The sequence below is a fragment of the Mycobacterium sp. NGS48 genome (assembly GCF_059812585.1).
Map to the genome: position 1 here is coordinate 343101 of NZ_JCALCY010000001.1, position 112804 is coordinate 455904.

Annotated in this window: 120 protein-coding genes and 1 tRNA gene (2 of these 121 only partly in view); 81 read left to right on the top strand and 40 right to left on the bottom strand. The window is 66.1% G+C overall.

The annotated features are described in order from the left end of the window. From AC5Y42_RS01640 to AC5Y42_RS01710, 15 genes are all read left to right on the top strand, one after another. A protein-coding gene (locus AC5Y42_RS01640) for an oxygenase MpaB family protein (RefSeq protein ID WP_499895276.1) crosses the window boundary here: on the top strand, positions 1 to 344 show its 3' end. It extends 619 nt beyond the left edge of the window; the window shows 344 of its 963 coding nt (coding positions 620–963); its start codon lies beyond the left edge, outside the window; its stop codon occupies positions 342 to 344. Positions 345 to 357: 13 nt separating this feature from the next. Next, the gene (locus tag AC5Y42_RS01645; protein ID WP_499895277.1) at positions 358 to 945 is read left to right on the top strand and encodes a TetR/AcrR family transcriptional regulator; all 588 of its coding nucleotides are present in this window, start codon (positions 358 to 360) and stop codon (positions 943 to 945) included. Between the two features lie 67 nt (positions 946 to 1012). Further along, the gene (locus tag AC5Y42_RS01650) at positions 1013 to 1720 is read left to right on the top strand and encodes a TetR/AcrR family transcriptional regulator (RefSeq protein ID WP_499895278.1); all 708 of its coding nucleotides are present in this window, start codon (positions 1013 to 1015) and stop codon (positions 1718 to 1720) included. A 136-nt stretch (positions 1721 to 1856) separates the two neighbouring features. Beyond that, positions 1857 to 2744 carry a metal-dependent hydrolase gene (locus tag AC5Y42_RS01655; protein WP_499895279.1) on the top strand — a complete coding sequence of 296 codons (888 nt, stop codon included), beginning with the start codon at positions 1857 to 1859 and terminating at the stop codon, positions 2742 to 2744. A 31-nt stretch (positions 2745 to 2775) separates the two neighbouring features. Continuing rightward, positions 2776 to 3672: a metal-dependent hydrolase gene (locus tag AC5Y42_RS01660; protein WP_499895280.1), complete on the top strand. Its 897-nt coding sequence runs from the start codon at positions 2776 to 2778 to the stop codon at positions 3670 to 3672. Between the two features lie 23 nt (positions 3673 to 3695). Beyond that, entirely contained in the window at positions 3696 to 5237 is a 1542-nt protein-coding gene (locus tag AC5Y42_RS01665) for a flavin-containing monooxygenase (protein ID WP_499895829.1), read from the top strand. Continuing rightward, complete coding sequence (locus AC5Y42_RS01670; RefSeq protein WP_499895282.1) at positions 5234 to 6124, top strand: SDR family NAD(P)-dependent oxidoreductase; 891 nt, start codon at positions 5234 to 5236, stop codon at positions 6122 to 6124. Before AC5Y42_RS01665 ends, AC5Y42_RS01670 begins: the two co-directional genes overlap by 4 nt. Positions 6125 to 6388: 264 nt before the next feature. Beyond that, positions 6389 to 7105: an MlaE family ABC transporter permease gene (locus tag AC5Y42_RS01675; RefSeq protein WP_499895831.1), complete on the top strand. Its 717-nt coding sequence runs from the start codon at positions 6389 to 6391 to the stop codon at positions 7103 to 7105. Position 7106: 1 nt separating this feature from the next. After that, complete coding sequence (locus AC5Y42_RS01680; RefSeq protein WP_499895283.1) at positions 7107 to 7976, top strand: ABC transporter permease; 870 nt, start codon at positions 7107 to 7109, stop codon at positions 7974 to 7976. 5 nt (positions 7977 to 7981) lie between these two features. Continuing rightward, positions 7982 to 9199, top strand: a complete 1218-nt coding sequence (locus AC5Y42_RS01685) for an MCE family protein (protein ID WP_499895284.1) — start codon at positions 7982 to 7984, stop codon at positions 9197 to 9199. Next, entirely contained in the window at positions 9196 to 10236 is a 1041-nt protein-coding gene (locus tag AC5Y42_RS01690; RefSeq protein WP_499895285.1) for a virulence factor Mce family protein, read from the top strand. The genes AC5Y42_RS01685 and AC5Y42_RS01690 overlap by 4 nt, the downstream gene beginning before the upstream one ends. Next, the gene (locus AC5Y42_RS01695) at positions 10233 to 11774 is read left to right on the top strand and encodes a virulence factor Mce family protein (protein ID WP_499895287.1); all 1542 of its coding nucleotides are present in this window, start codon (positions 10233 to 10235) and stop codon (positions 11772 to 11774) included. The genes AC5Y42_RS01690 and AC5Y42_RS01695 overlap by 4 nt, the downstream gene beginning before the upstream one ends. Next, positions 11771 to 13336: a virulence factor Mce family protein gene (locus AC5Y42_RS01700; protein ID WP_499895288.1), complete on the top strand. Its 1566-nt coding sequence runs from the start codon at positions 11771 to 11773 to the stop codon at positions 13334 to 13336. The genes AC5Y42_RS01695 and AC5Y42_RS01700 overlap by 4 nt, the downstream gene beginning before the upstream one ends. After that, positions 13336 to 14478: a virulence factor Mce family protein gene (locus AC5Y42_RS01705; protein WP_499895832.1), complete on the top strand. Its 1143-nt coding sequence runs from the start codon at positions 13336 to 13338 to the stop codon at positions 14476 to 14478. Before AC5Y42_RS01700 ends, AC5Y42_RS01705 begins: the two co-directional genes overlap by 1 nt. Before the next feature lie 4 nt (positions 14479 to 14482). Then, positions 14483 to 16030, top strand: a complete 1548-nt coding sequence (locus AC5Y42_RS01710; RefSeq protein WP_499895289.1) for an MCE family protein — start codon at positions 14483 to 14485, stop codon at positions 16028 to 16030. A gap of 1 nt (position 16031) precedes the next feature. On the opposite strand, the gene AC5Y42_RS01715 is transcribed toward AC5Y42_RS01710, so the two are convergent. From AC5Y42_RS01715 to AC5Y42_RS01725, 3 genes are read right to left on the bottom strand one after another with little or no spacing between them, the layout of a single operon-like run. Continuing rightward, positions 16032 to 17903 (bottom strand): GMC family oxidoreductase N-terminal domain-containing protein, encoded by a 1872-nt coding sequence (locus tag AC5Y42_RS01715; protein WP_499895290.1) that lies wholly within the window; start codon positions 17901 to 17903, stop codon positions 16032 to 16034. Continuing rightward, positions 17900 to 18226: a hypothetical protein gene (locus tag AC5Y42_RS01720; RefSeq protein ID WP_499895291.1), complete on the bottom strand. Its 327-nt coding sequence runs from the start codon at positions 18224 to 18226 to the stop codon at positions 17900 to 17902. The genes AC5Y42_RS01715 and AC5Y42_RS01720 overlap by 4 nt, the downstream gene beginning before the upstream one ends. Further along, positions 18226 to 19173: a tocopherol cyclase family protein gene (locus tag AC5Y42_RS01725; protein WP_499895292.1), complete on the bottom strand. Its 948-nt coding sequence runs from the start codon at positions 19171 to 19173 to the stop codon at positions 18226 to 18228. The genes AC5Y42_RS01720 and AC5Y42_RS01725 overlap by 1 nt, the downstream gene beginning before the upstream one ends. A gap of 26 nt (positions 19174 to 19199) precedes the next feature. On the opposite strand from AC5Y42_RS01725, the gene AC5Y42_RS01730 reads away from it, so the two are divergent. Beyond that, positions 19200 to 19925, top strand: a complete 726-nt coding sequence (locus AC5Y42_RS01730) for a FadR/GntR family transcriptional regulator (RefSeq protein ID WP_499895294.1) — start codon at positions 19200 to 19202, stop codon at positions 19923 to 19925. A gap of 4 nt (positions 19926 to 19929) precedes the next feature. On the opposite strand, the gene AC5Y42_RS01735 is transcribed toward AC5Y42_RS01730, so the two are convergent. Continuing rightward, entirely contained in the window at positions 19930 to 20715 is a 786-nt protein-coding gene (locus AC5Y42_RS01735; RefSeq protein WP_499895296.1) for a DUF3109 family protein, read from the bottom strand. Between the two features lie 57 nt (positions 20716 to 20772). Here AC5Y42_RS01735 and AC5Y42_RS01740 point away from each other — a divergent pair, with 57 nt between their 5' ends. The 9 genes from AC5Y42_RS01740 (at position 20773) to AC5Y42_RS01780 (ending at position 28371) form a co-directional block, all read left to right on the top strand. Next, the gene (locus AC5Y42_RS01740) at positions 20773 to 21792 is read left to right on the top strand and encodes a Ppx/GppA family phosphatase (protein WP_499895297.1); all 1020 of its coding nucleotides are present in this window, start codon (positions 20773 to 20775) and stop codon (positions 21790 to 21792) included. After that, the gene (locus AC5Y42_RS01745) at positions 21789 to 22793 is read left to right on the top strand and encodes an Rv0497 family membrane protein (protein WP_499895299.1); all 1005 of its coding nucleotides are present in this window, start codon (positions 21789 to 21791) and stop codon (positions 22791 to 22793) included. Before AC5Y42_RS01740 ends, AC5Y42_RS01745 begins: the two co-directional genes overlap by 4 nt. Positions 22794 to 22800: 7 nt before the next feature. Continuing rightward, a complete protein-coding gene (locus AC5Y42_RS01750) occupies positions 22801 to 23643 on the top strand; it encodes a sugar phosphate isomerase/epimerase family protein (protein WP_499895300.1) in 843 nt (280 codons plus the stop codon). Positions 23644 to 23668: 25 nt separating this feature from the next. Then, positions 23669 to 24484, top strand: coding sequence for a thioesterase family protein (locus AC5Y42_RS01755; RefSeq protein ID WP_499895302.1), 816 nt, complete (start codon positions 23669 to 23671; stop codon positions 24482 to 24484). A gap of 28 nt (positions 24485 to 24512) precedes the next feature. Next, positions 24513 to 25388 (top strand): pyrroline-5-carboxylate reductase, encoded by an 876-nt coding sequence (gene proC / locus AC5Y42_RS01760; RefSeq protein ID WP_499895304.1) that lies wholly within the window; start codon positions 24513 to 24515, stop codon positions 25386 to 25388. 138 nt (positions 25389 to 25526) lie between these two features. Then, a complete protein-coding gene (locus tag AC5Y42_RS01765; protein ID WP_499895306.1) occupies positions 25527 to 25790 on the top strand; it encodes a helix-turn-helix domain-containing protein in 264 nt (87 codons plus the stop codon). A gap of 187 nt (positions 25791 to 25977) precedes the next feature. Beyond that, positions 25978 to 26079 (top strand): 30S ribosomal protein bS22, encoded by a 102-nt coding sequence (locus AC5Y42_RS01770; RefSeq protein WP_003402602.1) that lies wholly within the window; start codon positions 25978 to 25980, stop codon positions 26077 to 26079. A gap of 76 nt (positions 26080 to 26155) precedes the next feature. Continuing rightward, a complete protein-coding gene (locus tag AC5Y42_RS01775; protein WP_499895307.1) occupies positions 26156 to 27298 on the top strand; it encodes an SDR family oxidoreductase in 1143 nt (380 codons plus the stop codon). Continuing rightward, a complete protein-coding gene (locus AC5Y42_RS01780; protein WP_499895309.1) occupies positions 27280 to 28371 on the top strand; it encodes a lysophospholipid acyltransferase family protein in 1092 nt (363 codons plus the stop codon). The genes AC5Y42_RS01775 and AC5Y42_RS01780 overlap by 19 nt, the downstream gene beginning before the upstream one ends. A gap of 80 nt (positions 28372 to 28451) precedes the next feature. Here the strand turns inward: AC5Y42_RS01780 and AC5Y42_RS01785 are convergent, their stop codons facing one another. The 3 genes from AC5Y42_RS01785 to AC5Y42_RS01795 form a co-directional block, all read right to left on the bottom strand. Further along, complete coding sequence (locus AC5Y42_RS01785) at positions 28452 to 29324, bottom strand: cyclopropane mycolic acid synthase family methyltransferase (protein ID WP_499895834.1); 873 nt, start codon at positions 29322 to 29324, stop codon at positions 28452 to 28454. A gap of 34 nt (positions 29325 to 29358) precedes the next feature. After that, positions 29359 to 29871, bottom strand: coding sequence for an FAS1-like dehydratase domain-containing protein (locus tag AC5Y42_RS01790; RefSeq protein ID WP_499895311.1), 513 nt, complete (start codon positions 29869 to 29871; stop codon positions 29359 to 29361). Between the two features lie 131 nt (positions 29872 to 30002). Beyond that, positions 30003 to 30893: an HAD family hydrolase gene (locus tag AC5Y42_RS01795; protein WP_499895313.1), complete on the bottom strand. Its 891-nt coding sequence runs from the start codon at positions 30891 to 30893 to the stop codon at positions 30003 to 30005. A 96-nt stretch (positions 30894 to 30989) separates the two neighbouring features. On the opposite strand from AC5Y42_RS01795, the gene AC5Y42_RS01800 reads away from it, so the two are divergent. The 10 genes from AC5Y42_RS01800 to AC5Y42_RS01845 all read left to right on the top strand — a co-directional run bounded on the left by AC5Y42_RS01800 (position 30990) and on the right by AC5Y42_RS01845 (position 40375). Beyond that, complete coding sequence (locus AC5Y42_RS01800) at positions 30990 to 31250, top strand: glutaredoxin family protein (protein WP_499895315.1); 261 nt, start codon at positions 30990 to 30992, stop codon at positions 31248 to 31250. Positions 31251 to 31444: 194 nt separating this feature from the next. Next, positions 31445 to 32800, top strand: a complete 1356-nt coding sequence (locus AC5Y42_RS01805; RefSeq protein WP_499895317.1) for a glutamyl-tRNA reductase — start codon at positions 31445 to 31447, stop codon at positions 32798 to 32800. 13 nt (positions 32801 to 32813) lie between these two features. Beyond that, on the top strand, positions 32814 to 33746 hold the full coding sequence (gene hemC / locus AC5Y42_RS01810; RefSeq protein WP_499895836.1) for a hydroxymethylbilane synthase: 933 nt from the start codon (positions 32814 to 32816) through the stop codon (positions 33744 to 33746). Between the two features lie 32 nt (positions 33747 to 33778). Further along, complete coding sequence (locus tag AC5Y42_RS01815; RefSeq protein WP_499895318.1) at positions 33779 to 35461, top strand: bifunctional uroporphyrinogen-III C-methyltransferase/uroporphyrinogen-III synthase; 1683 nt, start codon at positions 33779 to 33781, stop codon at positions 35459 to 35461. Then, a complete protein-coding gene (hemB, locus tag AC5Y42_RS01820; RefSeq protein WP_499895319.1) occupies positions 35462 to 36442 on the top strand; it encodes a porphobilinogen synthase in 981 nt (326 codons plus the stop codon). Beyond that, on the top strand, positions 36439 to 36918 hold the full coding sequence (locus AC5Y42_RS01825; protein WP_499895321.1) for a hypothetical protein: 480 nt from the start codon (positions 36439 to 36441) through the stop codon (positions 36916 to 36918). The genes hemB and AC5Y42_RS01825 overlap by 4 nt, the downstream gene beginning before the upstream one ends. A 90-nt stretch (positions 36919 to 37008) precedes the next feature. Then, positions 37009 to 37548: a transport-regulating membrane protein Mce1N gene (gene mce1N, locus AC5Y42_RS01830; RefSeq protein ID WP_499895322.1), complete on the top strand. Its 540-nt coding sequence runs from the start codon at positions 37009 to 37011 to the stop codon at positions 37546 to 37548. Further along, entirely contained in the window at positions 37545 to 37793 is a 249-nt protein-coding gene (locus AC5Y42_RS01835) for a hypothetical protein (RefSeq protein WP_499895324.1), read from the top strand. The genes mce1N and AC5Y42_RS01835 overlap by 4 nt, the downstream gene beginning before the upstream one ends. Before the next feature lie 16 nt (positions 37794 to 37809). Beyond that, a complete protein-coding gene (locus AC5Y42_RS01840; RefSeq protein WP_499895326.1) occupies positions 37810 to 39891 on the top strand; it encodes a heavy metal translocating P-type ATPase in 2082 nt (693 codons plus the stop codon). A gap of 136 nt (positions 39892 to 40027) precedes the next feature. After that, positions 40028 to 40375: a hypothetical protein gene (locus AC5Y42_RS01845; protein ID WP_499895328.1), complete on the top strand. Its 348-nt coding sequence runs from the start codon at positions 40028 to 40030 to the stop codon at positions 40373 to 40375. A 116-nt stretch (positions 40376 to 40491) separates the two neighbouring features. Here the strand turns inward: AC5Y42_RS01845 and AC5Y42_RS01850 are convergent, their stop codons facing one another. Further along, positions 40492 to 41355, bottom strand: coding sequence for an alpha/beta hydrolase (locus AC5Y42_RS01850; protein WP_499895330.1), 864 nt, complete (start codon positions 41353 to 41355; stop codon positions 40492 to 40494). A 143-nt stretch (positions 41356 to 41498) separates the two neighbouring features. On the opposite strand from AC5Y42_RS01850, the gene AC5Y42_RS01855 reads away from it, so the two are divergent. From AC5Y42_RS01855 to AC5Y42_RS01875, 5 genes are all read left to right on the top strand, one after another. Further along, a complete protein-coding gene (locus AC5Y42_RS01855; RefSeq protein WP_499895332.1) occupies positions 41499 to 42356 on the top strand; it encodes an oxygenase MpaB family protein in 858 nt (285 codons plus the stop codon). Continuing rightward, on the top strand, positions 42346 to 42945 hold the full coding sequence (locus AC5Y42_RS01860) for a TetR/AcrR family transcriptional regulator (RefSeq protein ID WP_499895333.1): 600 nt from the start codon (positions 42346 to 42348) through the stop codon (positions 42943 to 42945). Before AC5Y42_RS01855 ends, AC5Y42_RS01860 begins: the two co-directional genes overlap by 11 nt. Positions 42946 to 43088: 143 nt before the next feature. Next, a complete protein-coding gene (locus AC5Y42_RS01865) occupies positions 43089 to 43385 on the top strand; it encodes a PE family protein (protein ID WP_499895335.1) in 297 nt (98 codons plus the stop codon). Between the two features lie 13 nt (positions 43386 to 43398). After that, a complete protein-coding gene (locus AC5Y42_RS01870) occupies positions 43399 to 44727 on the top strand; it encodes a PPE family protein, SVP subgroup (protein ID WP_499895336.1) in 1329 nt (442 codons plus the stop codon). 89 nt (positions 44728 to 44816) lie between these two features. Continuing rightward, the gene (locus tag AC5Y42_RS01875) at positions 44817 to 46628 is read left to right on the top strand and encodes an amino acid permease (protein WP_499895838.1); all 1812 of its coding nucleotides are present in this window, start codon (positions 44817 to 44819) and stop codon (positions 46626 to 46628) included. A 20-nt stretch (positions 46629 to 46648) separates the two neighbouring features. On the opposite strand, the gene AC5Y42_RS01880 is transcribed toward AC5Y42_RS01875, so the two are convergent. Beyond that, positions 46649 to 47473 carry a class I SAM-dependent methyltransferase gene (locus AC5Y42_RS01880; RefSeq protein WP_499895338.1) on the bottom strand — a complete coding sequence of 275 codons (825 nt, stop codon included), beginning with the start codon at positions 47471 to 47473 and terminating at the stop codon, positions 46649 to 46651. 189 nt (positions 47474 to 47662) lie between these two features. Between AC5Y42_RS01880 and AC5Y42_RS01885 the strand changes: the two genes are divergently transcribed. Together AC5Y42_RS01885 and AC5Y42_RS01890 are read left to right on the top strand one after the other, a co-directional pair. Further along, positions 47663 to 48145, top strand: coding sequence for a MarR family transcriptional regulator (locus AC5Y42_RS01885; protein WP_499895340.1), 483 nt, complete (start codon positions 47663 to 47665; stop codon positions 48143 to 48145). A gap of 68 nt (positions 48146 to 48213) precedes the next feature. Beyond that, entirely contained in the window at positions 48214 to 48744 is a 531-nt protein-coding gene (locus AC5Y42_RS01890; protein ID WP_499895341.1) for a DUF421 domain-containing protein, read from the top strand. Between the two features lie 31 nt (positions 48745 to 48775). Here the strand turns inward: AC5Y42_RS01890 and AC5Y42_RS01895 are convergent, their stop codons facing one another. After that, entirely contained in the window at positions 48776 to 49141 is a 366-nt protein-coding gene (locus tag AC5Y42_RS01895; RefSeq protein WP_499895343.1) for a SpoIIAA family protein, read from the bottom strand. A gap of 4 nt (positions 49142 to 49145) precedes the next feature. After that, positions 49146 to 49502, bottom strand: a complete 357-nt coding sequence (locus tag AC5Y42_RS01900) for a hypothetical protein (RefSeq protein ID WP_499895344.1) — start codon at positions 49500 to 49502, stop codon at positions 49146 to 49148. A gap of 117 nt (positions 49503 to 49619) precedes the next feature. On the opposite strand from AC5Y42_RS01900, the gene AC5Y42_RS01905 reads away from it, so the two are divergent. Then, entirely contained in the window at positions 49620 to 50042 is a 423-nt protein-coding gene (locus AC5Y42_RS01905; RefSeq protein ID WP_499895345.1) for a MerR family transcriptional regulator, read from the top strand. A 70-nt stretch (positions 50043 to 50112) separates the two neighbouring features. Here AC5Y42_RS01905 and car read toward each other — a convergent pair whose 3' ends face one another. Genes car through AC5Y42_RS01920 form a run of 3 tightly spaced genes read right to left on the bottom strand, consistent with a single transcriptional unit; the run spans position 50113 to position 54501 of the window. Beyond that, positions 50113 to 53667 carry a carboxylic acid reductase gene (gene car, locus AC5Y42_RS01910; protein ID WP_499895346.1) on the bottom strand — a complete coding sequence of 1185 codons (3555 nt, stop codon included), beginning with the start codon at positions 53665 to 53667 and terminating at the stop codon, positions 50113 to 50115. A gap of 55 nt (positions 53668 to 53722) precedes the next feature. Then, a complete protein-coding gene (locus AC5Y42_RS01915) occupies positions 53723 to 54103 on the bottom strand; it encodes a nitroreductase family deazaflavin-dependent oxidoreductase (protein ID WP_499895348.1) in 381 nt (126 codons plus the stop codon). Between the two features lie 2 nt (positions 54104 to 54105). Further along, positions 54106 to 54501, bottom strand: a complete 396-nt coding sequence (locus tag AC5Y42_RS01920; protein ID WP_499888756.1) for a nitroreductase family deazaflavin-dependent oxidoreductase — start codon at positions 54499 to 54501, stop codon at positions 54106 to 54108. 139 nt (positions 54502 to 54640) lie between these two features. Here AC5Y42_RS01920 and hemL point away from each other — a divergent pair, with 139 nt between their 5' ends. From hemL to AC5Y42_RS01955, 7 genes are all read left to right on the top strand, one after another. Next, positions 54641 to 55939: a glutamate-1-semialdehyde 2,1-aminomutase gene (hemL, locus tag AC5Y42_RS01925; RefSeq protein WP_499895349.1), complete on the top strand. Its 1299-nt coding sequence runs from the start codon at positions 54641 to 54643 to the stop codon at positions 55937 to 55939. Continuing rightward, positions 55939 to 56547, top strand: a complete 609-nt coding sequence (locus AC5Y42_RS01930; protein WP_499895350.1) for a histidine phosphatase family protein — start codon at positions 55939 to 55941, stop codon at positions 56545 to 56547. Before hemL ends, AC5Y42_RS01930 begins: the two co-directional genes overlap by 1 nt. A gap of 2 nt (positions 56548 to 56549) precedes the next feature. Continuing rightward, positions 56550 to 57155, top strand: coding sequence for a TlpA disulfide reductase family protein (locus AC5Y42_RS01935; RefSeq protein WP_499895352.1), 606 nt, complete (start codon positions 56550 to 56552; stop codon positions 57153 to 57155). Further along, complete coding sequence (locus tag AC5Y42_RS01940; RefSeq protein ID WP_499895353.1) at positions 57152 to 57934, top strand: cytochrome c biogenesis CcdA family protein; 783 nt, start codon at positions 57152 to 57154, stop codon at positions 57932 to 57934. The genes AC5Y42_RS01935 and AC5Y42_RS01940 overlap by 4 nt, the downstream gene beginning before the upstream one ends. Positions 57935 to 58035: 101 nt before the next feature. After that, the gene (locus AC5Y42_RS01945; RefSeq protein ID WP_499895839.1) at positions 58036 to 59580 is read left to right on the top strand and encodes a cytochrome c biogenesis protein ResB; all 1545 of its coding nucleotides are present in this window, start codon (positions 58036 to 58038) and stop codon (positions 59578 to 59580) included. After that, the gene (ccsB, locus tag AC5Y42_RS01950) at positions 59577 to 60548 is read left to right on the top strand and encodes a c-type cytochrome biogenesis protein CcsB (protein ID WP_499895354.1); all 972 of its coding nucleotides are present in this window, start codon (positions 59577 to 59579) and stop codon (positions 60546 to 60548) included. Before AC5Y42_RS01945 ends, ccsB begins: the two co-directional genes overlap by 4 nt. 115 nt (positions 60549 to 60663) lie before the next feature. Beyond that, a complete protein-coding gene (locus AC5Y42_RS01955; protein ID WP_499895356.1) occupies positions 60664 to 61980 on the top strand; it encodes a MinD/ParA family ATP-binding protein in 1317 nt (438 codons plus the stop codon). Here the strand turns inward: AC5Y42_RS01955 and AC5Y42_RS01960 are convergent. Continuing rightward, a complete protein-coding gene (locus AC5Y42_RS01960) occupies positions 61977 to 62138 on the bottom strand; it encodes a hypothetical protein (RefSeq protein WP_499895357.1) in 162 nt (53 codons plus the stop codon). The two genes, AC5Y42_RS01955 and AC5Y42_RS01960, sit on opposite strands and share 4 nt — an antisense overlap. 46 nt (positions 62139 to 62184) lie before the next feature. On the opposite strand from AC5Y42_RS01960, the gene AC5Y42_RS01965 reads away from it, so the two are divergent. Further along, on the top strand, positions 62185 to 62499 hold the full coding sequence (locus tag AC5Y42_RS01965; protein WP_499895359.1) for a DUF4229 domain-containing protein: 315 nt from the start codon (positions 62185 to 62187) through the stop codon (positions 62497 to 62499). 66 nt (positions 62500 to 62565) lie between these two features. Here the strand turns inward: AC5Y42_RS01965 and AC5Y42_RS01970 are convergent, their stop codons facing one another. Continuing rightward, a complete protein-coding gene (locus tag AC5Y42_RS01970) occupies positions 62566 to 63438 on the bottom strand; it encodes a 1,4-dihydroxy-2-naphthoate polyprenyltransferase (RefSeq protein WP_499895361.1) in 873 nt (290 codons plus the stop codon). 87 nt (positions 63439 to 63525) lie between these two features. Here AC5Y42_RS01970 and AC5Y42_RS01975 point away from each other — a divergent pair, with 87 nt between their 5' ends. Next, positions 63526 to 64302 carry an S-methyl-5'-thioadenosine phosphorylase gene (locus AC5Y42_RS01975; protein ID WP_499895362.1) on the top strand — a complete coding sequence of 259 codons (777 nt, stop codon included), beginning with the start codon at positions 63526 to 63528 and terminating at the stop codon, positions 64300 to 64302. Positions 64303 to 64309: 7 nt separating this feature from the next. On the opposite strand, the gene AC5Y42_RS01980 is transcribed toward AC5Y42_RS01975, so the two are convergent. Beyond that, complete coding sequence (locus AC5Y42_RS01980) at positions 64310 to 65752, bottom strand: DUF7937 domain-containing protein (RefSeq protein ID WP_499895841.1); 1443 nt, start codon at positions 65750 to 65752, stop codon at positions 64310 to 64312. A 252-nt stretch (positions 65753 to 66004) separates the two neighbouring features. On the opposite strand from AC5Y42_RS01980, the gene AC5Y42_RS01985 reads away from it, so the two are divergent. The 7 genes from AC5Y42_RS01985 to AC5Y42_RS02015 all read left to right on the top strand — a co-directional run bounded on the left by AC5Y42_RS01985 (position 66005) and on the right by AC5Y42_RS02015 (position 71846). After that, positions 66005 to 67912, top strand: coding sequence for a DUF7159 family protein (locus AC5Y42_RS01985; protein WP_499895364.1), 1908 nt, complete (start codon positions 66005 to 66007; stop codon positions 67910 to 67912). 120 nt (positions 67913 to 68032) lie between these two features. Continuing rightward, on the top strand, positions 68033 to 68362 hold the full coding sequence (locus AC5Y42_RS01990; RefSeq protein ID WP_499895366.1) for a WXG100 family type VII secretion target: 330 nt from the start codon (positions 68033 to 68035) through the stop codon (positions 68360 to 68362). A gap of 10 nt (positions 68363 to 68372) precedes the next feature. Next, positions 68373 to 69578: an Rv0964c family protein gene (locus tag AC5Y42_RS01995; RefSeq protein WP_499895367.1), complete on the top strand. Its 1206-nt coding sequence runs from the start codon at positions 68373 to 68375 to the stop codon at positions 69576 to 69578. A 9-nt stretch (positions 69579 to 69587) separates the two neighbouring features. Then, positions 69588 to 70358: a DUF4333 domain-containing protein gene (locus AC5Y42_RS02000; RefSeq protein WP_499895368.1), complete on the top strand. Its 771-nt coding sequence runs from the start codon at positions 69588 to 69590 to the stop codon at positions 70356 to 70358. Between the two features lie 55 nt (positions 70359 to 70413). Further along, a complete protein-coding gene (locus AC5Y42_RS02005; RefSeq protein ID WP_499895843.1) occupies positions 70414 to 70746 on the top strand; it encodes a DUF4333 domain-containing protein in 333 nt (110 codons plus the stop codon). A 75-nt stretch (positions 70747 to 70821) separates the two neighbouring features. After that, positions 70822 to 71307 (top strand): hypothetical protein, encoded by a 486-nt coding sequence (locus AC5Y42_RS02010; protein WP_499895369.1) that lies wholly within the window; start codon positions 70822 to 70824, stop codon positions 71305 to 71307. Positions 71308 to 71360: 53 nt separating this feature from the next. Further along, positions 71361 to 71846, top strand: coding sequence for a hypothetical protein (locus tag AC5Y42_RS02015; RefSeq protein WP_499895371.1), 486 nt, complete (start codon positions 71361 to 71363; stop codon positions 71844 to 71846). A 6-nt stretch (positions 71847 to 71852) separates the two neighbouring features. Here the strand turns inward: AC5Y42_RS02015 and AC5Y42_RS02020 are convergent, their stop codons facing one another. From AC5Y42_RS02020 to fadD8, 10 genes are all read right to left on the bottom strand, one after another. After that, positions 71853 to 72176 (bottom strand): YbaB/EbfC family nucleoid-associated protein, encoded by a 324-nt coding sequence (locus AC5Y42_RS02020; protein ID WP_499895373.1) that lies wholly within the window; start codon positions 72174 to 72176, stop codon positions 71853 to 71855. Positions 72177 to 72182: 6 nt separating this feature from the next. Further along, complete coding sequence (gene menE / locus AC5Y42_RS02025; protein WP_499895845.1) at positions 72183 to 73277, bottom strand: o-succinylbenzoate--CoA ligase; 1095 nt, start codon at positions 73275 to 73277, stop codon at positions 72183 to 72185. Between the two features lie 50 nt (positions 73278 to 73327). After that, on the bottom strand, positions 73328 to 73624 hold the full coding sequence (locus AC5Y42_RS02030; RefSeq protein ID WP_499888719.1) for a DUF3349 domain-containing protein: 297 nt from the start codon (positions 73622 to 73624) through the stop codon (positions 73328 to 73330). Positions 73625 to 73672: 48 nt separating this feature from the next. Continuing rightward, positions 73673 to 73957, bottom strand: coding sequence for a hypothetical protein (locus AC5Y42_RS02035; protein WP_499895374.1), 285 nt, complete (start codon positions 73955 to 73957; stop codon positions 73673 to 73675). Then, entirely contained in the window at positions 73954 to 75195 is a 1242-nt protein-coding gene (locus tag AC5Y42_RS02040) for an inorganic phosphate transporter (RefSeq protein ID WP_499895376.1), read from the bottom strand. The genes AC5Y42_RS02035 and AC5Y42_RS02040 overlap by 4 nt, the downstream gene beginning before the upstream one ends. A gap of 95 nt (positions 75196 to 75290) precedes the next feature. After that, the gene (locus AC5Y42_RS02045) at positions 75291 to 75698 is read right to left on the bottom strand and encodes a VOC family protein (protein ID WP_499895378.1); all 408 of its coding nucleotides are present in this window, start codon (positions 75696 to 75698) and stop codon (positions 75291 to 75293) included. Between the two features lie 13 nt (positions 75699 to 75711). Continuing rightward, a complete protein-coding gene (locus AC5Y42_RS02050; protein ID WP_499895380.1) occupies positions 75712 to 76593 on the bottom strand; it encodes an SDR family oxidoreductase in 882 nt (293 codons plus the stop codon). Positions 76594 to 76620: 27 nt separating this feature from the next. Continuing rightward, on the bottom strand, positions 76621 to 77523 hold the full coding sequence (locus AC5Y42_RS02055; protein WP_499895381.1) for a 1,4-dihydroxy-2-naphthoyl-CoA synthase: 903 nt from the start codon (positions 77521 to 77523) through the stop codon (positions 76621 to 76623). Further along, on the bottom strand, positions 77520 to 77990 hold the full coding sequence (locus AC5Y42_RS02060; protein WP_499895382.1) for a nitroreductase family deazaflavin-dependent oxidoreductase: 471 nt from the start codon (positions 77988 to 77990) through the stop codon (positions 77520 to 77522). The genes AC5Y42_RS02055 and AC5Y42_RS02060 overlap by 4 nt, the downstream gene beginning before the upstream one ends. A 90-nt stretch (positions 77991 to 78080) precedes the next feature. Continuing rightward, positions 78081 to 79682 carry a fatty-acid--CoA ligase FadD8 gene (gene fadD8 / locus AC5Y42_RS02065; protein ID WP_499895383.1) on the bottom strand — a complete coding sequence of 534 codons (1602 nt, stop codon included), beginning with the start codon at positions 79680 to 79682 and terminating at the stop codon, positions 78081 to 78083. Between the two features lie 165 nt (positions 79683 to 79847). On the opposite strand from fadD8, the gene AC5Y42_RS02070 reads away from it, so the two are divergent. From AC5Y42_RS02070 to AC5Y42_RS02110, 9 genes are all read left to right on the top strand, one after another. Further along, positions 79848 to 81452 carry an amidohydrolase gene (locus tag AC5Y42_RS02070; RefSeq protein ID WP_499895385.1) on the top strand — a complete coding sequence of 535 codons (1605 nt, stop codon included), beginning with the start codon at positions 79848 to 79850 and terminating at the stop codon, positions 81450 to 81452. Further along, positions 81449 to 82408 (top strand): o-succinylbenzoate synthase, encoded by a 960-nt coding sequence (locus AC5Y42_RS02075; protein WP_499895386.1) that lies wholly within the window; start codon positions 81449 to 81451, stop codon positions 82406 to 82408. Before AC5Y42_RS02070 ends, AC5Y42_RS02075 begins: the two co-directional genes overlap by 4 nt. Positions 82409 to 82455: 47 nt before the next feature. After that, positions 82456 to 83601: an LLM class flavin-dependent oxidoreductase gene (locus tag AC5Y42_RS02080; RefSeq protein ID WP_499895387.1), complete on the top strand. Its 1146-nt coding sequence runs from the start codon at positions 82456 to 82458 to the stop codon at positions 83599 to 83601. 66 nt (positions 83602 to 83667) lie between these two features. Beyond that, a complete protein-coding gene (locus tag AC5Y42_RS02085; protein ID WP_499895389.1) occupies positions 83668 to 84630 on the top strand; it encodes a GlxA family transcriptional regulator in 963 nt (320 codons plus the stop codon). 14 nt (positions 84631 to 84644) lie between these two features. Further along, a complete protein-coding gene (locus AC5Y42_RS02090) occupies positions 84645 to 85727 on the top strand; it encodes a class I SAM-dependent methyltransferase (RefSeq protein WP_499895390.1) in 1083 nt (360 codons plus the stop codon). Between the two features lie 6 nt (positions 85728 to 85733). Continuing rightward, complete coding sequence (locus tag AC5Y42_RS02095) at positions 85734 to 86471, top strand: DJ-1/PfpI family protein (RefSeq protein WP_499895391.1); 738 nt, start codon at positions 85734 to 85736, stop codon at positions 86469 to 86471. Then, on the top strand, positions 86468 to 87256 hold the full coding sequence (locus AC5Y42_RS02100; RefSeq protein WP_499895393.1) for an alpha/beta fold hydrolase: 789 nt from the start codon (positions 86468 to 86470) through the stop codon (positions 87254 to 87256). The genes AC5Y42_RS02095 and AC5Y42_RS02100 overlap by 4 nt, the downstream gene beginning before the upstream one ends. A gap of 13 nt (positions 87257 to 87269) precedes the next feature. Further along, complete coding sequence (gene menD, locus AC5Y42_RS02105; protein ID WP_499895395.1) at positions 87270 to 88898, top strand: 2-succinyl-5-enolpyruvyl-6-hydroxy-3-cyclohexene-1-carboxylic-acid synthase; 1629 nt, start codon at positions 87270 to 87272, stop codon at positions 88896 to 88898. After that, a complete protein-coding gene (locus AC5Y42_RS02110) occupies positions 88895 to 89416 on the top strand; it encodes a DUF3592 domain-containing protein (RefSeq protein WP_499895397.1) in 522 nt (173 codons plus the stop codon). The genes menD and AC5Y42_RS02110 overlap by 4 nt, the downstream gene beginning before the upstream one ends. Here the strand turns inward: AC5Y42_RS02110 and AC5Y42_RS02115 are convergent. Beyond that, positions 89380 to 90132 carry a DsbA family protein gene (locus AC5Y42_RS02115; RefSeq protein WP_499895399.1) on the bottom strand — a complete coding sequence of 251 codons (753 nt, stop codon included), beginning with the start codon at positions 90130 to 90132 and terminating at the stop codon, positions 89380 to 89382. The genes AC5Y42_RS02110 and AC5Y42_RS02115 overlap by 37 nt on opposite strands. Positions 90133 to 90141: 9 nt before the next feature. Between AC5Y42_RS02115 and AC5Y42_RS02120 the strand changes: the two genes are divergently transcribed. Together AC5Y42_RS02120 and AC5Y42_RS02125 are read left to right on the top strand one after the other, a co-directional pair. Beyond that, positions 90142 to 91269 (top strand): glycosyltransferase family 4 protein, encoded by a 1128-nt coding sequence (locus AC5Y42_RS02120; RefSeq protein WP_499895401.1) that lies wholly within the window; start codon positions 90142 to 90144, stop codon positions 91267 to 91269. A gap of 18 nt (positions 91270 to 91287) precedes the next feature. Then, a complete protein-coding gene (locus tag AC5Y42_RS02125) occupies positions 91288 to 91980 on the top strand; it encodes a demethylmenaquinone methyltransferase (protein WP_499895403.1) in 693 nt (230 codons plus the stop codon). Here the strand turns inward: AC5Y42_RS02125 and AC5Y42_RS02130 are convergent. From AC5Y42_RS02130 to menJ, 3 genes are read right to left on the bottom strand one after another with little or no spacing between them, the layout of a single operon-like run. Beyond that, positions 91951 to 92319: a DoxX family protein gene (locus tag AC5Y42_RS02130; protein WP_499895405.1), complete on the bottom strand. Its 369-nt coding sequence runs from the start codon at positions 92317 to 92319 to the stop codon at positions 91951 to 91953. The two genes, AC5Y42_RS02125 and AC5Y42_RS02130, sit on opposite strands and share 30 nt — an antisense overlap. Before the next feature lie 5 nt (positions 92320 to 92324). Further along, positions 92325 to 92771, bottom strand: coding sequence for a nitroreductase/quinone reductase family protein (locus tag AC5Y42_RS02135; protein ID WP_499895407.1), 447 nt, complete (start codon positions 92769 to 92771; stop codon positions 92325 to 92327). Between the two features lie 56 nt (positions 92772 to 92827). Then, complete coding sequence (gene menJ, locus AC5Y42_RS02140; RefSeq protein WP_499895409.1) at positions 92828 to 94048, bottom strand: menaquinone reductase MenJ; 1221 nt, start codon at positions 94046 to 94048, stop codon at positions 92828 to 92830. A 21-nt stretch (positions 94049 to 94069) separates the two neighbouring features. On the opposite strand from menJ, the gene grcC1 reads away from it, so the two are divergent. The 3 genes from grcC1 to AC5Y42_RS02155 all read left to right on the top strand — a co-directional run bounded on the left by grcC1 (position 94070) and on the right by AC5Y42_RS02155 (position 96413). After that, positions 94070 to 95077: a nonaprenyl/(2E,6E)-farnesyl/geranylgeranyl diphosphat synthase gene (gene grcC1, locus AC5Y42_RS02145; protein ID WP_499895410.1), complete on the top strand. Its 1008-nt coding sequence runs from the start codon at positions 94070 to 94072 to the stop codon at positions 95075 to 95077. Positions 95078 to 95146: 69 nt separating this feature from the next. Beyond that, positions 95147 to 96001 carry a zinc metalloprotease HtpX gene (htpX, locus tag AC5Y42_RS02150; RefSeq protein WP_499895412.1) on the top strand — a complete coding sequence of 285 codons (855 nt, stop codon included), beginning with the start codon at positions 95147 to 95149 and terminating at the stop codon, positions 95999 to 96001. Positions 96002 to 96068: 67 nt separating this feature from the next. Then, positions 96069 to 96413 (top strand): type II toxin-antitoxin system HicB family antitoxin, encoded by a 345-nt coding sequence (locus AC5Y42_RS02155; RefSeq protein WP_499895414.1) that lies wholly within the window; start codon positions 96069 to 96071, stop codon positions 96411 to 96413. 3 nt (positions 96414 to 96416) lie between these two features. Here the strand turns inward: AC5Y42_RS02155 and AC5Y42_RS02160 are convergent, their stop codons facing one another. Beyond that, positions 96417 to 97925, bottom strand: a complete 1509-nt coding sequence (locus tag AC5Y42_RS02160) for a SulP family inorganic anion transporter (RefSeq protein ID WP_499895415.1) — start codon at positions 97923 to 97925, stop codon at positions 96417 to 96419. Positions 97926 to 98228: 303 nt separating this feature from the next. Here AC5Y42_RS02160 and AC5Y42_RS02165 point away from each other — a divergent pair, with 303 nt between their 5' ends. Then, positions 98229 to 98471, top strand: coding sequence for a helix-turn-helix transcriptional regulator (locus AC5Y42_RS02165; protein ID WP_499895416.1), 243 nt, complete (start codon positions 98229 to 98231; stop codon positions 98469 to 98471). Between the two features lie 17 nt (positions 98472 to 98488). Here the strand turns inward: AC5Y42_RS02165 and AC5Y42_RS02170 are convergent, their stop codons facing one another. From AC5Y42_RS02170 to AC5Y42_RS02190, 5 genes are all read right to left on the bottom strand, one after another. Then, complete coding sequence (locus tag AC5Y42_RS02170) at positions 98489 to 99514, bottom strand: NAD(P)H-dependent glycerol-3-phosphate dehydrogenase (RefSeq protein ID WP_499895417.1); 1026 nt, start codon at positions 99512 to 99514, stop codon at positions 98489 to 98491. 19 nt (positions 99515 to 99533) lie between these two features. Continuing rightward, a complete protein-coding gene (locus AC5Y42_RS02175) occupies positions 99534 to 101021 on the bottom strand; it encodes a flavin-containing monooxygenase (protein WP_499895419.1) in 1488 nt (495 codons plus the stop codon). An 82-nt stretch (positions 101022 to 101103) separates the two neighbouring features. Then, a complete protein-coding gene (locus AC5Y42_RS02180; protein ID WP_499895421.1) occupies positions 101104 to 101718 on the bottom strand; it encodes an RES family NAD+ phosphorylase in 615 nt (204 codons plus the stop codon). Beyond that, positions 101715 to 102221 carry a hypothetical protein gene (locus AC5Y42_RS02185; RefSeq protein ID WP_499895423.1) on the bottom strand — a complete coding sequence of 169 codons (507 nt, stop codon included), beginning with the start codon at positions 102219 to 102221 and terminating at the stop codon, positions 101715 to 101717. The genes AC5Y42_RS02180 and AC5Y42_RS02185 overlap by 4 nt, the downstream gene beginning before the upstream one ends. 56 nt (positions 102222 to 102277) lie before the next feature. Further along, positions 102278 to 102769 (bottom strand): YajQ family cyclic di-GMP-binding protein, encoded by a 492-nt coding sequence (locus tag AC5Y42_RS02190; protein ID WP_499895425.1) that lies wholly within the window; start codon positions 102767 to 102769, stop codon positions 102278 to 102280. A gap of 82 nt (positions 102770 to 102851) precedes the next feature. On the opposite strand from AC5Y42_RS02190, the gene AC5Y42_RS02195 reads away from it, so the two are divergent. The 6 genes from AC5Y42_RS02195 to AC5Y42_RS02220 all read left to right on the top strand — a co-directional run bounded on the left by AC5Y42_RS02195 (position 102852) and on the right by AC5Y42_RS02220 (position 107897). Then, positions 102852 to 102937, top strand: a tRNA-Tyr gene (locus tag AC5Y42_RS02195). Positions 102938 to 103129: 192 nt separating this feature from the next. Continuing rightward, the gene (locus AC5Y42_RS02200) at positions 103130 to 103372 is read left to right on the top strand and encodes a hypothetical protein (protein ID WP_499895427.1); all 243 of its coding nucleotides are present in this window, start codon (positions 103130 to 103132) and stop codon (positions 103370 to 103372) included. Between the two features lie 79 nt (positions 103373 to 103451). Then, positions 103452 to 104960 (top strand): wax ester/triacylglycerol synthase domain-containing protein, encoded by a 1509-nt coding sequence (locus tag AC5Y42_RS02205; RefSeq protein WP_499895428.1) that lies wholly within the window; start codon positions 103452 to 103454, stop codon positions 104958 to 104960. 546 nt (positions 104961 to 105506) lie between these two features. Beyond that, positions 105507 to 106055, top strand: coding sequence for a DUF5994 family protein (locus AC5Y42_RS02210; protein ID WP_499895430.1), 549 nt, complete (start codon positions 105507 to 105509; stop codon positions 106053 to 106055). 363 nt (positions 106056 to 106418) lie between these two features. Next, positions 106419 to 107126 (top strand): GAF and ANTAR domain-containing protein, encoded by a 708-nt coding sequence (locus AC5Y42_RS02215; RefSeq protein ID WP_499895431.1) that lies wholly within the window; start codon positions 106419 to 106421, stop codon positions 107124 to 107126. 21 nt (positions 107127 to 107147) lie between these two features. Then, the gene (locus AC5Y42_RS02220; protein WP_499895433.1) at positions 107148 to 107897 is read left to right on the top strand and encodes a GAF and ANTAR domain-containing protein; all 750 of its coding nucleotides are present in this window, start codon (positions 107148 to 107150) and stop codon (positions 107895 to 107897) included. Here the strand turns inward: AC5Y42_RS02220 and AC5Y42_RS02225 are convergent. Both AC5Y42_RS02225 and AC5Y42_RS02230 read right to left on the bottom strand, forming a co-directional pair. Then, the gene (locus AC5Y42_RS02225; protein ID WP_499895435.1) at positions 107888 to 108697 is read right to left on the bottom strand and encodes a GAF and ANTAR domain-containing protein; all 810 of its coding nucleotides are present in this window, start codon (positions 108695 to 108697) and stop codon (positions 107888 to 107890) included. The two genes, AC5Y42_RS02220 and AC5Y42_RS02225, sit on opposite strands and share 10 nt — an antisense overlap. Before the next feature lie 26 nt (positions 108698 to 108723). Continuing rightward, complete coding sequence (locus AC5Y42_RS02230; protein ID WP_499895436.1) at positions 108724 to 110358, bottom strand: fatty acyl-AMP ligase; 1635 nt, start codon at positions 110356 to 110358, stop codon at positions 108724 to 108726. 478 nt (positions 110359 to 110836) lie between these two features. Between AC5Y42_RS02230 and AC5Y42_RS02235 the strand changes: the two genes are divergently transcribed. Continuing rightward, positions 110837 to 111619 (top strand): glycoside hydrolase family 16 protein, encoded by a 783-nt coding sequence (locus AC5Y42_RS02235; RefSeq protein ID WP_499895438.1) that lies wholly within the window; start codon positions 110837 to 110839, stop codon positions 111617 to 111619. 3 nt (positions 111620 to 111622) lie between these two features. Here the strand turns inward: AC5Y42_RS02235 and AC5Y42_RS02240 are convergent, their stop codons facing one another. Continuing rightward, positions 111623 to 112804, bottom strand: partial view of an FUSC family protein gene (locus AC5Y42_RS02240; protein WP_499895846.1) — the 3' portion only. 894 nt of this gene lie beyond the right edge of the window; the window shows 1182 of its 2076 coding nt (coding positions 895–2076); its start codon lies off the right edge, out of view; its stop codon occupies positions 111623 to 111625.

Below are 112804 nucleotides of genomic sequence, written 5' to 3' on the forward strand. Positions count from 1 at the left end.
GGCTGCCGCTGCCGACACTGCTGTTGCCGGCGCCGCTGCGGGCCGGCATCGCCCCGCTGTGGTTCGCCGCGCGGCCGGTAGCCGGTCGGGTGGTGAAAGTGTGCTCGTTCGGCATCATGCACCCGGGCGTACGGGAACTGACCGGCTTCCGGTGGCAGGACCGCCACGATCGCGAATTCGCGCTCTATACGCGCCTGCTGCAACTGGCCTGGCGCGTGCTGCCGGACCGGCTGCTGCTGGTCCCGCTGGCCTACAACCGGCTGCAGTACGAGAAGCTGGTCAAACTGCACCGATCGGTGGCACTGGACTCTTTCGCCCCGCCCCGGGGCTGCCCCGTCGGCTGACACACTGGTACGGATGCGGCGCACACGGAACACCACTAGCACCACCGAGCAGGAACGGGCCATCCTCAAGGCCGCTGCCGAGGAAGTCTCACTGGTCGGTGTCGGCCGCGCGAGCATGGACGTGATCGCGCGCCAGGCCGGCGTCAGCCGCAGCACGCTGTACCGCCGGTTCCCCAGCCGCGACGCGTTGATCACCGAGCTGGGCCGTCGCACTTTCGAATTCGCGATGGGTCGGCTGCGCACCGTCGGCATCGATTCCGGTCCGAAAGACGCTGCGATAGCGGCCTTCTGCGAAGGTTTGCGGTTGTTGACCACCGAACCCGTGATGCGGAAATTCCTGGAGTTCGACGCCGACCTGGTGGCGGTGCCCGGCATCTTTGCCGAAGCCGAGGCGTTCCTCGACAGCGCGTCCGAGGCGATGGCCAAAGCGCTGCGCGCCGCCGGGGCCGCCATGCCCGATCACGACCTGGCAGCGGTCGCCGAACTGCACATCCGACTGGCTTGCTCACTTGCGCAGGTGCCGAGCAAGGTCCTCGACGTGGGCGACGACGCCGCCGTTCGCGCGTACGCACGAACGCATCTGGCCCCGCTGGTTTGGTAGCGCAGCGTCGTCGTTCCGCGCCGCAGAACGCACGGTCGTTTGGGTCTGGTGGATTACGATTGAGATCGTGTCGGCGGATGTAGCTCTCGGCCGCGGGCGGCTGCCCGCGTTGACGGGGGATGCCCGGGTCGACCGTTGGCGTGAGCACCGAGTTGCAGTGCGCGCCGAGTTGATTGAGTCGACGCTGCGGGCCATCGAGGAATACGGTCCGGACCTGTCGATCGACGACGTCGTCAAGACAGCGGCGGTTCCGCGCCCAAAGCTCTACCGGTTCTTCGCCGACAAGCATGCGTTGTTCACCGCGGTGGGTGAGCGTGCGCAGGAGATGGTCATCGAACGGGTGGTACCCCACTTCAACTTCGCCGGCACCGCGCTGCAGTTGGTGCGCTCGGCAGTGCGTTCGTATGTCGACCTCGTCGACGAGCGGCCCAATCTCTTTCGCTTTCTGGTCGGTTCGCATTTCCGCGACGAGCATTCGCCCACCGAGTTGATCGACAACGCCAGACCGCTGTCAAACGCCACGGTCGACGTGGTGGCCGCGCTGTTGCGCACCCAGGGCGGGAACTCCGGTGACGTCGAGTACTTTGTCGACGCCGCGCTCGGGGCCGTTGCTCTTGGCGTGCTGCGTTGGCTCAACAGTCCGACAATCAGCAAAGATGCCCTCGTCGAACAGCTGACCACCTTTCTGTGGGGCGCATTCTCGGCGTGCGCGGCGGCCCGCGGAGTGGAACTGGATCCAGACTCCAAACTGGATTCTCTGGCTGGCAACGACTAGCTCGGCTCGCATCCCCGATCGAACACCCGGTCCCGTCGCGCTGACCCCTTGTGCCCCCTCACGCCTCGCGGTATTCTGGCCAATACCGGTACTGCTAGTACTAGTTACTAACTGTTCGGGAAAGGCTGAGGTCACCATGGCGGGCAAATTTCGCCGGAAACTTCCGGACGCCACAGCCACGCGCTCGAGTTATCCCACGACGCGACGGGTGCGCTTCGTGTTGGGCGAGGACCGCGCGTACGAAAAGTACTTCGTCAATGACGACATGGTGTTCAGTCACTTCGTGGCCGGGTTGTCCGGCTCCTTCCCACCGGGAGAAGAGTCGTTCATCCGTTCGGTGCGCCGGTTCTCCGACCGCCTCGCCGACAAGGCGTTGCAACAGCGAGTCGCCGGCTTCATCGGTCAGGAATCCACTCACGGCCAGCAGCACCGACAGATCAACGAGAAGCTGATCGAAATGGGTTACCCGATCGGGTGGTGGGATTCGAAGTCGTTCAAGGAACGGTTTATTCACTTCGAACAGCGGCTACCGAGCCGAGTGCACCTGGCAATGACCGCGGCCTCGGAGCACTACACGGCGGTGCTTGCCGAGCGGATACTTGGCCGCTCAGAGCTCCAGGAGATCCCGGGTGAGCCGGAGATATGGAACCTGCTCAACTGGCACGCGCTCGAAGAGCTTGAGCACAAGTCGGTGGCATTCGACGTCTACCGCGCGATGGGTGGCTCGGAACGTACCCGAATTGCCGTGATGTGCGCGATGATCGCGCTCACCTTTCCCATCACGCTGACCACGCTGGTGTTCTCGCTGGCCCGCGATCCGGTCGCGCGGCGGCAGCCGTTGCGACTTGCCCGGGAAGCGCGCGCATTGTTCGGCGGGCCACTGTTCAGTGGCCTGATCTACGACCTGGCGAAATACCTGCAACCGGGATTTCACCCGGATGACATTGACACCCAACGATTGCTGCAGGAGTGGCAACAGGAACTGTTCGGTCCGCAAGGAGCCCTTGTCGACCATCTGAAGTGATCGAACACGACGCCCCGAGGAGACGAGTGCCATGGCCGACAGGAACGTTGCTGTTGCGCGACAGGGGGATTCTGCCCCGATCGGCTATCCGAAGGTACGGCGTATCCGGTTTCGCTTCGGCGATCCGCAACCGATGAACCATCACTTCGTCGAGGGCGACATTGCTTTCAGCCACCTCGTGGCGTTCTTGTCGGCGGCTTTTCCGCCGGGGGAGGAATCGTTCATCAGGTCGGTGCGGCGCGTCGCCGATCGGGTGACCGATCCGGTGCTGAAGAAGCGGGTGGCCGGATTCATCGGCCAGGAGTCGGTGCACGGCCAGGAACATCGCCGACTGAACGAAAAGCTCATCGAAATGGGCTATCCGTTCGTCCGGCTGTTGACCTTCCCCACCGACAGCCGTCGCCACCGGCTGATCCTGCGTCTGGAGAATCGAGCGCCCGCGCTGGTGCACCTGGCGATGACGGCGGCGGCCGAACACTACACCGCAACGCTGGCCGAGCGGGTGCTGTCCCGTGACGAGATCCAAGCGATTCCGGGCGATCCCGAGGTGTGGAATCTGCTCAACTGGCATGCAGTCGAGGAGTTGGAGCACAAGTCGGTGGCCTTCGACGTCTACCGTGCAGTCGGCGGACCCGAGCGGACCCGGATCGGGGTGATGGCGGTGATGTATGTCCTCACCATCCCGGTGGTGACGGCGGCCACCGTGCTGTCGGTGTTGACCGACCCGAAAGGTTGGCGCCCGATCAAGGTGGCGCGGCAGACCATCGGCATCTTCCGTGGCCCGCTGGTGCGGGGCCTGATGGCAGACCTGCGCGTCTACATGCGGCCGGGCTTTCATCCCGACGACATCGACACTCGTCAACTGGTCGAGGAGTGGCGCCAAGAGCTGTTCGGCGCTCAGGGGTCCCTCGTCGGTCACCTCAAGTAACTGGCGGTCCGGCCTTGAGCACCATGCTCGACACCGCGCAGGCCGCCGCTGCCGAGCGGGTATCTCCCGACCACGAGGTTGTTGTGGTGGGCGCCGGGTTCGGCGGGATCGGTGCCGCAATAGCATTGCAGCGGCAGGGAATTCACGACTTTCTCATCATCGACAAGTGGGATCAGGTCGGCGGTACCTGGTATGCCAACACCTATCCCGGGGTGGCCGTGGATATTCCGTCGTTCATCTACAGCTTCTCCTATGAGCAGCGTGGCGGTTGGTCCCGGGTCTTCGCCCCGGGATCGGAACTGCGTCGCTACGCCGACGACATGGTGGACAAGTACGGGCTGCGGGACAAACTGCGGCTGAATACGACAGTTGCCGCCGCGACATTCGATGAACGCCACAGCATGTGGCGGCTGGCCACCGACGACGGCGGCGAGGTCACCGGCCGGTATATGGTGCTGGCGGTCGGCGGACTGGAGCGCCCGAAGATGCCCGACATCGCGGGGCTTCGCGACTTCGGCGGCACGCTCATGCACACCGCGCTGTGGGACCACGACGTCGCACTGGCCGGTAAGCGGGTCGCGATCATCGGCACCGGCGCGACCGCGCTGCAGGTGGTGCCGGCTATCGCCGACGAGGTCGAGCATCTGACGGTCTTCCAGCGGACACCGATCTGGGTATTTCCCAGATTCGACAGGGAAATGAATCCGGTCAGCCGATGGATCATGGAACGCAAGCCGATCCGGTCGGCGGTCCGCCTGGTCGGAACTGTCGGGACCGAAGTTGCCATGAGCGGGGTGTGGATGGGGCCGCGGTGGCTGACGGAAACCGGCCGCCGGGCGCTCGAGGTTTCGACCCGACGCTGGATGCGCAGCCAGGTCGACGATCCGGTGATCCGGGAGAAGCTGATTCCGCGATACGGATTGGGATGCAAGCGACCGTCGATGTCGAACGACTATCTGCGCTCGTTCAACCGTGATGATGTCAGCCTGGTCAGCGACACCATCGAATGCGTCACCGAACGCGGGGTGCGGACCGTCGACGGGGTAGAGCACCGGGTCGATGTGCTGATCTGTGCGACCGGATTCAAGCTGTGGGACACGGGCGCGGTTCCGCCGTTTCCTGTCATCGGCCGGCACGGGCTAGAGCTCGGAGCATTCTGGGACGAGCAGAGATACCAGTCCTATCAAGGGGTTTCGGTGCCCGGCTTTCCGAACGCCTTCGCGATCACCGGCCCCTACGGCTTCGTGCTCGGCTCGTATCTGTGGATGATCGAGGCGACGTCGGCGCACCTGAGCCGAGCGATCGCGGAGGCGAAACGCCGCAAGGCGACGGTGTGCGAAATCCGCCGGGAGGTCCACGAGGAGTACTTCCGCAAATGCCTCAAACGGCAGCAGAAGAACTTTCTGTTCACCCCGGTCTGCGCCGGCTCCAACACCTACTACCTGGACAATAAGGGTGATTCGCCGTTCAGACCGTCGACTCACGGTGAGATGTACTGGCAGAACCGCCATTACGACATCGACGTCTATCGCTACAGTGCAGGCACCGCACAGGAGCGCGCGTGAAAATCAACAGATTGCGGCCGCGCCTCGTCGTCGTCACTGGTGCAGGAAGCGGGATCGGGCGGGCAACGGCGATGAAATTCGCCAAGCTCGGCACTCATGTGGTGGCCTCTGACATCGACGCGGACGCAGCCGCTGCCACCGCCGCGATCATTCGGGGCAACGGGCACCGAGCCTCGGCGGCACGCCTTGACGTCACCGACCCCGACGCGTGGGAGTCGTTCGGTGCAGCGGTGCGCACTGATCACGGTTGCGCCGACGTGCTGGTCAACAATGCGGGCATGCTCGTCGGTGGTCCGTTTCTAGAACTGAGCCCGGCGGACTGGGACCGTCAACTGGGTGTGAACCTGATGGGCGTGGTTCATGGCTGCCGCGTCTTCGGCGCGCAGATGATCGAGCGCGGCGCCGGTGGGCACATCGTCAATATCGCCTCCGCGGCAGCTTTCACTCCCACCCCGGTGATGTCGGCCTACTCGGTGTCCAAAGCCGGGGTGAAGATGCTGACCGAATGCCTGCGGCTTGAACTCGGGCCCAAAGGCATTGGGGTCAGTGCCATCTGCCCCGGAGTGATCAACACCAATATCGGTGAGAACGCGGTCACCGTCGGTGTCGACCCAAAGCTCATCGAGCAAGGCAGGGAGGTTACGCGGCGTCTGCAAGAACTCGGCGAGAAACTTCCGTTCGCGCCGATGAGCCCGAACCTGGTCGCAGCCGCGGCGGTGCGAGCGGTGCGGTTCGACCTCGCGGTTGTGCCGGTTCGTACCGAAGCCTGGCTCGGTTACTTCATGCTACGCATCGCACCCGGCGTCAATCGCCATATGGCACAGCCGTTCTCGGTGGACACCTTGCAACGGCTGGGGAAGCGACTATTGAAGACATCCGGGCGGTAGCGGGCTCGAGTCAGCGATCGTGAGCAAGCGCTCCTGGCAATTGGCTTGTCACTAGTTGCGACCCGCATGTCTGCCCCATCGCCGCCATGACACGGCCGCACGTCCTTGCACGGATCTGAGGGTTCTCGCGGTTAAAGTTAATGCCTGTTTCTCGGGCTGCACGGTGAGGAGCCAGCGGTGACGACGTTGACGGAGACACGGCTCGCCGAATACGTTCGCGACCAACTTCAGCCCCCGCTCGCGACGGTCGGCGGCTTCGCCCGGATGGGCGTGCTGGCGGGAAAAGCACTGTTCCGTGTGCCATTTCAGTGGCAGGAGTTCATCCTGCAGTGCTGGTTCATCATGAGGGTCTCGTTGCTGCCCACTATCGCGGTCTCAATCCCGCTGACCGTGCTCGTGGTCTTCACGCTCAATACCCTGCTGGCCGCCTTCGGTGCGGCGGACGTCTCGGGGGCGGGCGCGGCGCTGGGTGCGGTCACCCAGCTGGGCCCCCTGACCACGGTGTTGGTCATCGCGGGCGCCGGGTCTACGGCCATCTGCGCCGACTTGGGCGCCCGCACCATCCGCGAGGAGATCGACGCGATGGAGGTTCTCGGCATCGACCCCATCTACCGGCTGGTGGTGCCGCGCGTCGTCGCGGCAACCGTCGTCGCCACCCTGCTCAACGGAACCGTCATCACCATTGGATTGGTCGGCGGCTTCTTGTTCGGCGTTCACATCCAAAATGTCTCTGGGGGCGCATACTTGGCCACCCTGACCCTGGTCACCGGGTTGCCCGAGGTAGTGATCGCGACGGTCAAGGCCGCGGTGTTCGGACTGATCGCCGGGCTGGTCGGCTGCTACCGAGGGCTGACCACCAAGGGCGGCCCCAAGGGCGTCGGGATCGCCGTCAACGAAACCCTGGTGTTGTGCGTCCTCGCGTTGTTCGCGGTCAACGTGGTGCTGACCACGATCGGGGTGCGGTTCGGGACGGGGCGCTGAGATGTCGACGACTGCCGTTGTCCGGGCCCGCTTCCCGCGCGCAGCCGCCAATGTCAATCGTTACGTCGGCAGTGCCGGCCGAGGACTGGAGCAGGCCGGACAGCTGGCCCGGTTCGCGGCCAACGGCACCTGGTCGATTGGCTTGGCGCTGCGCCGCTATCGCACGGAGACGCTGCGGCTGATCGCCCAGATCGGCATGGGCACCGGTGCGATGGCCGTCATCGGCGGCACCGTCTCGATCATCGGCTTCACCACATTGTCCGGCGGGTCGCTCATCGCCATCCAAGGCTTCGCATCGCTGGGCAATATCGGCGTGGAGACCTTCACCGGGTTCTTCGCCGCCCTGGTCAATGTGCGTGTCGTTACCGCCTTGGTGACAGGCGTCGCACTGGCGGCCACCGTGGGTGCCGGCGCTACCGCCGAGCTGGGCGCCATGCGCATCAGCGAGGAGATCGATGCCCTGGAGGTGATGGGCATCAAGTCGATTTCGTTCCTGGCGTCCACCCGGATCGTGGCCGGCCTGGTGGTGGTCGTCCCGCTCTATGCGATGGCACTCGTGATGTCGTTCCTGGCGGGGCAAACCGTCACGACGTTGTTCTACGGACAGTCGGTGGGCACCTACGAGCACTACTTCCGGACATTCCTGCGCACCGAGGACGTGTTCTGGTCGGGCATGGAAGTCATCGTGATGGCGGTGGTCGTGATGATCACCCACTGTTACTACGGCTATAACGCGAGCGGCGGCCCGGTGGGGGTGGGCGAAGCGGTCGGCCGATCGATGCGGTTCTCGCTTGTCTCAACGGTGCTCGTTGTCCTGCTGACCTCGATGGCGCTCTACGGCGTCGATCCGAATTTCAACCTCACGGTTTAGTCGCCATGACCATCCCGATCAAGGAACGCAAGCCGCGCACCTGGCCGGACAAGTTGGCCGGCGTGGGGTTATTGCTGGCATGCGCCTTGGTGCTTGGGTTGACCTACGGACAGTTCCGTGGCGACTTCACCCCCACGACACGGTTGACGATGCTGGCCGCGCGGGCCGGACTGGTGATGGACAAGGGAGCGAAGGTCACCTATAACGGCGTCGAGGTCGGCCGGGTCGCTGAGATTTCCGAGATTGACCGGGACGGCAAGCCGGCGGCCAAGTTGGCGCTCGATGTCGATCCGAAGTACGTGAAGTTGATTCCGGCCAACGTCGACGCCAAAATCCAGGCCACCACGGTGTTCGGCAACAAATACGTTTCGTTCACCGCGCCCGAAGATCCGTCTCCCCAGTCGATCTCGCCGGGCGACGTCATCAACGCCATGTCGGTGACCACCGAATTCAACACGTTGTTCGAAACGCTGATGGAGCTTTCCGAGCAAGTCGATCCGATCAAGGTGAACCTGACGCTGAGCGCGGCTGCGGAGGCGCTGAGCGGATTGGGTAAGAAGTTCGGGGCTTCGATCGTCAACGGCAACGCCATCCTCGACGACGTGAATGCGCGGATGCCGACGATCCGTCACGACATCCGGCAAGTCGCGGCTCTGACGGAGACTTACGCGAACGCGGCACCCGATCTCGTTGACTTCATCAACAATGCGCTCACCACGGCGCACACGTTCAATGCACAACAAAACGATCTGGATGCCGCGCGGCTGGCGGCGATCGGCTTCGGCAACACGGCCGGCGACGTTTTCGAACGCGCTGCGCCGTATCTGGAACGCGTTGTCGGCGACCTTGTTCCGACGACCCGGCTACTCGACACCCACAGCCCCGCGCTGTTCTGCACGATCCGCAATATCTCCAATCTCGTACCCAAGATCACCGAGTTGGAGAGCGGTAACCAGTACTCCGCGGCGCTCGGGGTGGCAATCACCGGTGCGGAGAACCCCTACGTCTATCCCGACAATTTGCCCAGGACCAACGCCAGGGGCGGGCCCGGCGGCGCACCGGGCTGCTGGCAGCCGATCACCCGCGATCTGTGGCCGGCGCCGTATCTGGTGATGGACACCGGCATCAACATCGCGCCCTACAACCACTTCGAAATCAACCAGCCCCTCGCCATCGAATATGTGTGGGGACGCCAGTACGGGGAGAACACGATCAACCCATGAGAATCACCGGTCCGGTTATCCGGTTGGCCGCCATCGCGTCGGTGCAGTTGCTGTTCACTGCCATCATCGTGGTGGTTTTCGGTCAGATCCGGTTTGACCGAACCAACAGTTACTCCGCGGAATTCAGCAGTGCCAGCGGATTACGCGCCGGCCAGTTCGTCCGGGCTTCGGGTGTTGAAGTCGGCAAGGTCAAAAAAGTGGACCTGATCGACGACGACCGGCGGATCCTGGTCGTTTTCAGCGTCGAGCGGTCAGTGCAGCTGTACGAGTCGACTACGGCACAGATCCGCTACCAGGACCTGATCGGCAACCGCTATCTGGAAATTGGCCGCGGCGAGGGCGAGGCGGCCAACAAAGTTCTGCCTCCGGGCGGATTCATCCCGCTGGCGCGCACCCAGCCGGCGCTGGATCTCGACGCACTGATCGGCGGGTTCAAGCCGCTGTTTCGGGCGTTGAACCCGCAGAAGGTCAACAACATCGCCTCGTCGATCATCACCGTATTCCAGGGGCAAGGCGGAACCATCAACGACATTCTCGACCAGACCGCCGAGCTGGCTTCGCATCTGGCCGAGCGCGACCAGGCGATAGGCGAAGTGATCACCAACCTGAACACGCTGCTGGACACCACGGTTCGGCATCGGCAGGAGTTGGACCAGACTGTTGACAATATCGAGACATTGGTCACCGGCTTGAAAAACCGCGCCGATCCGCTGGCGGACGGCATGGCACATATCAGCCGGGCAGCCGGAACCGTAGCCGACCTACTGGCCGACAACCGAGAGCTGGTGCGTAGCGCCGTGAGCCACTTGGAGACCGTCGCCGCGCCGCTCGTCGAGAATCGTGGCCAAATCGGGGATCTGTTGTCGCAGTCACCGACCGCCTTCAATCTGGTCGGCCGCACCGGCGGTCTCTACGGTGACTTCTTCAACTTCTACCTGTGCGACCTGTCGATCCGGCTCAACGGATTGCAACCGGGCGGTCCGGTACGCACGGTCAGGCTTTTCCAACAGCCGACAGGCAGGTGCACGTTGCAATGAGAACGCTGGAACCTGCCAACCGGGTACGCGTCGGGGCGATGGCGATCGTCACGGCAGCCCTCGTTGTCGGTGTGGGGCAAAGCTTTAGCAGCGTTCCGATGCTGTTTGCGCAGCCGACTTACTACGTGCAGTTCAGCGACACCGGCGGCCTGTCCAAGGGCGACACGGTCCGCATCGCCGGCAAGGACGTCGGCATTGTTCAGAGCGTCGCCATCGAAGGCAACCACATCGTGATGAAATTCTCGACGGGCACTCACACCATCGGGACCGAAAGCCGATTGGCGATCAAGACCGAAACCGTTCTGGGCAAGAAGGTGCTCGAGGTCCAACCGCGCGGCTCGGAAAGACTGCGCCCGAACGACGTGCTGCCACTGGGGCAAAGCACCACCCCCTACCAGATCTACGACGCGTTCTTCGACGTCACCAAGGCCGCCGCCGGCTGGGACATCGATACCGTCAAAAAGTCATTGAATGTGTTGTCCGAAACCGTGAGCCAGACTTCTCCGCACCTGGGTGCCGCCCTCGACGGGGTGGCCAAGTTTTCCGACACCCTCGGCAAACGAGACGACCAGATCAAGCACTTGCTGACCTCGGCCAGGAAAGTAGCCGGTATCCTGGGGGACCGCGGGGAACAGATCAACGCGCTGCTGGTCAACGCGCGTGCATTGCTGGCGGCTTTCAATCAGCGGGACCGCGACATCAATGCGCTGCTGGGCAACGTCGCGGCCTTCTCCGGGCAAGTGCAGGGACTGATCAACGACAACCCGAACCTCAATCACCTTCTCGAGCAACTGCGCTCGGTGACCGACGTACTGGTCGAGCACAAAAACGACCTTGTCGCCGTGTTGACGAGCTTGCAGAAGTTCACCGCGTCGCTGAGCGAGGCCGTCAGTTCGGGGCCGTACTTCAAAGTCATGGTGGCCAACCTGCTGCCGTATCAAATTCTGCAGCCGTGGGTGGATGCGGCGTTCAAAAAGCGCGGCCTCGACCCGGAGGACTTCTGGCGCAGCGCGGGCCTGCCGGCGTTCCGGTTCCCCGACCCCAACGGCACCCGGTTCCCCAATGGTGCGCCGCCCCCCGCGCCGCCGGTGTTGGAAGGCACCCCGGATCATCCGGGACCGGCGGTGGCGCCGGGATCACCTTGCTCGTACACGCCAGCACCCGAACTGCTTCCGCGCCCGGGCAATCCGATGCCGTGTGCGGGAATTGACCAAGAGCAAGGCCCGTTCGGGCCCAATGGACCCTACCCGGCGTTGCCCGACGTGTTGTCGTCGCCGCCCAACCCCAAGGGCCTGCCCCCGACGCCGGGCATCCCGAGCGGGGGGCGGCAAGGTGTTGCGCCGCCCGACGTTCCGGGCACACCGGTGCCGTTGCCGCCGGCACCGCATGGAGCGCGGACAGAGCCGGTAGGGCCGGCCCCGCTACCCGCGGCGCCGCCGTCGCCGCTGCCACCGGGACCGCCGCCGCCACACGGACCAGGCCCACAGTTGCCGGCCCCGTTCATCACGCCCGACGGGACGGGAGGTAGCAGCCAATGAGCACCATCTTCGATATCCGAAAACTCCAGCTGCCCAGGCTTTCACGGGCGACAATCATCATCGGTTCGCTCGCGGTGGTGCTGGGTCTGGTCGCGACGGTCGCGGGCTGGCAGCTCTACCACCGGCTGACCAACAACACCGTTGTTGCCTACTTTCCGGCGGCGAATGCGCTTTATGTCGGCGACAAGGTTCAGATCATGGGCGTGCGGGTGGGCGCGATCGATGCGATCGAGCCGACCGGCGACAAGATGAAAGTCACCTTTCACTACCAAAACAAGTACAAGGTGCCCGCCGACGCCTCGGCGGCGATTCTCAACCCCACACTGGTGGCGTCGCGCAGCATCCAGTTGGAGCCGCCCTACGACGGCGGTCCGGTGATGGGCGACAACGCCGTAATTTCGATCGAACGCACCCAGGTGCCGGTCGAGTGGGACGACTTGCGCAACCAGGTCACCAACATCATCGACAAACTGGGTCCCACCCCCGAACAGCCCAAGGGTCCGTTCGGCGACGTGATCGAGTCGTTCGCCGACGGGTTGGCCGGCAAGGGCAAGCAGCTCAACACCACGCTGGATGGACTCTCGAAGGCACTGACCGCGCTCAACGAGGGCCGCGGGGACTTCTTCGCGGTGGCGCGCAGCCTGGCATTGTTCGTCAACGCGCTGCACCGAAACGACCAGCAATTCATCGAACTGAACCAACAACTCGCACACTTCACCAACATCTTCACCAGTTCGGATCAGGCGGTGGCCCGCGCAATACAGCAGACCGACGACCTGTTGTCGACCGGGCAGAAGTTCTTGTCCGAGAACCGTGAAGCGCTGACCCACGACCTCAACAACCTCGGCGAGGTGACCACCGCCATCGTGCAACCGACACCGATAGAGGGTTTGGAGACCGGACTCCATGTGCTGCCCCACATGGCCGCCAATGTCCTCGGGATCTACGAGCCGGCGCACGGCGGATTGACCGGAGTGCCGGCGCTGGTGAACTTCGCCAACCCAATGCAGTTCATCTGCAGCATGATTCAGGCCGGCAGCCGCCTGGGCTATCAGGATTCGGCCGAACTCTGCGCCCAGTATCTCGGACCGGTCCTGGATGCAATCAAATTCAACTACGTCCCGTTCGGCATCAACGTGGTCACCACCGCCGATACGTTGCCCAAAAACATCGCGTACTCAGAAGAGCGACTCCAGCCGCCACCGGGCTACAAAGACACCACGGTCCCCGGGATCTTCTCCCCGGATACTCCCTGGTCGCACCGTAACTCCGAACCGGGCTGGATCGTCGCGCCCGGCATGCAAGGAGTCGAGGTATCGCCCGCCACCGCGAGCTTGCTGACGCCAGAGTCGTTAACAGAGCTCATGGGCGGCCCGGACATTACGGCGCCACCGCCACGGCAGAACATGACCGGGCCGCCGAATGCCTACGACGAGAACAACCCACTACCGCCGCCGTGGTATCCACAACCGCTGCCGTCGCCGGCACCGGCACCAGGACCGCCGGCCGATGCTCCGCTCGGTGCCGCCGAGGCACCTGGACCGGCAGGCCCGGGCTCATGATGCGCGCGGTACACGCTGTGCGCCGGCGGGTTTGGCAGGGCGTGGCCCTACTGGCAGCGGCGGTGGTGCTGACGTCGTGTACGAGCTGGCGGGGTATCGCCAATGTGCCGTTGCCCGGCGGTCCCGGCAGCGGACCCGGTTCCTACACCATCTATGTGCAGATGCCGGACACCTTGGCGCTCAACGGCAACAGCCGGGTTCTGGTCGCCGACGTCTTCGTTGGGACCGTGCGGGCAATCGAGCTGAAGAACTGGATCGCCACGCTGACACTGGATTTGGACAAGGGCATTAAGCTGCCGAAGAACGCCACTGCGAAGATCGGCCAGACCAGCCTGCTGGGCTCTCAACACGTGGAGTTGGCAGCACCGCAGCACCCGTCGCCGCAGCTGCTGCAAAACGGCGACACCATCCCGTTGAAACACTCATCGGCGTATCCCTCGATCGAACGGACATTGGCCAGCGTGGCGATGGTGTTGCGCGGCGGCGGCATCCCGAATTTGGAGGTCGTGCAGGATGAGGTCAATAACATTCTGACCGGACGGGCCGGTCAGATCCGTGACTTCCTACACAAGCTGGATACCTTTACCCGCCAACTCAACCAGCAGCGCGACGACATCACTCGTGCCATCGACTCCACCAACCGGCTGGTGTCCTATCTGGCCGGCCGAACGGATGTACTGGATCGAGCACTCAGCGAATTGCCGCCGCTGGTCAAGTATTTCGCTGACGAGCACGTCCGGTTCGTCGAAGCGATCGATGCGGTGGGACGCATCAGCGCCGTCACGGACAAGACGCTGTCGGCATCGCAGGACAACCTCCACCAAGACCTGCAGCTACTGCAGCGACCGCTCAAGCAACTCGGCCGGTCCGCGCCCTATCTGGTGGAGTCGCTGAAGCTGCTGCTTTCGCCCCCGTTCACCCTCGACGCCTTGCCCAAAATCGTTCGCGGTGACTACATCAACGTATCCGGGGCGCTTGACCTGACGCTGAGCACCATCGACAACGCTGCCCTCACCGGCACCGGATTCTCCGGGGCACTGCGTGCCCTCGAACAGTCCTGGGGCCGTGATCCCGCCACGATGATTCCTGACATCCGATACACCCCCAACCCGGCCGATGCGCCGGTGGAGCGAGGGGACTGACGCGATGTTGACTCGGATGATCCGCGGCCAGTTGATCGTGTTCACCGTTTTGACGGTGGTGGCGCTGGTTGTGCTCGGCTGGTATTACCTGCGTATCCCGAGCCAGGTCGGCATCGGCCAGTACACCCTGACCGCGGAGCTGCCGGCTTCGGGCGGCCTGTACCGGACCTCCAACGTGACCTACGGAGGCATTCAGATCGGGAAGGTCACCAAGGTCGAGCCGACGAAGAAGGGCGCCCGGGCCACGCTCAGCATCGACAATCGCTACCGGATTCCGATCGACGCGTCCGCCAATGTGCATTCGGTGTCGGCGATCGGCGAGCAGTATCTGGATCTGGTCTCGACAGGGAATCCGGGCAAGTTCTTCTCGCCGGGGCAGACCATCACCAAGAGCACCGTCCCCAGCGAGATCGGGCCCGCGCTGGACGCCGCCAACCGCGGGCTGTCGGTGCTACCCAAGGAAAAGATCGGATCCCTGCTTGACGAGGGCGCCCAAGCCGTAGGGGGATTGGGGCCGTCGTTGCAACGACTCGTCGACTCCACCCAGGCCATCGTCGGCGACTTCAAGACCAACCTTTCCGACATCGACGACATCATTGCCCACTCGGCGCCGATCCTGGACAGCCAGGTCAACTCGGCGGACGAGATCGAACGTTGGTCCCACAACCTGGACGTGGTCGGCGTCCAGATCGCCGAGAAGGACCAAAACGTGAAAAGCATTCTGCGCCAGGCCGCGCCGACTGCCGATCAGATCAACGCGGTATTCGGCGATGTGCGCGAGGCGTTGCCGCAGACCCTGGCGAACCTGGCCATCGTTACCGACATGCTCAAGCGGTACAACAAGAATCTCGAGCAGCTGCTGGTCTTCTTGCCGGAGGTCGCGTCAATCGCCCAGACGGCGGTCGCCGGGTCGCCGGGGTCGGTGATCATGGACTTCAACCTGTCGATCAACAATCCGCCGCCCTGCCTGACCGGCTTCATTCCCGCATCGGAGTGGCGTTCACCGGCGGACACCAGCATTGCGCCGTTGCCGAGTGGAACCTATTGCAAGATCCCGCAAGACACGCCGGCCAACGCCGTGCGCGGCGCCCGCAACTTGCCGTGCGTCGACGTTCCCGGAAAGCGACGGGCCACGCCCATGGAGTGCCGCGACGACAAACCGTATGTCCCGTTGGGTACCAATCCGTGGTACGGCGACCCCAACCAGATCCACAACTGCCCGGCACCCGGCGCGCGCTGTGATCAGCCGGTCACCCCCGGCCAAGTGATACCGGCGCCCTCAATCAACAACGGCCTCAATCCGGCCTCAGCTGACCGGCTTCCCAAGCCGACTCCTCCGCGCAGCGATCCACTGCAACGCCCGGGAACGGGCACCGTGCAATGCAATGGGCAGCAGCCCAACCCGTGTGTCTACACCCCGGCCAGTCCGACGGCGATCTACAGTCCGTCGAGCGGTGAAGTGATGGGTCCCGACGGCGTGACGTGGGCCGTGCAGAACTCAATCGAAACTGGAGACGACGGCTGGAAGTCCATGCTCGCGCCGGCTGGCTGAGCTAATCCGCTCGGGCAGCGACGATTCCGTCGGCAACGGCCAACGCCATCGCCATGATCGATACCTGTGGGTTGACCTCCGGACAGCTGGGCAGGATCGACGCGTCAACGACCCAGACCCCGTCGACACCGCGCAGCCGGCCCGTCTCGTCGACCGGACAGCGCTGCTCGTCGGCACCGGCAGCGGCGGTACCGGTGGGATGAAAAGCAGCCAGGTGCAGGCTTTTCGGGTTCGTTCGCCGCAGCAAGCTCTGCAGCGCAGGCAGCGAGGATACCGTCGGCGCGCCGGGCAAGCCGGTGAGCACCTCGACGGCGCCGGCGGCGAACAGCAGCTTGCCGATGGCTTCCAGCGCGGTGATCAGCTTGGCGGTGTCGTCCGGGGTGATGTCGTAGCGCACGAGTGTCTGCCCGCGCGGCGAGTAAACCCGGCCCACGCCGCGGTCGGCAATCATCGCTCCGAATGTGGCGACCTGCGGGGCCCGCTCCAGCCAGCTCAGCAGCTCGGCGCCGTAACCGGGAAACACCATCGACCCCATGCCCGGCGGTGTCGACGTCGCTTCGATCAGCACGCCGTGCGTGGCGTGCAGTTCGTCGACCGCGGCGCTTTGCAGGACGCCACGCCATGCCATGATCTCGTCGTCGAAGTAGCCGGCCAGCATGGCGGCCGGATGCAGCGCGAGGTTGCGGCCGAGCCGGGGATGGCCGCCAAGGCCGCTGCGCCGCAGCAATCCCGGTGTCTCGGTCGCCCCGGCAGCAACGACGACGATGTCGGCGAGCACGTCGACGGCGGTACCGTCCGGGCGCCGGGCCCGGACGCCGCGGGCGCGACCGCTCGCCTGCAGTACCCGCTCGACGCGGGCACCCGATACGATCCGCGCGCCGCGCGCGCAGGCTTGCGGCAACGCGTTGAGGTGCACACCGAACTTGGCGTTGCGCGGGCAGCCGATCGCGCATTGGCAGCACGCATCGCAGCCGGGCGCGTTGCGTGGAATCGGCGCCGCGTGCCAGCCCAACGCCGCGGCCCCGTCGAGCAGTAGCCGGCCGTTGCGTCCCATGATCTCCAACGGGACGGGCGCCACCTGTAAGGTCTGCTCCACGTCGTCGAGGTGGCCGGCCAGCCGGTCTGGATCGGCGAGCCGCAAACCGAACTCGTCGCGCCAGCGCCGCTGGACGGGCAGCGGGGGCCGGTAACAGGTGCCGGAGTTGACGACGGTGGTGCCGCCCACCGCCCGCCCGATCGGCAGCACGACGGTCGGGCGTCCCAGCGCCAACGTGGCACCTGCGCCCCGATACAGCCCGGCGTAGCGGTCGATCGGGTGCATATCGCGAAATTCGTCGACGCTCCACCGCCGTCCCTCTTCGAGCACGACGGTGTTGATTCCGGCGCGGGCCAGAGTGTGGGCCGCCATGGCGCCGCCTGCCCCGGAGCCCACCACCACCGCGTCGGCGTGGATCACCGACGGAGCCTCAGTCGACGCGGTGATCGTCAGCGCCGCGTCGGGGCGGGCCACGTCGTGCTCGGTGCCGCGGTGCAGCAACTCCGCGGCGTAGCTGTCGGCGCCATTGGCGAGCAACACGATGGCTTTGAGCCCCTCGACTGCCGCGCCGGCATCGGGGCTGAAGGTGGCGACTCGGCGCAGCACTGCGGTGCGGCGGTCCGGGCTGAGTCGGGACAGCGACCGGCCCGTGGTGAGATAGCCTGCCGCCGCGAGGGATAGCAGCCCCGCGCGTAGCGCACGCCGGGATGCCGTGGGCAGCTGCGTGACGTAGCGGTCGACGCGTTCGACCAGCTGCGCCGGTGACGGGCCGCCGCTTTCCGGCGGAAGAAGCGCGGCCCCGAACGAGGCGGTCGCCCGTTCGGCGAGCCGAGTCATGTTCGTCCGAGCCGGCGGCCGAGCTTGAGAAAGAACGGATAGGTGGCAAAGATGCCGGCTGCCAGCGCATGCATCGGCCAATTCAGCTGCTGGGTGCGCACGCCGAAAACCCCGCTGTTCCACATGAAGTCGCGGCCGTTCTGAGCCCGGAACGGCCGCCACAGCAGGCCCAGCCCCGGCACGTTGTTGTACAGCCCGAACGAGCCGCCGAAGAACACCCCGAGCGTGGCGGCCTCGGCCGCGTCCCGCTGTTCAGCGGGAAGACCGCGTTCGATGAGCACACCGGAGGCGACCAGCATCGGTGGGTCGAGCAGAAAACTCATCACGGAATCCTTTCGTTGACGACGGGCGCTGCTGCGCCGCGCAGGCCGACTTCGGCGTGCCCGGTGCCGATCACCGCCCAACGGCGATTACCGACCTCGACGTGAACATCGGCCTGCTCGGTATTGGTGCACACCGCAGTCGCCCCATCCGGATCGGTGTATGCCAAGCTGACACAACGGGTTTCGGGCTGGTCGACACGGATCAGCACCGACTGTCCGCTGATCCGGCCCTCCAGCTGCCAGTGCTGTAAGCCGAGGATGGTTCGCATCCGCAGTGCCGGCAAGCCGTGGGCGGGCCAATCCTTTCCATCGATCCGGAACCGCACGAAGGCCATCGGTGGCAGCCGGCGCAGCCCGGGGGTGTGCGAGATCGCGGTGACCACTTCGAGGACGTCGCCGTTGCCGAGGTCTGCGTGAATCCAGCCCCAGCGCTTGGCATTACCGCGCCCGTAGATGTGGGCCACCCCGCCGCGCCAGCCGTCGAGGCGGTGCGCGGTGTTCTCGATGCTGACCGAGCCGGTGAACTGTGCGGTGGGGGCCAGAACGACTTGGGCGCCGGGCAACAGTCCGTGCTCCCAGGCCGCGCGCGGAAACGTCCACAGCGGGCGGCCGGTGTCCTTCCAGCGCAGATCCCACGCCAGTGAACCGGCGCGTCCGGCGAATTCTTCGCAGCTGATTCGCGCGTCGCCAAGCCGGAACCAGGCCGGCCCGGTCGCCGGTCCAACCGGTTCGGGACCGAAGCGTTCGGTGCGCGGTGGCCCGTCGACCGGGAACCATGTCGACCAGCCGTGCCCGTAAGGACGCGCTTGGGTCGGTGCCACGGTTTCGTAGTGCACCCACAGCCCGGCGCGGGTCACCGGATCCGACAGCGTCGCGTACCAGACTTCCAAGCGGCCGGGCTCGCCGCGCCAGCGCGGTGCGGCCGCCGAACGCAGTTCGTCGTCCATGAGCGTCTACTATATTGGTTGAGCCAATGAACCAGTCAAGTCCAATCCGGCCACCGGATCGCCAGCGCGTCGACGAGCAGATCGCCGCGTCGATCGCCGACGCGATCCTGGACGGCGCCTTCCCGCCCGGATCGACCCTGCCGCCGGAGCGAGAACTCGCCGAGCAACTCAATGTCAACCGCACCTCGCTGCGGCAGGGCCTGGCCCGGCTGCAGCACATGGGGCTGATCCAGGCCCGGCATGGCAGCGGCAACGTGGTCTGCGACCCCGGCGAGCTGACCCACCCGGCGGTGGTCGAGGCGCTGGTACGCAAGCTGGGCCCGGAATTCCTGGTCGAGGTGCTGGAGATCCGCGCGGCCTTCGGCCGGTTCATCGGACGGTTGGCCGCCGAGCGTGGCACCGGCGAGGACGCGGATGCGCTACGCGCCGCGCTGGACACAGTCCGCGCCACGACGACATCCGAGGCGCGGCAAGAGGCGGACCTAGCGTTCTTCCGGGTGCTCGTCCATGCCACCGGCAACCGGGCGCTGGGATTGTTGTACCGCTGGGTCGAAGACGCCTTCGGTGGTCGCGAACATGAGCTCACCGCCGCCTACGACGACGCCGACACAGTGCTGGCCGAGTTGAGTGCGATCACCGATGCGGTGCAGGCGCGCGACACGACGACGGCCGCGGCACGCGTCGAGGCCTATCTGGAAGCCAGCGCGCTGCGCATGGTCGAGTCCTTCCAGCAGGCTTACCCCGGGGATTAGCCGGCTATTCGGCGGCCCGGGTCGCCGGATGGACCGCGACGAGCCCTAATGCACTGCGCCGCTTGCACATTGCGGCCAGCTCGGCGTAGGCCTTTTCACCGAGCAGCTCAGTCAGTTCGGCGGCCAGGCTTTCCCACACCTGTTTGGCGCCGACATGGGCGGCCGGATCGCCGGTGCAATACCAGTGCAGGTCGGCGCCACCGGAACCCCAGCCGCGGCGGTCGTATTCGGTGACGGTGGTTTTGAGGATCTCGCTGCCGTCCGGACGGGTCACCCACTCCTGGCTCCGTCGGATCGGCAGCTGCCAGCAGACGTCGGGCTTCATTGTCAGCGGCTGCACGTCGAGCCGCAGCGCCGCGGTGTGCAGCGCGCACCCCGGCCCGGCCTCGAACCCGGGCCGGTTCAAGAAAATGCACGCACCCTTGTATTTGCGGGTGCGCCATTGCTCTTCGCCGTCGTGCTCGTCAAGCTCGAGATAACCCTTGCGGCCCAGTCCCTTTTCCCGGAACTGCCAGTCGTCGTCGGTCAGCCGGGAGACGGCATCGTCGAGCCGGGCGCGGTCGTCGTCATCGGACAAAAACGCTCCGTGCGAACAACATCCGTCGTCGGGGCGTCCGGCTACGGTGCCCTGGCAGGCCGGTGTGCCGAACACGCACGTCCAGCGCGACAGCAGCCAGGTGAGGTCGGCTGCGATCAGGTGTTCGGGATTGTCCGGGTCGTAGAACTCCACCCATTCGCGTGCGAAGTCCAATTCGACCTCGCCGGGATGGGCCGGATGCGAGCTGGTCACGATTTCCACGGTAGACCAACGTTCGGTCCGCTCAACGCCAACGTAGGCTGGTGTTTCGTGCGATTGGGTGTGCTTGACGTGGGCAGTAACACGGTCCATCTATTGGTCGTTGATGCGCGTCGGGGTGGACACCCGACGCCGATGAGTTCGACCAAGGCCACGCTGCGGCTGGCCGAGGCCACCGACAGCTCCGGGAAGATCACCCGCCGCGGTGCCGACAAACTGATCTCGACGATCGACGAGTTCAGCAAGATCGCGGTCAGCTCGGGCTGCGCGGAGCTGATGGCGTTTGCGACCTCTGCGGTTCGTGACGCGGAGAACTCCGAGGATGTGCTGTCCCGAGTGCGCGCCGAGACCGGCGTCGAGCTCCAGGTGCTGCGCGGGGTCGACGAGTCGCGGCTGACCTTCCTGTCGGTGCGCCGCTGGTACGGGTGGAGTGCCGGACGGATCATCAACCTCGACATCGGCGGCGGATCGCTGGAACTGTCCAGCGGCGTCGACGAGGAACCCGAGGTCGCGTTGTCGCTGCCGCTGGGTGCCGGACGCCTGACCCGCGACTGGCTGCAAGACGATCCACCCGGCCGGCGGCGAGTCGGCATGCTGCGCGACTGGCTGGACTCCGAGTTGGCCGACGCCAGCGAAACCGTCCTGGAAGCGGGCAACCCCGACCTCGCGGTCGCGACATCGAAGACCTTCCGGTCGCTGGCCCGGCTCACCGGCGCGGCGCCCTCGGCGGCGGGGACCCGGGTGAAGCGGACGCTGACCACCAGTGGCCTCAGACAACTCATATCTTTCATCTCTAGGATGACGACCGCTGACCGTGCCGAGCTGGAAGGAGTGAGTGCCGAGCGGGCGCCGCAGATCGTGGCGGGCGCTCTGGTGGCCGAGGCGAGTATGCGAGCGCTGTCGATCGAAACCGTGGACATCTGCCCGTGGGCACTGCGGGAAGGTCTCATTTTGCGCAAACTCGACAGCGAAGCCGATGGAACCGCTCTCGTCGAAACGTCCGTGCGGGATGCTGGTAACCGGCACGCTGATCGGGCTGCTGTTGGCCGATCGAGGAGCAACACACCATGACTGGACCCAATGACAGCTCGAGCACCCGGCCGATCTCGGTAGCCGAACTGCTGGCCAAGAACGGCACTATCGGCTCGCCGCCGCCCGCTGGCCGTCGTCGCCGTCGGCGCGGCAACGACGACGCGGTGACCGTCGCCGAATTGACCGGCGAAATCCCGGTCGTCACTGAAGACGCCGAGCCCGACGAGACACCCGCTGCCGCGCCGGCATCGCACTCCCGTCGCCCCAATGGCGCGGTCCGGGTTGACAAGCCGGCGGACGATGAGGCCGCCGACACCACCTCGTACTGGTCCGAACCACAGCCCCGCTGGCCCGAATCCCCGCCGCAGCCCGCGCGCGAATCGCGGCCCGAGCGCAGCCCCTACCCGCTGCCCGTGCGCAAATCCGTCCCGGTCGACGATGAGCAGACCGGCGACGATGCCGACCGGACTGCGGCGCAAGCGGGTGCCGAGGGGATGAACCCGGATCCGTTGGAGGATTACGCCGGCATACCCGTCGACGTGATGGACACCGACGTCCGGGAAGCCGAACCGGCCGCTGACGACTCCGCTTACGTGCGGTCGTATCTGCGCGCCTCGGCGAGCCGACTCTTTGGCGGCAAGAATGCATCCGATGAAGCCGAGGCCGACGACGACTACGCCGACTTCGACGACGTCGACGAGGATTACCCCGATATCGACGATCTCGACGGCGAAGTGGCCGCTGATGTCGACGACGCCTACGCGTTGCCCGGCCGCACCGAGACCATGGTGCGCGGCGGTGTGGTTGTGCTGCAGTCGATCCTGGCCGTCGCCTTTGGTGCCGGGTTGTTCATCGCGTTCGACCAGCTGTGGCGGTGGAACAACATCGTGGCCCTGGTGCTGTCGGTGCTGGTCATTCTCGGCCTGGTGGTCGGAGTGCGGGTGGTCCGCAAGACCGAGGACATCGCCAGCACGTTGATCGCGGTCGCGGTGGGGGCACTGGTGACGCTGGGGCCGTTGGCGTTGTTGCAGTCCGGCTAACTGGTCAGTGCGCCCAGCCATCAAGGTCGGTCTGTCGACGGCCTCGGTCTATCCGATGAGGACCGAGGCCGCTTTCGAGTACGCGGCCGACCTCGGCTACGACGGTGTCGAGCTGATGGTGTGGGGCGAATCGGTCAGCCAGGATGTTGCCGCCGTCGCCAAGCTCTCCCGGCGCTACCGGATGCCGGTGCTGTCTGTGCACGCCCCCTGTCTGCTGATCTCGCAACGGGTCTGGGGCGCCAATCCGATTTCGAAGCTGGAGCGCAGCGTGCGGGCCGCCGAAAAGCTGGGCGCCCAAACCGTCGTCGTGCATCCGCCGTTTCGGTGGCAGCGGCGCTACGCCGAAGGGTTCGCCGAGCAGGTCGCCGAGCTGGAAGCCGCCGGCGACGTGCTGGTGGCGGTCGAGAACATGTTCCCGTTCCGCGCCGACCGGTTCTTCGGAGCCGGGCAGTCCATCGAGCGGATGCGACGCCGGGGCGGGGGGCCCGGCCTGGGCATTTCGGCGTTCTCGCCGTCCTACGATCCGCTGGACGGCAACCATGCGCACTACACCCTGGATCTGTCCCATACCGCGACCGCCGGCAGCGACGCGCTGGAAATGGCCGAACGGATGGGTTCGGGCCTGGTGCACCTGCATCTGTGCGACGGCAACGGGCTGCCCGCCGACGAGCACCTGGTGCCCGGCAGGGGCAGCCAGCCGGTCGTGGAGGTGTGCGAGATGTTGGCCGCCGGCGGCTTCGCGGGCCACGTCGTGCTGGAAGTTTCCACGTCGGCGGCGCGTTCGGCCCACGAGCGCGAAGCGATGCTGACCGAGTCGCTGCAGTTTGCCCGTACGTATCTGTTGCGTTGAGGCCCAAAGACGCCGAAGGAAGCTGATGAGCCCTGGATCAACCCTGTTCAGCGACGCGATGATGTTGCACGAGTCGGACGTCGACGGCGTGTTCGAGGGGGAGCTGAACGAGCACTGGACTATTGGCCCCAAGGTGCACGGCGGCGCGATGCTGGCGTTGTGCGCCAATGCCGCGCGCACCGTCCACGGTGACCCCAGCGTGCAGCCGGTCGCGGTGTCAGGCAGTTATTTGTGGGCGCCCGACCCCGGCCCGATGCGACTGGTGACGTCGATCCGCAAGCGCGGCCGGCGAATCAGCGTGGTCGACGTCGAACTCAATCAGGGCGAGCGCACCGCGGTGCACGCCGTGGTCACCCTCGGCGAGCCGGAGCACATGGTCCCGCCGTTGCTGTCGGCCAATCCGGTCACTGAGCTGATGGCGCCCGAACCGCCCGCCGACGTCGCGCCGATCCGTCCTGGGCATCCGATGGCCGGCCTGGTGCACCTGGCCGAGGGCTGCGACGTGCGGCCGCTGGTGTCGACGCTGGAGCCCACCGATGGCCGGCCGCCGATGATCCAGATGTGGGTGCGGCCGCGCGGCATGGCTCCCGATGCGTTGTTCGCGCTGATGTGCGGAGACGTGTCGGCGCCAGTGAGCTTCGCGGTGGGCCGCACCGGCTGGGCCCCCACTGTGCAACTCACCGCCTATCTGCGCGGATTACCCGCCGACGGCTGGCTGCGGGTGGTGTGCACGTGCATGCAGATCGGCCAGGACTGGTTCGACGAGGACCACACCGTCGTCGACTACGAGGGCCGCATCGTGGTGCAGACCCGTCAGCTGGCGATGGTGCCTGGCCGCTGAGTAACCGAGGTCTGCCATGCTTGCCGACATGGCGAGAATCGCGATCATCGGCGGCGGAATGATGGGGGAGGCGTTGCTTTCCGGCCTGCTGCGGGCGGGGCGGCAGGTCAAAGACCTCGTGGTGGCCGAACGGCTGCCCGACCGCGCGCGATACCTAGCCGAGACGTATTCGGTGCTGGTGACTTCGCTGACCGACGCGGTGGAAAACGCGACGTTCATCATCGTCGCGGTGAAGCCCTCCGACGTCGACTCGGTCGTCGGCGAGATCGCGCACGCGGCCACCCAGGCCGAGGACGACCGCCCAGAGCAGGTGTTCATCACCGTCGCGGCCGGCGTCACCATCAGCTACCTGGAAGCCAAACTGCCGGCCGGCACGCCGGTGGTGCGGGTGATGCCCAACGCGCCGGCGCTGGTCGGGGCGGGAGTCAGCGCGCTGGCCAAAGGCCGCTTTGTCGCCCCGGAACAGCACAAAGAGGTTGCCGCATTATTCGATTGCGTCGGCACGGTACTTACCGTCTCCGAGACCCAGCTGGACGCGGTGACCGCGGTGTCGGGGTCGGGCCCGGCGTATTTCTTCCTGATGGTCGAGGCGTTGGTTGACGCGGGCGTCGGCGTGGGCCTGACCCGTCAAGTCGCCACCGAACTGGTCGCCCAGACGATGGTGGGGTCGGCGGCAATGTTGTTGGAGCGGATGGAGCAGGACCGGGCCCCGGCCAGCGAAGCGGCGCCCGACCTCACCATCGACACGACGGCGGCGCGGTTGCGGGCGACGGTAACGTCGCCGGGTGGTACTACCGCGGCTGCGCTGCGGGAACTCGAACGCGGTGGTTTGCGCAGCGCGGTCGACGGGGCGGTGCAGGCCGCGAAAAGGCGCTCTGAGCAGCTAAGAATCACACCAGAGTAATTCATAAATTTTTTCTGATTTCCTACCACCCGTCGCAGGAACCCCACTAGTCCCGCTATTCTCCTCTTTGTATGCACGCGTGCGTGCCAGCGGAGGGGAAGCCGCTGGGACTGCGCGGGCCTGACTGATTGGGTTGCGATGACGTCTATGAACGGGCCATCGGCGCGGGATTCAGGTGGCGGTAAATCGGCACGGGACACGGGTTCGCCCGACGGCCAACAGCCCAGGACACAATTTCTCACTGTGGCCGAGGTGGCGGCGCTGATGCGGGTCAGCAAGATGACGGTCTACCGGTTGGTGCACAACGGTGAACTGCCTGCGGTGCGTGTCGGGCGATCCTTCCGGGTGCACGCGAAGGCCGTGCACGACATGCTGGAGAGCTCCTACTTCGACGCCGGCTAAGGCCCACACCGCGTGGAGAGTGCGGTCACGGCGTCCACTGTGCGCTCAGGGTGGCGCTCGTCGGCGTGTCGTCGCCCTGGATGCACGGTCGACGCTTTTCCGTTCCGGGTGGCGGCCCAGGTAGAGTGGCCGGGTCATTTCACCAGCGGCCACGGTGGACTCGGATGGCCACACAGATAGCGGAGTTATGGGCTCAGTAATCAAGAAGCGGCGCAAGAGGATGTCGAAGAAGAAGCACCGCAAGCTGCTTCGCCGTACCCGGGTGCAGCGCAGAAAACTCGGCAAGTAATTTTTCGGCCCGAACTCGCCGCTGGCCGCCGTTGTTTGGTAACGCCGTAGTAGCACCAGCCCGTTAGGCTGGCGGGGTGGATTCGACGGATGGTCAACCCGGTGCCGGAACGGGCTCCAAAACACGCGGCACGGGCACCGATACCGTCCATTACCCCAAAGTCGTACTGGTCACCGGTGCGTGCCGGTTTCTGGGCGGTTACCTGACGGCCCGACTCGCCCAGAACCCGTTGATCAATCGGGTGATCGCGGTGGATGCGATAGCGCCCAGCAAGGACATGCTGCGGCGGATGGGCCGCGCCGAATTCGTCCGCGCCGACATCCGCAACCCCTTTATCGCCAAGGTGATTCGAAACGGCGATGTCGACACCGTGGTGCACGCGGCGGCGGCGTCGTTTGCGCCGCGGGCCGGGGGCGGCGCGGCGTTGAAAGAAATCAACGTAATGGGCGCGATGCAATTGTTCGCGGCCTGCCAAAAGGCGCCCTCGCTGCGTCGCGTCGTGCTGAAGTCGACGTCGGAGGTCTACGGTTCCAACCCGCACGACCCGGTGATGTTCACCGAGGACAGCAGCAGCCGTCGCCCCTTCCGGGAGGGCTTCCCCAAAGACAGCCTCGACATCGAGGGGTATGCGCGCGGGTTGGGCCGGCGGCGGTCCGATATCTCGGTGACCATTTTGCGGCTGGCCAACATGATCGGCCCGGCGATGGACACCACCCTGTCGCGCTACCTGGCCGGGCCGCTGGTCCCGACGGTGGTCGGCCGCGACGCCCGGCTGCAGCTGCTGCACGAGCAGGACGGGCTGGGCGCGTTGGAGCGGGCCGCGATGGCCGGCAAAGCCGGCACGTTCAACGTCGGCGCCAGCGGCATCATGATGCTGTCCCAGGCGATCCGGCGCGCCGGCCGAATCCCGCTGCCAATACCCGGAATCGCGTTAGGGGCGCTCGATTCGCTGAGACGAGCTAATCGCTACACCGAAATCAACCGTGAGCAACTCGACTATCTCAGCTATGGCCGAGTTATGGACACCACCCGAATGCGCGACGAACTCGACTTCCACCCAAAGTGGACGACGGCTGAAGCATTCGACGATTACCTTCGCGGCCGAGCCATGACTCCCATTATTAGACCGGAGTTGGTACTCTCCTTGGAAGGTCATGCCGTATCCGCAGCGCAGCGCCTAGGCAACCTGAAATCAATCCCATGGGGTGGGGGCAGGTAGATATCGTGGCGGGCGAAAACCGGGCGAAAGTCATTCCGCTGCACTCGAATCCGAATCGTGCAGCCGCGCAGCGGCGTGCCGGTCAACGGACCGACGCCTCGCGTCGACACCCGTCACTGCTTTCCGATCCGGACGCGCGGGCATCGGCCGAGCAGATCGCCGCGGTCGTCCGCGAGATCGATCAGCACCGCCGGGACGCCGGCGGGAGGCCCGAAGCCGCATCGTCCGGCAACGACCTTGCGCAGCGGGTGGGCGCCGTCGCCGAATTCCTCCGCCAGCGGCTCACCGGTGACTACAACATCGACGAGTTCGGCTTCGATCCGCATTTCAACGACGCGATCGTGCGGCCTTTGCTGAGGTTCTTCTTCAAGTCCTGGTTCCGCGTCGAGGTCAGCGGTGTTGAGAATTTGCCGGACACCGGTGCCGCGCTGGTGGTCGCCAACCACGCCGGCGTGCTGCCGTTCGACGGGCTGATGGCCTCAGTGGCAGTGCACGACGAACACCCGGCCGGCCGCGACCTGCGGTTGTTGGCTGCCGACATGGTGTTCGACCTGCCCGTGATCGGCGAGACCGCCCGCAAGGCCGGCCACACCATGGCCTGCACCGCCGACGCCCACCGGCTGCTGGCCGCCGGCGAACTCACCGCGGTGTTCCCCGAGGGATACAAGGGGTTGGGCAAGCGATTCAAGGACCGCTACAAGCTGCAGCGCTTCGGCCGCGGCGGGTTCGTGTCGGCGGCGCTACGCACCAAGGCGCCGATCGTGCCGTGCTCGATCGTCGGCTCCGAGGAGATCTATCCGATGGTGGCAGACCTCAAGCTGCTGGCGCGGCTGTTCGGCCTGCCCTACTTCCCGATCACCCCGCTGTTCCCGCTGGCCGGTCCGGCCGGGCTGTTGCCGTTGCCGTCGAAATGGCATATCGCCTTCGGTGAGCCGATCTCGACGACCGATTACGAAGCGGCCGACGCCGACGACCCGATGGTCACCTTCGAATTGACGGATCAGGTGCGCGAGACGATCCAGCAGACGCTGTACCGCCTATTGGCCGGGCGGCGCAACGTGTTCTTGGGCTAGCACCGACGAGCGGCCGAACGTCGACTTGTTGGGCGAAAAGCCTTGAATTTCAACGATAAGTCGACGTTCGGGGCCGTGAATCAGGCCGCCGGCTTGACCAGAGTGAACTGGCAGACGTCGGTGTTGCCGTTGCGGAACAGATTGGCGCAGCCGGTCAGATATTTCATGTACCGGTCGTAGACCTCTTCGGACTGAATCGCGATGGCCTCGTCCTTGCGCGATTCCAGCGCTGCGGCCCAGGTGTCCAGTGTCCGCGCGTAGTGCAACCGCAGCGGCTGCACGCGGTCGACCCGGAAGCCGGCCCTGGTGGCGTGCTCCTCGACCGTCGCGACTGCCGGCAGCCGCCCGCCCGGGAAGATCTCGTCCATGATGAATTTGACGAAGCGGATCAGCGTCATCGTCGTCTTGATGCCGCGCTGCTCGATCTCCTCAGTGCTGGGGATCACGATGGTGTGCAACATCATCACCCCGTCGGCCGGCAACGCTTCGTAAGCCATCTTGAAGAAGTCGTCGTACCGGTCGAAACCGAAGTGCTCGAACGCGCCGATCGACACGATCCGGTCGACCGGCTCGTGGAACTGCTCCCAGCCCTGTAACCGCACTTCTTTGGAGCGCGGGCTTTCCATCGCGTCGAACGACTTCTGGACGTGGCCAGCCTGGTTTTTGCTCAGCGTCAACCCGATCACGTTGACGTCGTAGCGCTGCACAGCGCGCCGCAGCGTGGCGCCCCAGCCGCAGCCGACGTCGAGCAGCGTCATCCCCGGCTGCAGGCCCAGCTTGCCCAGCGACAGGTCGATCTTGGCCAGCTGCGCCTCTTCCAGCGTCATGTCGTCGCGCTCGAAGTAGGCGCAGCTGTAGGTCTGCGACGGGTCGAGAAACAGCCGGTAGAAGTCGTCGGACAGGTCGTAGTGCGACTGCACGTCGTCAAAGTGCGGCGTCAGATCGGTGTTCATTGGCTCGTTGGCCCCCTGGTTCATCGCGCTGACACTAAGCCCCGCCCCGAATCGACGCAATTGCGGCGATCGTCGCGGCCGTATCGGTGTCTGGGTTGGATGATTCCCCAAGCATAGTGACGATGCTGGTGATCACTGGTGCGCCGTCGGCGTCGGTGACCTCGCTGCGGATCTCGGCAATCACCGTGCCGTGGGACTCGATCACCGAGTCCAGATAGGTGTCGAAGTACAGCCGGTCGCCGGCCATGATCGGCCGGTGGAAGACGAATTTCTGGTCCCGGTGTAGCACCCGGGCGAGATTGATCGGAATGTCGAATTTGGTGAAGACGTCCAGTTGGACGCGCCGCCCGGCGACGGCGAGGAAGGTCAGCGACGCGACCACCGCCGGATGGCCCGCCTCGGTGGCAGCGGTTTCGGAGATGTGCATGGGGTGTTCGTCTTGGACCGCAGTCGCGAACTCGCGGATTTTTTCGCGTCCGACCTCGAAGTAGTCCGGGAATCGGTAATGCGTGCCGATGAGTTCCTCGGTACCTTCGGGCACTGCCATGCGCTGCTCTCCGCTCGTATGGGCTCAGCGGCGCAGCCTACCAGCGGAATTGCCGATTAACCGCCTCGCGCGCTACCCGCGCTCGTGTCGACGCGACACGCGGCCTATGCGGTCGGTGCGCCCCTCGCGCGTTACTCGCGCTCGTGTCGACGCGACACGGCCGCCGCCAGGGCCCCGCCGGCCGCCCCCAGCGCCAGCGCCGAGGGCACCCCGATCCGGGCCGCTTTGCGGGCGGTCCGAAAGTCGCGGATCTCCCAACCGCGTTCCCGGGCCAGGCTGCGCAGCCGGGCGTCGGGGTTGATGGCGACTGCGGTGCCCACCAGCGACAGCATCGGCACGTCGTTGTAGCTGTCGGAGTAGGCGGTGCAGCGCCTGAGGTTCAGCCCCTCCCGGATGGCCAGCGAGCGCACGGCGTGGGCCTTGCCGGTGCCATGCAACAGTTCGCCGACCAGCCGGCCGGTGAACACCCCGTCGACCGATTCGGCGACGGTGCCCAGCGCCCCGGTCAAACCCAGCCGGCCGGCGATCGTCACGGCGAGCTCGTAGGGCGTGGCGGTGACCAGCCACACCTGCTGGCCCGCGTCGAGGTGCATCTGCGCCAATTCCCGGGTGCCCGTCCAGATCTTGTCGGCGATGATCTCGTCGTAAATCTCCTCGCCGAGCGCCATCAGCTCGGTGGTCGGCCGGCCTTCGATGAACGCCAGCGCCTTGCGCCGGCCGGCCGCGACGTCGTCGCTGTTTTCTCGGCCGGACAGCTGAAACTTGGCCTGCGCGTATATGAACCCGAGCACGTCGCGGTAGGTGAAGTACTTGCGGGCGGCCAGTCCCCGGCCGAAATGCACCAGCGAGGAGCCCTGTACCAGGGTGTTGTCCACGTCGAAGAATGCGGCCGCGGTGAGATCGATCGGCGGCTGCTCGGCATCCGGCGCGTCGGCGGCATGCAACCCGTCGAGCGCACGTTCAGCGCTGGCGTTGGAAGCTACCGTCTGCGGGTCGACTCCGCCCGGGCCGAAAGACGCCATCTCCGACCTCCTCTCGGTGCGCCGACTGTGCCGGTTCAACCCTATCCGCCCAGGGCTTACGGCCTCGCTCCCTGAGACAGGTGCCACACTGTGGCCGTGGGCCTCCGACAGGTGGAGTTGCTGACCCGCGACGGATGTGCGATCTGTGCGCGGGTCTACGCCCAACTGGCCGAGTTGGCCGCCGAATTGGGTTTCGAGCTGTCGGCCACCGATGTCGACGCGGCGGCGGCCGACGGAAATCCCGGGCTGCGCGCCGAATTCGGCGATCGGCTGCCGGTGGTTCTGCTCGACGGCCGCGAGCACAGCTACTGGGAAGTCGATGAGCCCCGGCTGCGCGCCGATCTGGCCGAACGGTGACGTCCGCGGCCGTCGTTCTGCGGTGACTGTGCGGTTTTATCCGCGATCACCGGCGAGTCGCGGATAAAACCGCACAGTGAGGAGCAGCACGCGAATTTGGTGGCCAACCTGTCGAACGACTACCGTGGATGTCAGTTCGTTCACTGGACTTCGTTCGTTTTTTTGGGCAAAGGGGCAGGCCAGGTGATTCAGCCGTGAGCGTCCTGCTCTTCGGGGTCTCCCACCGCAGCGCGCCGGTTTCCGTTCTGGAGCAACTGTCGACCGATGAATCCGACCAGATCAAGATCATCGATGAGGTGCTGCAGTCGCCGCTGGTGACCGAGGCCATGGTGCTGTCGACCTGCAACCGGGTCGAGGTGTACGCGGTGGTCGACGCCTTCCACGGCGGGCTGTCGGTGATCGGGCAAGTGCTGTCCGAGCATTCCGGGATGTCGTTGGGAGACCTGACCAAATACGCCTACGTCCGTTACAGTGAGGCCGCCGTCGAGCATCTGTTCGCGGTCGCCGGCGGCTTGGATTCGGCGGTGCTCGGCGAGCAGCAGGTGCTCGGCCAGGTGCGCCGCGCGTACGCGACCGCCGAGGCCAACCGCACGGTAGGCCGGGTGCTGCACGAGCTGGCTCAGCGCGCGCTGGCCGTGGGCAAGCGGGTGCATTCGGAGACCGGGATCGACGCCGCGGGTGCCTCGGTGGTGTCGGTGGCGCTCGGCATGGCCGGCAACAAGCTGGGTGAGGCCGGGCTGGCCGGCAAGACGGCCGTGGTGATCGGCGCCGGCGCTATGGGGGCGCTGTCGGCGGCGCATCTGGCCCGGGCGGGCATCGAGCACGTCCACGTCGTCAACCGATCGCTGCCCCGCGCGCAACGGCTGGCCCGCAAGGTCCGCGAATGCGGCGCCAAGGCTGAGGCCTGGAGCCTCGAGCGGCTGCCCACCGCGCTGGCCGACGCCGACGTCGTGGTCAGCTGCACCGGCGCGGTGCGTCCGGTGGTTTCGCTGGCCGATGTGCACCACGCGCTGGCCGCCGCCCGCCGGGACGAATCCGCTCAGCCACTGGTGATCTGCGACCTCGGCATGCCGCGTGACGTCGACCCGGCGGTGGCCGGCCTGCCCGGCGTCTGGGTCGTCGACATGGATCGCGTGCAGCGTGAACCGTCGGCGCGAGCCGCAGCCGCCGACGCCGAAGCCGCCCGCCACATCGTCGCCGGCGAAGTTGCCAGCTACCTGGCCGGCCAGCGGATGGCCGAGGTGACTCCGACGGTGACCGCGCTGCGTCAGCGCGCCGCCGACGTCGTCGAGGCGGAGTTGCTGCGCCTGGACAATCGGCTGCCCGGGCTCGAGGCCACGCATCGCGACGAGGTTGCCCGCACCGTACGGCGGGTGGTGGACAAACTGCTGCACGCGCCCACCGTGCGGATCAAGCAACTGGCCAGTGCACCCGGCGGCGACAGTTACGCCGAGGCGTTGCGTGAGCTTTTCGAACTCGATCAGACCGCCGTCGACGCTGTCGCCACGGCTGGCGAATTGCCCTCCGTCCCAACCGATTCCGCTGAGTAGCCGCTTGACCGACGTGATCCGGATAGGCACTCGGGGAAGCTTGTTGGCCACCACCCAGGCCGGTGGTGTCCGAGACGCTCTGCTAGCTGCTGGCCATTCCGCGGAATTGGTGACCATCACTACCAAGGGCGACCGCTCGTCCGATCCGATCGCCACCCTCGGCGTCGGCGTGTTCACCGCGGCGCTGCGCGAGGCCATCGAGGACGGCCGCGTCGACGCGGCGGTGCACTCGCACAAGGATTTGCCCACCGCCGACGATCCGCGCTTCACGGTGGCGGCCATACCTGCGCGGGAAGACCCCCGCGACGCCGTGGTGGCCCGCGACGGACTGGTGCTGGCGGAGTTGCCGGTGGGCTCGGTGGTGGGCACTTCATCGCCCCGGCGGGCCGCACAGCTTAGAGCACTGGGTCTCGGTTTGGAAATCCGCCCCCTAAGAGGCAACCTAGATACCAGGTTGAACAGGGTAAGCAGCGGTGATCTCGACGCGATCGTGGTGGCTCGGGCGGGTCTGGCCCGGCTGGGCCGACTCGACGCTGTCACCGAGACGCTCGATCCGGTGCAGATGTTGTCGGCGCCGGCTCAAGGAGCGCTCGCCGTCGAGTGCCGCGCCGGGGATACCGGGCTGGCGGCACTGTTGGCGGAACTCGACGACGTCGACACCCGTGCGGCAGTCACCGCCGAGCGTGCCCTGCTCGCCGAACTGGAGGCAGGTTGCTCCGCGCCGGTGGGCGCGATCGCCGAGGTGGTCGAGTCCATCGACGAGGACGACTCACATGTCTTCGAGGAGCTGTCGCTGCGCGGCTGCGTGGCGGCGCTGGACGGATCTGACGTGATCCGCGCGTCCGGTATCGGCAGTCCGGGGCGGGCACGAGAGCTGGGGCTCTCGGTGGCCGCGGAGCTGTTCGAGCTGGGGGCTCGGGAACTCATGTCGGGCAGCGCGCGGTAGGAACCCGCGCGAGAACGAGGTGGGAGTAGCACATGACTCGCCAAGTAGGCGTACGAGGACGTAAGCCGAAGCCGGGCCGCATCACGTTTGTCGGCTCCGGTCCGGGAGACCCCGGTCTGCTGACGACGCGGGCCGTCGCGGCGCTGGCGAACGCCGCCCTGGTCTTCACCGACCCCGACGTGCCGGAGCCGGTGCTGGCATTGATCGGCAAGGACCTGCCGCCGGTATCCGGTCCGGCCGAGCCCGGTGCCCAGGCTGAAAGCGGGGCGGCTGAGAGCGCCGGTGAGGATCCGACGACCGCCGCGGTGGTGTCGGTCGGTCCCGACATCCGGCCGGCTCTGGGAGATGCGGCTGAGGTAGCCAAAACGCTTGTCGCCGAGGCTCGTTCCGGGGCCGACGTCGTACGGCTGGTGGCCGGTGACCCGCTGTCGGTGGACGCGGTCATCACCGAGGTCAACGCGGTGGCGCGCAGCCACCTGCATTTCGAAATCGTGCCGGGACTGGCGCCCAGCTCCGCGACCCCGACGTATGCGGGGCTGCCGCTGGGCTCGTCGCACACCGTCGCCGACGTGCGCGCCGACCTCAAAGAGGACGACTGGTCGGCACTGGCCGCCGCGCCGGGCCCGTTGATCCTGCAGGCCACCGCATCGCATGTGGCCGACGCGGCGCGCACCCTGGTCGAGTACGGGCTGACCGAGTCGACGCCGTGCGTGGTGACCGCGTCCGGCACCACCTGCGCGCAGCGTTCGGTGGAGTCGACGCTGGGCGTGCTGGCCGAGGGGGCCGCGTTGGGCGGCACCGACCCGGCCGGGCCGTTGACCGGACCGGTGGTGATGACCATCGGCAAGACGGTGGCCAACCGGGCCAAGCTGAACTGGTGGGAGAGCCGCGCCCTCTACGGCTGGACCGTGCTGGTGCCGCGGACCAAGGATCAGGCCGGCGAGATGAGCGAGCGGCTGACCGGACACGGTGCGCTGCCGATCGAGGTACCCACGATCGCCGTCGAGCCCCCGCGCAGCCCCGCGCAGATGGAACGCGCGGTCAAGGGCTTGGTCGACGGCCGTTACCAGTGGGTGGTGTTCACCTCCACCAACGCGGTGCGTGCGGTGTGGGAGAAGTTCGGCGAGTTCGGGCTGGACGCCCGGGCATTCTCCGGAGTCAAGATCGCCTGTGTGGGCGAGGCGACCGCCGACCGGGTGCGCGCCTTCGGGATCAGCCCGGAGCTGGTGCCTTCGGGTGAGCAGTCCTCGCTGGGCCTGCTGGACGAATTCCCGCCGTATGACAGCATTTTCGATCCGGTCAACCGGGTTTTGCTGCCGCGGGCGGACATTGCGACCGAGACGCTGGCCGAAGGGCTGCGCGAACGCGGCTGGGAGATTGAGGACGTCACCGCGTATCGGACGGTGCGCGCCGCCCCACCGCCGGCGGCCACCCGCGAAATGATCAAGACCGGTGGATTCGATGCGGTCTGCTTCACGTCGTCGTCGACGGTGCGCAACCTGGTCGGCATCGCCGGCAAGCCGCACGCGCGGACCATCGTCGCCTGCATCGGCCCCAAAACCGCCGAGACGGCCGCCGAATTCGGGTTGCGGGTCGACGTACAACCGGAGACCGCCGCAGTGGGTCCGCTGATCGAAGCGCTGGCCGAGCACGCGGCCCGGCTGCGGGCCGAGGGCGCGTTGCCGCCGCCGCGTAAGAAGAGCCGCAGGCGCTAGATGGCCTATCCGCGGCAGCGCCCGCGCCGGCTTCGTTCGACACCGGCGATGCGCCGCTTGGTGGCGGAAACGTCGGTTGAGCCACGGCATTTGGTGCTGCCGATGTTCGTCGCCGACGGCATCGACGAGCCGCGACCGATCGCGTCGTTGCCCGGCGTGGTGCAGCACAGTCGCGACTCGCTGCGCGCCGCGGCCGTCGAGGCGGTGACCGCCGGGGTGGGCGGGCTGATGCTGTTCGGGGTGCCCCGCGAGCAGGACAAGGACGCCACGGGCACGGCCGGCTGTGATCCCGACGGCATCCTCAACGTCGCATTGCGCGATTTGGCCAAGGACCTCGGCGAGGCGACGGTGCTGATGGCCGATACCTGCCTCGATGAGTTCACCGATCACGGGCACTGCGGCGTCCTCGACGAGCGCGGTCGGGTCGACAATGATGCTACGCTGACGCGGTATGTGGAACTGGCTGTGGCGCAGGCAAATTCGGGCGCTCATGTGGTCGGGCCAAGCGGAATGATGGACGGGCAGGTGGCTGTCATCCGCGACGGGTTGGATGCTGCCGGTCACACCGACGTGGTCATCATGGCCTATGCCGCCAAGTTCGCGTCGGCGTTTTACGGCCCGTTCCGGGAGGCGGTGAGCTCAAGTTTGTCCGGCGACCGCCGCACCTATCAGCAAGAGCCCGGCAACGCTCGCGAAGCGCTGCGCGAGGTGCAGTTGGACCTCGACGAGGGTGCCGACATCGTGTTGGTCAAACCGGCGATGGGCTATTTGGACGTGGTCGCCGCGGCCGCGGACATCTCGCCGGTGCCGGTGGCCGCTTATCAGGTGTCGGGGGAGTACGCGATGCTTGCCGCGGCCGCGGCCAACGGGTGGATCGACAAGGGGGCCGCCGTGCTGGAGTCGTTGACGTGCATCCGGCGCGCCGGCGCCGACGTCGTGCTGAGCTACTGGGCCGCCGAGGCGGCAGGCTGGCTTTCATGACTGAACCGCCCAGCTGGCCGGGCTCCCCGCCGGGACCGCCCGGGCCGCCGGCCCCGCTTGGTCCGCCCCCGGGCGAACCGCAGACCCGCCCGGTGGACGTCGATACCGGCTTTTGGCTGTGGCTGGCCGCGCTGCCGTTGATGCTGATCGGCTATGTGGTTGACCTGGTCGCATCCCCGACCAGTACCGGATCCGGGTTGGTGTTGGCCGCATCCTTGCTGTTCGCGGCGGTGCTGTGCGCAATCGTCGTCACGTTCCTGATCCTGATGCGGGCCGGTTATCGCTGGGCCCGCACCATATTGACCGGCGGCGGCATTGCCGCGGTTGTCTACATCGCGAGCCGGTTGTTCAGCGTGGACTGGCCGCCGGTGGCGGCGGTGATCTGTGCGGTCAGCGGCATTATCGGCTGCGTGCTGATCGCCGGGGGGATGTTTTTGCTGCATCGCAGCGACGCCCACGACTACTTCACCCGGTGAGCGTTTAGTCTTCTGCTTCGCGCTACCCCGCATCGTCGCCGCGATAGGCTGGCGCGCGGCGTACAGCTCAGATCAGGGGACAGAATTTCAGTGACCGCAGAGACGGGTACCAAACCGGCTCCGTTGTTCTACGAAGCCGGCGCGAGCTGGCTGTGGGTGCTGGCCGGCCCGCTGTCGGCGGGCGCCATGCTGATGATCGAAAAGTCCAGCGGCTACGGCTGGCAGCTGCTGGTCCCGATGGTTTTTCTGGTGCTGGTGTCGGGGTTCGTCGGCCTGCAGGTGAAGGCTGCCCGGATCCACACGTCGGTCGAACTGACCACGCAGACCCTGCGGCAGGGCACCGAGACAATCCAGGTGGCCGACATCGTGAAGGTCTACCCGGATGCCGAGCATCCGCTGGTTTCGGAAAAGGAGTTGCAGCGCTGGCAGTCGGCGCGCGCGCTGGGTGAACTGATCGGTGTGCCGCGCGGCCGGGTGGGTATCGGGCTGCGGCTGACCGGGGGCCGCACCGCTCAGGCCTGGGCACGCCGGCACCGCTCGCTGCGGGCCACGCTGACCCCGCTGGTCGAGGAGCGGGTCGGGCCGGCCGCCGAGGTCGATTCCGCCGACGAGGACGGATCAAGCTGGTGATGGCCCGCGTCCGCGCCGTCGTCCAGCTCGCACTGGCCGGCGCCGCGGTGCTGGGATGCGCGCTCAGCTGGTCACAGGTGCGTTCGACAGTGGCCGTAGCCCCGATCCTGGACGGCCAGCCGGTCACCACCTCGGTGGTCTACGACCCGCCGCTGCTGTTGCTGACTCTGTTGCTGGCGACGCTCGCGGGAGTGTTGGCAGTGGTCGGAATCACCAACGGGCGACAGACCCGGCATACCCCATAGGGGTATTCTCGACGTTATGGCCACCACCGATCTCGACCTTCGCGGGATGAGCTGCGCGTCCTGCGCGGCGCGAATCGAGCGTGGTCTCAACGAGCTCGACAGCGTGCGCGCGACGGTGAACTTCGCCGTCGAGCGCGCCCACGTCGAACACGACTCCGTCGTCTCGGCCGATGACCTCATCCGCGCCGTCGAGTCGGCCGGCTACCAGGCTTCGGTGGTCAGCGAGCACGCCCACCACCACGAAGACGTTCCCGAGAGCCAGCTGCGGTCGCGGTTGGCCGCTTCGACGGTGCTGGCAATCCCGGTGGTGCTGCTGTCGATGGTGATGGCCTGGCAGTTCGCCGGCTGGCAGTGGCTGGTGTTCGCGCTGACCACCCCGATCGTGGTGTGGGGCGGTTACCCCTTCCACCGGGCCGCGCTGCAAAGCGCCCGCCACGGCGCATCGACGATGGACACGTTGGTGTCGCTGGGCACGCTGGCCGCCTACCTGTGGTCGGCGCTCGCGGTGCTGCGCGGCTCGGGCCATGTGTACTTCGAGGTGGCGGCCGCGGTCACGGTGTTCCTATTGGCCGGCCGCTTCGCCGAGTCGCGGGCCAAACGCTCGGCGGGCGCGGCGCTGCGGGCATTGCTGGATCTGGGCGCCAAGGACGCAGCGGTCCTGCGCGACGGCGTCGAGGTTCGGTTGCCACTCTCGGAGCTGCACGTCGGGGACGTTTTCGTGGTCCGTCCCGGGGAGCGCGTCGCGACCGACGGGGTGGTTGTCGACGGCGTCTCGGCGGTGGACACCTCGGCGATGACCGGTGAGCCCATGCCCGTCGACATCACCGTCGACGACGACGTGCTCGGCGGCGCACTGAACACCTACGGTCGGGTGCTGGTCCGCGCGACCAAGGTAGGCGCCGACACCCAGCTGGCCCGGATGGCCCAACTGGTGGCCGACGCGCAAAACGGCAAGGCATCCATCCAGCGATTGGCCGATCGGGTCTCGGCGGTGTTCGTGCCGGCGGTGCTGGTGCTCGCGGCGCTGACCCTGGCCGGTTGGCTGGTGGCCGGTCAACCCGCCGCGGCGGCGTTCACCGCGGCCGTCGCGGTGCTGATCATCGCCTGCCCGTGCGCGCTGGGGTTGGCCACCCCGACCGCCATCCTGGTCGGCACCGGGCGCGGCGCCCAGCTGGGCATCCTGATCAAGGATCCGCAAGTGTTGGAGACCGTCACCGGCATCGACACCGTGGTGCTGGACAAGACGGGCACGGTCACCACCGGCGTGATGACCGTCGATGCCGTGGAGCCCGCTCAGGGCGAGGACGCCGAGATGGTGCTGGCCCGTGCGGCTGCCGTCGAAGCGGCGTCTGAACATCCAGTGGCGGCCGCCATCGTGGCCGCCGCCGGCGACGGGGTTCTGCCGCTGGTCGCCAACTTCGTCAACGATCCCGGCACCGGTGTCCACGGCGATGTCGACGGTGTGACCGTCAGCGTGGCCAAGGCGCAGGAGTGCGACGGGCGCACCAGCGTCGAGGTCCGCTGGGACAACCGAGCGCGCGGCATTATCCGACTGGCCGACGAAGTGAAACCAACCAGCGCACAGGCGATTTCGCAGCTACGACAGATGGGTGTCCGGCCGCTGCTGCTCACCGGCGACAGCGCTGCCGTCGCACGCCGGGTGGCCGCTGAGGTCGGCATCGACGCCGCCGACGTGATCGCCGGGGTGCTGCCGACCGGCAAGGCTGACGCCGTCAAGGCGCTGCAGGCAGAGGGCGCCCGGGTGGCGATGGTCGGTGACGGCGTCAACGACTCAGTGGCGCTGGCCACCGCCGACATCGGCATGGCGATGGGCACTGGCACCGACGCGGCGATCGAAGCAGGCGACGTCACGCTGGTGCGGGGTGATCTGCGCACGGTGCCGACGGCGCTGCGACTGTCGGCGCGCACCCTGCGCACCATCCGGATGAACCTGTTCTGGGCGTTCGGCTACAACGTGGCGGCGCTGCCAATGGCGGCGCTGGGCCTGCTCAACCCGATGATCGCCGGCGCGGCGATGGCGTGCTCGTCGGTGTTGGTGGTGGCAAACAGCTTGCGGCTGCGGCGATTCGCCCGCTGACTCAGCTGCGGCTCTAGCAAAAGTCCGGATTTCCGGACTTATGAAATGGAATCCAATTACCTGTGTAATTATCGCGGCTACTGGGCGCTAATAACTCGGCGACGAAACAGATTTAGGGAGGAATTCAATGAATTCTATGCGGTTTTCCGGTGCTCGTCGCGGTGTTGCGAAGGCGGCGGTCGTGGGTGCTTTGATCGCCGCGCCTGCCATCGCGGCGGCCGTCCAAGCGGGCGCCGATCCTGCCAACCCCGACCCGTTCAACCCGGCCGACTGCATGGGCAACGCGAACGCCATCTGCAATATCGGCCCCTACGGTATGGATAGTCCTTCTAATCCGGCGAACCCGAATAGCTTGTTGAATCCGGACAATCCCGCAAATCCCGCCAGTCCGATGAACCCGGATAATCCGGCGAACCCGATGAGTCCGATGAACCCGATGAGTCCGATGGACCCCATAAACACCGGCACCCCCGGCCAGATCTGATCCCGCCCGTCGAGACTGCGCCCAGCGCATCGAGACTGTACTGGTAGCGGTTGTCGGCGCCGATTCACGCGCTGGATGCAGGCTCGGTGCCGTGAACGCAGACTCGAAGCATCGGGTCAGGAGTCCAGCCAGGCCAACTCATCCGGTAGGTGCTGGTGCCAAAAGTCCACGTCGTGTCCGCCTGGATAGAAGCCGCCGGCCGGCGGCGTCGGTAGTTGATTGACGAATTGCTGTGTCGCGACGTAGAAGCCGTCGCCGGTGCCGCAATCGATGCGCAGCGGGATTGACCCCAGTTGCGGCGGCAGGCTCAACGCCGAGTTCTTGCGCCAGTCGTCGAGACTGTCGAAGGCGTCATGCGGCGCACCCCAATACGTCATATATAGCGCCGGGCTGATCGCACAAATCGCTGCGGTGCGCGCCGCGCCCAACCGGGAGCCCAAAAGCAGCGCGCCGTAACCACCCATCGACCACCCCATGAAAGCCACTCGCGCGGTGTCGATGTTCTTGGTAGCCAACATCGGGATCAGTTCGTTCAACACCATCGCCCCGGAGTCCTGCCCGGAGGCCCGCCGGCGCCAGAAGGAGTTTCCACCGTCGACACTGATGACAGCGAACGGCGGCCGACCGGATGCGACCAATCGCGCCAACGCATCCTCGACACCGAGGCCCATCACGCCCGCGGCGTCGCTGTCCATCCCGTGCAGCGCAATCACCGGACGCAACACGCCGGTTTGGCCCGGCGGGCGGGCGATGATCCAGTTGGTCTGGATGCCGCCGCGGGCCGCGGAGATGAACGAACCGGACTCCCGGGTGGGCAACGGGCTTGCCGCGGCGGCGGGTGGTTCCACCGGGTCGGGCAACGCGCGCGGCTTCGGCGGATCGAGTAAGGCTCCCAACGCCAACAGTCCCGCGGCGCCCGTTCCCGCGGCCGCACCGGTGACGCCCAGACGCAGCGCCTGTCGGCGGGTCAGCGATTTCACCAGCGCATCATGCCAAGCAGACGAGCGCGGCAGGTATCGGTGCGCCACACTATCCGGCCACAGCCCGATAACGGCCCCACGCTGGCTGTAGATGGCCGGGGCGGGGGTTGGTACAAAGTTCAGAATATGTAACACTGTTTCACATGACCGAACTCAAGGAGCCGGCCGCGTCCGGCCCGGCGACGGATTTGCCGCTGGGGCCGCAGTCGCTGGTGTGGCGCTACTTCGGCGACAACCGGATGTTCCTGACCGGTCCGCGGCCCGCGGTGCTGCAGAACATGCTCGCCGAACTCGGGCAGGGCGTACTGGACCACTCGGTGTTTTTTTCCGACACCGCCGCGCGGGTCAAACGTTCGCTGCCGCCGATCTTCATGACGGTCTACGGCGCCGACGACGACCACCCGGGCCAACAGGTGCGCGACTTCCACCACGAGATCAAAGGTGAAATGCCCACCGGGGAGCGCTACCACGCGCTGGATCCGGAGACCTATTACTGGGCGCACGCCACCTTCGTCGAGCAGGTGTTCTACTTTGCCGATACCTTCGTCAAGCGCCTCACTGACGAGGAAAAAGAACAGATTTACGCCGAGTCGAAGACGTGGTATCGCCGATACGGCGTCAGCGACCGGCCGATGCCGGCCGACTACGCCGAGTTCCAGCGGTATTGGGACGACATGCTCGACAACGTCGTCGTCGCGCACAAGACCGCCAAGTACGGCGTCGGTTATGTCACCAAAGGCTTCCCGTGCCCCAAAGGCGTGCCGCCACTGGTGTGGCGGGTGATGTCGATGGCGTTCAACCCGGTCGCGGCGTTCCTGACGACCGGCGGCCTGCCGCCGCAGGCCCGCGCCCTGCTGGAGCTGCCGTGGAGCGAGCGCCAGGAGCGCCGCTACCAGCGCTTCGCCGCGGTGTGGCGCTCGCGGCCGGTCAACTGGTTGTGGGACCATCTGCCGATGCGGTTGCGCTACAACAAGTTTGCTCAGGCGGGGTATGCCCGCTGACAACGCTGATCCAGCGACCCGCGCCATCCTCGACGCCGCCGTCGTCGAGTTCGGCCAGCATGGCTTTCGCCGGGTCGCGCTCGACGAGGTAGCCCGCCGCGCTCGGGTCAGCCGCACCACGATCTACCGTCGCTTCGCCGGCCGCGACGAGCTGGTCGCCGCCGTCATCGACCGGGAAAACGCGGTGCTGTTCGCCGACATCGCTGCTGAATTGAAAAGCATTCGGCCACAGTCGAACTACTATGTCGAGGCGTTTACACTGTCGATTTTGCGGTTCCGCCAGCATCGGGTGCTGACCCGGATGATCGCCGACGAGCCCGGCCTGATGCTCGAGTTGGCCCACCAGCACTGGGCCGCGGCGGTCGAGCGGATGGCAGCCGCGTTGCGGGTGATCTTCCCGGACGGGTTCGCCGAGCGCATCGGCGCCCGGGCCGTCGACGAGTTGGCCGACACCATCCTGCGCTACGCGGCACTGGTGCTGCTGCTGCCCAGCCGCCATCCGCCGGCCACCGCCGACGACATCCGCGGGTTTGCCACCGAGCATTTTCTGCCAAGCCTTCCCGCTGCGCTGCGCGCCGTGCCGGTGTAGATCCCGGTGTGCGGAGCGGACCACCGCGGTCGCTCGACAGGTTCGCCGAATGCGTCTCGGCTGCCGCTGCGGGAGGCGACTATTAGGTGGTTACTCAGCCCGTGCACTCGGACTGAACCCGACATCGCTTAGGAGGAAAGCACATGTCGTTCGTCACCACGCAGCCGGAGATGTTGTCAACGGCGGCCGGACACCTGGCAGGAATCGGCTCGGCAGTGGCCGCCCAGAACGCCGCTGCCGCCGCCCCCACCACGGTGGTTCCCGCCGCAGCCGACGAAGTATCGGCTCTGGTAGCGACGCAGTTCGCCGCACATGCCGCGAACTATCAGGCGGTCAGCGCCCAGGCGTCGGCGGTTCATGACATGTTCGTGGCCACGTTGGGCGCCAGCGCGGGTGCGTACGCGGCCACCGAATCCGCCAACGCGGTCGCAGCGGGCTGACGGGGGTTAAGACATGGATTTTGCAGCGTTACCGCCGGAAATCAACTCGGCGCGAATATATTCTGGTCCCGGCCCAGCGCCGATGCTGGCCGCCGCGTCGGCCTGGGGCGGGGTGGCCGCTGAATTGAGTTCGGCGGCAACTTCCTACGACGCGGTTGTTGTGGAGTTGGCGAGTGCCACATGGCTGGGACCTGCTTCGGCCTCGATGGCAGCCTCGGCCGCGGCTTACGTGGCATGGCTGCGCGCCACCGCCGGGCAGGCCGAGCTGTCGGCCAACCAGGCTGGAGCGGCCGCGGCCGCATACGAGGCAGCGTTTGTCGCGACCGTGCCCCCGCCGGTGATCGCGGCCAACCGCGCTCAACTGATGATGCTGATCGCGACCAACCTCTTGGGACAGAACACCTCGGCGATCGCGGCCACCGAAGCCCTCTACGGAGAAATGTGGGCCCAGGACGCGACCGCAATGTACGGCTACGCCGCTTCGTCGGCGGTGGCCTCGAGATTGGCACCGTTCACCGCGCCGCTGCAGAGCAGCAATCCGGCCGGTCCGGCCGGGCCGGTCAGCTCCGCCGTCGGCACGTCGGCCGTGACGAACGCGCAGGCGACCGTGTCTCAGCTGGCCTCGGTGGCGCCCGCCGCCGTGCAGCCGTTGCAGGTTCTGCCCCCGGGGTTCGGTGACCTTGCGGACGTTGTGAGCGTTGTGGAGGGTCTGAGTCTCACGCCGGCAGGAGCAGCCTTGTCGGCGGTTGGTATAGCCGTGGCAGGCGCGGCGTTTCAGGCGGCGTCGATGGATAGTCAAGAGATCCTCGCCGAACAGGATTTTCTATCGGACGAGCACGACGAGATCTTGAACGCGATCCGCCAGTCGCGAACGGCGGCGGTGACGGGCTCGAGCGGCGCGACGGCGGTGACGGGAGCCATGGGCCGGGCAGTCCCGGTCGGCGGGTTGTCGGTGCCGGCGAGCTGGACGGCGGCTGCCCCGGAGATACGCGCGGCCGGCTATGCGTTGTCGGCCACCAGTGCCGCTGCCGCGCCGACGGCGTTGGTGGGTAGCGCGGGAACAGCGTTCAGCGAGATGGCCCTCGCCGGCATGGGCGGAAGTGCACTGGCCGGTACGGTCGGCTCGGCTCGGGCCGAGCGTGCCGGGGTGGCGGCGGGTCGACGCGCGAAGCCGCCGCAGACCTCACCGGCCAGTCCAGTGACGTCACTTGCCAGCGACTTGCGCGAATTCGCCGCCCTTCACGACGAAGGAATCCTGACCGAGGAGGAATTCAACGAGCAGAAGCGCCGCCTGCTGAGCGCGGCTGGTGCGATGCCCGAACGCCCCCAAGCACTTCCGTGAATCTGCGCGGCGCGTCTGCGCGCCGCGCCGATGTGAGCGTCGACGGGTGTTAGCGTCCGCTAATGCTGCAGACGCCCACCCGATCCAGCGTGAGCACTGGCTCAACGCTTCCGCACGGGTTGTCACAGCGGCAGCTCAACATGATCGCGATCGGCGGGGTGATCGGCGCGGGCTTGTTCATCGGATCCGGCGTAGTCATCAGTGCTACCGGCCCAGCCACGTTTGTGACCTACGCGCTCGCCGGGGTGCTGATCGTGTTCGTGATGCGGATGCTCGGCGAGATGGCCACCGCCAACCCGTCAACCGGGTCGTTTGCTGACTATGCGCGGCAGGCTCTGGGGGGCTGGGCAGGGTTTTCGGTGGGCTGGCTGTATTGGTACTCCTGGGTGATCGTGGTGGGTTTCGAGGCCGTCGCGGGCGGAAAAGTCCTCGGCTACTGGATCAATGCCCCGCTGTGGGTGTTGTCGCTGATCCTGATGGTGACGATGACCGCGACGAACTTGTTCTCGGTGGCATCGTTCGGCGAGTTCGAATTCTGGTTCGCCGGAATCAAAGTCGCGACCGTTACCGTCTTCATTGGGCTGGGCACACTTTTCGTCACCGGTATGTGGCCGCACCATCACATGGATTTCGGCCACCTCACCGCTCACGGCGGTTTCTTCCCGACCGGTGTGGGCTCCGTCGTCGCCGCTGCCGCAGTAGTGGTTTCGGCGATGACCGGCGCCGAGGTCGCCACCATCGCCGCCGCAGAAACCCCCAATCCGGCCCGCGCGGTGCGCCGCGCGACCAACACCGTCGTCGTCCGCATCCTGATTTTTTACGTCGGCTCGGTCTTTCTGCTCGCCGCAATCCTGCCCTGGAACTCCCTCGAACCCGGTACCTCGCCCTACATCGGCGCGCTCACCGCGATGGGCATCCATGGCGCCGGTCATCTGGTGAACGCGGTCATCCTCACCGCGGTGCTGTCGTGTCTGAACTCGGGGCTGTACACGGCATCTCGCATGCTGTTCGTGCTCGCCGCCCACCACGAGGCACCACTGCAGTTGGTCAAGGTCGGCCGGCGCGGAGTCCCGGCAACCGCCATCTTGTTCTCGTCGGTGGTGGGTTTCTTGTCCGTGCTGATGGCCTGGATCGCCCCGGACACCGTGTTCGACTTCCTGCTGAAATCGTCGGGAGCGATCGTTCTTTTCGTGTACCTGTTGATCGCGCTGTCCCAGATTGTCCTGCGCCGCCGGACATCGCCGGACAAGCTTCGGGTCAGGATGTGGTGCTTCCCGGTGCTGTCGATCCTCACTGTTGTCGGCATCGTTGCGGTGCTCGTGCAGATGGCGTTCGACGACGGCGCCCGCGCGCAGCTGTGGCTGGGCCTGTTGTCCTGGGTGGTCGTCCTGGTGTTGTACTTCCTGCCCAGATTCTGGCGCCGGCCCACACAGCTTGATGCCGGCGGTCCACCAACCGGCAAAGCCACCCGGGTTTTGGTGCTGGCGAACAAAAACGTCTCCGGCAGTGAGCTTTTCGACGCGCTGCGGCGGGTGGATACCAAGCGGCGAGCCGAATATTTCGTCTGTGTGCCGGCAAGCCCTGCCGACACCGGCCAAGCTGGGAACACCGGTCCGGTCTATGTGATGAACGCGACCGTGCAAGCCGCGCAACAACGACTGGACGCCATCCTGACCGAAATGCGCGACATCGGACTGTCGGCCGGCGGCGAACTCGGCGACTACCGTCCGCTACGTGCGCTGGCCAGTGCGGTGCAGAGCTTCGGCCCGGACCAGTTGGTCATCGCCGAAGGCCGGCAGTCCTGGCTGCGGCTGGGCCTGGTGGATAAGGCTCGCTCGACGCATCCGATTCCGGTCACTCATGTGGTGTCCCGCGAGGCGGCAACCAATGTGGTGGGATAGCGCGCTGCTCACTATGCGATTCATCGCTTTCGTGCGGTGAGGAGCAGGTACTCCCATTCCATCGTGCCGCCGCTCATGTGTCGCTGAGCGAGTTGGACGAGTTGGGTGTCTAGCGTGGCGGCCAAGACGGGGTTGCTACCGATCTGGCGGTAGGCGTTGATTGTTGGGCCGTAATGCTGCTTGAAGTAGTCATGGACAGCTTTAGCGTTCTCGAACCGGTCCACTTTCAACGTGTCCCGGTGCGCGCGGATGTCGCTGATGCGGTTTCTCATCAGCCCGGTGACGTAGTCCTGACATCCCCACAACGCGGCTGGCGGCATACCGGGTGCCAGGGTCGGCCTATACGGCCTGAGGGCGGCGAGCATCTGGCCGAAAAATCCATCCGGTGTCCAGCTGATCAGTCCCAGCGTTCCGCCGGACCGACAGACCCGGACCAGCTCGTCGGCTGCGCGCTGATGATGCGGCGCGAACATCACACCGATGGCCGACAGTACAAAGTCGAACTGTCCGTCGGCGAACGGCAGGCATTCGGCGTTGGCTTCTCGCCATTCGAGTGGCACACCCTGTTCGGCCGCCCGCATCTGGGAGCGGTGCAGCAATTCGGGGGTCAGGTCGCTGGAAACAACCGTGGCACCCGTCACGGCCGCGGGGAGCGAAATGTTTCCGGATCCGGCAGCCACGTCGAGGACGCGATTTCCTGGGCCAATCCCAGTGGCGCTGACCAATATCGGGCCGAGTGGGGCCATTACCTGCTCGGCCATGAGGGCGTAGTCGCCCATCGCCCACACGGCGCGGGGTGTGGTAGCGACGGCGTGGTTTTCGCCGACCGGGATATCGATGCTCATCAAACCTCCTGATAAGGCAGGGCTAGCTGCTCAGACACTCTGGCGGTGCCAGCAGCGAAGCTTGGCGCATACAGCTAGGCCCTGCTCGAAATATAGTAATGATAGGCAATAATTGCACTTGATAATAGTAGCCTCCTACTAATAAGCTGCCTCGTAGCTGTGAGTGCCCGTGGCAGAAGGGCGGAATGGATGAGCACGGAAAGCGCGACAGCGACCGACGAGTCGCTAGATGCAATCACTGACGCGTTGCTGACCGCGTCGCGGTTGCTGGTGGCGATTTCGGCTTACTCGATAGCCCGAGTTGACGAGGCGATCACGATCCCGCAGTTTCGAACGCTGGTGATCTTGTCCAATCGGGGCCCGATCAACCTGGCGACGCTGGCCGGTCTGTTGGGTGTGCAGCCGTCGGCTGCCGGCCGGATGGTCGATCGGCTCGTGAGCGCCGGGCTGATCGACCGCCTACCACACCCCACATCTCGGCGTGAACTGCTCGCCGCGCTCACGGCGCGCGGCCGTGAAGTCGTGCGGCAGGTCACTGCGCACCGACGCCGCGAAATCGCCCGTATCGTCGAGAAAATGCCCCCGTCAAAGCGCCATGGGCTAGTGCGCGCGCTAACGGCGTTCACCACCGCCGGCGGTGAGCCCGCCGCCTATCTCGACGCCGAATCGTAGAGCCATCCGAGCGTCGCTCGTCCGGTAACCGCTCCGATCGTCGGTCCCAATGCCGTAGGAGGCGTCAAATGTTCTACCTGATCGGTCAGTATTCACAAATAGGCTGGACGGCATTGAAGACGGTCCTTCTGTTCACCGTCGCGATTATTGGTCTCCGGGTGTCGCGGCGGCGAATGCTCGCCGAGCTCAATATATTTGACTTCGTTGTGGCGGTGGCGATCGGTGCAATCATCGGCCGGACGGCGACGTCGTTGGCAACGTCGTTCGTCACCGGTGCGGTGGCACTGATCACTCTGTGCGCCATACATCGCGTCGTCGCCGAGTGTCATCGCCGTGGCTGGCTCGGTGGGCTGTTGACGCGGAAACCACTGATCCTGCTGGCGCGCGGGCGCTTGCAAGCGACGGCTCTGCGAACCGCCGGATTGGCCGATCGTGATGTGTACCGGCTACTACGCCAGGCCGGCGAGAGTGATGTCAACGAACTGGAGTACGTCCTCTTCGAAGAGCGTGGTGAGATCACCATCGTGCGCGCCGGTCAACCATACGGAGAGGCGATACGAGTTGGACTTGCTGAAGCGGGGATTGAGAATAGGCAATGACCCTCAGCAGCTCCGGCCTCGGGTGGTTGCACTACCCTCGCAGCCACTCCCATGCCTGGTTCAATTGGTCGAGGCGAAATGTCCGCATTTCGCCGTTTATCAGCAGTGTCGCGGCCGTATTCGCGCACCATTCCTCCCATTTGGGGGCGCCGACCATCGCGATCTTCTCGAAATCGCGCCGATGCTTCACATCGAAGACGGTGTTGGCCCAGGCCGCTCCGAGGCTCCAACCTTCGAAGGCCTCGTCCATCAGAAATAGCACCTTCACCCTTGGGAACTGGTCAAGCAACGACTGGATGCGCGGTGCGAGCACCTCGCGGTAATCCGGCCAGCTCAGCTTTCCGCTCGCTTTTATACCGAGGATATTGCCGGTACTTTCGTTCATCACCTCGATCACGTCATCAACACCGTCCAGAGTCGTGCGTACTGCGCATTTCGCCGGAATGCCTCGTTGCGCTGTAGGGCGCGAATAGTGCATCGGCCGCCGCGCTGGCGTGTCCCGGCGCCTCGATCACGAGTGTGCATGTGTCCTCTTCCTCCCGAAGGGTGAAATTCAGGAACGGGCAGCACTCCTTTTCGCGGTGAACGAGCTCCCGCACTCGGGCTACCGCCGCAGGGTGATAGATGAGTTCGATTCGTGAGCCGTGGCGGCAGTAGTTGCGTAACGTGGACGCGTTGAGCTCTTGGATCCATGCCAGCCGATCTTTGTGGTCGGCCGCCGGCAGCATGCAGGCGGCTACGGACGGCTCGACTTCCATCGCTATGTCAGCTCCTTCACCGCTTCTCGGCGTTGACATGCGGGACCGTTCGGTCCACGCTTCCAGTGTGGATCTTCAAGTTGCTTGATGTTCAAGAGGTGAGCGAAAGCAGCACTGATGGAGCTAAAGATCGGCGAACTGGCACGCGCAACCGGCACAACTGCGCCCACCATCCGCTATTACGAAGACATCGGCCTTCTGCCTCTGCCCAGCCGCACCGGCGGCCAGCGCCGATACGGCGACAACGATGTGCGGCGGCTGACATTCATCCGACGCTGCCGAGACTTCGGGTTCCCCATCGAGCAAGTCCGAGTCCTCGCCACACTGATGCAGGACAGCGAACGTTCCTGCGTGCACGCTCGAGATCTGGCGGATGCGCATCTTACCGAGGTGCGCGGGAAGCTGCGGGAGTTGCGTGCACTCGAGCGCAGCATCGCGAAATTTATCGAAACGGCCGATGCCGTCTGCCCCGGCAGGTCAGGCTCGGATTGTGTTGTCCTCCAACAGCTCGCTGACCCGACTCAGCCGCTCAGGAATTGAACTCGACGCTGCCAAAAGAGGCGGCCCCAGTTAGGCCCTACCGTCGAACGTGTCCCGCCAGCCGGTCGCGTCAGGCCACTTGCCCGCCGGCGTCGCCGTCCAAGAGACCTAGCTGGTGCAGATCGGCGACGTATTTGTCGATCAACGCCTCGCTGAGGTGTGGCACATCGTTGTCGGCGCCAATCTGAGCGGATTGCACTGCGGCACGGAACTTCTCGGCAGGCATCGTGGTACCCGCCATCGGCGCTGCCGGTCGGGCGTAGGCGCTCAGCAGCGGCAGCACCGAATTCTTCTTCTGGTCCTCGGGCAGCTCCTTCATCGCCGCCTCGAATCGGCTAAGCCACTGGCCGTAGTCGTCGATCCGTTCGATCTTCCGGCCATCGGCGATGAGCCAGTCGACAAAGGTGTCCAGTGAAATGCCGTCGTCGTGGTTGTTGAGCACGTTATAGGTGTGATAGCCGTCGGTGACGTGAGCACCCAGGGTGGTGATCGCCTCGACGGTGAAATCGACTGGCAGCCCGTCATAGTGCGCACGCTGCGGGTTGCCGTCGGCGTCAAGCTGATAGAAGGAGCGCGGCGCGAGACCGGTCGCCAGAATGCTCAAGATCAGCCGGGTGAACATGTCGGTCACGTTGAGCTGTCCGGAATAGCGGCTGTGCGCCAGGATCATGTCGGAGCGAAACACCGCCCCCGGTAGCCCACACAGATCGTGCGCTTCGCGCAGCAGCACCTCACCGGCCCACTTGCTGGTCGCATAGCCGCCGGCATACGACGTGTCCAGCGACCGCGACGCCGACGCCTCACGCACGTCAACATCCTCTCCGAGGAAGCTCCCGTCGGGCAGCGCTGTTACCGCAACGGTCGACAGATAGCTAACGGGCTTGAGCCGCTTGGTGATTGCCAGTTTGATGATCTCGGCGGTGCCCACCACGTTCGGGCCGAACAGCTGACTGTAGGGCAGCACATGATTGACCATCGCGGCGGCGTGCACAATCAGGTCCACCGATTCGGCGAGCCGATTCCAGGTTGGTGTGTCGACACCGAGATTCACCGCGCCCAGGTCACCGGCCAACACCTCGAGATGCTCGGCGGCCAGCGCACGATAGTGCGCGGACAAGCCGGGATCGCCGCTGTCGATCGCAGCCTCGATGCGCTGTCGAGCCGCGACCGGATCGGCGCCGCGCACGATGCAGATCAGCCGCCCGCCGCACTGCGACAGCCGCTCCAACCACTCCAGACACAAAAATCGGCCCAGGTAACCGTTGGCACCGGTCAGCAGGACAGTGCCGACGGCACCGTCTGCCGTCTCCAGTCTCGGTGCGGCAGCCAATGTTTCGGCATCGATGAACTTGTCCAGGGTGAGATCCGACGCGCGGGCCACCGTGGCGTCGCGGCCGTGCACCGACGCGAACGTGGGCCGCATGGAAGCCGAGTCGCGCTCCCCGTCGATGTAGCCCGCGATGGTGGCCAGCGTCGCGGTGGGACTGACGATCGTCTGCACCGGAACGTCGACATGGTAGATCTGCTCCAGCAGCGAGCCGAAAGAGAACGCAGACAGCGAATCTCCACCCAGCTCAATGAATCTCGCATCGGCAGGCATGTTTGCGTCGGCGGCCTCCAAGCCGAGGGTGGCCACCGCGGCACGCCGCACGGTGTCGATGGTCGGCAGGTCACCGGCCGCGGCGCGCAGCTGATCGAGCTGATTTTCCTGGCCCGCCGCGATCTTGTCGTACATCGCGTCCAGCCGTTCGCCGTAGCGTGACCGCAGCGCCGGCCGCAGCAGCTTGCCCACACCGGACAACAGCCCGTTGTCGCGGGTGAACGGCTCTGATTCCAGCAGGAATTCCCGCGGAATCTCATACGGATTGAGCCGGTTCTCGACGCCGATCTGCTGTAACGAGGCGGCAATCAACCCGCGTGCGTCGCCGTCGCCGACCGCATCGAGGTTGGGCACGATCACCGCCAACAAGAACGGCTGGTCGCTGCTGCCATGCAGGAAGATCTGCCGGATGTAGGGGCTGGCGGCATAGGTGGCTTCGAGCTGCGACACCGCGACGAACTCGCCCTGGGAGAGCTTGATGACGTTGTTGCTGCGGTCGAGATATTTCAGGCGGTCCGGGCCGAGCTCTTCCATGATGTCGCCGGTCTTGTAGAAACCGTCGTCGTCGAAAATCTGGGCAGACAGCTCCGGATGCCGGAAATAGCCGGGGATGACGTTGCTGGCTTTGACATACAGTTCGCCGCGGGGATGCGGTTTGTCGGTGGTGAAGTAGTTGAGCTCCGGCACGTCGACCAACTTGTACTCGGTGACCGGCGGACGGCGGACGATGCCGTTGCGCAGAATGCCGCCGCCGGTTTCGGTGGCCCCGTACCCGTCTGCGACGGCGACGTCGAGCAACGACTCCATGAACGCGTGCATCTGCTTGGACAGCGGCGCGCTGCCGCACATCGCAGAGACCACGCGTCCACCGAGAAAGTCTTGCCGCAGTTCGGCTTTCACCTCATCGTCGGCCGGGCCGCCCTCCGTCGCGGACCGAAGATCCAGCTCTCTGCGGTAGCGCCGGAAGATCAAGTCGCACACCCGCGGCACAAGGTTCAACGCGGTAGGGCGGACCAGTGCGATGTCGTCGAACAAGGTGGACATGTCGCTCTTGGCGGCGAAGTAGCCGATACCACCGGATGCCAGCGTGGCGATCAGCCATTCCAGTCCGAAGACATGGGACAGCGGCATGTACTGCAGATGGATGGCCGGGATTTGGATGCCGATGTCCAGCGACGGGCTATGCGGGCGTTGCCACAGCCGGGTCATCATGTCCGCGGTGTACATCGCCCCCTTCGGGGTGCCGGTGCTGCCCGACGTATAGATCAGCGTGGCCAGCGGATTCTCGCCGGTCGGCGGGACGAACGCGGGCGGCACCGGCAGCGAACGCCCGTCTTCGAGTTCCGTCAACAACGGCATGACCTCGACCTCGCGGCCGGCCGCGGACAGTCGCTCGAGCGCGGCCTGGTAGCGCCCGCGTTGCTCGTGGTCGTAGTTGAAATAGTCGAACACCACCAGCCGCTGCACCGACGGCGCGTCGATCACCACGTCGATTGCGGTGTCCAGGGAATCGATACTGGCGGCGAACACCCGCGGCGCGGTCTCGGCCACGATCGGCTGCAGCTGTTGCGCCGACGAGCTGGTTTGCAGCGGGACGAACACCGCGCCGAGCCGTAGGCAGGTCAGGTAGATGATCGCGTAGCCGATGCTGGTGAAGCCCAGCACTGCCACGAAGTCACCGGGATTGAAGCCGCCCGGCAGGTTCGATTGCCAGCCGCCGGAGAGCGCCTCGACGCGTTCACCCAGCCTGCGGTAGGTGATTGTCTCGAAACCCGGCAGCAGGGTCGATGTTGCGCGCCCGGGGGCGTCTTCGACGGGGGTCAGCTCGCGGACCCGTTGTCCCAGCGCGGGTCGATCGGCGTAACCGGTGAGGTATTGCTCGACGACCTGCCAGGGCCGCAGTCCCGCTTGGTGAGCGGCGGTCGTCACTTCCGGTAGCGGCGCGGCGCCGCGAAACTGCGGGTCGTTGGCGTACAGCTGCTTGATGCGCTGAGCCAGGCGTTGCTCTCGTCCAGTTTCGGTCATAGTCGGCCTCCGGTCGCGGGTATACCCGTGCGGCACTCGGTCCAGTCGTGCGTTGTCAGGCGCGGGTGAGCAGCAGCGCAGATTCGACCCCGGCCGACCCCAACAGTTGTCGCCACGGGGTCTTCAGCGCGCCGACCGCCTCGCCGGTCGGAACAACCCGAGGATCGCTCACGTCAAATGTCTTGCCGTACAGCGTGACCCGTCCGCCGTCGGCGGCCTGCAGGTTCTTCACCCAGTCCCGGTTCGGTCCGTACACCAGCAGCACGGCGACGCCCTCGTCGGTGCGGAACATCGAGACCGGCGTGCGGTAGGTCTTGCCGGATCGACGTCCGACGTGCTCGATGACCGACCACAGCGGCAGCCAGCCGCTGATCGGCAGAAACAGCGGGTTGGTAACCCGGCGGTTGAATCGGGCCCGCCGTTCGGAGAACTGCACGGCTAGTCGATCCGGGTGAGCAGGACCGCCTGCTCGAACGGCAGCCTGCTGAACAACGCTCGCGAGCGGGCGCTGACATACGGCGCCGCCTCGGCCTTGGTCAGCGTGCGCGGCTGGATGAGGCCGAAGGTTTTGCCGTTGCGCCGCATCCGTCCGCCGCCGGCGGCGTTGAGATTCTTCAGCCAGTCACGGTCCGGGCCGTAGGTCAGCAGGATCGCCACGGCGGGCTTGTCGTCGACCTCCGCGCTGAACACATTCAACGGGGTGCGGTACGGCTTGCCCGAGCGTCGCCCGACGTGCTCGAGAATCCCGAAGCCGGGCAGCCAGCCGGCCCACATCCGTTGAACGGGGTTGGTCACGTGCCGGTTGAACCGGGCGAGCCGTTGCGGTAGTTGCATGTTGCTATCCAACTCGGTCACCGCCCCCCGGCTCAAGAGCCCGGCGGTCCCGGATGCGACTCCTGTGACTGGTGGGACCCCGGCGGTAAAACTACACCCTGTAGTCGAGCCGGTTCGAGCAGCTGGGACACTGGTGACCATGGGTATCGACGCCTCGGCGAAGTTGTTCGAGGACGCCTGCGCAGTCATTCCCGGCGGCGTGAACTCTCCGGTGCGCGCCTTTCAGGCCGTCGGCGGCACTCCGCGCTTCATCACCGAGGCCAACGGATGCCTGCTGACCGACGCCGACGGCAACCGCTACGTCGACCTGGTCTGCTCGTGGGGCCCGATGATCCTCGGCCACGCGCACCCGGCGGTGGTCGAGGCCGTACAGCAGGCCGCCGCCGGTGGGGTGTCATTCGGGGCGCCGACGCCGGCGGAGACCGAGTTGGCGGCCGAGATCATCGATCGGGTGACACCGGTGGATCGGATCCGGCTGGTCAACTCCGGCACCGAGGCCACCATGAGCGCGGTGCGGCTGGCCCGTGGGTTCACCGGGCGCGCCAAGATCGTCAAGTTCTCCGGGTGCTACCACGGCCACGTCGACGCATTACTGGCCGACGCCGGATCTGGGGTGGCGACACTCGGATTGCCGTCCTCGCCCGGTGTCACCGGCGCCAGCGCCGCCGACACGATTGTGTTGCCGTACAACGACATCGACGCCGTGCAGGATACCTTCGCCCGATTCGGTGACGAGATCGCGGCGGTGATCACCGAGGCCAGCCCCGGCAACATGGGTGTCGTCCCGCCGGCACCCGGCTACAACGCCGCGCTGCGGACCATCACCGCCGAGCATGGCGCGTTGCTCATTCTGGACGAGGTGATGACCGGCTTCCGGGTCAGCCGAAGCGGTTGGTACGGCATCGATCCGGTGCAGGCCGATCTGTTCACGTTCGGCAAGGTGATGAGCGGCGGGCTGCCGGCCGCGGCGTTCGGCGGGCGCACCGAGGTGATGGAGCGGTTGGCGCCATTGGGGCCGGTGTATCAGGCCGGCACGCTGTCGGGTAACCCGGTGGCGATGGCCGCCGGCTTGGCCACGCTGCGCGCCGCCGACCACAGCGTCTACCGCACACTGGACGCCAACGCCGACCGGCTGGCCGGTCTGCTCTCGCAGGCGTTGACGGAAGCTGATGTGCCACATCAGATCCCGCGCGCAGGAAACATGCTCAGCGTGTTCTTCGCCACCGAGCCGGTGACTGACTTCGCGTCGGCCAAAGCCAGCCAAACCTGGCGCTATCCGCCGTTTTTTCACGCGCTGCTGGACGCCGGCGTCTACCCGCCGTGCAGTGCCTTCGAGGCGTGGTTCGTCTCGGCTGCCCTCGACGACGACGCCTTCAACCGCATCGCCGATGCACTACCCGCGGCGGTCGCCGCCGCCGCCAAGGAGCCCAAACCCTGATGGCCGAACAGACCCGAATCCATTTGGTCCGCCACGGTGAGGTGTACAACCCTGCCGGGGTGCTCTACGGACGCCTACCCGGATTTCACCTGTCCGACAAGGGTATTGGACAGGCGCAGGCAGTGGCCGACGCCCTGGCCGACCGCGACATCGTCGCGGTGATCGCTTCCCCGCTGCAACGCGCGCAGGAGACCGCCGCCCCGATTGCCGCCCGTCACGACTTGGCGGTGGACACCGACGGGGACCTGATCGAGTCGACCAACGTACTGGAAGGCCGGCGGATCTCGCCCGGCGACGGCGCCTGGCGCGACCCGCGGGTGTGGTGGCACATGCGCAATCCGATCAAGCCGTCGTGGGGTGAGCCCTACGCGCAGATCGCCACCCGGATGGCGACTGCAGTGGCTAAGGCGCGCGCCCGCGCCGCCGGACACGAAGCAGTGTGTGTGAGCCACCAATTGCCGGTATGGACGCTGCGACTGCACCTGACCGGCAAACGGCTCTGGCACGATCCGCGGCGCCGGGAATGCGCCGTCGGGTCGGTGACGTCGCTGGTGTACGACGGCGACCGGCTAGTCGACGTGGTGTACTCCGAACCGGGCGGCTGTTGAGCATGTGGCGGCTGGCGATCGTCGCCGCAGCGGTGGCCGGTCTACTCGCTGGCTGCTCGACCGGTGACGACGCCGTCGCCCAGGGCGGCACTTTCGAATTCGTCGCGCCCGGCGGGAAAACCGACATCTTCTACGACCCGCCCGACCACCGGGGCCGCCCCGGGCCGGTGAGCGGACTGGACCTGATGAACCCGGCACGCACCCTGTCGCTCGACGACTTCCCCGGCAAGGTCGTCGTCATCAACGTGTGGGGCCAGTGGTGCGGGCCGTGCCGAGCCGAAATCACCCGCCTGCAGCAGGTCTACGACGCCACCCGCGACGACGGGGTGGCGTTTCTGGGCATCGATGTGCGCGACAACAACCGCCAAGCCGCCCAGGACTTCGTCACCGATCGCCACGTCACCTTCCCGTCGATCTACGACCCGGCGATGCGGACCATGATCGCGTTCGGCGGCAAATACCCCACCACGGTCATCCCGTCCACCCTGGTGCTCGACCGCCAGCACCGGGTGGCCGCAGTCTTTCTGCGCGAACTGCTCGCCGAAGACCTGCAGCCGGTCGTCGAGCGGCTGGCAGCCGAGGATCAGGCGCCGCCGGGACCGCAATGAGCAGCGGGTTCACTGAAATCGCCGCCGCGGGGCCACTGTTGGTGGCGCTGGCGGTCTGCCTTCTGGCCGGACTGGTGTCGTTCGCCTCGCCGTGCGTGGTGCCGCTAGTGCCGGGCTATCTGTCGTACTTGGCCGCAGTCGTCGGCGTCGACGAAGCGCCCGGGGCCGGTGCGCTCAAAGCGCCGCCGACCGCGCGGTGGCGGGTCGCCGGGGCGGCGGCGTTATTCGTGGCCGGTTTCACCGTGGTGTTCGTGCTGGGCAGCGTCGCCGTGCTGGGCATGACCACCACGCTGATCAGCAATCAACTGCTGCTGCAGCGGGTCGGCGGGGTGCTGACCATCGTGATGGGCCTGGTCTTCATCGGATTTATCCCGGCCCTGCAGCGCCAGGCCCGCTTCACGCCGCGGCAGTTGTCGACGGTGGCCGGGGCGCCGGTGCTGGGCGCGGTGTTCGCGCTGGGCTGGACACCGTGTTTGGGGCCGACGCTGACCGGGGTGATCACCGTCGCCTCGGCCACCGACGGCGCCAGCGTGGCCCGCGGCATCGTGTTGGTGATCGCCTACTGCCTCGGCCTGGGAATCCCGTTCGTGCTGTTGGCGTTCGGGTCGGCCAGCGCGGTGGCCGGGCTGGGCTGGCTGCGCCGGCACACCCGGGCACTGCAGATCATCGGCGGCGTGCTGCTGATCGCGGTGGGCGCGGCGCTGGTCAGCGGAGTGTGGAACGACTTCGTCTCCTGGCTGCGCGACGCGTTCGTGACCGACGTGAGGCTGCCGATCTAGTGGGGGCGCGAGCAGACGCAGAATCGCACGCGCGGGAGCCGCGCCGTGCGATTCTGCGTCTGCTCGCCATAACCCGCAACACCTGGCGGGCGCTGACATCGATGGGCACCGCGCTGGTGCTGCTGTTTTTGCTGGCGCTGGGCGCGATCCCCGGCGCGCTGTTGCCGCAGCGCAGCCTCAACGCCAGCAAGGTCGACGAGTATCTGGCGACCCATCCGGTGATCGGGCCATGGCTGGATCGACTGCAGGCGTTCGACGTGTTCGGCAGCTTCTGGTTCACCGCGATCTATGTGCTGCTGTTCGTGTCGCTGGTCGGCTGCCTGACCCCGCGGATGATCGAACACGCCAAAAGCCTGCGCTCCACCCCGGTCGGCGCCCCCCGCAACCTGGCCCGGCTGCCCAAGCACGCCACCGCCACGATCGCCGGTGACCCCGACGTGCTGGCCGCGACGATGGCCCACCGGCTGCGCGGCTGGCGCAAAACCATCCGCCGGCACGACGAGACTGTCGAAATCTCCGCCGAGAAGGGCTATCTCCGGGAATTCGGCAACCTGGCTTTCCATTTCGCGCTGCTGGGCCTGCTGGTGGCGGTCGGTGTCGGCAAGATGTTCGGCTACGAGGGCAACGTGATCGTCATCGCCGACGGCGGCCCCGGCTTCTGCTCGGCCTCGCCGGCCGCGTTCGACTCGTTCCGCGCCGGCAACACCGTCGACGGCACCTCGCTGCATCCGATCTGTATCCGCGTCAACGACTTCGATGCGCACTACCTGCCGTCGGGACAGGCCACGTCGTTCGCGGCCGACATCGACTACCAAACCGGCGCCAACCTGACCAGCAACACCTGGCAGCCCTACCGGCTGGAGGTCAACCATCCGTTGCGCACCGGCGGCGACCGGATCTACCTACAGGGCCACGGCTACGCCCCGACGTTCACCGTGACATTCCCCGACGGGCGGACCCGCACGTCGACCGTGCAATGGCGACCCGACAACCCGCAGACCTTGCTGTCGTCGGGTGTGGCGCGGATCGACCCGCCGGCCGGCAGCTATCCCGATCCCGCCGAGCGTCGCCAACACCAGCTGGCGATCCAGGGCCTGCTCGCCCCGACCGAGCAGCTCGACGGCACCCTGCTGTCGTCGAGCTTTCCCGCGCTGAACGCCCCTGCGGTGGCCATCGACATCTATCAGGGCGACACCGGCCTGGACACCGGCCGGCCGCAGTCGCTGTACACCCTGGATCCCCGGCTGATCGACCAGCACCGGCTGATCAAGCTCAAGCGGGTCAACCTGCGCGCCGGCGACGAAGTCCGACTCGACCAGGACGGCACGGTGGTGCGCTTCGACGGCGCCGTCCCGTTCATCAACCTGCAGGTCTCCCACGACCCCGGCCAGGTCTGGGTGCTGGTATCGGCGATCACGATGATGGCCGGGCTGCTGGTGTCGCTGCTGGTGCGACGGCGGAGGGTCTGGGTGCGGATGGTCCCGGACGAGGCAACGGCTACGGTAAACGTCGAGCTGGGCGGCCTGGCCCGCACCGACAATTCCGGCTGGGGCGACGAATTCGAACGGCTGACCGGCCGGCTGCTGACAGGTTTCGACGCCGCGACGCGCCAACCCGTCGGCACCACCGGAAAGGACGCGAGATGAACACCCCGAACATCGACGTGGGGTTGGCGCGTACCTCCGATTGGGCCTTTACCTCGGCGCTGGTGGTCTTGGTCGTCGCGTTACTGCTGCTGGCCGTCGAGCTCGCCTATGCCCGCACCCGGCGGGACGAGCGTCAGCTGGTCAGCGCGGGAGTCGCTGCCGACAGCACGACACCCGGCGTCGTGTTGGACGCACCACGGCGGCCGTTCGACGAACGCATCGGCCGGGGCGGTCTGGCCCTGGTCTACGTCGGGATCGGGCTGTTGCTGGCCTGCATCGTGCTGCGTGGCCTGGCCACCGCGCGGGTGCCGTGGGGCAACATGTACGAGTTCATCAACCTGACCTGCTTCTGCGGCTTGATCGCCGGTGCGGTTGTGTTGCGCCGGCCGCAGTACCGCCCGCTGTGGGTCTTCCTGTTGCTGCCGGTGCTGATCCTGTTGGCGGTGTCCGGACACTGGCTGTACGCCAACGCCGCGCCGGTCATGCCGGCGCTGCAGTCGTATTGGCTGCCGATCCACGTGTCGGTGGTCAGCCTGGGCTCGGGGGTGTTTTTGGTAGCCGGCGTGGCCAGCATCCTGTTTTTGCTGCAGACCTCGCGGTTCGGCGATCCGCAAACCGCGGGCGGATTGGCTCGTATGGTGCAGCGGCTGCCCGACGCGCAGACCTTGGACCGCATCGCCTACCGGACGACGATCTTCGGGTTCCCGGTCTTCGGCTTCGGGGTGATATTCGGCGCAATCTGGGCCGAGGAAGCATGGGGCCGGTACTGGGGCTGGGATCCCAAGGAAACGGTGGCCTTCATCGCCTGGGTGGTGTACGCGGCCTACCTGCATGCCAGGTCGACTGCGGGCTGGCGGGACAGGAAAGCCGCCTGGATCAACGTGGTCGGCTTCGTGGCAATGGTGTTCAACCTGTTTTTCGTCAATCTGGTGACCGTCGGCCTGCACTCCTATGCGGGCGTGGGCTGACCTGCACAGCAGAGGCGTCGGGCGGCGCTGCGATATGTTCGTTAACAGGGCAAGTTGTTAAGAGTTATCCGAGCGATAACAAGCGACCCGAGTACAGCAACGAGGGGAAGTGCACGTGTCTGAGCATCCGACCCCGGGCTCCGGAACGCCTCGAAGCCCGGAAGACCATCCGACAACGGAGTTGCCGCCCCAGCCCCACCCGGGTGAGCCGGACTCCAAGACCAGCGCAGCCGAGACGAAGGCCTTTGCGGGGTTTCGCACGGAGCGCCGCTTCAGCGAGAACCAAACGGTAGGCGGGTTGGCCCCGGAAACCCGCATCGAGCCGCGGGCATGGGCGGCCACCCCGGCCAAAGGACTTCCCCGGGTGGTCGATTCACCGCCCTACGGCGGCTATCAGCCCGGGCAGGCCGGGCGGGCCGGGCGGGCACCTGAGACGACGGGCAACACCGCGTTCCGCCAAGGTGTCACGCCTACGCACCACCCGCCGTCGCCGTACCCGGAACTGTCCACCAGCACGCTGTTACGGCAGGTCAAGCCGCCGCCGTCGGAAGGCTGGCGGCGGTGGCTCTACGTTTTGTCGGGCCAGTTGATCAACGTCGGGGAAAGCCCGCGGGTCAATCGCTACAACGACCTGATCGTGCAGGTCAACCGTCCGTTGCGGGGCTGCTACCGCATCGCGATGCTGTCGTTGAAGGGCGGCGTCGGCAAAACCACGATCACCGCCACGCTGGGCGCTACGTTCGCGTCGATTCGCGGAGACCGGGTGGTGGCCGTGGACGCCAATCCGGACCGCGGCACGCTGAGCCAGAAGGTGCCGCTGGAGACGCCGGCCACCGTCCGGCACCTGCTGCGGGACGCCGAGGGTATCCAGCGCTACAGCGATGTCCGCAGCTACACCTCGCAGGGGCCCAGCAGGCTGGAAGTCTTGGCGTCGGAGAGCGATCCGGCAATGTCGGAGGCGTTCAGCGCCGACGACTACACCCAGACGCTGGAGATCCTGGAGCGGTATTACGGCTTGGTGCTCACCGACTGCGGGACAGGGCTTTTGCACTCGGCGATGTCGGCGGTGCTGTCCAAGGCCGACGCGCTGATCGTGGTGAGCTCGGGATCGATCGACGGGGCGCGGAGCGCCTCGGCGACGCTGGACTGGCTCGATGCGCACGGCCACGAGGATTTGGTACGCGGGGCTATCGCCGTCATCAACGCGGTCCGGCCCCGCTCCGGCAAGGTCGACATGCAGAAGGTGGTCGACCACTTTTCCCGACGTTGCCGCGCGGTGCGGTTAGTGCCGTTCGACCCGCATCTGGAGGAGGGCGCCGAGATCAGCCTGGAGCGGCTGAGGCGGGAAACCCGCGAAGCGCTCATCGAGCTGGCAGCTGTGGTCGCCGACGGATTCCCGAACGACGAGCGGCGGAATACCGCCTTTATCTAACGCGGGTTGTTATCGCCGTGGCCTAACCGCCACAGGAATTCCGGATCATCGTCGGGTCCGATGACGCGCGTCTTCGGCCGGTTCACCTGCGAACGCGCAGCCCGCCAGCCGATGTAGATCAGCGTCCCCAAAACCAGGACGAGGAGCAGGTAGAGCACTCAACACCTCCTTGGACCGAATATACCCGCGCCGTAGGCTCGAGCTGTGGCAGAAGGTCGAAGCTCCGCGGGCCGCGCTGTCGTTGACATCGTGCTGTACTCGGCGGCCCGGCTGATTCTGGTCCTCGTGCTCGCGGCGGGCATCTACGGATTGGCACGACTGCTGGGCGTACACGACTTCCCGGTGGTCATCGCGGTGCTATTCGCGCTGGTGATCGCCATGCCGCTGGGCATCTGGCTGTTCAGCCCGCTGCGTCGACGGGCCACCTCCGGGCTGGAGGCGGTCAGCGAGCGCCGTCGCCGCGACCGCGACCAGCTGCGGGCCCGGCTGCGCGGCGAAGAGCCATCCGGCGACGACTGAGTTCCCCTCCGTTGACTCTGCGGTGACCAGGCACGCTACTCGCACTTCTGCGCGATAGACGCAGAGTCAAACGGCGACAGTCAATGCCACCGCAACGGCGATCGACCAGATCAGCATCGCCAGTCCGGTATCCCGCAGCACCGGAATCAGCTCGGCGCCCACCCGGCCCGATCGCACCGGCGCCACCGCCCGCAGCGCCACCGGCGTGGCGATCATGCCCAGCAGACACCACGGGGTGGCCGCCGCCAGCACCAGCGTCAGCGCCGCGGCGAGCGCCAGCAGCAGTTGGTAGAGGGCCCGAGTGCGGACCGCGCCCAGCCGCACCGCCAGCGTGATCTTGCCGGACTGCGCGTCGGTCGGGATGTCTCGCAGGTTGTTGGCCACCAGCACCGCCGACGACAGCGCGCCCGTCGCCACAGCCAGCGTCAGTCCCACCCAGTCCACCCGCAAGGCCTGCGTGTACTGAGTGCCCAACACCGCGATCAGTCCGAAGAATACGAACACCGCTGCTTCGCCAAAACCCGCATAGCCGTAGGGTTTCGAGCCGCCGGTGTACAGCCAGGCGCCGGCGATACAGGCCAGCCCGACCGCGACCAGCCATAGCGCGCTCGTCCAAGCCAGCACCAGCCCGGCGATTGCGCCGACGGTCAGGCTCACCACGGCCACCGCCAGCACCGACCGCGGCGTTGCCAGCCGCGACCCCACCAGCCGCACCGGGCCGGCCCGGTCGTCGTCGGTGCCGCGGATGCCGTCGGAGTAGTCGTTGGCGAAGTTGACCCCGATGATGAAGGCCAGCGCGACAGCCAGCGCCAGCAACGCCTTCCACCACACCGCGGCGTGTAGCCACGCCGCAGCCCCGGTGCCCGCAATGACGGGGGCAACCGCGTTGGGAAGCGTGCGCGGTCTAGCGCCGGCGATCCACTGCGTAAGGCTGGCCACCCATCGATCGTTCCATGCGCTGTATGACAATGAGCAGGTGCTCGCCGGCGACGATGCAGAGCGAAGCGATGAGGAGGAGCGGCGTACATGTTGGGAGTGATCGGCGGCAGCGGCTTCTACACGTTCTTCGGATCCGACGCGCGCCGCGTCAACCTCGACACCCCGTTCGGCGAGCCCAGCGCCCCGGTCACGGTTGGCACCGTCGGCGAGCACGAGGTCGCCTTTCTGCCTCGTCACGGGGCCAACCACCAGTATTCGGCGCACACCGTGCCGTATCGGGCCAACATGTGGGCGCTGCGCGCGCTGGGTGTGCGACGAGTCTTTGCGCCGTGTGCGGTCGGAAGCCTGACCGCTGACCTCGGGCCCGGCTCGGTGGTGGTGCCCGATCAATTGGTGGACCGCACCCGCGGTCGCGCGGACACGTACTTCGAGTCCGGCGGCGCACACGTGGCCTTCGCCGACCCGTACTGTCCGATGCTGCGCGTCGCGGTCGCCGGACTGCCCGGCGTGGTCGACGGCGGCACCATGGTGGTGATTCAAGGACCGCGGTTTTCCACCCGCGCGGAAAGCCGGTGGTTCGCCGCCGCCGGGTTCACTCTGATCAACATGACCGGCTATCCGGAGGCCGTCCTCGCTCGTGAGCTCGAAATATGCTATGCGGCAATCGCTTTGGTGACCGATTTGGACGCCGGCATCGAGGTGGGCGGGGGGGTGACGGCTATCGACGTGTTCAGTGAATTCGAGAAGAACATCGAGCCGTTCAAGAAGCTGGTGTATGAGGCCATCGGTCAGGTCGCCGGAGAGCACACCTGCACGCAGTGCCTGTCGCAGAGCGGCGTCGAGCTGCCATTCGACCTGCCGTAAGAGTCCGCTAGGTCGTGTCGTCGAAAGCCCTAAAGATCCTGGGTTCTTTGGTGGGTGACGAGTCGTCGCGGTAGATCCGCGGCGCTTCGTCGACGGCGACCGGCCGGGCAGTGGTGAGTGGCTGTCGTTGGCGCAGTCGACCGGTGCCGATAGCCACGGCCAGAATGCACAGGGCCAGCCCGCACAGCACGACGTCGAACGTGCTGGTGATCTGTTGTGCGAGATTGCTGCCATAGACCGGGTTCGCGTCGACGGGACCGGCCAGCCGGGGAGCCAGTGCGACGCCTATCACGATCCGAGAAACCGTGAGCACGACCAGAACTCCGCATAGTGATGCGATCACGGCCACCGGCAGTGCGCGGTTGACCAAGTTGAGGTAGAGCCACACTGCAAGCACCGCGGTGACCAGATCGAACGCGGCCATCGCCGCGCTGTCGTAGGGCGAGTACGGCAGGTCCAAAACAACGGACACGACGATGTCGGTGAGTCGCATCAACACCGAGCCGATGCTCCATACGATGATCATCAGCAAGCCTTTTCGTGCAGTCCGCCGCCAAATGCTCTGAGCGATCTGCTGGTCGGTCAGGATGCGCAGCAGCGTCAGCGGTGCGAATATCGCTGCGGCCGCCGCCCAGGCCAGATAGCCCTCGAATCCGACTCCGGCCGTCGAGGTGTTTTGTGCAATACCGTGAAACCCATCGATGTCGCGACCGATGGGCAGGCTCCACACGATCAGCCCGGCAACCAGTGTCGATGCTCCCAGCGCAACCACCGCCAGTCGAGAATCCGTGCTGCGCTGCAGAATCCATCGAGATGCCACCACAACGGCGATCAACGCCACGATGCCATACACGACGGCCGTCGCGATGATTGCGAGATTCTGCTTGCCAAAACTGGATGAACCCGTGGGCAGCGCGGCTTTGATCCGCCAGAACAGGTTGAACACCACGCTCAGCAGCGCGAGAACAATCGATGCGTAGCCGACCAGCGGCGCGGAACGCAGCCACCCGCGTAGCCTGTCGTCGTCCACGGTGCCGGTGATCGACGGCTGCGCACTCAAGACTGCGCCGGCGACGCCAAGCCATGCCCCCGGCCCGACACCGCCCGGCACCGTCGCGCTCCCGCCGTATCGCACGGTCTGGACCACGTCGAAAACCACAAAGCCCAGCACTAGCAGCAGGTATGGGACGTTGAGGGCGACCCGTACCGCAGGACCGACGCGTCGGCCGCCGGCGATAGCTGCCAGCGAAAGAACCGTGCACGCGATCAGCAGCGCAAAGACTGCGCGATGGCTACCGGGGACGGTGAGGCCGAAATACAGATTCCACGGGAAAACCAGCGCAAGGACCAACAGAACGACGGCGGTCACCTCGCAGCCGATGTTCCATCGGCGGATCGACTTACGGCTCACCAGCGATCGCGGTGGTTGCTCAGCCGGTATGCGCGCAATCCTTGGTTTGCCGCCGTGACGGGCAGCAGGCGTGTCGTCGCGGCCGTTGCTCACGGAACCGACAGTACTTCGAAGCGCGTTGGATGGTGTGGCCAGCTAACTGCGGAGCTGCAGGTCCTGAAGCATCCTCGGTCAGATGTCGCAGGGATGGCATACCCTGGCTAACTCGGCGGGAGTGCGACGCGGGGTTCGATCGTTGAACCCTTGTCGGCCGAACGGTTGATGCTGCAGTGTCAGGAGAGGAGAACCGCGATGGACGTAGCTCTGGGCGTCGCGGTGGACGGTCCGGTTGCCCGCCTGACGCTGGTCGGCGCGGGGGCCGATAGCGATGTGGTGATCGACGAGTCGGTGGTCGATGTAGGGGCGGACCCCATCGACAAGCTGGCCGAGACGGTGGTCGGTACGCATCGGCTACTGGCAGCAGAAGACCATCGGCTGGTCGGGACTCGGCTGTGGTGGTCGGATCAGCGTCAAGCCGATGAATTGCGCCAGGCGCTCGACGATTCCGGCGTCGAGAATGTGACGTTATTGCCCGAGGCCGAGGCGGAGACATCGCTGATGGCGTCTTCTGGCGCCGCCGCCGACGCCGACGAGGACGGAGCCACCTCATCGTTGCCGGACGATCCTGCGTTCGCAACGGCGCGGGCCGCTGCCGTGGCCGCGGGCTCGGCGACAACGACCCAAGCAGCCATACCAGCGCAAGACTCGACGATGCTGGCACCGGCAGCCGCGATGGCCGATGCGGCCATGCCCAGCGACGCGACGACGATCAACGAGCCGGCGGCGGAGATGACCGATTCTGGTCCGCAGCTGGCCTACTCGATGACTGACGACGACTCCGAGTTGCTTTCGATGGAGTACGCCGGAGACGACGACGAGTACGAGTACGACTACGACCAAACCGAAGCGATGGGCGTCGCAGCGCCGGTCGGCCGTGCCTTGCTGATCGGCAGCTCCGTCGGCGGGATCTTGGTCGCGGGATGCGCTGCGCTGGCCGTCGCAGTGACGATCGGTGTCCGCCCAACCGCGGCCAATCCGGCGCAGCCGCACGTGCAACCGCAGCAGCAGCAACAGAAACCGGTGCCGGGAAACTTCATGCCGGTGTTGCCGGCGCCTAACGCGCCGAGTCCGCAAGTGCAGCCGCCGGCAGTCAGCCCCGGCGGTTCCCCGCAGGGCGTCTCGGGTCCTGCGCCGGTTCCCGCCGCGCCGCCTGCGCCGGCTGCGCCTCCCGCGGTCGACCAAGCACCCCCTGCCGCCCCGCCGGCACCTGGGTTCAATCCGGTTCCCATCCCGATACCGATTCCACTTCCCATTCATGTGCCGCAGGGACCGATCGGCATTGGCGGTAACCAAGGCGGTGGAAGTCAGAACGGCGGGAGCCAGAACGGCGGGAGTCAGAACGGCGGGAGTCAGAACGGCGGGAGTCAGAACGGCGGGAGTCAGAACGGCGGCAGTCAGAACGGCGGGAGCCAGAACGGCGGCGGTCAGAACGGCGGGAGCCAGAACGGCGGGAGCCAGAACGGCGGGAGTCAGAACGGTGGCAGCCAAAATGGCGGCGGTCAGAACGGGGGCAGCCAGAACGGCGGCAGCCATAACGGTGGCAGCGGGACTGGCGGCAACGAAAGCGGTAGCGGCGGTACGGGATCGGGCGGCGTCGGGTCTGGTAGCGGCGAGAGCGGCTCAGGTAACGCCGGGTCAGGTAACACCGGCTCCGGCTCCGGCAGCACTGGCGGCGGCAGCGGGTCGGGCAGTACCGGTGGCGGAAGCGGGTCTTCCGGCGGGGGGTCGGGTAGCGCCGGCGGCGGAAGTGGTTCGGGCGGCACCGGTGGGGGTGGCTTCGGGTCTGGTAGCGAGAGCGGCTCGGGTAGCACCGGCGGCGGAAGCGGTTCCGAAAGTATCGGTGGTGGAAGCGGCTCTTCCAGCGGTGGTTCGGGTAGCACCGGTGGGGGTGGCTTCGGGTCCGGCGGGTCCGGCTCAGGTAGCAGCTCTGGTAGCAGCGGCGGCGGCTTCGGGTCGAGTGGTTCTGGCGGCTTCGGCTCCGGCGGCGGGTTTGGCTCTGGCGGCAGTAGTTCGGGCGGCTTCGGCTCTGGTGGAGGCTTCGGATCGGGTGGTTCCGGATCGAGCAGCAGCGGTTCCGGTAGCGCGAGCACCGGTCGCTGACCCAGCTCACGCGCCCAAAATTTGGTGCTCTAGCGCCCCCTAGGACCGCGATACGATACTTTCGCCGACCGAATATGACTCGGTCCGGGCGCCAAAGTCGGCCAAAGTATTGGGGCTCTCATGGGTGAGTTGAAGGTAGATCCCGCCGCGGTGCACGCGTCGGGCGTCGAGTTGCACGAGGTAGCGCAGACCCTGCACTCCGAACTATCTGCAGCCGACGAGCAGATCGCCGCATCGCACGCCGGCTGGGTCGGCCAGTCCGCCCAAGCGCTGGCGGCAAAGGCCGCTGAATGGCGCGAGGCGACCCAGGCACACCACAGCGATCTCACCACGCACGGACACAACTTTGTACAAACCGCACGCGCCTACCGCGGCGTGGACGACGAGGCTGCCGATCAGGTAGAGGACGCTGGATCGTCCGTCGGCGCTGCAGCGGTCGACCCGCGCTAATCTCATGAGCTTGTCGATCGCCGACATCGATCGGTGGGATTCGGATGCGATCAACGCGGTCAGTCAGGCAAGCACAAACCGTGCCCAATCGACTACACAGGCAAGCGGCGCACTGGGCGGATTATCCGCATTCGACTCCTGGAAAGGTCCGGCGTCCACGGCGGCATTGGCACGAACCCAGCTGCACGCCACTGGACTCGAAACTCACGGCCAGGATGCCTCTGGCATTGCGAATGCCACCCGAGTTGCCGCGAACGAGGTCAACCAGATCAAGACCGAGCTGAGTTCACTTCGATCCAGCGCCGCCAGTTGGGGAATTCGGATCGATCCGGAGACCAGTAGGGCGATTCCGCCGCCCAATCTCGACTCGCTGAGCGACGAGACCAAGCGGCTCGTGCAGACCATGACGAAGAGCACGCAGGCGACGATCGATAGTTTGCGTACCGCCGCCGACAACGCAGACGGGTTGCTGGCCAGGGCCGTCAAGAACAGCAAGCATGAGGTGACGCTCACCAAGGACGGACCAAAATGGGACGACCCGAAATACCAGAAGAAACCGAAGCCCAAGGAATTTGGCGACCCGAAGAAGAAGAAACCGGATAAGGGCCCGCAGGTAGCAGTCGCCGAGGCTAAGACGAGAAAAGTTGGCGCGGTCGTCGACAAGGATCTCCTGAAGGGAGAGCACAAGTTCGGTGAAAATGGCCCCACCGTGAAGGGCAACGTCAGCATGGATGCCTTCACTGCTCAGGCGGGCGCTAACGCGAAAGCCTCTTCCAACGGTATTTCGGCGGGTGCGAACGCCAACGCCACCCTGGTAGGCGCGGAGGCAAAAGGTTCGGGCAAGTGGGGCATCGCCTCTGGAGAAGTCAGTGGCCGGGCTGCTGTCGAGGCCAACGCCAAGGCCAACGCGTCCATCGGTAAGGACGGAGTGAATGCTCACGCCGAGGCATTTGCGGGCGGGCGCGTCACCGGGGACCTTTCGGGGGAGGTAGGTGGCGTTGGCGTTGGGGGGCACGGAGAGTTGCAAGCTGGCATCGGCGCATCGGCAGACGTGAACGCCGGTATTAAGGATGGAAAGCTCAAGGTCGGCGGCGAACTCGGAGCCTGTCTGGGCGTCGGCGGCAAGGTCTCGTTCAACGTCGAGATCGATCCGGGTAAGGTCACGCACACCGTCCAGGACGGCGCAAAAAAGGTGGCGAAGTGGTTCGGATTCTAAAGGGGTGACGTGGCAAGCCAGGGTTTCGAACTGACGGGATCCGTTCCAGATGGCTGGATCTCGGTTGAACCCAAAGTAGTGAACGAAGATGCCGCCTCGATGGTGCTAGTGAGAAAGGCGGACCTCGACAGACCGTTCACGACGAACATCACGGTCTCTGAGCAGGCGATCAACGCCGGTGATGATTTGGCGCTGTTGGCTGCCGACTATCGACGAAGCTTGGAAGGCCAAGCGGAGAGCATAGCTGTCCTGCGAGAAGGTCTGATTTCTGATTCACCGCCGCGTCAATACGCCCAAGAGCTTCGATTCACGGTCAATCTTGGCGGGCGCGATGTCGATATCATGCAGTCTCAATTCCTGTTCGAGGTTCCCACCAACGAGCCGACGATACTTCTCCTGTTGCAGCTTCTGTTTAGCGCGCCTGACGACGTCTATGACGTCGCGAAATCTGCGGTCGTGGAATTCATGGACTCGATCAGTGCCGAGGTCGCCGGTACTACGGTTTCTGCGAGAGATCAGGCACCGCGGGACCCGAATCAGACTGGCGAGGTATCGAAGGAACAGTTAGAGATCCGGGTGAAGGAGCTTATTGAGCAGTTTGCGGAGCAAAAGGCCGACGAGTTGGTATGCAACGGCGGTCTGCGTGCGGAGGTCGGCGCGATCCAGCGGTGTGCGTTGATCGTTGGCGCGGACAAGCTTGGTGTCACCGTCACCGTCCTCAATGTCGATGACGGGGACATCAAGTTCGACATCCAGATCGATGAGCGGCCGATGGTTTGACAACTGCCGTAGTGAAGTTCACGAGATCAGATGGGGTTGGTGAGACATGGCACGGATGGAACGCACAATAGGACGCAGTATCGCGGCATCGTTGTTGGGCACAATCGTTCTTCTAAGCGGGTGCTCAGTGCACGGGGAAGTTGGTAAATCGGTGGCCGTGCCGAAGGACAAACTGGCGGCGACTGTTAAGCAAAAGCTTGAAGCCAACGCTGGCGAGGAGGCTGATTCCGTCGTTTGCGACGGCGATCTTCCGGGCAAGGTAGGCGCGACACAGCGGTGCGTGCTGACCGACGGAGGCACGAAATACCGTGTGACCGTGACGACTACCGGCGTTGACGGTGACAATGTCAAATTCGACGCGGTAACCGACGACAAACCCATGAACTAAGCTGCGCTAGAAGGAATGTGGGCTTCTCGGATACACACGGCAGTTCTGGCCTGGCGTTGTGGTTGACTAGTCTCCATGGCATTTCGCGACCGTGTGCGGGGGATCACCAGGCCCGATCCTGATGTCTTGACTGTCGACCCGGAAGAGCTTCGCCTGCGGTTGATGGGGTTGAATCAACCCTCCGCGGCATGGCAAGTACGCGACGGTGCGCCCGAGAAAGTCGACCTAGTGGCGGAGTGGAAGACAACTGACCCGCACTGGCAGGAAATCTTCGCCAAAGTCAGGCTCAACGAAACGTTCACTACCCAACTACGGTTCCGCCCTGACGCACATGAGGTCCGGTCGAAAGACCGCTGCTTTAGCGGAGATTGGTACACAGATTCTGACGGAAACTCCTCTTACCGCGAGGGCTGGAAGACCGGTCAGATGCATGACGCATCCGAACGCACGGTGAACGGCCAGCATTACTGCTTCGATACCAGAGACTTCAAAGATGTCCTTAAGAAGACCGTCCTCGAGGCTGGCTGGATATACCGGGCTCTGGTCCTGCGCCGGCTCTGAGCGCGCGCCTGATCGCGGTCGTAGCTGTCCGCTGCCATGATTGACTAGTCCGCATGGGATTTCGTGATCGTATCCGGGGTATCACCAGGCCCGATCCTGATGTCTTGGCTGTCGACCCTGAAGAGCTACGCCTGCGGTTAATGGGGTTGAACCACCCCACATCTCCGTGGCAGGTGCGGGACGGTAGTCCAGAGAAGGTTGACTTGGTGGCGGAGTGGAAGACCACCGACCCTTACTGGAAGGACATCTTGACCGAAGTCGGGGTCAATGACACTTTCGCAACCCATCTACGGTTTCACCCCGACGCGAACGAGGTCAGGTCGAGGGACCGTTGTTTCGGTTGGGAAACAACTACAGATAGTGATGGATTCTCCAGCTCTCGGCAGACTTGGAAACAAGGCCAGTTGGACGAGAAGGCCGAGGGCAAGGTGAACGGCCAGCTCTACCGGTTCAACACCAAGGATTTCAAAAATGTTCTGAAGGAGACGATCATCGGTGCGGGCTGGATCTACCGCGCGATCGTCATACGGCGGCTTTGATAATCGTCACCCATCGGTGAGGTGCTCGATCAGATCGTCGATCCGCTTCTGATCGGCCACCATCGAGGCCGATGCGGCATCGGTGGCGTGACGAAGCGCTTCGTTGAGACGCTGCTCGACGGTCTCTGCACCCAACCGCAGCAGACCATTGCGGATGACGACACCGGTTAACTGACGATGCCCGTTGAGGGTGACCTCAACCGAGTCGGCATCGTCGGTGGCCGTGAATGTCGCATGGGTCATCTTGTGAAGCTGGTCGTCCATGATCGACACCAACCGCCGCGCATCCGTCAGCGGTGCGGCTACTTCCGGATGAATGTCGCCCGTCATGTCGTGTCAGCGTAGCTGCTCGCCGAACCGGCGCGCCAACGCTTGGCGGTCCACTTTGCCGATGCCGCGCACTGGCAGCGCATCGACGACGTGCAGCTCGCGTGGCGCCGCCGTGACGTCCAGCGTGCTGGCCACATGTGCCCGCAGGTCCTCCAATGTCGGTGCGGCACAACCATCTGCCACCACCACCGCGGCGACCACCCGTTGACCCAGCCGATCGTCGGCGACTCCGAACACCGCGCAGTCGGCGACAGCGGGGTGCGTGCGCAGCGCCGCCTCCACCGGCTGCGGCAACACGGTCAACCCGCCGGTGCTGATCGCCTCGTCAGCCCGGCCCAGCACTCGCAGCGCTCCCGAATCATCCAGTGCGCCAATGTCATCGGTGCGGAACCAGCCGCGCTCGGCGAACGGGTCGGGATCCGCTGGATTGCGATAGCCGTTGGCCAGCGTCGCACCGCCGATCATGATGCGGCCATCAGATTCCACCCGCAGCCGCACCCCGTCGAGCGGCATACCGTCGTAAACACACCCGCCGGCGGTCTCGCTCATTCCGTAGGTGCGGACCACGGCGATGCCTGCGGCTGCAGCTGACTCCAGCACTGGCGGCGGCGTAGGCCCACCGCCAATGAGAACAGCGTCCAAGACAGCCAAGGCGGCGGTGGCCGCCGAATCGGACAACGCTTTGGCCAGCTGCGCGGCGACTAGCGACGCGTAACGCCGCCCGGGGCCGAGACGCTCGACGGCAGAAAGTAATTGGGCAATATCGAACCCAGCGGATACGTCGAGCTCGACCGGCTCGGTCCCGGCCAACAGGCTGCGCACCAGCACCTGCACGCCGGCAATGTGATACGGCGGCAACGCCAGCAGCCAGCGGCCCGGTCCGCCCAGACGCGCATGGGTGGCCGAGGCGCTGGCGGTCAGCGCCGCAGCGGTCAGCAGCGCACCCTTGGGCGCACCGGTGGTTCCCGACGTCGTCACCACCAGCGCCACCTCGTCGTCGATCTGCTCGCCAACCCCCAACCCCGACACCCCGGAAGCCGAAGCGGGTACCGGCAGCAGCGCGGAATCACGGCCGGACAGAACAGCTTCCAGCGCCGGCATCAGCGTGCGCACTGCAGAACCCGGCGGGACGGCAAGTGCGCGCAGGACGGCTATTCGCGCTCCTCGCGGACATCATCGAACGGCCAGCCCTTGGCAGCCAAGCGTTCCCGCACCCGCTCGATATCTTCTGGGGCCGGCAAGTTGTCGGTGAACTGGGTGATCACCACGCCGATGTCGATCTGATCGAAATCGCCACGCTGCATCAGTTCACTGGCCACCGCTTTGACCTCGTCGTTGGTCAGCCGTCGGGACAGCAGTGCCAGCAACGGGATGTAATCGGTTTGTGGCACGCCGTCGGGATATCCCGCGCGCAGCCAGGTGACGATCGAACTGAGGAATCGGTTCACACCTGCGTCAACTCCCCCGCTACGCATAACTGGGCAACGAATTCGAGCTTACGTGGGTTTGGCGCCGAGGATGAACCAGCCGGTGTGGTGTCCGATGAAGTCACGCGCGATGAACAACACGCCGATCACGACCGCCGCCAGCGCGATGGCGTACATCGTCCAGCCGAGCGCGACCAGTGCGGGACGTTTCCGGGTGACGGCGTCGCCGCTGATTCCGGCGCCGGCGGCGCCGAGCCGCACGCCGAGCGCAAACATTGCCGGCAGCGCAGCGCCGACCAGCAACCCGAAGACCAGGATCTTCAGGGTCGCGGCATAGTTGAACCAGGTGCTCACGACGCGTACAGACGTGGGGTGGACTCAGGGTGGTCGGCCAGCGCACCGGCATCCAGTTCGTGGACCTGCCCGTTGACGTGGGGAGCCTGGCCGTTGGGCGAGTCCAGCCCGGCCGTGAGGTTGCCGGCCCATTCACTGTTGACGTTGGTGTGGTCGACGCGCACCTTGCGCGACTGCAGCCAGATGGCCAGCGATACCGCCGATAGCAGCGTGAAGCCGACGATCACGCCCAGGTAGCCGCCGATGCTGTGCACCAGCAGGTAGGTGACGGCGCCGACGATGCCCGCCGACGGCAGCGTCACCCCCCACGCGGTGGCCATCCGGCCCGCCACGCCCCAGCGCACCTCGGCGCCGGGCTTACCCACGCCACTGCCCAGTACCGAACCGGTGACCACCTGGGTGGTGGAGAGCGCGTACCCGAAGTGGGCGGACAGCAAGATGATTGCGGCCGAAGATGATTCGGCCGCCATGCCTTGCGGCGGCTTGATCTCGACCAAACCCTTACCCAGGGTGCGGATGATCCGCCAGCCACCGAAGTAGGTTCCCGCGGCCATCGCCAGCGCACAGCACACGATGACCCACAGCGGGGGCAGGGTGGCGCTCTTGCTGACTGCGCCGTAGGACATCAGCGCCAGGAAGATCACACCCATCGTCTTCTGCGCGTCGTTGGTGCCATGGGCCAGCGACACCAGGCCCGCCGAGAACACCTGGCCGCGGCGGAAGCTGCGTTCGCTGCGCTTCTCTGGAACGCGGCGGATCAGACGGTAAACCAGCCAGGTGCCGACTGCTCCGACCACCGTGGCCAGCACCGAGGCCACCACCGCCGGGATCACGACGCGGGAGACGACACCGCTCCAGATCACCCCGTGCCCGCCGACCGCAGCGATCATGGCCCCGACAATGCCGCCGACCAGTGCGTGCGAGGAGCTGGACGGTATCCCGAGCAGCCACGTCAGCAGATTCCACACGATCCCACCGACCAGACCCGCGAACACCAGTTCCAAGGTCACCAGGTGAGCGTCGACCAGATCCTTGGCGATCGTTGCCGCGACAGCGGTCGACAAAAACGCGCCGACCAGGTTCAACACCGCCGAGAGAGTCACCGCGGCCTTGGGCGTCAGTGCTCCGCTGGCGATAGAGGTCGCCATCGCGTTGCCGGTGTCGTGGAACCCGTTGGTGAAGTCGAACGCGAGTGCCGTGATCACCACGATGATCAGGAGGAACAACTCAAGGTGCACGGGGCCAATTCTGCTGGCCGGGAGGTTCGAATGTCGAACAAGTCAGGCTCTGAAACGCGGGTGATTCTGACTAGTTGCCAGATGTTTGCCTGCGGTTAACCTTCGGTTCCGCGACGTTCACCTCGGGTGTCGCGACGCAGCGGATGATCGCCGGGCACCTCGACAAAGATCAGTGTCACGCCGTCGGGATCGGTGACATGCATCTCGTGCAGCCCCCAGGATTCGCGACGGGCTTCCCGGGCGATCGGCACGCCCCTGCCCTCGAGCTCGGCCTGAGTGGCGCGGACGTCGCGCACCTGCAGCCACAGCGCTCCGGGGAACGGCCCGGCCGCCTGGTTTGGCGCGCCGTGCCCGGCCAGCTCGATCAACGACTGGCCGGCGTAAAACACCGTGCCCGCGCCGTATTCGCGGGCAATCGCCAACCCGAGCTGGTCCCGGTAGAAGCTCAGCGATCGCTGATAGTCCGCCGGCCGGAACAACACCCGGCTGGCCAGTATCTCCATGCCGTCGTGTCTATCACGTCGATCCGGTGTCCCGCCGTTTCATCAGCGTGGTGACCCCGAATGGGCTTGCGATGTCGAGCGCCTTGATCGCCAGCGCCATGCGCGGCGCAATCCGAACCGGTCGGCTGCGCGCGGCGGTGATCATCCAGTCGCCCGCCTCGTCGGCGGTCAGGCCGGGTCGGTTGGCGAAGGCTTTGGTCGGCGCCACCATCGGCGTGTGCACCAGCGGGTAGTACAGCGTGGTCGACTGCACACCCTTTGGGCTCCACTCCGTCTCGATCACCCGGCTCACCGCGGACAGCGCCGCCTTCGACGCGTTGTAAACCGAGAACAGCGGTGACGCCTCGCTGAACACGCCCCAGGTGGCGACGTTGATGATGTGGCCGTCGCCGCGCTCGAGCATTCCGGGCGCGATCCCGCGGATCAGCCGCAGCGGCGAGTAGTAGTTGAGCACCATCGTTCGCTCGACGTCGTGCCAGCGTTCCAGCGACTCGGCCAGCGGGCGGCGGATGGACCGTCCGGCGTTGTTGACCAGGATGTCCACTCCGCCGAGCCGCTTTTGCACGTCGGCGACCAGCGCGTCGACGGCCTCCATGTTCGACAGGTCGCACGGGATCGCCAGGGCGGTGCCGCCCGCTTTCGTGATGCGTTCGACGACCGCATCGAGGAGTTCTTTGCGGCGGGCGACGGCGACCACGGTGGCGCCGCGCCGGGCGAACTTTTCCGCGGCGCTCTCGCCGATCCCCGACGATGCGCCGGTGAGCAGTACCCGCTTGCCGTCGAGTTCGACCGGCTTGGCCGCCGGTTGGTAGAGGCGCAGTTGCGGCGCAATGGGCGGCCGCATGGCGGTCAGGGCGATCTGCTCGGTGATACGACGTAACGGACTCTTGCTCACGTCGCGAGTCTAGGTGGCGGCCGCCGGTCAGAAATATCGCGGGAAGCGACTCCAATCGGGTGGGCGCTTCTCCAGGAAAGCATCGCGGCCTTCGACGGCCTCGTCGGTCATGTAGGCCAAGCGGGTGGCTTCGCCGGCGAACAGCTGCTGACCCACCAGGCCGTCGTCGAGCAAGTTGAAAGCGTATTTGAGCATCCGTTGTGCCTGAGGCGATTTCGCGTTGATCTCGACTGCCCACTGCACGCCGGTGGCTTCCAATTCAGCGTGGTCGACGACGGCGTTGACCGCGCCCATCGCATGCATCTGCTCGGCGGTGTAGTCGCGGCCCAGGAAGAAGATCTCGCGGGCGAACTTCTGGCCCACCTGGCGGGCGAGATACGCGCTGCCGTAGCCGCCGTCGAAGCTGCCGACGTCGGCGTCGGTCTGCTTGAACCGGGCGTGCTGGCGGCTGGCCAGGGTGAGGTCGCACACCACGTGTAGGCTGTGTCCACCGCCGGCCGCCCACCCGTTGACCAGGCAGATGACGACTTTGGGCATGAACCGGATCAGCCGCTGCACTTCAAGGATGTGCAGTCGCCCGGCGCGGGCCGCATCGACGGTGTCGGCGGTCTCGCCCGAGGCGTACTGGTAGCCGCTGCGTCCACGGATGCGCTGATCCCCGCCGGAGCAAAAGGCCCAGCCGCCGTCTTTGGGTGACGGCCCGTTACCGGTCAACAACACCACCCCGACGTCCGGGGACATGCGGGCGTGATCCAAGACGCGGTAGAGCTCGTCGACGGTATGCGGCCGAAACGCGTTGCGTACCTCCGGCCTGTCGAACGCCACCCGCACGGTGGCGTCATCGACGTGGCGGTGATACGTGATATCGGTCAGCTCGCTAAAGCCGTCGACCGGACGCCAGGCCTCGGGGTCAAAAGGGTTGTCGCTCAAGGCTGTTGGGCTCCTAGTAGGTCCAGGCGAAACACCGGGCAAATCCCGGCCAGCGCCTCGAATTCCTCCGGGCGGCCGTCGGTGACCAGCCCGGAGCGCTTCAGGAAGCCCACGCCAGTGGGCACCTCGATCGGCCAGATCCGCAGCAGCGGCCGTGCCTCGTCGGCGGAGAGCTCGACGACCCGCACTCGTTCACGCCGCCGACCGCGGGCCACCGTGGCTTCGGCGGCGGCGCGGACGTTCGCCACCCAATCGGCTCCCGGGAATCCGCCGACGATGTACTCCTTACCGTCGACGGTCATCGGGGTGACCGGCGTCGAACGGGGCTGGCCCGATTTGCGTCCCGGCACCGTCAACACCACCGGGCTCTCGCCGCCGAATCGCAAACCCAGCCGCGACATCCGGATGAACAGCTTGTTCATCGGCTTGAGCCACCACGGCGGCTTGAGCGCATCCGCTTTAGCCATGGCTGCCACAGTAGTGCGCGAGTGTGAAACCAGTTTCACGTTGGGTCGCGAGCGTGAACCTAACTTCACGCTCGGCGATACGAGCAGGCGTCAGCCGACGGCTCGGCCGGCACCCTCCCAGAACTGCGCGCGCACCGCCTTCTTGTCGGGCTTGCCCAGCCCGGTCAACGGCAGCGCCTCGACGACGACCACCCGCTTGGGCGATTGCACCGACCCCTTGCGGTCCTTGACCGCGGCCTGGATTTCGGCGGTCATCGCCGCGACCGCGTCGTCGTCGGACGGTGCGTCGGAGCGCAGCACCACCACCGCGGTGACGGCTTCGCCCCACTTGTCGTCGGGCGACCCGACCACGCATACCTGCGCGATGGCCGGATGCTCGGCGACGACGTCTTCGACCTCACGCGGGAAGACGTTGAAACCGCCGGTGACGATCATGTCCTTGACCCGGTCGACGATGTAGTAGAAGCCGTCCTCGTCCTCGCGGGCCATGTCGCCGGTGTGCAGCCAACCGTCGCGGAAAGTGTCGGCCGTCGCGTCCGGCAAGTTCCAGTAGCCCCCGGCCAAAAGTGGTCCGCTGACACAGATTTCGCCCACTTCGCCCTGCGGTACCGGGTTGCCGTCCAAGTCGAGCAGCGCGGTGCGGGCAAACAGCGTCGGCCGGCCGCAGGATGTCAGCCGCTTCTCGTCGTGATCGGCCTTACCCAGATACGTGATCACCATCGGCGCTTCGGACTGCCCGTAGTACTGCGCGAAGATCGGCCCGAACCGCCGAATCGCCTCGGCCAGCCGCACCGGGTTGATCGCCGAGGCGCCGTAGTAGACGGTTTCCAGCGACGACAGGTCGCGGGTGTGCGAATCCGGGTGGTCCATCAGCGCGTACAGCATCGACGGCACCAGCATGGTCGCCGTGATCCGTTGCTCCTCAATGATTCTCAGCACTTCGCCGGGATCGAACTTGCCCAGCACGATCATCTCGCCACCCTTGACCACGGTCGGGATGAAGAACGCCGCACCGGCATGCGAGAGCGGGGTGCACATCAAAAACCGTGGATGGTCGGGCCATTCCCATTCGGCCAGCTGCACCGACGTCATCGTGCTGATCGACTGCGCGGTGCCCATCACGCCCTTCGGCTTGCCGGTGGTGCCGCCGGTGTAGGTCAACCCGATCACCTGGTCCGGTGGCAGATCGGCGGCCACCAATGGACGCGGCTCATATTTGTCCGCCTCTGCCGACAAGTCGACGGCCACGTGCTTCAACGCGTCCGGCACCGGGCCGATGGTCAGAATCTGCTTGAGCGAGTCCACCCGCTCCAGCAAACCGACTGCGCGCTCGACGAACATCGGGTTGGGGTCGATGATCAGCGAGCTGATCTCCGCGTCGGACAGCACATAGGCGTGGTCGTCCAGCGAACCCAGAGGGTGTAGCGCGGTGCGCCGGTAGCCGCGGGCCTGGCCGGCGCCGATGATCATCAGCACCTCGGGCCGGTTGAGCGACAGTAACCCGACCGCGGCGCCGGTGCCGGCGCCCAGCGCCTCGAACGCCTGGATGTACTGGCTGACCTTGCCGGCCAGCTGGCCGCCGGTCAGCGTGGTGTCGCCGAGGAACAGCACCGGCTTGTCGCGATGGCGCTTGAGCGCGCCCACCAGCAGATGGCCATTGTGGGTCGGGTTGCGCAGCAGCTCGTCCGTCATGACCCCAAGACTAGAACGTGTTACAGAACAGCTGGGCCCGTCCTCCACCCTGATATCACATACGCCATCATGTTTGAGGAGGGCCTCATCGTCGGAAGCTGGTGTTGGAGTGACTCCCGGTAATCATGAGACCGACGCGGCAGCTGTCCATTAATATCGCCGCGTATGGCCGTCGCTGACCTTGTCATCACCGGCACGGTGCTCACCGTCGACGCGAAGCGGCCCACCGCCGAGGCGGTAGCTGTCGCCGACGGCCGAATCGTCGCCGTCGGCAGCCGGGCGGACGTCGACGGGCTCATCGGCCCCGACACCCACACCATCGACGTTGGTGATGGCTGCGTGATGCCGGGATTCGTCGAGGCGCATGGACATCCGCTGATGGAGGCCGTCGCGCTGTCCGACCGGCTCGTCGACATCCGGCCGGTCACGATCCGCGACGCCGACGCCGTCGTCGATGCGATCCGACGGGAGACCGCCCAGCGCGGTGAGGCCGGCGCCTACCTCAACGGGTGGGATCCGCTGCTGCAGCCCGGACTTCCGGAGCCCACGCTGGCCTGGCTCGACGACATCGCGCCCACCGGGCCGCTGGTGATCATGCACAACTCCGGCCACAAGGCCTTTTTCAACTCGCACGCCGCACAACGTGCCGGCCTGACTCGGGATACCCCGGATCCCAAGGGCGCCAAGTACGGTCGCGACGCCAACGGCGACCTTGATGGCACCGCCGAAGAAACCGGCGCGGTTTTCCCACTGCTGGGCGGCGCCATCGAACCCGGCGACTACCCGGGCATGCTGCTGGCCGAGTGCGCCCGGCTCAACCGCGCCGGGCTGACCACCTGCTCGGAGATGGCGTTCGATCCGGCGTTTCGGCCCGTGGTCGACCAAATGCGCGGGCACCTAACGGTGCGGTTGCGCATGTACGAGATCTCCAATCCGCAGATGTCCACCGACGCCGCGCCGGGCGACGGCGACGACATGGTGCGCCAGGTCGGCATCAAGATCTGGGTGGACGGTTCGCCCTGGATCGGCAACATCGATCTGTCGTTTCCCTATCTGGACACCGACGCCACCCGCACGATCGGGGTGGTGCCCGGCTCCTGCGGGCATGCCAACTACACCCGCGAACAGCTTGCCGAAATCGTCGGCGCCTACTTCCCGCTGGGCTGGCCGATGGCTTGCCATGTGCAGGGCGACGCGGGGATCGACACCATCCTCGATGTGTACGAGGAAGCGCTGCAACATAATCCGCGCGTCGACCATCGGCTGCGACTCGAACACGTCGGCGCCATCCGGCCCGACCAGCTGCACAGAGCCGCCGACCTCGGCGTCACCTGCAGCATCTTTGTCGATCAAATCCACTACTGGGGCGACGTCATCGTCGACGGCCTGTTCGGTCCGGAACGTGGATCACGTTGGATGCCGGCCGGTTCCGCGGTAGCCACCGGGATGCGTATCTCGCTGCACAACGACCCGCCGGTCACTCCCGAGGAGCCGCTGCGCAACATCAGCGTCGCCGCGACCCGGTTGGCGCCCAGCGGTCGGGTGCTCGCTCCTGAGGAGCGGTTGACGGTCGAGCAGGCGATCCGCGCACAGACTATCGACGCCGCCTGGCAGTTGTTCGCCGACGACGTCATCGGCTCACTGGAGGTCGGCAAGTACGCCGACATGGTGGTGCTGTCGGCCGACCCGCGCGCCGTACCGGCTGAACAGATCGCCGACCTCGACGTGCAGGCAACGTTTCTGGCCGGCCGCCAGGTCTACCGCCAGTGATACCCGCGCTCGACGACATTCTCGACCGCCTGCATGTCGTCGCGCTACCGATGCGAGTTCGCTTCCGCGGCATCACTACTCGTGAAGTCGCGTTGATCGACGGCCCCAAAGGGTGGGGTGAGTTCGGCGCCTTCCTGGAGTACGGACCAGACGAGTCCGCGCATTGGCTGGCCGCCGCCATCGAAGCGGCCTACCGGGCGGCGCCTCCACCGCGACGAGACCGCATCGCGATCAACGCCACCATCCCTGCCGTCGACGCCGCCCAGGTACCCGAGGTGCTGGCGAGGTTTCCGGGCGCGACCACCGCCAAGGTCAAGGTCGCCGAACCCGGGCAGACATTGGCCGACGACGTTGCCCGCGTCGACGCCGTCCGCGCGCTGATTCCCACGGTGCGGGTCGATGCCAACGGCGGCTGGAGCATCGCACAGGCCGTGGAGGCCGCGCATGCGCTGACCACCGACGGGCCGCTGGAATACCTCGAGCAACCCTGCAGAACCGTCGACGAGCTCGCCGAGCTCCGGCGACGCATCGACGTGCCGATCGCCGCCGATGAAAGCATCCGCAAAGCCGATGACCCGCTCAACGTGGTCCGCGCCAACGCCGCCGACATCGCGGTGCTGAAAGTCGCTCCGCTGGGCGGGGTTTCGGCGCTGCTGGACATCGCAGCGCAGATAGACATCCCCGTCGTGGTTTCCAGCGCATTGGATTCCGCGGTCGGGATCGGCATCGGCCTCACCGCCGCCGCCGCGTTGCCCGAACTCCACCACGCTTGTGGGCTGGGCACCGGCGGGTTGTTCGTCGACGATGTCGCCGAGCCGATAACACCGGTCGACGGCTATCTGCCGGTCGCAGCGATCACACCGGACCCGGCGCGGCTGCGGACGCTCGCGGCGTCGCCGCCAAGGCGGCAGTGGTGGATCGACCGCGTCACGACCTGCCATCGAATTTTGGGGTAGGCGCCTACTCTAGGCCGCTGCAGGGGGCCGGCCCGAAACTTCCTGATATGACCGGATTTCGCGTGGGCATTCAAGATGGCATCGTCGCCGCTCGCCCGACGGCCGACGCCTTCACCCGGGCCAACTACCTCAGCGCGGTGGCCAGCCGGGTCGACTCGTTCTGGGTGCCGGATCATCTCAACGCGCTGTTTCCCCGAGCGCTGTGGCAGCCGAAGTACGCCGGCGCCACCAAGCTCATGCCGTCGGTGGACGCCTTCCTGGAGCCGTGGACCATGCTCGGGCATCTCGCCGCCCGCAACCGCGTCGGCCGCATGCGGCTGGGCACCTCGGTGACCGACACCGGCCGGCGCAATCCGGCCGTCACCGCGCAGGCCGCCGCAACCTTGCATCTGCTCACCCGTGGTCGGGCCATTCTGGGTATCGGCACCGGTGAGCGGGAAGGCAACGAGCCGTACGGGGTGGACTGGTCCAAGCCAGTGGCCCGGTTCGAGGAGGCGATGGCTACGATCCGGGCGCTGTGGGACTCGAATGGCGAACTGGTCAACCGGGATTCACCGTACTTCCCGCTGCGTAACGCGCTCTTCGAGCTGCCGCAGTACCGCGGCACCTGGCCGCCGATCTGGATCGCCGCGCACGGGCCGCGCATGTTGCGCGCCGTCGGCCGCTACGCCGACGGGTTCTATCCCGCCGCGCCGCACCAACCGCAGGAGTACGCGCAGCGGTTGGACGCCGTTCGCACGGCGGCATCGGATGCGGGACGCGACCCGATGTCGATCGTTCCGGCCATGTGGATGGGTGTCGTCACCGGCCGCAGCGCCGCCGAGGTGGATCAGGCCCTGGAATCCGAAATGGTCAAAGCGTGGGCGCTGAACGCAACCGACGCGGTCTTCGCCCGACACGGTGCACAGCACCCGTTGGGGGTCGGCTTCGGCGGTGGCCAGGATCTGTTGCCGCACGACTGGGACGAGCAAACGGCGCTGTCCTACATCAAGGGCATTCCGCCGGAAGTCCTACGGGACACGATGCTGGCCGGCACCCCCAGCGAGGTCATCGATCAGGTGGCGGAGTGGCGGGACTGCGGTGTTCGCTACATCGTGCTGGCGAACTTCAGCGCGTTCCAGCGCAGCCTGCGCAACGGCTTGGCCGCCAGCGTGCCGTTCTACAAGCTCGTGCGAGGGCTCAAGAAGCTGTAGGCGATGTCCTGATCTGTGGGATACCCGACCTAGACGCCACCATGTCGGTGCTGAACACTGACAGCTATGACCCGCACCGTAGTGTTTTTCAGCTTCTCCGGGATGCAGACGCTGGACCTCGTCGGCCCGCTGGAAGTGTTCGCGACGGCCTCGACAAAGCTCGCGGCAGAAGGCCGCGACGGATACCAGCCGGTCGTGGTGTCGGTCGATGGTCAACCGGTCACGACGAGCTCCGGGCTCGCCGTCTCGACGGCCAAGCTTCCCGACCCCGGCCAACCGGTCGACACCGTGGTGCTGCCCGGCGGCGCCGGCGTCCACAAGGCCCGGGCCAACCCCAAGGTCGTCGACTGGATCCGCGCGGTCGCCACCCGCAGCCGGCGGGTGGCCAGCGTCTGCACCGGCGCCTTCTTGGCCGCGCAAGCCGGGCTGCTGGACGACTGCGTCGCCACCACGCACTGGGGGTCGGCCGAGCGGCTGGCAAACGAATTCCCGTCGATCGTCGTCGATCCCGACCCGATCTTCGTGCGCAGTTCCGACAAGGTATGGACGGCGGCCGGTGTCACCGCGGGCATCGACCTGGCGCTGTCACTGGTCGAAGACGATCACGGCACCGAGATGGCGCAGACGGTGGCCCGCTGGCTGGTGCTCTACCTGCGGCGGCCCGGTGGACAGACGCAGTTCGCCGCACCGGTGTGGATGCCGCGCGCCCGGCGACAGCCGATTCGTGACGTTCAGGAAGCCATCGAGGCCGAGCCGGGCGGCGTGCACAGCATCGCGGAGCTGGCCCGCCGAACCGAGATGAGTCCAAGGCATTTCACTCGGGTGTTCACCACGGAGGTCGGCGAATCGCCGGGGGCGTACGTTGAACGTGTCCGCACGGAGGCCGCCCGCCGGCAACTCGAGGAAACCGACGACACCGTGGCGGCCATCGCGGCGCGCTGCGGCTTTGGATCCGCAGAGAGCATGCGCCGCAACTTCGTTCGCCGAGTCGGCATCTCGCCGGATCACTATCGCAAGACGTTCGCCTAACCGATAGGAGCAACATGACGTCAACCCACGAAAAGGCCGTGGCGTCCGCCGAAACCACCGACCAGTTCGTCGGACGGATGGCCGGCGCGATCGACGGCGCCTGCCTGGCGGTTCTGTTGAGCATCGGCCACCAGACCCGTCTGCTCGACGTGCTGGCCGACCTCCCGGCGGCCACCAGCGCCCAGATCGCCGATGCCGCCGGACTCAACGAACGCTATGTGCGCGAATGGCTGGGCGGTGCCGCGGCGGGAGGAATCGTCGACTATCAGGCTGCTGATGCGACGTACACCCTGCCGCCCCATCGGGCCGCCGTGCTGACCAAGGCCGCGGGACCACACAACCTGGCCCGGATGGCGCAAATGATTCCGATGATGGGTGAGGTCGAGCAGAAGATCGTCGGCTGTTTTCGCGACGGCGGCGGGCTGCCCTACAGCGAGTACCCGCGATTCCACGCGCTGATGGCCGAGGAGAGTGGCGCCCGGTTCGACGCGGCGTTGATCGACGTGATCGTGCCGTTGGTCGACGGCCTGCCGGACCGGTTACGCGACGGTGCTGATGTGGCCGACTTCGCCTGCGGCAGCGGCCATGCCATCAATGTGATGGCGCAGGCCTTTCCGGCGAGCCGGTTCACCGGCGTGGACTTCTCCGAGGAAGGTGTTGCCGCGGCCAACGAGGAGGCCAAGCGCCTGGGCCTGTCGAACGCCACCTTCGAGCGTCGTGATCTGACCGAGCTCGACCTCGCGGATGCCTACGACGTCATCACGGTGTTCGACGCGATCCACGACCAGGCCCAGCCGGCGCCGGTGTTGGCCAACATCTATCGCGCACTGCGGCCCGGGGGAGTGTTCCTGATGGCCGACGTCAAGGCGTCGAGCCAACTGGAAGACAACATCGGCGTCCCGTTCGCCCCGTTTCTCTACACCATCTCGACGATGCACTGCATGAGCGTGTCGCTGGCGCATGACGGCGTCGGACTCGGCACGGCGTGGGGGCAGCAGCTGGCCACCGCGATGCTCGCCGACGCCGGATTCAGTGACGTGCGAACCGCGGAGATCGACGACGATCCACTCAACATCTACTACATCGCACGGAAGTAGGAACCCATGCAGATCGCTGTCGTGCTCTATCCGGGCTTCACCGCGCTGGATTTCATCGGACCCTACGAAGTGCTGCGCTGGTTGCCCAAAGCCGAGGTGCGTTTCGTCTGGCATGAGCCGGGCCCGATCACCGCGGACTCCGGTGTGCTCGTCGTCGGCGCCACGCACTCATTCGCCGAAACACCTTCTCCCGACGTGGTTTTGGTGCCAGGCGGGATGACCTCGGTCGAGCACGCCCGTGACGAGGCGCTGTTGAGCTGGTTGCGCACGGCACACGAGACGACGACGTGGACGACGTCGGTGTGCTCCGGCTCGATCATCCTGGCCGCCGCCGGACTGCTGACCGGTCAGCGGGCGACGTCGCACTGGATGGCGCTGAGCGGCCTGAAGGCCCTCGGGGCCATCCCGGTCGACGACGAGCGGATCGTGCCAGTCGGCAAGGTGGTCACCTGCGCGGGGGTCTCGGCGGGCATCGACCTGGCGTTGTGGCTGGCCGGGCAACTCGGCGGCGAAGGCCGCGCCAAGGCCATCCAGCTGTCGATGGAGTACGACCCGCAGCCGCCGTTCGACTCCGGGCACATGTCCAAGGCGTCGGCGTCGACCAAGGCCGCGGCGACCGCGCTGATGGCCACCGAGCTGGTCAAACCGGCGCAGCTCAAGGCCGCGACGCTGCTGGTGTGGGACCGCGCCCTGAACATGGCCCGCACGGCCCGGAAACAGAAGCTTGTACCGTCCATGAGGTGACCAACCTTGCTTACGACGACCGCGGCAGCGGTGAGCCGGTCGTTTTCATCGCCGGCAGCGGTGGGGCCGGGCGCGGCTGGCACCTGCACCAGGTCCCCGCGTTCCTGGCGGCCGGCTACCGCGCCATCACCTTCGACAACCGTGGAATCGGCGCGACGGAGAACGCCAGCGGCTTCACCACACAGACCATGGTCGCCGACACGGCGGCGCTGATCGAGAGTCTCAATGTGGCCCCGGCCCGCATCGTCGGGGTGTCGATGGGCGCCTACATCGCTCAGGAGCTGATGGTGTCCCGGCCCGATCTGGTCAGCAAGGCGGTGCTGATGGCCACCCGCGGCCGGTTGGACCGCGCCCGGCAGTTCTTCCGGACCGCCGAGGAGGACCTGATCAAGTCGGAGACCCGGCTGCCAGCGATCTACGACGCCAAAGTACGTATGCTGGAGAGCTTTTCACCCAAAACACTCAACGATGACAAGACCGTGGCCGAGTGGATCGACATCTTCACCATGTGGCCGATCAAGTCCACCCCGGGCCTGCGTTGTCAGCTCGACGTCTCGCCGCGGAACAACCGGCTGCCGGCCTACCAGAGCATCACCGCGCCGGTCCTGGTGATCGGGTTCGCCGACGACATCGTGACCCCGCCGCATCTGGGCCGTGAGGTCGCCGACGCCATTCCCAACGGCCGCTACCTGCAGATCCCCGATGCCGGGCATCTGGGATTCCTGGAGCGGCCGGAGACCGTCAACGCCGCGATCCTGCAGTTCCTCGCCGGCACGGCGGCCTAGATAGCCTGGACAGGTGAACCCCTCGACGGCACAGGCCCGCGTCGTCGTCGACGAACTGATCCGCGGCGGAGTCCGCGACGTGGTGCTGTGCCCGGGCTCACGCAACGCACCGCTGGCCTTCGCGCTGCAGGACGCCGACCACGCCGGCCGGCTGCGATTGCATGTCCGCATCGACGAGCGCACCGCCGGCTATCTGGCCATCGGGCTGGCCGTCGCCGAGGACGCGCCGGTCTGCGTCGCGATGACGTCGGGCACCGCGGTGGCCAACCTCGGGCCCGCGGTGGTCGAGGCCAACTACGCCCGAGTGCCGCTGATCGTGCTCTCGGCCAACCGGCCCTACGAGCTGCTCGGCACCGGCGCCAACCAGACCATGGAGCAACTGGGCTACTTCGGCACCCAGGTCCGCGCCACCATCAGCCTCGGGTTGGCCGAGGACGCGCCCGAGCAGATGGATGCGCTCAACGCGACCTGGCGGTCGGCCACCTGCCGAGTCCTGGTGGCCGCCACCGGCGCTCGCACCGCCAATGCCGGGCCGGTGCAGTTCGACATCCCGCTGCGCGAGCCGCTTGTTCCCAATCGCGGTACCGCCCCGACTCCGCCGGGGCGGCCCGACGGCAAACCCTGGACGCGTACTCCGCCGGTCAGTTTCGACCAGCCGCTGGACATCGACCTGAGCGCCGACACCGTCGTCATCGCCGGGCACGGCGCCGGCGTCCACCCCAACCTGGCGGCGCTGCCGACCGTCGCCGAACCCACGGCGCCGCCCGCGGCCAACCCGCTGCATCCGCTGGCATTGCGGCTGCTGCACCCGCAGCAGGTGATCATGCTGGGCCGGCCCACCCTGCACCGCCCGGTCTCGGCGCTGCTGGCTGACCCGTCGGTGCCGGTCTACGCGTTGACCACCGGGCCGCGCTGGCCCGATGTGTCCGGCAACTCGCAGGCCAACGGCACCCGGGCGATCACCACCGGCGAGCCGAGTCCGGCCTGGCTGCAGCGCTGCGCCGAGCTCAACCGGCATGCAGTGGACGCGGTGCGCGGTCAACTCGCCGCGCACCCGCTGACCACCGGTCTGCACGTGGCCGCCGCCGTCGCCGACGCGTTGCGGCCCGGCGACCAGTTGGTGCTGGGCGCCTCCAACCCGGTGCGCGACGCGGCGCTGGTCGGGCTCAATCCGCAGGGCATCACTGTGCGGTCCAACCGCGGCGTCGCCGGGATCGACGGCACAGTGTCCACCGCGATCGGCGCCGCGCTGGCCCACGAGCGCGCCGGTGGGCGCACCGTCGCGCTGCTCGGCGACCTGACCTTCGTGCACGACAGCTCCGGGCTGCTGATCGGGCCCACCGAGCCGGTGCCCCGGCAGCTGACCATCGTGGTGTCCAACGACAACGGCGGCGGCATCTTCGAACTGCTCGAGCAGGGCGATCCGCGATTCTCCGACGTGTCCTCCCGCGTTTTCGGCACCCCACACGACGTCGACGTCGGCGCGCTGTGCCGCGCCTATCACGTCGACTCCCGGCAGATCGAGGTCGACCAGCTCGGCACGGCTCTCGACGAGCCGGCCGCCGGCCTGCGGGTGCTGGAAGTCAAGGCCGACCGGTCGTCGCTGCGGCAGCTGCATGCCGCGATCAAGGCTGCTTTGTGAAGCGTCTAAAGACGTTGGCGCACATCTTGATCCACGGTCGCGCCGAAGCCGCGCCGGATACCCGGGCGCGACGCCTGCTGCGTTGGGCCAGGATCGGCGTCCTGGTCGCGGTCGTGCTGGTCACCTTGCAGTCGGTGTTGTTGGTCGCCGGCGCCGTGCGCAATGACCTGTCGATCCAAAACGACATGGGCGTGGCGCAGGCCGAGGTGCTCAGCGCCGGGCCCCGGCGCTCCACCATCGAGTTCGTCACGCCCGACCGGATCACTTATCGTCCCGAGCTCGGTGTGCTCTACCCGTCGGAATTGGCCACCGGCATGCGGATTTACGTCGAATACGACAAAAGGAACCCGAATCTGGTGCGCGTGCAGCACCGCACCGCGATGCTGGCGATCATCCCGGCCGGCTCGATTGCGGTGGTGGGCTGGCTGATCGCGGCCGCCGCGCTCGCCGGTCTGGCGCTGCTGGAGAAGCGGCTGGACCCTCAGCCGAACAGCTTGTCGAGCCAGTCTGGATCCTGAATATCGACAACGCTTTTCGCGTTCAGGTCATAAACCGTGGGGGTGCCGGGCTCGGGGGTCTGCGCATGGAGGCGTGCCTTGTTGGCGGCATTGATCGCGCCGGTGTCGATGGTGTCATCGCCGGCCGCGATCCGCTCGGCCACCGGCTCGGGCACTCCGCTTTCGCGCGCCATCGCCGCAATGTCGTTGTTGTCGGGGCCGTCGGTGCTTTGGTGGCGGTAAAGGTCTTGCACGAACGCCTGATACGCGGTTGGCGAAGTCGTCGGGTCAGCCGCCACAAACAGCGCAGTGGTCATGCGTGCGGACGCGTCGTTGTGGTGTTTGTCGTCAAGGAAGGTCAGCCAGCGATACGTGACCGCCAGTCGACCGCTGCCGACTTCGCTGGCAATCCGGTCACCATCCGATGCCTCCAATTCCGCGCAGTGCGGACATTGCGGTTCGCAGAAGATCTCCAACTGCACTGGCGCGACAGGAGACCCGACCATGATCCCGTCGCTGTCGCCGGTGCGCGGAACATCGGCATGCGCGGTGCCGACTGCGACCAACCACACCGCCGCCATCAATACGCCAAGCCAGCGCCGCATGGTCACCCTTTCCGCCGAGCAGACGCAGAATCGCATTGCGGAGCCCTTCCGCATGCGATTCTGCGTCTCCTCGCGCATGATTTCGCACACCGTATGCTCGTCGGCAACCTTATCGACAGCCGGCGCTGCCACGGTAGTGGTGTGCGCGTAGCCATCGTCGCAGAGTCGTTCCTCCCGCACGTCAACGGTGTCAGCAACTCGGTGGTCCGCATCCTCGAGCATTTGCGCCGCACCGGCCACGAAGCTCTGGTCATCGCCCCCGACACTCCGCCCGGGCAGCCGCCCGCCGAGCGGATTCACGACGGCATCCGGGTGCACCGGGCGCCGTCGCGGATGTTTCCGAAGGTGACGTCGCTGCCGCTGGGGGTGCCGCTGCCGCGGCTGCTGCGGGTGCTGCGGGGGTTCGAGCCCGACCTGGTGCACCTGGCATCACCGGCGCTGCTCGGCTACGGCGGGCTGCGCGCGGCCCGCCGCCTGGAGGTGCCGACGGTGGCGGTATTCCAAACCGACGTCGCAGGTTTCGCCTCGGCGTATGGAGTCGGTGCGGCATCGCGGGCAGTGTGGGCGTGGACCCGTCATTTGCACCGGCTCGCCGACCGAACGCTGGCGCCATCTACTTCCGCCATGGAAGACCTTGCTGCTCAGGGTATCCCGCGGGTACACCGCTGGGCACGGGGAGTCGACGTGACCGGGTTTGTGCCGTCGGCACGCGACGAGGGGTTGCGCCGGCGGTGGTCGCCCGACAGCAAGCCGATCGTTGGCTTCGTCGGCCGGCTGGCCCCGGAGAAGCACGTCGAGCGGCTGGCGGATTTGGCCCGCGCCGATGCTGTGCAGCTGGTCATCGTCGGCGACGGGGTCGATCGGCCCAAGCTGCAAAACGCCATGCCCACTGCAGTTTTCACCGGCGCGCTGTACGGCGAGGAGCTCGTCGCGGCGTACGCCAGTATGGACGTCTTCGTGCATCCCGGCGAGCACGAGACGTTCGGGCAAACCGTGCAGGAAGGGCTGGCGTCGGGGCTGCCGGTGATCGCCCCCGACGCCGGCGGCCCGCGCGACCTGGTCGCCCCCTGCCGAACCGGGCTACTGCTGCCCGTCGACGAGTTCGAGGTCAGGCTGCCGGCCGCCGTGGCGCATTTGCTCGACGAGCGACCCCGCTATTCGCTGGCCGCCCGCCGCAGTGTGCTCGATCGTTCCTGGCCGGCGATCTGCGACGAGCTGCTCGAGCACTACGAGGCGGTGCTGGGGACGCGACGGGCAGCGGCGGCCTGACCGGGTAGCGTCGGGCCGGTGAGCCGCGCCACCCTGGACAAGGATCCCCGTGAAGTCGCGTCGATGTTCGACGGCGTTGCTCGCCGCTACGACCTGACCAACACGGTGTTGTCGGCCGGGCAGGACCGCTACTGGCGGCGGGCCACCCGCTCGGCGCTGCGGCTGGCGGCCGGGGAGAAGGTGTTGGACCTGGCGGCGGGTACCGCGGTGTCGACGGTGGAGCTGGCCCGCTCCGGAGCGTGGTGCGTGGCGGCGGATTTTTCGGTTGGGATGCTGTTGGCCGGTGGCGCGCGCCGGGTGCCGAAGGTCGCCGGTGATGCGACCCGACTGCCGTTCGCCGACAACGTTTTCGACGCCGTCACGATCAGCTTCGGGCTGCGCAATATCGCCGACCGCGAGGCGGCCTTGCGCGAGATGGCCCGCGTCACCCGGCCCGGCGGCCGGCTGGTGGTCTGCGAATTCTCCACGCCCACCAATCGAGTGTTCGCCGTGGCGTACAAGGAGTACCTGATGCGGGCGCTGCCGCGAGTGGCTGGCGCGGTCTCGAGCAACCCGGAGGCGTATGTGTATCTGGCCGAGTCGATTCGCGCCTGGCCCGACCAGGCGGCGCTATCGCACGACATTTCGCGCGCCGGATGGTCGGCGGTGCGCTGGCGCAACCTGACCGGTGGGATCGTCGCCCTACACGCCGGTCACAAGCCGCTGCGCTGACAGCGCGAACGTTGCGCAGTTGAGAACGAGGATGCCTGCGGCAAGCCCGAATTGAGCGGAGATGTCGTGGGCGAGTACGTGGGTGTACATCGCGCAGACAAAGAATATGATCAGCCCGGCCGCTGCGGCCACTCCGATCACTGGAATCCACAGCCCGACAATAAGTCCCACGGTGCCGAGCACCTTGAGCGTGCCGATCGGGAACGTCAGCCATGAGATCGGCACACCGGCCGCTTGCATGCCGGGAATGATCGGGGCGAAGTGCACCAGGGCGCTCACCCCGGAAAACCCGTTGACGGCGATCGCCACCAGCGTCACGACCAGGTATGCGGTGTGCACGGGGGTCAGCTTCCCGGCAGTGGGTCGAACCGGAAGACCGCGCAGCGGCCGGCCAGTGCCTCGACCTCGTCGGGGGTGCCGTTGTGTATCAGGCCGGAGCGTTTCATGAAGCCCACACCGACTGGCACTTCGGCGTGAAACACCCGCAGCACCGGGCGCGCATCCTGCGGGTCCAGTTCCACGATCTGCACCTGCCGCGACTTGCGACCCCGGGTCAACGTTCCGGTGCCTGCGGCGCGGGCGTTGCCGGCCCAGTCGGCGCCGGGAAAGGCCACGCCGTGCAGTCGGCCGCCGAAGGTAAACGGTGTCATCGGCGTGCTGCGCGGCTGGCCCGACTTGCGGCCCGGCACGGTCAACACCGTTACCGGTCCTGCTGTGATGCCGAGCTTCTGGATGGCCAGCATCACTTTGTTCATCGGCTTCAGCCAGCCGGGCAGCTTTGCTTCGGACATCGTCTAGGTATATCAACCCGCCTGATATATGTCAATGGGGTTGATATGCGCCAGAACTAACAGAAGGGCTTTCGGCGATCGGCCACTCGCGACAGCACGCCGCCGGCTCGCCACAGCCGGGCCACCGCGTCGGCATCGTCATCGGTGACCAGGTTGCCCATCACCCGTACGGCGATGCTCATCAGCCGCGTCGAGCGCATTGCCAGCGGCCCGGCCGCCGGCAAGAACCGCGGGAACGTCAGCAGCAGCGCCAACCGGCGCGCCACCGAAAACCCGCGACCGTAGTGGGTCTGCAGCACCTGCGGCCACACCCGCGACATGTCACCGGTCCCCAACAGCTCGGCGGCCAGCCGCCCGGTTTCCAACCCGTAGTCGATGCCCTCGCCATTCAAAGGGTTGACGCAGGCCGCCGCGTCGCCGATCAGCATCCAGTTCGGCCCGGCCACCCCCGACACCGCGCCGCCCATCGGCAGCAGCGCCGACGACACCGCGCGCGGCTGACCGTCAAACCCCCATTCGTCGCGGCGCAGATCGGTGTAATAGGACATCAGCGGCTTGAGCGCCAGATCGGCCTGCCGCTTGGTCGTCGACAGCGCGCCCACGCCGATGTTCACTTCGCCGTTGCCCAACGGGAAAATCCAGCCGTAGCCGGGCAGCACCGCGCCGTCGGGGGAGCGCAGTTCCAAATGCGACGTCAGCCACGGCTCCTCGCTGCGCGGAGTGGCCAGATACCCGCGGGCGGCAATGCCGTAGACGGTCTCCTGATGCCACCGCCGGCCCAGCACCCGGCCCAGCGTCGAGCGGGCGCCATCGGCCACCACCAGCTCCCGGCATGTCACCTGCGAGCCGTCGCCCAGCACCACCGACGCTACCCGCCCAACCGAGTCGTGGTGTACACCAACAGCCTTGACGCCCAACAACATTCGCGCACCGGACTCCTCGGCCACCTTGCGGATCCGGTCGTCGAGCTCGACGCGGGCCACCGCGCTGCCCGTCGCCGGGAACGATGGGCCCGGCCAGTCCACTTCCACCTCGCCGCCGAAGCCGCTCATCCGCAAGCCGCGATGCCGGATGCGGGCATCCAGCCAGTCGCCCAGGCCCAGCCGTTCCAGCTCGGCGACCGCGCGGGGGGTCAGCCCGTCGCCGCAGGCCTTATCGCGCGGGAAGCTCGCCGAGTCGATCACCAGCACGTCGCGACCCGCGCGGGCGGCCCAGGCCGCCGCCGCCGAACCGGCCGGTCCGGCGCCCACGACTACCACGTCGGCGTTGCTGCCCATGCTCACCAGTATGTTGGTCGCGTGAGGACTCCGGCGACTGTGGTGGCGGGTGTGGACTTCGGCGACGCCGCATTCGCCGCGGATGTGCGTGCGGGTGTCGACCGCATCGAGCAGTTGATGGAGACCGAGCTACGCGGCTCCGACGGCTTGATGACCGAGGCGGTGCTGCACCTGTTCGAGGCCGGCGGCAAACGGTTCCGCCCGCTGTTCACGGTGCTTTCCGCGCAACTCGGGCCGCAGCCGGACGCGCACGAGGTGACGATCGCCGGCGCGGTCATCGAGCTGGTGCACCTGGCCACGCTGTATCACGACGACGTGATGGACGAGGCGCAAGTGCGCCGCGGAGCGGCCAGTGCCAACGCGCGGTGGAGTAACAACATCGCGATCCTGGCCGGCGACTACTTGTTTGCGACGGCCTCGCGGCTGGTGTCGCGGCTGGGGCCCGACGCGGTGCGGGTGATCGCCGAGACGTTCGCCCAGCTGGTGACCGGACAGATGCGCGAGACCCGCGGCGCCGCGGGCGGCACGGACCCGATCGAGCACTACCTGAAGGTGGTGTACGAGAAAACGGCCTGTCTGATCGGCGCGGCGGGCCGTTTCGGTGCAATGTTCTCCGGCGCCGGCGACGATCAAATCGAGCGGCTGGACCGGCTCGGCGGCATCGTCGGCACCGCGTTCCAGATCTCCGACGACATCATCGACATCGACAGCGACCCGGACGAATCGGGCAAACTGCCCGGCACCGACCTGCGTGAAGGCGTGCACACATTGCCGGTGCTCTATGCGCTGCGCGACACCGGGCCCGACGCCGACCGGCTCCGCGAGCTGCTGGTCGGCCCGGTCGAGGACGACGAGGTGCTGGCCGAGGCACTTTCGCTGCTGCGCGGCTCGGCGGGCATGGCCCAGGCCAAGGACACTGTGGCGCGCTATGCGGCGCAGGCCCGCGAGGAGCTGGCCGCGCTGCCCGATCTGCCCAGCCGGCATGCGCTGGCCACGCTGGTCGACTACACGATCAACCGACACGGCTAGTCTGCGGAACCCGGCGGACGGCCCCGGGCGTTTAATGACTAAGACCCGGGTGTTCGTAGGAGGAAACTCATGACCTGGCATCCGCATCAGAACACGTTCAAGACGTTCGCGCTGCTGGTGGGCATGTCGGTGCTGATCGTGCTCGCCGGCGCGATGTTCGGCAGGACCGCGATGTGGCTGGCGGTGCTGTTCGCCGTCGGCATGAACGCTTACACCTATTTCAACAGCGACAAGTTGGCGCTACGGGCGATGCACGCCCAGCCGGTGTCCGAGGTGCAGGAGCCGGCGATGTACCGGATCGTCCGCGAGCTGGCCACCGCCGCACACCAGCCGATGCCGCGGCTGTACATCAGCGACACCGCCGCGCCCAACGCGTTCGCCACCGGGCGCAATCCACGCAACGCCGCGGTGTGCTGCACCACCGGCATCTTGAACATGCTCAACGAGCGCGAGTTGCGCGCCGTGCTCGGCCACGAGCTCTCACATGTCTACAACCGCGACATCCTGATCTCGTGTGTGGCCGGCGCGCTGGCATCGGTGATCACCGCGTTGTCCTACATGGCGATGTTCTTCGGTGGCGGTAACCGCGAGGGTGGCAATCCTTTTGCGCTGGTGTTCGTTTCACTGCTCGGCCCGATCGCGGCGACGGTGGTGCGGATGGCGGTCTCGCGTTCACGCGAGTACCAGGCCGACGAATCCGGCGCGATGTTGACCGGCGACCCGTTGGCGTTGGCCTCGGCGTTGCGCAAGATCTCCAGCGGCGTGCAGGCCGCGCCGCTGCCGCCGGAGCCGCAGCTGGCCAGCCAGGCGCACCTGATGATCGCCAACCCATTCCGGGCGGGCGAGCGGATCGGGTCGCTGTTCTCGACGCACCCGCCGATCGCCGACCGGATCCGCCGGCTGGAGTCGATGGCCCGCGGTTAGGTCTCAGTCGCCGGCCGAAGGATTAGCATCTCCTCCAAGTTGACATCGCATGTGATATCACCTGGGTATGAACCGTTACACGTATCGTGCTGAATGGTCCCCGGAGCAATCGGAATACGTCGGGCGCTGCATCGAACTGCCCTGGTTATCGGAGCGGGCGCCGACGATGCGGGAAGCGATTGCCGCCGTCGAGGAGGCCGTCGACAAAGAAATCGCCGAGCGGCACGCGACGGGCGGCAGCGTCCCGAGTCCACTCACCGAACGGCAATACAGCGGCAAATTCGTGGTCCGAACGTCGCCGGCATTGCATGCCCGGCTCACCATCGAAGCCGCCGAGCAGAACGTGTCGATGAATCAGTGGGTCGTGCAGAAGCTCTCCGACCGGCAGCAGCGCGGCCTCCTGGATTGGTGATAGCTACAGCATCCCGACGACGCGCACCGTCCCGCCGGTGGCGTGGTGCTGTCGCTGCCAGTCGTCGATCGCCTGATGCGCGGCATGGTCGAGGTAGTGGGCCAGCAACTCGACGGTGACCACGGTGCCCGCCGGGATCGACGCCAGGGCGGCGGTCAGTCGGGGCAGCGACATGAAGGTGCAGATGCCTTCCACGACCACGCGCCAGTTCTCGCCGTCGTGTTCGGTAGCGATTTTGGCCCGGATCACCCGCCAGCCGGTCAATGCGACGGCCAGCAGCAGTCCAATCGCTACGCCGTGCAGCACGTTGAGGAAGACAACAGCAAGCGTGGTCACCAGGTAGATGGCGAAATCACCGTTGCGGCGGGCGATTTGGATCTGAGCCGGCTGCAGCAGCCGGATCCCGATGACAATGAGCAGGCCGGCCAGTGCTGCACTGGGGATCTTTTGGACCAATGCTGCGAACGGCAGGGCGAACAGCAGAATCCAGAAGCTGTGTAGAACAGCTGAGGCGCTGGATTTCGCGCCCGCATTGATGTTGGCCGTGCTCCGCACAATCACCCCGGCGATCGGCAGCCCGCCGATTGCGCCGGACGCGATGTTGGCGGTGCCCTGTCCGATCAACTCGCGGTTGAGATCGCTGCGCGGCCCGTCGTGCAATCGGTCGACGGCAACGGCCGTCAGCAGGCTTTGAACACTGGCGATCAGCGCGACGGTGAGCACCGCCGTGGCGAAGGCTCCCCAGTTGCCCTTGGGGATACCCGGCAACGTCAACGCATCCAGCAGCGACCCGTCCAGCGTGATCCGGCGGACGTTGAACGGCAGCACCAGCGAGATGCCCGTCACGCCCACGATGGCGGCAAGCGGGCCCGGCACATTCGAGATCGGTTTCGGCACCCAGCGCCAGGCCACCAACGTGACGATCACGAGCATGCCCAGGATCAGCCCGCGGCCATGTGCGCCGAGTAGTTGGGCGGGCAGGCCGACGAGGTTATGCCACGAGGTGCTTTTGGATTCTCCACCCAGCAGCACATGGGCTTGCTGCAACGCGATTGTGATGCCGATGCCGGCCAGCATCGCGTGCACGACGACGGGCGAGATCGCCAGCGCCGCTCGGGCAACCCGGATCAGCCCGAGCAGCACCTGCAGCACACCGGCGGCCACGGTGATCAGACATGTTACCGCCCAACCGAATTGGGCGACGAGGTCGGCGACGACGACGGTCAGACCGGCCGCCGGACCACTGACCTGCAGCGGTGATCCGCCCATGATCCCGACGACGACGCCGCCGACGATTGCGGCGATCAGCCCGGCGAGCACCGGCGCGTCGGAGGCAATCGCGATGCCCAGCGAGAGTGGCAGCGCAACCAGGAACACCACGAGCGATGCCGGCAGGTCATACCGCAGAATCGATCGCAGCCGATCGCTGCGCACCGCCGCTGGGTCAACGTCGTGGTCGGCCAGTGCTTCGGTGTGCGGAATCGGTCGCTCCTTTGTCGGATCGCGGTCCATGGATGTGGAGCGTAATGACCTGCCGGTTAACACTTGAATATCTGAGGTTGCGACGACGTAAACTCTTGCCGCACATAACCTTTACCGATACTCGGGCGGCCCCTCGACGCCCAATTGCTCAGTCCGAGCCTATTTATCGGGCGAAGGGGTGGTCAAACCAGGCCGCCGGATACATAGAGAACACAAATTTGGGCCGCCGCCGGCCGCTGGGATCTATGTCCCAAAAAAATTGGATTCATCTATATCGAATTCGGTATAGTGGATGAGACGGTCAATGGTGAACCGTGAAAAGTGGTGATCCCGATGGCAGAAATCCAAACAGCAGATATCCGTGAGGCCGGATGGCCGATGACCTTGGCCGGGCTGGTCTACGAGACCCGGGCGGGTGCCGGGATGACGCAGGCCCAGTTGGCTGCGGCGCTGGAAACCAGCCAGTCAGCGGTCGCCGCGTGGGAGAACGGTAGCCGCGCGCCGACGGTCGAGGCACTGGAGCGAGTGGCTCGAGCATGCGGCAAGCGCCTGCATATCAGCATCGACGTCGACTGACGCACCGGCAATAGGGTCTAGAAGCCGGCGCCGTGCACCTCGTGCCCCGGTGCCTCGGCGATCAAGCCCCGGTAGGCCTGCTCGACGTTGGAGCCGTGGTTGATCACGCCGTCGACCTCACGGGCGATCGGCATGTTCAGCCCGTACTTGTCGGAAAACTCCATGATCACGCTGGCGGCTTTGACGCCCTCGGCGACTTGGTTCATCGACGCGATGATCTCGTCAATCGGCTTGCCGGCGCCGAGTTGCTCGCCGACGTGGCGGTTGCGGCTGCGCTGGCTGGTGCAGGTGACGATCAGATCGCCCATGCCGGCCAGGCCGGCGAAGGTGTCCCGTTGGCCGCCGGCCGCCTCGCCCAGCTTGGACATCTCACGCACCGAGCGGGCCATCACCATTGCGCGGGTGTTCTCGCCGATGCCCAACGAGTAGCCCATCCCCACCGCGATCGCATAGACGTTCTTCAACGCACCGGCCATCTCGACGCCGACCACGTCGTCGCTCGTATAAGTGCGAAACCGCTTGGTGCGGAACAGTTGTGCCAGCCGAGCAGCGAGATGCTGATCGGGCATTGCCAGCACGGCGGCGGCCGCGTATCCCTCGGCCACCTCGCGGGCGATGTTGGGGCCGGCCAGGATGCCGGCCGGGTGGCCGGGCAGCACCTCGTCGACGATCTGCGACATCCGCATATTCGTGCCCTGCTCGAGGCCTTTGACCAGTGACACCACCGGCACCCACGGCCGCAGCTCGGCGGCCAGTTCGGTGAGCACCCCGCGGAACCCGTGGGACGGCACTCCCATGACGACGACGTCGGCGCTGTTGGCGGCCTCGGAGAAGTCGGTGGTGGCACGCAGGTTCTCGCTGAGGTCCACGCTGTCGCCGAGATAGCGGGTGTTGCGGTGGTTGTCGTTGATGTCCTTGGCGGTGTCCTCCGAGCGCACCCATTGCAGCGTCGGTGCGCGGCGCGCGCAGATGGACGCGACGGTGGTGCCCCAAGAGCCGCCACCCAAGACGACGACGTTCGGTTCGCGCAGAGCAGGTGCCATGGCGATCAGCGTATGGCGTCTAGCCGGCCAGCGCTGCGGTTTCCTCGGCGCGGCCGAACACCATCGCTTCCTCGACCCGGTCGAACTGGTAGTCGAGCGCGTCGGCGAAGTAGTTCTGCCGCACATTCCACGGCCGCTTGGTGCCCGATTTGGGCAGCGCATGCAGTGAGCGCAGCACATAGCCGGCCTGGATATCCCACGACGGCTTTTCCGGCATCGGCTCCGCGCCGAGATGCGGATACGCATGGGTGTAGCCGTGAGTCTTCATGTGCGCCAACAGCTTTGCGGTCGCGCGGGCGGTAATGTCGGCGCGCAACGTCCATGAGGCGTTGGTGTAGCCCACACACCAGAACAGGTTGGGCACGTCTTCGAGCATGTGCGCCTTGTAGACGAATCGGTCCTGGGGCTTGATTTCGGACCCGTCGATGGACACCGTGACACCGCCGAGCGCCTGCAATTGCAGGCCGGTGGCGGTGACGATGATGTCGGCGTCCAAATGGCCACCGGACTTCAAAACGATTCCGGTGGAATCGAAGTGGTCGATATGGTCGGTGACCACCTCGGCGCGTCCCTCGCCAATCGCGACGTAGAGGTCGGCGTCGGGAATCAGGCACAGCCGCTGGTCCCACGGGTTGTAGCGCGGCTTGAAGTGAGTGTCCACGTCGTAGCCCTTGGGCAGGTTGCTGATCGCGATGCGGCGGATCCACCACTTCATGAAGCCGGGTGTCTTGCGGGCCAAGAACCAGATCAAGCCTTCGAACAGCGCGTTGCGCAACCGGATGATCAGGTGAGCCAGCCTGCGCGGCAATAGCTTTCGCAGGCCGTCGGCGAACCAGCTGTACTTCGAGGCCGAGAACATGTACGTCGGTGAGCGCTGCAGCATCGTGACTTTCGACGCTTTCTCGGTCAGCGACGGGATCAGCGAAATCGCCGTCGCACCACTGCCGATCACCACCATCTTCTTGCCGGTGTAGTCGAGGTCCTCCGGCCAGTGCTGCGGATGCACGACGGTGCCGCCGAACTGCTCGAGGCCGGGGAAATCCGGGGTGTAGGCCTCGTCGTAGTTGTAGTAGCCGGAGCCGAAGAACACGAACCGGCCGCGGTAGGTCGTCGGCGCGCCGTCCTGCTCGGCGGTGACCGTCCAGGTGTCGGTCGAGGAGTCCCAGTCGGCCGAGCGGACATAGCTGTTGAACCGGATGTGCGAATCGATGCCGTACTTGTGCGCGGTTGCTTTCAGGTAGGCACGGATGTCGTCGCCGTCGGCCACGCCTTCTTTGCGGGTCCACGGCTCGTAGGGGAAGCACAGCGTGAAGATGCTGCTGTCCGAACGCACGCCGGGGTAGCGGAACAGGTCCCACGTGCCGCCGATCTGCTCGCGGCGCTCCAGGATGACGTAGCTCAGACCGGGGTTGCGTTCGGTGAGCCGATAAGCCGCGCCCAGCCCGGAAATGCCGGCGCCGATGATTACGACGTCGAAGTATCCGGTGTCCTCTGGCGTTGCGGTCATCGCGAACCTCGCTTCTGGCGACGGTGTGGTCTTGGTCACCAGGGTAGGCACCCACCGGTTGATTGGGCCAGAGCGGTACAGATTAGGACGGCTGAGGCAGCACGTCGACATGCAGCGGTGCGCACAGGTCGATCAGCCACATCTGGTCGGCAGGGCTGGCGAAGATGCGTGCGTGCGAGACGTCCTGAACGAAGGCGTCGGCGCACCGATCGCCGAAGAACACATACGCCTTACTGTCATTGCACAATCGCGACATCCACACCACGCCATCTAGGCCGATCCCGTGCGCGGCTTCGGCCCATTGCACCGTGCTCGGGTAGCTGGAAGCCGGGCTCGACGTGACATCGTCGGCATTGACCTTGAGGCGTCGTAATCCCATGCCGTAGAGGACGGCGAGACGCAGCTCGCGGGTCACTTCGAGACGGACGAGTGCTTTGTGGGAGTACCTGTCGTAGGACAGCACGCCCCCTTCGGTCGGGACGTTGTGCAACAGCGATTCGGCGACCGCCGCTTCTTCGGTCTCCGCCGTGTACATGATCGGTACGACTGGGTCGCCGAAGAAGCCGAACCGGGTCGGGCCGCCGATGCCGGGGTTGAACTCGATGGGTTTACGGGCAGCCGTGAAGGCGCGATATAGCAGCTGCCCGACGGGCAGGGTGTCGATGGCTGGGTCGAACGGAGTCGGCGGCCTTTTCACCACTCGATGGACAAGTCGTCCGCTGCCACGGCGACGACGCGGTCCGGATCTTCGGCGAGGTGATCGACGGGGCGATCCCCGTCGAAGTACGTCGTCGGCGAGCACAACCACTGCACCAGGCCCGCCTCCGACCAGTCACTGGTTTCGGCGATTTCGCGCAGCCGGTGTATCACGGCGAGCGGCTGCCCGTCCGGCCCGAACTGGAACCCCGGATAGGCGAGGTAGTTGCCCTGCCGTACAGCAACCAGTTGGTTGTTGCGGTGCGCGGTGGTGGCGAGATTGCGCGGGGCACGGGACCGCGACCCCATCCGTTTGCCGGCTTCGGTGCTGGTCAGCATGCCGAACTCGGCCTCGATTCGCGCGTAGAGGTTGTGTTCGGCTTGCACCGCCCGCGCGATGGCAGGCTCGGTGTACACGGCAACGGATGCAAGCGCAGCGCCCACGGCTCGAGCACTCTCACGGACGCGCCGCGTTGCGACGGTGAGGTCCTCGACAGTGGTCATAGTGACCAGCATATATGCACTTCATGCGCTGACGCTAGGCGCACGAATCGCACGACCTACCGATAGTTGACGAACTGCAACGCGACGTCGAGGTCAGCGTCTTTCAACATGGCGATGACGGCCTGCAGGTCGTCGCGTTTCTTGCTGGACACCCGGACCTCGTCGCCCTGGATCTGGGACTTGACGTTCTTGGGTCCTTCATCGCGGATCAGCTTGGTGATCTTCTTGGCGTTCTCGCTGGAAATGCCCTGCTTGAGGGTGCCGGTGATCTTGTAGGTCTTGCCGGAGGCCTGCGGCTCGCCGGCGTCGAAGGCCTTGAGGCTGATGTCGCGACGAATCAGCTTTTCTTTGAAGACGTCGACGGCGGCTTTGACGCGCTCCTCGGTGGACGATGTCAACTCGATCGCCTCGTCGCCCTTCCACGCGATCTTGGTGTCGGTGCCGCGGAAGTCGAACCGGGTGGCCAGTTCCTTGGCAGCCTGGTTGAGGGCGTTGTCGACCTCTTGGTGCTCGATCTTGCTGACGACATCGAACGATGAATCCGCCATTGGATCCGTTCCCCTTCCATCGGTATTAGCCGTTTGTACTCCGGGTACATCCTCGTTGTACTCTGCTACCCGTAATACATACGGCAGGTTGCCCGAGCGGCCAATGGGAGCGGACTGTAAATCCGTCGGCTTACGCCTACCCAGGTTCGAATCCTGGACCTGCCACCACGGCTCAGGGGTCTGTCGGCGTTGGCGCATTGACGGGCGCGGGCCCGTTCCGGACGCGCGTAGTGTGAAAAGCATCGGCGCTGTCTCTTCCGCTAACCCACCTGGTTGCGTCTTGGCCGAATCCAACAATTTGGCCGGTTCTTGGTCAAGACCGTAACGGCGCTAGTCGGTGCCCGGGATAGGTACAGAGCAATGAAAAATGACGACCCGATATTCAAAGCACTCAGCGAGTTTGGCATTGGCGACATGCCGTCCGAAGCGGTGATCTCACAACGCATGCTTCGGCGACTCGAGGACATCGACAATGCGACCACCGCAGGCCCTACCACCGAGGCTGCGCGCGCTGCCCTGGCCTTGAGCGTGGTCGCTCATGCCGTGGTCGAACTGGAGATCCAGCTCCTCGAGTTGAAGCGCCGACTGGGACAAAGAACATGAACGTCGCCGGATCTGCCGGCACGATGGGCTTGATCGTTGCGACCCGACAGCCTTCCGTGGCTGAAGCGGGGGCCTGCTGATGGGTACCCGATTGTCAGAAGCGGATACGCGGTGGTTGCAGGTCGAGGATTCGACGACGCCGGCGGATACTGTCTCGCTGATCATCACCGAGCCGTCCGATCAGCTCAGCCACGAACGGCTACACCAGTTGGTGGCCTCGTCGCTGCCGCGACTGGCGCGCTTCCGTAGCCGGCTGGTGGGCAAGCCGCTGGGCGTGGGTCAGCCGTTGTGGGCCGAGATCGAAGACTATGACCCAACGTCTCAAATCCATAGTGCAACGATTCCCGCTCCAGGCGGGCGGTGCGAGCTCGCCGATCTGATCGCGCAGCTGAGCACCGCGCGGCATGACCGGCGCAGAAGCCTGTGGGAAGCCTGGAGCATCGACGGACTGGCGGGCGGCCGGTGGGCGCTCGCCGTGAAGATGTCGCCTGCGTTGAACGACGGCGGCCAGGGCGCAGCGTCTGTGTGGTCGCGACTGCTCGGTTGCCGTCCCGGTGACAACCCTGCCAACGAACGGCCTATCCAGCCGAGCTTGGGCACGGCGCCCTCTTTCGGCGAACTCGCCACCGATCTCGTCAGCGAGATCGTAGAAAACTACGTCAAGGGCATTTGTATCGTTGCCGAGACCGTGGCAGGTGCACTGCGCACCGTGGGCGGCACCATTCAACCCGCCCGGGCACAACCAGCGGTGCCGTCGACAAGCAGGCCGCTGCCGCAAAGCGTGTTCGACACTCCGCTGACTCAACGCCGATCGGTGGCCTTTGCGTCGGTCCGACGAGCCGACCTGGAGAGGGTGAGTAACGCGTTCGGAGGCACCCTCACCAACGCGTTCCTGGCCGCGTGCACGCTGTCGCTACGTGCCTGGCTCCAACGACACCACGTCATGCACGACGGTCCACTGACGATCCAGATACCGCTGCAGCCGGCCAGCATCGACCCCAACGCTATGGGAAATTCGTTGGCCATCGGTCGAATTCGCATTCCAGTCCAGCTCGATGACCCCGTACAGGTGCTCACGAACCTGCACACCGCCACCGAGAGGGCGAGCGCCGCGCACACGCGCGACGTCGAAAAGACCGGCCAAAGAGTCGATTTTGCGCGTATCGCGGCACTCCTACCGCCCGCCACTGTCCGCACTGGTATGCGGTTGTACAGCGGATTGGGCCTCCGGAAAACGCGACGGCCGATCTGTCACGGGAGCGTCTCATATGCTGCTGGTCAGCCGGAATCGACGTACTGTGCCGGTGCCAAGGTCGTCGGTATGCACACCGTCGCGCCGCTGACCGAACACTGCGGCTTGAATTTCACCCTGACCCGCTACGGCGACGTCATGGACCTGAGTGTGTGCGCATGCCCCGAGAACGTGCCCGCAGTCGACGACATCGCGACCGGCGTCGCCGAATCGGTCGACATCCTGGTGGCGGCCGCGCAAGAATCCCCCCGCGGGCAAGGCCGCTCAGTGGTGACGGAGATGACCTCACATGCCACCAACCGTTGGCACCCCCGAAACTATTGGTTGCCGCAATAGCTGTGCGTGCCAAAGTTATGGAATGACGGCCGTACTGGAAGCTCAATTGAGAGCCTTTAGGTTTTACCTTCTGCCCGTTGACATTCGAAGTTGCACCCTCGACTTCTGCGCGCTTGGCGGCACATTTTTGTTCGAGCGTCCGGATCGTATGCCTCCCGGCGATGAGCAGTCCAAAAACACCGGTGGACTGGCAGGAAATTGCCTGCCAGCCCACATGGATAACAAGTTCACTAAACGATGAAAATTCGGGTTGCAGTCCAACGCCGCAGAGTTGCTGGCCCCGTCTCCAGTTGCCTCATGATGGCCCGCGCAACACGCGGGGTGTAGCGTCGAGGGTGAACCAGTTCGTATCAAGTGCGATCCGATTCAATCGTCGATCCCTACACGCATGTACCGGGTCAACCTCGAAGTGAAGGGATCGTTCGTGCATTACAACACCTCACGCTCGAGGATTGCCGAATTCGTTGCTACGACTGACTGTTCGACCCTCGCCACTTGGGTCGCGGGGCCATCAACCCCATGAACAGCTCTGCGCGTGGTCGGCGCTTGGCGAGTCCAGTGCGGCTGGCCCTCGCTATGGAACTGGGTGGGGATCTTGACGGCGCGTGGTGGCCGCACACTGCCTCGATAGCGCGCGAGCTGCCCGAGCTGATCGAGGCTTTGTCGACGCGACTGGGTCACATCATCGATATCAGCGTCAACTGGTCGTCTTTGGAAGGCTCGCCAGTCCTCGACCCGCATAATCGGGTAATCAGCGGTGACAGCGGCCAGGTTCTCAGTCACCAACGCCTGATGGTGATCACTGGCAGTTCGGCTTCGACGAGTCTTCTGGTGATCCCGTCCGGGACCTCCACGTCGTTAGCCGTGATGGTCTTGCGGCACGCCGCCGCCCGCACTTTCATGTCCGCTGAACGGGATTCTCAATCATTCCGGACGGCTGACAGCATTGTGCATGCCGCGCGCGCTGAAAGCGCACTGTGCGCGCAACGCCTGCGCGATGCAGAACTGGCCCACGTCGCTACCGCGCAAGCAGCCACCGCATGTGACGAATACGCTGCCGAGGTGTGGTCCGAGACCATTGAACGCGGAACGTAGAACACGGCTTCCGAAACCCGACAACAGCTCGCCTCCGCGAGCAGATAACGAGACAGCCATGACGAAGGCCGCCGGAGTACGCCCGGGTGTCCGCGCCCCGCTAACGGTCAGGGACATCATTCGTGCGGGCCTTCGTCGGAAGGCCAGACGCAGGGAAATGACTGCAGCACAGTCGACGTGGGAGTCCGAGGGAGGTGCAACTGAGAAAAGTGGGCCGCCGCTCAACCGCATTCAGTGTCGCGCACCCCGGGGCCTCGGTGGTTGATCCATGCCGCTTCCCATCGCATCCACACCGGTCGGTTCACTTCAGCTGGTGGAGTGTGTAGAAATGTCCGTGCCACTGCGACTCCCGTTCGGTTAGATGTGGCGGTTCACGACGAGCTTCGCGCGGCCGTCGACGGCCGGCGTGGCACCGTGGCCGCCGACTCGCTGTGCGAGGCGTGCGTGACATTGTTCGGCATTGACGCGGCGGCTATTTCGTTGGTCTTCGCTGGGGTCACCAGCGGAACCTTGGGCTCCAGCGGCGCACCGGCGCGCGTGTATGACGAACTCCAGTTCACCCTCGGCGAGGGGCCTTGCCTGGACTCCGTCACGCTTCGCGCTCCCATCCTCATCGCCGACCTCGCCGACGCCAAGGGCGGGCGGTGGCCTGCCTACGGCCCGGCCATGCTCGACCACAAGATCCGGGGTGTATTTGCGATCCCGCTCGTGCTGGCCGGCCAATATGTCGGTGCCCTCGACCTGTTCCGCGCGCAACCCGGCGAGCTCCACGGCGAGCATCTGGCCGGCGCAATCGTCGCCGCTGAACTGGCCGGTCTACCCCTGCTGGACCTCATGGATGCCGACCTGCAGGCGGCGGTCAACGACCCTGACAGCGCCGCCTGGGCGGAGTTCAATGTATTGAGCCGCGCAGAGGTCAGCCAGGCCACCGGCATGCTCGTCGCGCAACTCGAGGTCGAGCCCGCCCAGGCGCTGGTGCGACTGCGCGCCTACGCCTACGCCGCTGGCCGCAGCGCGACCGACGTCGCCCGCGACATTCTCGCCCGACGCTTGACACTCGAGTCTGACTGATGCAGTCCGAAGGAGGGCAACGTGACCGATACCCCTCGGGAAAGCCGGGTGCTGGACGCGGTTGTGTCGCTCGTCGACACTCTGCTCGACGACTTCGACGTCGTCGATTTACTCACCGAACTCACTGAGCGCTGCGCAGACTTGCTGGATATCGCGACCGCGGGCTTTCTGCTCGCCGATCCGTTGGGGCAACTCCGCTTGCTGGCTGCGACGTCCGGGCAGACCCACGAACTGGAACTGTTCCAACTGCAGGCCGATGAGGGTCCTTGCGTGGATTGCTATTCCACCGGCCAACCCGTCTCGGTCGCAGACCTGCGCGCCGAAACCTCGCGCTGGCCGCGGTTCGTTCCCGCCGCGCTGGAGGTAGGCGTCGCCTCCGTGCACGCGGTGCCGATGCGCGCCGCCGGAATTGTGTTGGGCTCTTTGGGCTTGTTCGGTGCCCGGCCCGGCGAGCTCAACGAGGCCGATTTGCTGGCCGGACAGACGCTGGCGCATATCGCGTGCGTGGCGATCCTGCAAGAACATCCGCCGACACCCTCGACGGTGACGCCGCGGTTGCGCTCGGCGTTGACCAACCGCATCGTCGTTGAGCAGGCGAAGGGGTTCTTGCGCGCCAGCCTCGATGTTTCATTGGACGAGGCATTCGCGCTGTTGCGCAGCTACGCCCGTACCCACGACGATCACCTGACCGACGTTGCCCGGCAATTGATGACCGAACCGGGTTCCCGTCCGGCGCTACTGGAAGCGATGTCCGAACTGGCTCACGGCTGAGCCCGCCGTGCTTGGGCACGCCGCACGGCCTCCTCGACCAGTCGCGCAGCGACCACACGGAGCTTGACGTTCTCGGCTTGACTCATCCGGACGAGCCGCGCAAAGGCCACTTCGGCGTTGGCGCCCGACCGGCTCCGGATGATGCCGATCGCCTGATCGATCACTGTGCGGCTAACCAACGCCCGTTGCAGTTGTTCGGCCCGCTCTCGAGCCCCGGCCAGCAGTTCTGCGTTGTAGATCGACACCGCCGCCGGCCCGGCGAACTGCGAACCCAATTGCACGGCGTGCTCGCCGAACGCGTCGTGGTTAGTCGCATAGCAGTTGATCGCGCCCGTCACCTGTTCGCCAACCATCAACGGCAGTGACAGCGCCGAGTGCACGCCCATCCTCGCGACCCGGCCACCGAAGTGCGGCCAGCGGCTGTCGCTCCCCAGCGATCCACTGACGATGGTCCGTCGCGACTCCATACACGTGATGCACGGTCCCTCATTCAACTCGTCGTACTGTACGGAATCGATATCGCGAACGAATCCCGCTGTGGCGGTACCTATTTGGAGCTTCGGTCTGCCTTGATCTGCGTCGATCAACGCAATTCCGGCACCGTCGACCCCGGGTATGGCATGGGCCGCAAACTCGGCGACTTCGCCCAGCAGCTCGAACACGGCCCGGGCACCGGCCACCATCCCGGCCAGCCCTTGCAGTCCGGCGTGCAAGTCGAGATCGTCCGCTTCCTGTTGGGCGGCGGACAATTTCGGATGCGCGGGCGCTTCGCGGCCGGGCTGGGCATCGTAGTCGACCATTGCACCGACAAATGTACGCCCGCTATCTAGGAAACCAGCGCCAATGCGTAGGCACGCCGCAGTTTTCCCGACGGCGTTTTGGGGATCGTTCCAGGCTCAAGCACAACCACGTTGCGGGGGCGGACATCGACCTCGGCCACGACCTCGTGCGCGACCTCACGCTCGATGCGGCGCACCTCGGCCAAGTCCTCCCAGGCGTTGCATTCGACGGCCACGGCAAACGTCTCCCGCGGGTGGCCGGCGTCAAGGCGAACTGCGACGGCACAGCCGGACCGGACCCCGTGAACACGAGAAGCGGCGCGCTCGATATCGGTGGGGTGGACGTTACGCCCGGCCATGATGATCACGTCCTTCAACCGGCCACATACCACCACCTCGCCAGTCTCGGTCAAATAGCCCAGATCGCCTGTGTCGTACCAACCTTCGCCATCCTGGGCGGTGACGAACCCGGCAGCGGTCGTGTACCCCCGGGTTACCGGTTCGCCGCGCACTTCAATGACGCCGACACCGCGAGCCGGCAGCACTTCGCCGTTCTGCTCGACGATCCGGGCTTCCAGCCCCTTCAGCGGACGACCGAGGGAAGCCAAGCGCCGGGTTTTGCCACGGGAGGCCGGAACGGCTCGGTGCAGCACGGCGAGCAGGTCGGCGTCGATTTCGTCGACCATCAGCCCGCGGCCACATTCGGTGAACGACACCGCCACCGTCGTTTCGGCCATGCCGTAGGCGGGCACGATCGCTTCCGCACGCAGCCCGAACGGTGCACCGGCGTCGCGCAGGTCCTCGACGTCAGCGGGCTCGACTTGCTCGGCGCCCGAGAGCGCCCACCGCAGCGTCGACAGGTCGAACTGGCCGGGCTGAGCTTGTTTGCGTAGGCGTTTAGCGAACATCGTGTAGGCGAAGTTGGGCGCCGCCGTCATCGTGCCGTTGTACTTGTCGATGAGCTTCGCCCACAGCAGGGTGTCGCGCAGAAAGTCCATCGGCGTGACCTTTACCAACTCGACCCCGAAATACATTGGCACCGCGAGATAGCCGGTCATGCCCATGTCGTGGAAGCACGGCAGCCAGCTCACGATCACATCCGATTCGCGATCGACGTTTGCGCCGACAAACATCGCGTCGGCATTCGCGACGAAGTTGCGATGACTGATCTGGACGGCTTTAGGGGATCCCGTAGAGCCGGACGTCAATTGCAGGAGGGCTATGTCGTCTTCGTCGGTAGCGATCGGGTCGATCGAACGGCTGTCGAGTAACCCGTCGATGGTCAAGACCCGAATTCCCAGCTGGGACAGCAGCGGCGCCGCGGCCATGAACGGATCGGAGACCACTATCACTTTGGCGTCGATCATCTTGATGACAGCTGTCGTTTCCTCGGCCCAGCGTTGCAAATCGGTGCGCGGTGTGGGCTGGTGCAGCATGGTGAGGCTCCCCCCGCGCATCCATATCCCCTGCGCGGTCGGCGCGATCTCGACCGGCGCCCCGGCCAGCACTGCGACCGCGTCGCCGGTGCCCACACCGGCCGCGGCCAGACCCCCTGCAACGCGGCGGGCCCGATCGTGGACCTGACTCCAGGTGTGCCGGACCGGTGCGTCCGGCTCCCCGGTGACCATGCCCTTGCGACTGCTGTGGGCGTTGTCATACATCGTCTGGGTGAATCGGCTCACGACAAATCCCCTGGCTTTCGCGTGACCCCGCGGCATGCGTTGGTCGGATTGGCGGTGCGATTGCAGTGACGGAGCCGATGGGGTTCGACCGTGGAAGAGTGTGGCCCTCTCTTGTACACCCCAGATGGTGTCGGATGGGCTGACTGTACAGACTCGACCGTCGTCGAACGGCGAGGCGCGCCAGCGACCACTGGACCTGCTGTCAAGCGAGACCTCCGACCTCGGCAAGCACAACTGACGAAACTGTCGGCCTACATCGGGCCAAAGCCGCATCGGCGGGGAAATCGCATCGCCGCCGTGACGTTGCCGTGAGGCTGGAGGGTCAACCGCCTGTGACGGTACCCGGCCGGCTGGCTGCCCGCCAGCAACTCATTGCGTGTTGGTAGTCCCAATGCGGGTGCGACGCGCCGTGGCCATATGGTTTCATGGCACCGATTCGGGGAGTGGCCGGTGCAATCGGGGATGGGCGGTATGTGAGATGAATCGTCGCGACATGATGCTGACGATGGGCTTCGGCGCGCTGGCGGCCGCGATCCCGCTGCCAGAGGCCCGGGCCGACCGCCAGGGGAACTACATTTTCCACGACGAGTTCGACGGCCCGGCGGGTTCAGCCCCCGACAAGTCGAAGTGGACGATCGCCCGGGCCCGCGAGTCGATGAAAGACCCGACGTATTGGGAACGACCGGAAAACGTCGGCCAGTACCGCGACGATCGCCAAAACGTTTTCCTCGACGGCAAATCCAACCTCGTTCTGCGCGCCGCCAAAGACGGCAACACCTACTACAGCGGCAAAGTGCAAAGTCCGTGGCGCGGCGGCATCGGCCACACCTGGGAAGCCCGGATCAAACTCAACTGCCTGACCGCCGGGTGCTGGCCGGCCTTCTGGTTAGGCAACGACAACAATGGCGAAATCGACGTGATGGAGTGGTACGGCAACGGCAGTTGGCCGTCGGCCACCACCGTCCATACCAAAGCAAACGGCGCCGAATGGGCGACGCACAACATCGCGCTGGACAGCGGGTGGCACACCTGGCGATGCCAGTGGGATGACGCCGGTATGCGGTTCTACCAGGACTACGTCGACGGCGCGCAGCCATATTTCACGGTGCCGGCGAATTCGATTGGCGACTGGCCGTTCAATGACCCTGGTTACCAAGTCTTTCCGGTGCTCAACCTTGCGGTCGCCGGTTCGGGTGGCGGTGATCCCGGGCCGGGCAGTTATCCGGCGGAGATGCTCATCGACTGGGTGCGCGTCTGGTAGCTGCTAGTGCACGCCGTCGTTGGCGCCGAGATCGATGGCCTCGGTGACGACGGCGCGGTCGATTTGGCGCAGTGCATGCAAGACGGTGAGTAGTCGTTGAGTATCTGCTTCACCGTCCAACTGGCAGGCGAGAGTCTCTGCGGCGTCGACGTAGTCGGTGGCGGGAACCACCGGTGTGCGCTGGTCGCGGGTGTCCAGCACGTCGATGTTGCGGCGAACCTGCGCGGCGGCTGAGGTGATCGCGTCGGCCAGTTCGCCGGAGGCATCGTCGTAGCGGTCGCTGCTGCGGGCCAGGCTTCGTCCGTAGTGGTCGCAGGCGTTGAGCACCCGCAACCCGCGGCGAATGCTGCGCCGCCCGTTGAGCCCGGCGACGCCGGCCAGCAGCGGTTTGGCGGTTACCCGGAACTGCTGCAGATCGCGGTCGAGTTGGCGGGCCTTCTCGGTCGGGCTCGCGACGGCGCCGTCACCGAGCAGCGTCGCAACCGAGGTGTTGATCAGCTCGGCCAGCGTCGTCAAAAATGCGTGGGCGTCGTCGCGCACCGCCGCGCGAGTGTGGGTCGGCAGCACCAGGATTGCGACGGCGACGCCGATGACGGCGCCGATTGCGGTTTCTTCGATCCGCAGCACCAGCAGGTGAAAGGTGAACTGGCCCAATAGCCCGTACAGCAAGGCCAGCATCGTGGTGATCCAGAACGTCATCAGGCTGTAGGCGACCTTCATGAAATAGAAGGAGCAGAACAGACATACGAAGATCAAGAACAGCGACGCCACACCATTGCCGGAGACCAGGGTGGCCACCAGCACACCGCTGGGCACCCCGAGCGCGGTGCCCAGTAGCCGCTGCCAACCCTTGGTCAGGGTTTCGCCCCAGGAGTTGGTGCCGGCGAACACCACGAACGCGGCGATCACCGCCCAATACCAGCGGTCCGGCGAGACCAGCTCGCCGGCGATGATCGCCAACGACGCGGCGACGCCGGCCTGGACGGCTTGCCGCGTGGTGGGCCGCAGACCGGTGACGGGTTGTTCATCGGGGACTGCGGGCGCCGGCGGCGGTTCAGTAGCGCTCTCGGTGACCGCTTGGTCGACCAGCGCGCGCACCTCGGCGGCCGCGGTGGCGGTGGCGGTGATCGCCAGGGCCAGCCGGCGCACGGCGGCGTCGTCGGCATATTGGTCAAGCAGCTGCTG

Coding starts and splice junctions, on each gene's coding strand:
- AC5Y42_RS01645 (WP_499895277.1), top strand. CDS start 358: ATGCGGCGCACACGGAACACCACTAGCACCACCGAGCAGGAACGGGCC.
- AC5Y42_RS01655 (WP_499895279.1), top strand. CDS start 1,857: ATGGCGGGCAAATTTCGCCGGAAACTTCCGGACGCCACAGCCACGCGC.
- AC5Y42_RS01660 (WP_499895280.1), top strand. CDS start 2,776: ATGGCCGACAGGAACGTTGCTGTTGCGCGACAGGGGGATTCTGCCCCG.
- AC5Y42_RS01665 (WP_499895829.1), top strand. CDS start 3,696: ATGCTCGACACCGCGCAGGCCGCCGCTGCCGAGCGGGTATCTCCCGAC.
- AC5Y42_RS01675 (WP_499895831.1), top strand. CDS start 6,389: ATGGGCGTGCTGGCGGGAAAAGCACTGTTCCGTGTGCCATTTCAGTGG.
- AC5Y42_RS01680 (WP_499895283.1), top strand. CDS start 7,107: ATGTCGACGACTGCCGTTGTCCGGGCCCGCTTCCCGCGCGCAGCCGCC.
- AC5Y42_RS01685 (WP_499895284.1), top strand. CDS start 7,982: ATGACCATCCCGATCAAGGAACGCAAGCCGCGCACCTGGCCGGACAAG.
- AC5Y42_RS01690 (WP_499895285.1), top strand. CDS start 9,196: ATGAGAATCACCGGTCCGGTTATCCGGTTGGCCGCCATCGCGTCGGTG.
- AC5Y42_RS01695 (WP_499895287.1), top strand. CDS start 10,233: ATGAGAACGCTGGAACCTGCCAACCGGGTACGCGTCGGGGCGATGGCG.
- AC5Y42_RS01700 (WP_499895288.1), top strand. CDS start 11,771: ATGAGCACCATCTTCGATATCCGAAAACTCCAGCTGCCCAGGCTTTCA.
- AC5Y42_RS01705 (WP_499895832.1), top strand. CDS start 13,336: ATGCGCGCGGTACACGCTGTGCGCCGGCGGGTTTGGCAGGGCGTGGCC.
- AC5Y42_RS01710 (WP_499895289.1), top strand. CDS start 14,483: ATGTTGACTCGGATGATCCGCGGCCAGTTGATCGTGTTCACCGTTTTG.
- AC5Y42_RS01715 (WP_499895290.1), bottom strand. CDS start 17,903: ATGACTCGGCTCGCCGAACGGGCGACCGCCTCGTTCGGGGCCGCGCTT.
- AC5Y42_RS01720 (WP_499895291.1), bottom strand. CDS start 18,226: ATGAGTTTTCTGCTCGACCCACCGATGCTGGTCGCCTCCGGTGTGCTC.
- AC5Y42_RS01725 (WP_499895292.1), bottom strand. CDS start 19,173: ATGGACGACGAACTGCGTTCGGCGGCCGCACCGCGCTGGCGCGGCGAG.
- AC5Y42_RS01730 (WP_499895294.1), top strand. CDS start 19,200: ATGAACCAGTCAAGTCCAATCCGGCCACCGGATCGCCAGCGCGTCGAC.
- AC5Y42_RS01745 (WP_499895299.1), top strand. CDS start 21,789: ATGACTGGACCCAATGACAGCTCGAGCACCCGGCCGATCTCGGTAGCC.
- AC5Y42_RS01755 (WP_499895302.1), top strand. CDS start 23,669: ATGAGCCCTGGATCAACCCTGTTCAGCGACGCGATGATGTTGCACGAG.
- proC (WP_499895304.1), top strand. CDS start 24,513: ATGGCGAGAATCGCGATCATCGGCGGCGGAATGATGGGGGAGGCGTTG.
- AC5Y42_RS01765 (WP_499895306.1), top strand. CDS start 25,527: ATGACGTCTATGAACGGGCCATCGGCGCGGGATTCAGGTGGCGGTAAA.
- AC5Y42_RS01770 (WP_003402602.1), top strand. CDS start 25,978: ATGGGCTCAGTAATCAAGAAGCGGCGCAAGAGGATGTCGAAGAAGAAG.
- AC5Y42_RS01780 (WP_499895309.1), top strand. CDS start 27,280: ATGGGGTGGGGGCAGGTAGATATCGTGGCGGGCGAAAACCGGGCGAAA.
- AC5Y42_RS01785 (WP_499895834.1), bottom strand. CDS start 29,324: ATGAACACCGATCTGACGCCGCACTTTGACGACGTGCAGTCGCACTAC.
- AC5Y42_RS01790 (WP_499895311.1), bottom strand. CDS start 29,871: ATGGCAGTGCCCGAAGGTACCGAGGAACTCATCGGCACGCATTACCGA.
- AC5Y42_RS01795 (WP_499895313.1), bottom strand. CDS start 30,893: ATGGCGTCTTTCGGCCCGGGCGGAGTCGACCCGCAGACGGTAGCTTCC.
- AC5Y42_RS01815 (WP_499895318.1), top strand. CDS start 33,779: ATGACTCGCCAAGTAGGCGTACGAGGACGTAAGCCGAAGCCGGGCCGC.
- hemB (WP_499895319.1), top strand. CDS start 35,462: ATGGCCTATCCGCGGCAGCGCCCGCGCCGGCTTCGTTCGACACCGGCG.
- AC5Y42_RS01825 (WP_499895321.1), top strand. CDS start 36,439: ATGACTGAACCGCCCAGCTGGCCGGGCTCCCCGCCGGGACCGCCCGGG.
- AC5Y42_RS01840 (WP_499895326.1), top strand. CDS start 37,810: ATGGCCACCACCGATCTCGACCTTCGCGGGATGAGCTGCGCGTCCTGC.
- AC5Y42_RS01845 (WP_499895328.1), top strand. CDS start 40,028: ATGCGGTTTTCCGGTGCTCGTCGCGGTGTTGCGAAGGCGGCGGTCGTG.
- AC5Y42_RS01855 (WP_499895332.1), top strand. CDS start 41,499: ATGACCGAACTCAAGGAGCCGGCCGCGTCCGGCCCGGCGACGGATTTG.
- AC5Y42_RS01860 (WP_499895333.1), top strand. CDS start 42,346: ATGCCCGCTGACAACGCTGATCCAGCGACCCGCGCCATCCTCGACGCC.
- AC5Y42_RS01865 (WP_499895335.1), top strand. CDS start 43,089: ATGTCGTTCGTCACCACGCAGCCGGAGATGTTGTCAACGGCGGCCGGA.
- AC5Y42_RS01870 (WP_499895336.1), top strand. CDS start 43,399: ATGGATTTTGCAGCGTTACCGCCGGAAATCAACTCGGCGCGAATATAT.
- AC5Y42_RS01880 (WP_499895338.1), bottom strand. CDS start 47,473: ATGAGCATCGATATCCCGGTCGGCGAAAACCACGCCGTCGCTACCACA.
- AC5Y42_RS01885 (WP_499895340.1), top strand. CDS start 47,663: ATGAGCACGGAAAGCGCGACAGCGACCGACGAGTCGCTAGATGCAATC.
- AC5Y42_RS01890 (WP_499895341.1), top strand. CDS start 48,214: ATGTTCTACCTGATCGGTCAGTATTCACAAATAGGCTGGACGGCATTG.
- AC5Y42_RS01900 (WP_499895344.1), bottom strand. CDS start 49,502: ATGGAAGTCGAGCCGTCCGTAGCCGCCTGCATGCTGCCGGCGGCCGAC.
- AC5Y42_RS01905 (WP_499895345.1), top strand. CDS start 49,620: ATGGAGCTAAAGATCGGCGAACTGGCACGCGCAACCGGCACAACTGCG.
- car (WP_499895346.1), bottom strand. CDS start 53,667: ATGACCGAAACTGGACGAGAGCAACGCCTGGCTCAGCGCATCAAGCAG.
- AC5Y42_RS01920 (WP_499888756.1), bottom strand. CDS start 54,501: ATGCAACTACCGCAACGGCTCGCCCGGTTCAACCGGCACGTGACCAAC.
- hemL (WP_499895349.1), top strand. CDS start 54,641: ATGGGTATCGACGCCTCGGCGAAGTTGTTCGAGGACGCCTGCGCAGTC.
- AC5Y42_RS01930 (WP_499895350.1), top strand. CDS start 55,939: ATGGCCGAACAGACCCGAATCCATTTGGTCCGCCACGGTGAGGTGTAC.
- AC5Y42_RS01935 (WP_499895352.1), top strand. CDS start 56,550: ATGTGGCGGCTGGCGATCGTCGCCGCAGCGGTGGCCGGTCTACTCGCT.
- AC5Y42_RS01940 (WP_499895353.1), top strand. CDS start 57,152: ATGAGCAGCGGGTTCACTGAAATCGCCGCCGCGGGGCCACTGTTGGTG.
- AC5Y42_RS01945 (WP_499895839.1), top strand. CDS start 58,036: ATGGGCACCGCGCTGGTGCTGCTGTTTTTGCTGGCGCTGGGCGCGATC.
- ccsB (WP_499895354.1), top strand. CDS start 59,577: ATGAACACCCCGAACATCGACGTGGGGTTGGCGCGTACCTCCGATTGG.
- AC5Y42_RS01975 (WP_499895362.1), top strand. CDS start 63,526: ATGTTGGGAGTGATCGGCGGCAGCGGCTTCTACACGTTCTTCGGATCC.
- AC5Y42_RS01985 (WP_499895364.1), top strand. CDS start 66,005: ATGGACGTAGCTCTGGGCGTCGCGGTGGACGGTCCGGTTGCCCGCCTG.
- AC5Y42_RS01990 (WP_499895366.1), top strand. CDS start 68,033: ATGGGTGAGTTGAAGGTAGATCCCGCCGCGGTGCACGCGTCGGGCGTC.
- AC5Y42_RS02005 (WP_499895843.1), top strand. CDS start 70,414: ATGGAACGCACAATAGGACGCAGTATCGCGGCATCGTTGTTGGGCACA.
- AC5Y42_RS02010 (WP_499895369.1), top strand. CDS start 70,822: ATGGCATTTCGCGACCGTGTGCGGGGGATCACCAGGCCCGATCCTGAT.
- AC5Y42_RS02015 (WP_499895371.1), top strand. CDS start 71,361: ATGGGATTTCGTGATCGTATCCGGGGTATCACCAGGCCCGATCCTGAT.
- AC5Y42_RS02020 (WP_499895373.1), bottom strand. CDS start 72,176: ATGACGGGCGACATTCATCCGGAAGTAGCCGCACCGCTGACGGATGCG.
- menE (WP_499895845.1), bottom strand. CDS start 73,277: ATGCCGGCGCTGGAAGCTGTTCTGTCCGGCCGTGATTCCGCGCTGCTG.
- AC5Y42_RS02045 (WP_499895378.1), bottom strand. CDS start 75,698: ATGGAGATACTGGCCAGCCGGGTGTTGTTCCGGCCGGCGGACTATCAG.
- AC5Y42_RS02060 (WP_499895382.1), bottom strand. CDS start 77,990: ATGGCTAAAGCGGATGCGCTCAAGCCGCCGTGGTGGCTCAAGCCGATG.
- fadD8 (WP_499895383.1), bottom strand. CDS start 79,682: ATGACGGACGAGCTGCTGCGCAACCCGACCCACAATGGCCATCTGCTG.
- AC5Y42_RS02070 (WP_499895385.1), top strand. CDS start 79,848: ATGGCCGTCGCTGACCTTGTCATCACCGGCACGGTGCTCACCGTCGAC.
- AC5Y42_RS02080 (WP_499895387.1), top strand. CDS start 82,456: ATGACCGGATTTCGCGTGGGCATTCAAGATGGCATCGTCGCCGCTCGC.
- AC5Y42_RS02085 (WP_499895389.1), top strand. CDS start 83,668: ATGACCCGCACCGTAGTGTTTTTCAGCTTCTCCGGGATGCAGACGCTG.
- AC5Y42_RS02090 (WP_499895390.1), top strand. CDS start 84,645: ATGACGTCAACCCACGAAAAGGCCGTGGCGTCCGCCGAAACCACCGAC.
- AC5Y42_RS02095 (WP_499895391.1), top strand. CDS start 85,734: ATGCAGATCGCTGTCGTGCTCTATCCGGGCTTCACCGCGCTGGATTTC.
- AC5Y42_RS02135 (WP_499895407.1), bottom strand. CDS start 92,771: ATGTCCGAAGCAAAGCTGCCCGGCTGGCTGAAGCCGATGAACAAAGTG.
- menJ (WP_499895409.1), bottom strand. CDS start 94,048: ATGGGCAGCAACGCCGACGTGGTAGTCGTGGGCGCCGGACCGGCCGGT.
- htpX (WP_499895412.1), top strand. CDS start 95,147: ATGACCTGGCATCCGCATCAGAACACGTTCAAGACGTTCGCGCTGCTG.
- AC5Y42_RS02155 (WP_499895414.1), top strand. CDS start 96,069: ATGAACCGTTACACGTATCGTGCTGAATGGTCCCCGGAGCAATCGGAA.
- AC5Y42_RS02160 (WP_499895415.1), bottom strand. CDS start 97,925: ATGGACCGCGATCCGACAAAGGAGCGACCGATTCCGCACACCGAAGCA.
- AC5Y42_RS02165 (WP_499895416.1), top strand. CDS start 98,229: ATGGCAGAAATCCAAACAGCAGATATCCGTGAGGCCGGATGGCCGATG.
- AC5Y42_RS02170 (WP_499895417.1), bottom strand. CDS start 99,514: ATGGCACCTGCTCTGCGCGAACCGAACGTCGTCGTCTTGGGTGGCGGC.
- AC5Y42_RS02175 (WP_499895419.1), bottom strand. CDS start 101,021: ATGACCGCAACGCCAGAGGACACCGGATACTTCGACGTCGTAATCATC.
- AC5Y42_RS02185 (WP_499895423.1), bottom strand. CDS start 102,221: ATGACCACTGTCGAGGACCTCACCGTCGCAACGCGGCGCGTCCGTGAG.
- AC5Y42_RS02190 (WP_499895425.1), bottom strand. CDS start 102,769: ATGGCGGATTCATCGTTCGATGTCGTCAGCAAGATCGAGCACCAAGAG.
- AC5Y42_RS02200 (WP_499895427.1), top strand. CDS start 103,130: ATGAAAAATGACGACCCGATATTCAAAGCACTCAGCGAGTTTGGCATT.
- AC5Y42_RS02205 (WP_499895428.1), top strand. CDS start 103,452: ATGGGTACCCGATTGTCAGAAGCGGATACGCGGTGGTTGCAGGTCGAG.
- AC5Y42_RS02225 (WP_499895435.1), bottom strand. CDS start 108,697: ATGGTCGACTACGATGCCCAGCCCGGCCGCGAAGCGCCCGCGCATCCG.
- AC5Y42_RS02235 (WP_499895438.1), top strand. CDS start 110,837: ATGAATCGTCGCGACATGATGCTGACGATGGGCTTCGGCGCGCTGGCG.